Here is a 115,343-nt window from a genome sequence, read left to right as displayed (position 1 = left end):
TGTACATTATTTCTAGAAGCAAAATTCATATCTTTGTACACGTCATAAGCTAAAACTTTCACGTCAAAACCCTTAGCTCTCTTTGCGACTCCTTTACCTATATTTCCAAGTCCAATTAATCCAAGTGTTTTTCCATACATGCCAATACTTGTAACTTTACTCCAATCAAGTTTTCTGCAGCCTCTGTCTATCGTGACAATTTTTCTTGCAACTGAAATCATAAGTGCAAATGCATAATCAGCAACCGCATCTGAATTTGCTCCTTTTGTTATAGTAACAGTTATGTTATTATTTTTTGCATAATTAAGATCAATATTATCGGTTCCAACACCATATTTTGATATTATTTTCAATTTTTTTGCATGTTTTAAAACTTCAGCATTTAATGGATCTACTCCTATAATAATCCCATCTACATCTGCAACTTCTTTAATCATTTCATCTTGAGTCAAAATTCTTCCATATGGGTTTACAACAAGTTCAAATCCTTTTTGTTTGAGTAATTCAAAAGGCTCCTTACTATGCTTGCCAAACGACCTTGGCGTAATTAATATCTTTGCCATATTTGTTACCTCTTTTCCAACACTGACGCAATTAAAATAATTGTTTTTCCAAAATAGTTGTATAGTAATTTAAAAATGTTTTATACATATCCTTGTAGACTTCAACATTTTTACTATTTGGTTTTATCACTTTAACAGGTTTCATCTTAGGTATGGGATCCTTTAAACTTCTTATGTCTCCCACAGCAACCATTCCGGTATACGCTGCTCCAAAAACAGAAGCTTCTGTTATTCCTGCAACTGCTATTTCTTTATTAAAAATATCCGCCTGAATTTGCAGCCATATATCTGAATTTGCATATCCGCCATTTGCAATTATCTGCTTGACATTACCATCAATTTTTTCTATCATCCTGTATATTGAATACATATTATAAATAACACCTTCCATAGATGCCCTTATAATATGCCTTTTATCATGCATAAACCTTAATCCAACTAATGACCCGGTTGCATCTGCATTCCAACCAGGTGCTCTCTCTCCTGTTATAAATGGTAAAAAGGTCAATCCATTGCTCCCAGGGTCTATCTGTGAAGCATAGTAATCAAAAAGGTGATAAATATTATCATATTTAGCTTCAGAAGCTTCTTTTTCAAACTGCTGTCTAAATTGGTTTCTAAAATACTTGAGAACTATTCCTCCATTATTTATTGCTCCACCGGCTACCCATATATCTTTAGTAAAACAGTAACACCACGTCCTCTGTTCTTCATCAAAAAGTGGTTTATTTACAGCAATCCTCAAAGCTCCGCTGGTGCCAATTGTACATGACATTGATGTATCATCAAAGCCCCCGCATCCTATATTTGCCATTATTCCATCACCTGATCCTATTACTAACGGCGTATCAATTTTTATTCCCATTTGTCGTGCATATTCACTTTTGATGCCTGGCACTACATAGGTGCATTCCTTGACTTCACCAAATCTATCTGAATCTATTTGCAATATATTTTTTAAAATATATTCATCCCACTGAAAATTATTTATATTCAGACAACCCATTGCTGAAGCATCCGTAACATCAATTAAAAATTTACCACTCAGTTTAAAAATAATATATTCTTTGATAGTGACAAATTTATAAGTATTTTTAAAAACTCGCGGCATTTTATTTTTAACCCACAGTATATTGCTCAGAGGATACATTGGATGTTGTACCCTGCAACCGGTTTTTCTGTACAATTTATTACAATCATAATTTTTTTCTATAAATTTTGCTTCACCTATAGATCTTGTATCACCCCATGTAATAACGTTTGTAAGATTATTTCCATTTCTATCTACTGCAAGAAAGCTGTGCATCTGAGAACTCATACCAATAGATCTTATATCATTAAATGATAATTTGCATTTATCAATAGAATTCTTAACTACTTCTATAAGTGATTTAAATACAACATCAGGATCGAGTTCTAACATTCCTCGTTCAGTACAAATAGTCGGATATTCTTTATAATCAAAGCCTATTTGATTACCTTTTATATCAAATACATTTGATCTTATCCCACTAGTTCCAATATCGATTCCCAAATAAACATTTTCACTCAAGTTACTACACCTTCTTAATTTTATAAAATCTATATCTTACTGAATTAAATATGATATTTTAAACCGATTCTAATTGATATAACACATTTTTAAATTGAATAAAAAATCATCAGAACAAATATAAAATTTCCTATTTTCAGAATTATATGAATTGCCCTGTCCTATTTTATCCAACAACCATGTTTAATAGTAAAACACCTATCAAACCACAAACTGAAAGGATTGTTTCTGCTACTGACCACGTTTTCAAAGTCTCAGGAACCGTTAATCCAAAGTATTCTTTAACCATCCAGAATCCAGCATCATTCAAGTGTGAACAAAACAAGCTTCCTGCTCCAGTTGCAAGAACCATAAGTTCAGGGCTTGCATGTGTTGCTGTTATAATCGGTAATACCATTCCTGCTGCAGTCATTCCAGCAACCGTAGCTGATCCTACTGCAAGCCTTATTACAACAGCTATGAGCCATGCCATAAGTATTGGTGAAATAGTACTCCCACTCATCAAAACCTTTATATAACCAGCTACACCACTATCTATTAGTATCTGTTTAAATGCTCCACCACCTGCTATTACAAACATTATTACAGCTATAGTCTTTACTGATTCCTCGGAAGTTTTCATAATATCAGTTATCTTCCTGCCCCTAGCTAAACCAAAAGTATATATTGCAATTAGTACTGACAATAAAAGTGCAATTGTTGGTTCTCCAATAAAACCAGTAAATTTAGCAAAAACAGTATCTTTAAGTGAAGTAAGTTTTACAATAGCATTCAATGCCATGAAAATTACTGGAGTTAACGCTGTAAATACACTTATTCCAAAACCAGGCATGTCCTCCTCTTTAAATATCTTTGCAGTAAACAAACCTTTTGGCAAATCGCTTACTTTTTTATCACATTTTATAAACTTAGTAAAAAGAGGACCGGCAATTATTACTGTTGGTATTGCCACAATAATACCATATATAAGAGTCTTACCCAGATCTGCCTTGTAAACACTGGCTATCGCTGTTGGACCAGGATGCGGTGGTAAAAATCCATGAGTAACAGAAAGTGCTATGGCCATAGGAATTCCTACATAAAGAACAGGAAGATCAGCTTCTAATGCTACAGTAAATACCAATGGTATCAGCAAAACAAAACCAACTTCATAAAACATTGCAAGACCAACTATAAAACCAGTTAGTACAATAGCAGCTTGTATTCTTTTCTTGCCAAACTTATCTATAAGTGTCATTGCTATTCTTTGTGCTCCACCACAATCAGTCATGAGTTTTCCAAGTATAGCACCAAATCCCAGTAATAATGCAAGACTACCTAATGTAGATCCAACTCCCTTCTCAATTGAAGTAGCTACTGTTGGTAAAGGCATTCCTTCCATTATACCAACAGTAATTGAAACAACTATCAATGAAATGATTGCATTTACTTTAAATTTCATCATAAGAATTAGCAATAATAATATTCCTAAGGCAACTATTAATAAAGGCATAATTCAACTCCCCTTTTGCATAATATTTTTTCTTTTAAACCGTTTACACAATTTTTAAATATATAATGCTTGTCTATACAATGTTGTCTTTGATCCTTAATTCAATAACTTGATTTAAAACATAGATCATCCTCCTCAAAAAAATTTTTTTCATAATCAGTTTAAATATACGTTTACATATAAAATGTATGAAGAATATTTCTTTTATAAACAGTATATCATTCATATATTTTTTTTCAATATAAAAAAAACATTTTTGTAAAAATTTTTTTATTGCTTGCTAAATTTATATTTCTATGTAGCAAATTTAATAATATATTTTCAAATATACAAAAACGATAAATACAATTAGAAATGCTCTTAGAAAGATTTAAAGCATAGTAGCTTTAAATACTCTACAATAAGATAAGCCCTTATAAATTAAGGGCTATTTTAAAAATCATATAAATAGCCCTTAATTTATAATAATTAAATTCAAACTATTCTTTTTCTACATCATGTCCACCAAATTCATTTCTCAGTGCAGCTATTACTTTACCTGTAAATGTATCATCTTCTTCTGAACGAAATCTTGTGAATAAGGACTCAGTTATAACCGGTGCAGAAACCTTGAGATCCAATGCCTCCTGCACTGTCCACAGTCCCTCACCATTAGAATGAATTATTCCTTTTATTGAACTAAGTTTCGGATCATTTTTAAATGCATCTTCCATCAACTGCATAAGCCAACCACGAACAACAGATCCATAATTCCATACTCGAGCTATCTCTTTAAAATCAAAGTTGAACTGACTTTTTTCAAGAACTTCAAATCCCTCTCCAATTGCTTCAAGCATTCCATATTCTATACCATTATGAACCATTTTTACAAAATGTCCCGATCCATTTTCACCTGTATGCAAATAGCCATTTTCTACACTTATATCTTTGATTAACGGCTCAATATACTCAAAAACCTCATCTTGTGCACCTATCATTGTACATGCACCATACCTTGCACCTTCAATACCTCCACTTGTTCCAACATCTACAAAATCTATTCCTTTTAACTTAATCTTTTCATATCTTCTCAAAGTATCTTTGTAATGAGAGTTACCTCCATCAATTATTATGTCATGTTTATTAAGGAGAGGCAAAAGATCATCTATTAAAGTATCCACTGGTTTTCCTGCGGGTACCATAAGCCAAACAACTTTTCTTCCTTTAAGTTTGGAAACCAATTCTTCGACACCATACGCACCAGTCAATCCATCCTTTTCAGCTTCTTTTACATTTCGTTCATTACAATCATATGCAGTAACGTCATGCCCATGCTCCTTCATATTTAATGCAAGATTATACCCCATCTTTCCAAGTCCAATCAATCCAACATCCATTAAGTTCCCTCCAAAATTCATTATTACTAAATTAATTCCATATCTATAAAAATTACTTCTTATTTAACCAACCAGCTTGATTCTTCATGGGTTTCTAAATATTTTTTAAATTCTCTTAATAACAAGTATGGAGTCTTGTTAAAAGTATCATTTGTTGCACCAGCAAGATGTGGTGTAATTGTTACATTATCCAATTTGTGTAATGGATGGTCTTTTTGTAATGGTTCAGTCCAAAATACATCAAGTGCTGATCCACCAATCTTACGCTGCTGCAATGCATCAATTAATGCTGCTTCATTAATTAAACCTGCTCGGGCTGTATTAATTAAATATGCAGTAGATTTCATTAATGAAAGTTCCTTTTCGCCAATAAGTCCTTTAGTTTCCTCGCTAAGTCTTGCATGAACACTAATTATATCTGACTGCTTGCATAACTCTTCCAATGAAACTGCTTTTACATTATACTTTTCTAATACATCTTCTTTTACAAAAGGATCGTAAACAACAATATTTACATCAAATCCTGATAATTTTTGGGCAACTAGTTTTCCAATACAACCAAATCCAACTAATCCTATTGTCTTGTCGGCCATATCACCCATAAAACTTGAATTAGCATATTTCTTTCTCCATTCTCCCTTAATAAGTGCTTCATGACCTTTTGCTACATTACGAAGTTGTGCCAGCATAAGAGCTATAGTAAAATCAGAAACAGCTTGTGCATTACGTCCCATAGTTCTCATTACCTTGATACCCTTTGCCTTTGCTGCTTTAACATCTACGTTTTCAACTCCGCCCCTGCAAACACCTATATAAGATGCATTACTTGCATTTATCAATTTTTCACTTATAGGTGTATGATGAGTAATAATTACGTCTGCATCTTTAACTGCTTCGTCTAATTCCTTAGGCGGCTTTCCTGCACTTGGTCCAAGTTTTTCTACTTGGCTTCTCAAATACCAGAACTCATCGTCGCTTGCTGGCTTCCAATCTACTTCCTTTACCTCTGTATCACTGCCAAAAATATCATGTACAGCACCACTCAATGTTTTTGAAGATAACATAGGATCTCCTACAACTAAAAATTTCATTTTCTATTCCTCCCTATTCCTTTATTTTTTATTGATTAAACATCCTTCATTAAGCATTTTTATTAAGTATTTCTGAAATGCGATTTATTCTGTAATTCGTCTCTTTTAAAGCAGGATAAATGTGCTTATAAATTTCATCCATAATCATATGATATTTTTCATGACGTTGTGCATCTGGTTTATATACTGTCTCATTTTTACGGGTTTTCTGTATTGCATCAGATGGGCTACTGTATACTCCACTACCTATACCAGCAATCATAGCTGCACCTAGTGTAACTTCTTCTGGTACATCCAGACAAATAATAGTTTTACCTAATATATCAGCTTTTAGCTGCATCCAGAAAGGTGAATTTACAGCACCTCCTACTACGTGCACACAGCTTATTTCTTTATTAGTTACTTCTTGTAAATTTTCTATTATAAGAGTAGATTCATAACAAAGTCCTTCCAAAATAGCTCTCACTACATCACCACGTGTATGTGATGTGGTTAATCCAAGAAATGCGCCTTTAGAAAGTGGATCTGCCCCTGGTACATACTTCCCACGAAAATGTGGAAGCATCATAACTCCATGTGCGCCTATGGGTGATTTTTCAGCTTCAGAAACCAACTCTGAAACGTTCTTTTTAGCTATTTCATTACAGAACCAGTCTAAAATTACACCTGATGAAATAACTTGTCCTCCAATATAATATTTATCATTTACTACATAATTGACACATGTAAAATTTGTTTTAATATTCTTTATATCATTAGCAGGCTCATCGGTTACCATCAAGATTTGCTCACTTGTTCCAACTGCACTCAGTACTTCACCACTTTCGCATAAGCCAGAAGCAAATGCACCACATACATAATCCATTCCTCCTGCATATACAGGAGTTCCTTCTTTAATCCCTGTTAATAAAGATGATTTATTGCTTATTCTTCCAACTAACTCCCCAGATCTTTTTAAATTTGAACATATATCAATAGGAATGTTAGCATAATTAAGAATCTCCTTTGACCAACATTTATTTTTTAAATCCATTGCCATTGTACGACAAGCTACCGAATAATCTACTGCAGCTTCTCCTGTAAGCCGATATGCAATATAATCCTGCATAGACAGCCAGTGTTTTACCTTATTAAATTTTTCAGGCATTTTATTCTTAATCCACTGCATTTTAGTTATTCCAGCCATAGGATTCGGAACAAAACCCGTAATAGAATATACTTTCTCATCCCCAAGTGTTTTTCTCCACCAATCAGCTGTCTGTTTAGTTCGTGTATCAAACCAGGTTATTGAACGATGAATCCAGTTATCGTTTTCATCTAAAAGTACACCAGCAGCTCCCATACTAGCAATTGCAATTCCATCAATACTTTCACCATTTAATTGATTAGAAATGTCCTTTAATATCGTTTGAACTGACTCCCATAACTGTCCAGGATCAAACTCAGTCCAATTATCTTCCAAATAATAAGTAACCGTTTTATGCTTTGCAATAGCTTTTATAGACCCATCTATATCATAAGCTACTGCCTTACAATTTGTCGTTCCAACATCTATTCCCACTAAACAAGGCATATGTTTCCCCCCACGAAAATACATTAATATTTTTTAACTTTTAACTTATACTATTTAACAATCTTTACACCTGGGAGTTTATTAAATTCATCATTTATTTCATCTATACAAGGCGCTACACTAACACGTAATGCTTCTCTATTCTTTACTAATTTCATACCATCAATTATCTTATCAAGTGTTACAACATGAGTTAATATATCCTTTGCAGAAACTTTTCCACTGCGTATCATTTCTAATGCAAGTGCATTATGACGCGGTGCCGAAGAAAATGTTCCAAAAACAGTAATCTGTCTATAATGCAAAAGATTGGAATCTAGATTAACTGTTGGCTTGTCTTTAGGCAATCCTGCAAAGAAACAAACTTTACCCATTTTACTTGCCATATTAAGTCCCATTATTTCAGCTTCAGGTGAGCCGGCAGTAACAATTACTATATTAGCACCAAGTCCATTTGTTAAATCCATAACAGATTTCACTGCATCTTCTTTTCCTGAACATATATATTCATCAAAGCCAAATTTTTTCGTTGCTTTCAAACGGCCTTCACTACGATTTATCAAGAAAACTTTACCTGCTCCTTTTGCCCTGGCAACTTCTGCATGCATACATCCTATTGGTCCAGCACCTATTACAGCTACCGTATCTCCTAATCCAACGTTTATAACTTCCTGTGCATTTAAAACACATGCCAGTGGTTCTGCAAGAGATGCTTCCAAATATGTTACTTCATCTGGAATATAATTAATATTGCCTGCTTTGATTGCATCTGCAGGTATAAGCATATATTCTTCAAAGCCTCCATTATAATGATGGGCAATAGTAGTACGATGATAACACATATTCTGCCATCCTGATAAACAATACGAACATGATCCACATCCTATAGCTGGTGCAACAATTACACGATCACCAACCTTATATTTTTCTATATCAGATGCAGTTTCAACAATTTCTCCTGCAATTTCATGTCCCAAAACAATAGGTGGTTTTATAGCTTTATGTCCAAAATTAAAAGTTCTTAAATCTCCACCACAAATCGCACATGCTTTAACTTTAATTAATACTGTTCCCTTTTCAACTTTAGGTCTTGCTATTTCCTCAAGCTCTATTTTTCCAATTCCTTTATACATAGCTGCTTTCATATACATTCATTCCCTTCTTTCTAGCTGTATTCTAGCTAGATCCTTATTTTATTATATAATTTAATAAATTACGAAAATTATTTTCATTTTTAGTATATCATACAGTATAAAATAATCAAGTATAAAAAATATTTTTTTCGCATTATGCTAATGTTTGTTATTAAAAGTATTGTGAAATCATAATTTACAATATATAAAATCCTATTACACCATTCCCGCTAGTATTTTATAAACACTACATTATTGTTTGTGCTATAATTAGCTGTGTGTTAAGAATTCTATATCTAAATTAAATAATAATTATAAGGAGGTAATTATGGATAATATAGAAACTGGTGATTGTTTAGCAAGAATTAGAGCAATCTATAGTAATTTAAAAACTGCGGAAAAAAAAGCAGCTCACTATATTCTAGAAAATCCTGAAAGTATTATCCATTTTTCTATTACCGAGTTTGCTTATGTAAGTAAGGTAAGTGAAACAACAATCTTCAGGCTTTGCAACAAATTGGGCTATACAGGCTATCAGGATCTTAAAATTAACCTAGCTAGTACAATAGTCAAACCAGTTGAAAATATCTTTGAGGGTATTAAAGAAAATGACGATATGTATATAATAATGCAAAAGGTCATGAGTTCAAGTATACATAGTATTCAAAAAGCCATAAGCATGAATGAAAGTACGGAAATGGAAAAAGCGGTAAATTTAATATTAAATGCAAAAAAGCTAATGTTTTTTGGAATGGGAGGTTCTTGGATAGTTGCTCTGGATGCATATCATGAGTTTATAAGAACAGGTATACCTTGTGTTTGCAATTCTGATTCTCATTGGCAAGTTATGTATGCTGCTATGGCTGAAAAAAATGATGTAATATTTGCCTTTTCTACTTCAGGAAGCAATAAAGACTTAATCGATTCTATAAAGGTAGGAAAGAAAAATGGTGCTAAAATCATTTCTATAACAAGCAACCAAAAATCTCCGCTTCAGAAGATTTCAGATATATTATTAACATCATATGGCAAAGAATCAATGGTAAGAAGTGAAGCTATGGAATCAAGAATTACATCATTAGTATTAATTAATAGTCTATTTGTGAGTGTTGCTTTAAAAAGACTGGATATAACCTTAAATAATCTTGACAAAATAAGAGCTGGCATAGCAGTAAAAAGATATTAAAACTATAAGTAATTAACAAATTAAGAATGCCTACGGCTGCTGTTAAAAGTACCTTAGGCTTCTTAATTATATTAGGACTAGTCTATATGTCTATCACTATACCTATAATTTAAAGTAATTTACACCTGCTTCAAATAACTTTTGGTCTTTTACTCCCGGAACATTTTTTATAACACTTTTTCCAATTCTTTCTGAATGTCCCATCTTCCCTAGTATTCTTCCATCAGGACTTGTTATACCTTCTACAGCAAAACATGATCCATTTGGATTAAACTTTATGTCATAACTTGGATTTCCTTGAAAATCTACATACTGTGTAGCTATTTGACCTTTATCTTTTAAATTTTTAATTACGGAATCACTTGCTATAAATCTTCCTTCTCCATGGGAAACAGGTATTGAATGTACATCCCCTACAGATACATTGCTAAACCATGGAGATAGGTTTGAAACAATTCTAGTATTTACTATACAGGATACATGTCTTCCTATTTTATTATAAGTAAGAGTAGGACATGACTCATCTATATCCCTTATTTCTCCAAAAGGTAACAGTCCCAATTTTATAAGTGCCTGAAAGCCATTGCATATTCCAAGTATAAGTCCATCTCTCTTATTTAAAAGCTCCATTACAGCTTCTGCTATTTTAGGATTTCTGAAAAAAGTAGCAATAAATTTTCCTGATCCATCTGGTTCATCTCCTGCACTAAATCCACCTGGAAGCATTATAATTTGAGATGAATTTATTCCACTCACTATTCTATCCACTGACTCTTCTATCTGATTTCCAGTTAAATTTTTAATTACAACAGTATCAACTTCTGCTCCTGCATTTTTAAAAGCCCTTCCCAAATCATACTCACAATTGGTTCCAGGAAATACAGGTATAATAACCTTAGGTACAGAAGCTTTCACAACTGGAGAATTTTTATGTCTGCTTTCAAAACGCTCAAACTTTATTTTTTTATTTTCAACTTCAGTATATGTAGGGAATATACTTTCCAAAGTTTTTCCCCAATATCCTACCATATCTGAAATATTAATTTTAATTCCATTTACACTGATACTTTGTTCTTTTTGGGTAACACCAAGAATCTTATAAGAAAGCCCTTTAAAGCTCTTTTCAAAGTTTACAGATGGATCCATTTCCACAACTATCGAGCCGTAATCTGGAGCAAAAATTTCTTCGCCCTTCATAGGTTCTGTAAATTTCATTCCTATCCTATTTCCAAAACTCATTTTACTTACAGCTTCACATATTCCTCCTGTTTTAACAGTAGAAGCTGCTAATATTTCTCCTTTTCTTACCATATAGCTTACAACACTATACATTTTTTTAAGTTCTTCAAAATATGGTAACTCAAATTCATCTTTAGAAGCTTTCAAAAGTATTACATTATTTCTGTATCCTTTAAATTCAGGAGACTCAAGTTTATCTGCCTCCCCAAGTGCTGCAGCAAAAGATACTAAAGTAGGTGGTACATCCATATCTTTAAAACTTCCAGACATACTGTCTTTTCCACCTATTGCTGCTATTTCAAAACCTCGCTGAGCATGTAATGCTCCTAAAAGAGCAGAAAGTGGCTTTCCCCATCTAATAGGTTCTTTACCTAGTCTTTCAAAGTACTCCTGAAAAGTTAACTTTATACTATTAACATCTCCACCTGAAACTGCAATTTTAGCTACGGATTCAACTACTGCATACAAAGCTCCATGGAATTGACTCCACTTAGCTATATCTGGATTATATCCAAAACTCATTAAAGTAGCAGTATTTGTTTTACCATCTAATACTGGCAATTTTGCAGCCATAGCTTCTATTGGTGTATCTTGATACTTTCCTCCAAAAGGCATAAATACAGTAGAAGCACCTATTGTGCTATCAAATCTCTCTACAAGTCCTTTTTGGCTGCATACATTTAAATCCTTTAGTGTTTCAATCCACTTATTTAAAATCTCACCGTCATTCATATTCTTGTACTGCTTGCTGCTCTCAAAATAACCACTTTCTTCCGGGGCTTTTATAACAACTTCCGTAGTTGCCCTAACTCCATTAGTGTCTAAAAATTCTCTGCTTAAATCTAAAATAAGTTTTCCCTTCCAATACATTTTAAGTTTCTCGTCTTCTGTAACTTCTGCTACTGTAGTAGCTTCAAGATTTTCTTCTGATGCATATTCTATAAATTTATTTTCATCTTCCTTTGATACAACTACAGCCATACGTTCTTGAGACTCCGATATTGCAAGTTCTGTTCCATCCAATCCTTCATATTTTTTAGGAACTAAATCCAAATTTATTTTAAGTCCGCTTGTAAGTTCTCCTATAGCTACAGAAACTCCACCTGCACCAAAATCATTACATCTTTTTATCATCTTGCTGACTTTTAATTTTCTAAAAAGTCTTTGAATTTTTCTTTCTGTAACAGGATTACCTTTTTGCACTTCAGCTCCTGAGGTAATAAGTGACGTTTCTGTATGTTTCTTAGAAGATCCAGTTGCTCCTCCACATCCATCTCTTCCAGTTCTTCCTCCTAACAGTATTACCACATCAGAGGGTTTTGGTTCTTCCCTTTTTACATTTTCAAACGGAGCTGCACCTATTACAGCACCTATTTCCATTCTCTTTGCCCTATAGCCTTCATCATATATTTCAGAAACCATACCTGTTGCAAGACCTATTTGATTCCCATAAGAACTGTATCCCGAAGCTGCTCCTAAAGTTATTTTTTTCTGAGGAAGCCTTCCTTTTATAGTGTCTCCTATTTTAGTTCTAGGATCACCACTTCCCGTAACTCTCATAGCTTGATACACATAGGATCTTCCAGAAAGAGGATCTCGAATTGCTCCTCCAAGACAAGTTGCCGCTCCTCCAAAAGGTTCTATCTCTGTAGGATGATTATGAGTTTCATTTTTAAACATTACGAGCCATTTTTCAGTTTTTCCATTTATATCAGCATCTACAACTACGCTGCAGGCATTTATTTCATCTGATTCGTCTAGGTCCTTTAATTTACCATCTTTTCTAAGCTTTTTCATTCCAATAATAGCTAGATCCATAAGACATTCAGTTTTTTTGTTTTCCCCATATATCTCATCTCTTAAATTTAAGTAATTTTCATAGGATTTCTTTATAGGTTTAGAAAATTTTCCGTCTTCTATGGATACTTTACTTAATTCGGTAGTAAAAGTAGTATGTCTGCAGTGATCTGACCAATATGTGTCTATAACTTTAATTTCAGTTATTGTAGGATTTCTCTTTTCTTCTTTAAAATAATTTCTGCAAAAAATCAAATCTTCCAAACTCATAGCAAGACCAAGTGAATTTAAAATATCCTTTAAATCATCATCACTTTTTTCTATGAATCCATCCAAAATTTTTACAGAAGAAGGTGCGTCTAATTTTTCACTTAAATGATCTATTTTTTCCAAAGAAGCTTCTCTGGAATCTACTGGATTTATACAATAATTTTTTATTTTCATAAATTGTTCTTTAGATATGTTTCCATAAAGTAAGTATAATTTTGAAGATTTAACCTGAGTTTTCTCACTCTGGGTTAATATTTGAATACATTGAGATGCAGAGTCAGCTCTTTGGTCATACTGACCTGGAAGATATTCTACGGCAAAAATCTTAGCATTCGTTTCAGCTTGTAATTCTTCTTCATATATTTCATCTACAGTTTTCTCTGAAAATATTATATACTTTGATCTTTCATATTCACTATCATCAATATTTTCTATATCATAACGATTTACTACTCTTATATTTTCTAAATCATGAATATTAAGGCTTTCTCTAATATCTTTCATAAGGCCTTGAGCTTCTATGTCAAATCCTTTTTTTTTCTCTACAAATAGTCTTTTAACACTCATTGTACTCTCTCCTCATTACTTATTTTTCGAACGTTTTTTGCATTTTTGTCATAATAGTTCGTACACATTATATCATATATATATACCATTGTGAATAATATAGTTATAAGTTGTTATTATATTTTACATTAATCATATTAAAAAATAGCTAGCTGCTATGCTAATTTATTTATCTTTAATGAATCCTAATTGATAATACTTCCTTTACATTTTTACCTAAGTTATAATGTCTATTATAAAAGCACTTGTTTTGAGAAACTATACCTTTAATTACGTGTCCTGTAAAAGTAATTATTTCTGCCTGTTCTCCCATCTCACAATCTCTTAAACATGCACCTCTTGAAAATACCTTAATTATTTGCCCGTCATCATAATATTTTGTATTTTCCACTTCAATTAAACTTCCCCTTTTTATCATGATAATATCCTCCCCACTATACTTCCTTTAATATAAATTGTATGTACAAACATAATAAAATATTATTTCAATTTTAAACAATATATTAGTTGAGTATTTAACAAACTATTATATAATTGAAATATCAGAAAGGTTGGTAATTATAGTGAAATATTATTCCATAAAAGATGTTTCAAATGCAACAGGTCTCACATCTTATACCATAAGATATTATGAAAAGATAGGATTTTTACCATGGTTAAAAAGAGACAAAAACGGAGTTAGAACCTTTACAGAATCAGATATAAAATATCTGGAGTGTTTGATATTTTTCAAAAAAATAGGAATGTCACTTGATGATATCAAGGAAATCATTAAAGAAGGCTGTATGATAAAAGATTTTAAAAATGGTTTAAATGTACATAATATAATTCAGAAAAGATTAAATATATTGGACACTCACATACAAAAGCTAAAAAAGGAAAGAGAAGAATTGGACATACTAATTAATGCTTCTATAGATAGAAGAAATATTTATAAAAAAATTTTAGAATCACCATTGACTTAGAGTCAACTCTAAGGTTTATCCTCTTTATATACAATATATAGAAGGGATAGATTAAAATGATTATAGACAGTCACGAACATGTAATGCTACCTACTGAAAAACAAATTAAAATAATGGACGAAGCAAAAGTTGATTTAACTATTTTATTTGCTACATCAATACACCCTGAAGATGCAAAAACAACATCTGAAGTTAAAAATGGCATATTAGCTTTAAACAATATCTTAAGTGGAAATATAAATTCTTTAGAATCAAGAAAAACCATAAATAAAGAATTAGCTTCAGTTATAAAAAGCAATCCTGAAAGATTCAAGGGCTTTGGAAGTATCCCAGTTGGTATTTCAGAAGATGAGACCAGCCATTTTATTGAAAATCAAATTGTAAAAAACAACTTTATAGGTATTGGTGAATTTACTCTTGCTTCTGGTAATATAAACTTACTTAAAAATGTATTCAACTCAATGAACAATTTTAAGCCAATGCCTATATGGATTCACACCTTTAGTCCTTTAACTTTAAGTGACATAAAAGGTATAGCAAATTTAGCTAAAACAAATCCAAATATACCTGTAATACTTGGCCATATGGGAGGACTCAATTGGCTTGATACTATTGAAATTGCCAAGGAAATAAATAATATATATTTAGATACATCTGCAGTTTATGCAACTATTGCATTAAAGTTAGCCGTGGAAGAACTTCCAGAAAGAGTTCTATTTAGTTCGGATGCTCCCTGGGGAAATCCTCTAGCATCAAGAACTATGATAGAAGCAGTAATTAAAGATAATGGTCAAAAACAATTAGTTCTAGGTGAAAATATATTAAGCCTTATGTGATATTTACTGTATGTGAAATTAGCCACACAAATCAATTATTATACACCTTTCCACTTATTGATATTGTAAAAAACACAGTAAATTTAAATAATATATGACGAAAGAATCAAGTAACTAAAAATAGCATGTCAAAAATATTCTTTTTTAAAGGTATTCTTGACATGCCTGTAATTAGTTATTACATTGTGCTAAAGATATAAAAGCTTTTGTTTATTTACAAATTTACACTATATAGTGGAAACTTATGACATAGTTCAACTACTTCTTCCTTAATTTTAGAAAGATCACCATCTCTGTTCTCTACGGCACTGTTTATAAAATAAGCTATTTTCTTCATTTCCTCTTCTTTAAAGCCTCTTGTAGTTGCCGCCGGAGTGCCTATCCTAATTCCACTTGTAATATTTGCCCCCAATTTATCAAAAGGAACTGCATTTTTATTTACTGTTATGCCCACTTTTTCTAGGATTTCCTCAGTGTCCTTTCCTGTTATGTTTTTATTGGTGAGATCCACTAAAAGAAGATGATTGTCAGTTCCACCACTTACAAGTCTGAATCCATATTTTACAAGTTCTTCTCCCAAAATTTTCGCATTTTTAATAACCTGGTCTATGTATTCTTTATATTCAGTTTTTAATGCTTCACCAAAACAAACTGCTTTAGCTGCTATAATATGCATTAAAGGTCCCCCTTGTATGCCCGGAAATATAGTTTTATCAAGATCTTTACCATATTTCTCTTTGCAAATTATAGCTCCTCCCCTAGGTCCTCTAAGTGTCTTATGTGTAGTAGTGGTAACAAAGTCTGCATAAGGTACTGGCGACATGTGCTTTCCTGCTGCAACTAATCCTGCAATATGAGCCATATCTACCATCATATAAGCTCCAATTTCATCACATATATCTTTTATTATCTTAAAATCTATTTCCCTTGAATAGGCACTTGCTCCAGAAACTATCATCTTAGGTCTATGTTTAAGTGCCAGTTCCCTTATCATATCATAGTCAATTCTCTCTGTTTCTTTGCTTAACCCATAAGAAACAAAATTATATAATTTTCCTGAAAAACTAACTTTACTTCCATGAGTTAAATGACCCCCATGACTTAAATTCATTCCCATAACTGTATCCCCTGGTTTCAAAACTGACATGTAAACTGCCATGTTAGCCTGTGACCCTGAATGAGGCTGAACGTTAAAGTGTTCTCCTCCAAATAGTTCTTTCATTCTCTCTTTAGCTAAATTTTCAACTTTATCGACTACAAAGCATCCTCCATAATATCTTTTTCCAGGATACCCTTCAGCATATTTATTTGTAAGAAAAGAACCCATTGCTTCCATTACAGCTTTACTAGTAAAATTTTCTGATGCAATAAGTTCTATACCATCTTCCTGTCTTTTATACTCTTCTTTGATTATTTCATAAACAGCATTGTCTCCATTTTTAAGGCTACTAAAATCCATTTTTTTCTCTCCTTTTTCAAAAAATTTTCAGTATAATTACCTATAATAAAGAATTATACTGTCTAGTGCTTAACTTTATTAATATATTACTTTATAAATTCCTTTTACACAAGTATAGTTTTTAATATTCCAGTGTTGCCATTATTGCTATAAGATGATAAAATTTTTATGCTATATAAATGCATAGTTTATTTTTTGTATGAGGAGATTGGGCATGGATATAAATAGAATAATAAATTTAGCTGCTTATGCGGGAAAAATAATGCTAAAAAGTGGAGCTGAAATATATAGGGTAGAAGAAACTATAACCAGAATATGTAAAAGTTATAACATATATGATGTAGATGCTTTTGTAACTTTAAATGTAATTATAGTTTCAGCATCAGATGAATATAATCAAACTATATCCATTGTAAAAAGAGTAAAACAAAGAACCTTAAACCTAGAAAAGATATCTCAAGTAAACAATATTTCCAGACATATTAAAGACCAATGCTATACTTTAGATTCAATTGAAAACAAGTTATCTAAAATAGATTCAGTGAAACCTTATCCTTTTAGAGCAAATGTTCTGTTCTCTGGAGTTGCCGTAAGTTTTCTTTGTTTAGCCTATGGAGGTACTATAGTAGATTTTATAATATCTTTTATTATAGGCTGCTTTATAAGCCTAATTTCTACAGGCCTTAATTCTCTTCAGACAAATGAATTTTTCATAAACATAATATGTGGAGCTACTGCTACCTTAATAGCACTTATGTGTACTAAACTTCATATAGCATCCCATACCAATACCATAATAATAAGTTCTATTATGCTATTAGTCCCTGGTCTTGCAATAACTAATGCTATAAGAGATACAATATCAGGAGATTTAATCTCGGGAATTTCAAGGGGACTAGAAGCCTTTTTAGTTGCAGTAGCAATTGCAGCAGGTACTGGTGTTATATTGCGATTGTGGATTATTTTAGGAGGGTTTAAATTATGATAACAAGTATAATAATAAATTCTGTATATACTTTAATTGCCACCCTTGGTTTTAATATATTAGAGAATGTACGAGGTAAAAACTTAATATTTACTTCTCTTGGAGGTGGATTAACCTGGTTTGTATATTTAATTAGTTCCTCCCACATAAATTTTTCAAGTGCAGTTTGCTTTTTCATAGCTTCAGTATTTGCATCTACTTATTCTGAAATAATGGCTCGTATACTAAAAACACCTGTAACAACTTTCGTCATAGGAGCAATTATTCCACTAGTACCTGGAGGAGGTATGTATAACACAATGCTTCAATCTATACAGGGAAATATAAATGCTTCCCTGTCAACCGGTCTTAAAACACTAGCTACTGCAGGAACTATAGCTGTAGGTGTATTTTTTGTATCCTCTGTCTTTAAAGCTTCTTCACTTTTTAAGAAGAAATTGTTTAAGAACAAAAAATTTAAATTCCATTGTTAAGTACAGCTATCTCTATTTTAAAAACATAGTAAGGGTTGATACTAAGGACTCTATTTTTTCACTTTTACATCTCGTGTCCCCTTCTTCAAAAAGACAAGTTTTTGCATAATTTTGTATCATCAACCCTCCCACTTTGTTTACTGCTGCTCTCACTGCTGCAATTTGTATTAAAACATCCTTACAACACATATCATTTTCAATCATTTTCTCAATACCCTTTATCTGTCCCTCTATCTTTTTCAATCTAGTTTGAATTTGTTTTTTTTCTTCCAAAAATATCACTCCTAATACAATTCAGAATAATAAAACTATATTAAATACAATTACATTATAGCTTTCAGATAAATTTTTTTATAACTTCCCCTATTGCTCCATTATTATTATCCTTTTCTGTCACATAATCTGCAGATTTTTTCAAAAATTCCCTGGCATTAGCCACAGCAATTCCAAGACCTGCTTCTTTTATCATACTTTCATCATTTTCATCATTTCCCACAGCTATACACTCATCTATAGATATGTGGTAATATTCCGCCAAAAACTTCAATCCACTCCCCTTAGAAACGCCTTTACTGATTATTTCAATGTTATGTATGTCTGATTTTGTAGTATCAATTTTAGATACCTCATTTATCTTTTCTCTCAACTCATTTAAATAATCTATATCCTTATCTATTACTACCATTTTATTTATACACGAACCATTATTTTGTATAAACTCTTTAGAATCTTTTATAATCTTTATTTCCAATCTAAAATCTCTATCCATATTCTCATTAAATTTATAAAACTTTCTTGTAGCATGACTAACTCTTTCACTATATAGTATATTATCACTGTAAAAATGATAATATGTATCTTTTTTTTCTCTTAAAATGTCTATAACTTTTAAAATAGCTTCTTTGTCTAATAAATTGGATTTTATAATATTTTTATTTTCATCCAGTACTATAGCCCCATTACAGCATATTACAGGCTGATTTTTAAATACTGTATCTATATAAAATCCTAATGTTACAGGAAGTCTGCCAGACGATATAACCACCTTAACACCTGATTTCATCGCTTTATATATCATTTCTTCATTATATTTCGATATAGATTTATCATCATTTAAAAGAGTACCATCCATATCCATTGCAATTATTTTATAATTCATTGGTATCACATCTCTCCTTTTAACTATGAAAATTTTTTATATAATTCTTTAATTTTTATCTTATATGGTATAAACTGCAAAATACAAACATAACTTTATCTAGAATACTTTTGTCAGGTGATATAAATGAAAAAAATTTTTATGTTTTTAAGTACACTTTTAATTATAATTATTGCATTCTCAGGATGCAGTTATAAATTAGATAATTATATGTTTTCTACAAAAAAACCTAACAACTTTTATTATACCAATTTACTTGCTAAAAATCTTACTATGTCCTCCTCTTTAAAATGCATTATAGAAGAAAATAATTTTCACAACGAAATCGAACTAAAAGATGAAAATATTACAGATATAAAAAACATGTTAAAGTATCTAAATAAGACCAGTTTTATAAATAAGCCAAAAGACCTTCCACAAAAAACTGCCTACATAATTTATTTTACTTTTAATAAAGAAAAACTGGTGATAAACGTATATAACGAAAAATATCTATCAATATATCCGTGGGACGGAAATTATCCTGTAGATTATGTAGATATGAGCAAAGTACCTGCTTCATTAAATTTATATTATTTGGGGAAATATATTTTCAATGAGTATTAAAATACTTTATTATTGTATCACAGATACTAAAATACACATATATTATTAGTGTATCAATTTAATGAAAGGTGACTGTAATGTTTATTTGCCCTTATTACAGCTATGAAAGTTTTTACAGAATGCCCGAAATAGATCCTATTTCTTATATAAGGTTTTTAAATGCCAGTCCTAATTCTCCTGCAGTAGATGTGTATTTAAACGATAGACGTATCTTCAAAAATTTAACCTATAAATCTTTCTCTGATTATGTAAGTGTACCTTCAGGAGTGTACAACATAAAAATTTTCCCATCGGGAAATAATTTAAATCCCATTTTGGATAAAAGGATACCTATACCTGCTGGGAAAATATTTACTATATCTTCTATAGGCAATTATCCAAATATGGATTTACTATCTATAGAAGATGTAAGACGTCCTAAGATACCAGGTAAATCTTTTATAAGATTTGTTCATCTTTCCCCAGATGCACCCAGTGTGGATATAAAATTGCCTAATGGAAATGTATTATTTTCAAACGTATCCTATAAAGGAATTACTAAATATCTTCCTGTAAGTCCTGGCAAATACACATTAGAAGTATTTACCTCTGATTCTGGTAAAAAAGTTCTTTACATTCCAAATATCAGAATTATTCCAAACAGATTTTACAGTGTATATGCCGTAGGCAATGTATCACGTGATCCTAAACTTCAAGTTCTAATTCCTCTAGATGGCAACAGTTATTTACATTAAAAACAATATATTGGTATAGCACATTAAAAATGCTATACCTTAATACCCTTTCTTAAGAAATTATCAATTCTGTTTATGGGAGATTAATATCCCAGCTTCTGTTCTACCATTATTACAAGCATTATCTAACTTCAATCTCTTTGAATTTTCAGGAACTTCTATAAATTTAATTCTATTTACAGATGCTCTAATAATTTATCACACTAAAATTTAAGTTTTTACTACAGTAACATTGTAAATGCCCTTTTGTTATAGTAAAATCATAGAGAGGTTACCACTCAATTTTCTGTAATTATACAAAGTATGGGAGTGTTTGTATGAAAAAAGGGGATAAGATTGCTGCAATATTAATTTTAATACTAATAATTGCAAGTTGTGCTGGAGTATTTATATACCATTCATATGTAAAGGGTTCACATAAAATAGCCGTAATAAAACAAGATGGTAAAATTATAAATACAATAGACTTAACTAAAATAAAAAGCACAAAAGAACTTACAGTAAAATACAATAAATCTCACTATAATTTGATAGAAATAGAAAATGGTAAAATACGCATAAAAGACGCAGATTGCCCTGATAAAATTTGTGTAAAAACCGGATGGATATCCGAACCAGGTCAAAGTATTATATGTCTTCCCCATAAATTAATAATTAAAATAGATGGGAATAATTCTAAATATGATGATATATCTAGTTAAAATTATATTTAAATTAAGGTGTGATTATGAATAAAACAAGGAAAATGGTTTTTTTAAGCTTTCTAACAAGCATAGCTCTAGTCATATACATAATAGAAGCTCAAGTTCCAGTTTTATTTCCTGGAATAAAGTTAGGACTTGCAAATACAATTTCCCTAGCTGCACTTATACTTATAGGATGGAAAGAAGCCTTACTAATTATGTTTTTAAGGACGCTTCTAGGATCTATGTTCGGTGGGACAATGTCTACCTTTATGTTCAGCATAGCTGGAGGAATTTTAAGTAACATAGTTATGATTCTTCTATACAAATACTTTAAAGATTCTTTAAGTCTATGGACTATAAGCATATGCGGGGCAATATTTCACAATATAGGTCAACTTTTAGTAGCTTCTATAGTAATTCAAGATTTTAGGATATATATATATTTACCGGTACTTTTAATCTCTGCTATAATCACGGGATACTTTATAGGTTGGTGCGTCAAATTTCTAACTAATAACTTATATAAAATTCCTATGTTTAAAGAATTAAAAAACAAATAACTCCACATAGATATAAAAAAATGTGCTGTAAAATCTCAGCACATTTTTTACATTACTCTAATTATATTATTAATATTAGCAAATTTAAACTTTGCTCCACTACAATTATGAATTTGCAGCAGCTTCATTCTTGCTCTGCTGTTGTAAGTCTGTACCGCTTACAATAGCCTTAATAGCTCCTGTAGGACATTTAGCAAGACAGGTAGCTTCACTGCATGATGCACAAATACTTTGGTCTACTACTGCCAGATTGTTCTCTACTTTAATGGCATCATTTGTACAATTTTTAGCGCACAATCCACATCCAAGACATCCTACACTGCATGCCTTACGTACAACTCCACCTTTGTTTTTAGAATTACAATTAACCATTACTTTAGAACCTACAGGCCTAAATCCAAGTACCTGTTTTGGACACGCACTTACACAGGTACCACAACCTGTACATATATCTGTATCAATTATTGGAAGTCCATTTGAACCCATTGCCATAGCTCCAAAAGGACAGCTCTTTACACATGTCCCAAATCCAAGACATCCATATTTACAAGCTTTAGGTCCACCTTCAAGCAAATTTGCAGCTACACAATCATGTATACCTTCATATTCAAAACTTTTAACTGCCTTTGTACAATCTCCGCCACATCTCACATATGCAACTCTAGGTTCAATAGGTGGAGCAGATTTACCAGTTAACTTTGCCACCTGTTCTGCAACTGATGCTTTTCCAGGTACACAAAGATTTGGAGGTACACTCTCATCTAAAACAACAGCTTCTGCATAAGCTTTACATCCTGCAAATCCACATCCTCCACATTGGCCTTTTGGAAGTACATCTTCTACTAATTCTACAAGTGGGTTAGCTTCCATTGCAAATCTTTTATTTACATAGGCTAAAACAAGTCCAAATATAAGACCTATAACAGTCATTACAACTAAAATCATAATTACGGTATTCATTTTATTAGCTCCTTTCTATATAGAAATCATACCTGAAAAACCAAGGAAAGCTAGGGCTAACATTCCTGCTAAAATAAAAGCTACTCCAAGACCTTCTAACGGTTTAGGTACATCTGCTAATCTCAATTTTTCTCTAAGGCTTGCCATCAAAATTATAGCCATAGCAAAGCCCAGCCCAGATCCTATCGCATTAACAACACTTTGTAAAAAGTTAAAGTTAGAATCAGCATTTAATATAGGTACAGCAAGTACAATACAGTTTGTAGCTATTAAAAGAAGGTATATTCCCCACATATTATATAGGGCTGGTGCCTGCTTTTTAATAATAGTCTCCAAAAGCTGTACAAAACTGGCAATAAGAAGTACAAAAACTACTGTCTTCAAGAAAGTTAAATTAAATGGTATAAGTACAAAATGATATACTACCCAGGCCAATATTGAACTCATAGTAATAACAGAAGTAACAGCCATACCCATACCTACAGATGCATTTAAATTTTTAGAAACCCCAAAGAATATACAAAGTCCCAAAAACCTTGTTAAAACATAGTTATTTACAACTACTGCACTTATGAAAAGAGTAAGGTAAGATGCCATTATGCTTCACCTCCATTTGCTTTTTCTAATTTTTGCATTTTAATTTTCTCCATATGTTGGTTATAAACTTTTACTATAGCAACTAAATATCCTATGAGTATAAATCCTCCAGGTGGAAGTATCATAATCAAAGCTGGATTATATGAAGCCCCAAATACATGCATACCAAATATAGTTCCTGATCCAAATAGTTCACGTATCATTCCTATTATAACAAGTGCTAAAGTAAACCCACATCCCATTCCAAGTCCATCAAAGAAAGAAGGAACTACAGGATTTTTAGATGCAAACGTCTCTGCACGGGCAAGTATTATAGCAAATACAACTACCAATGCTAAATAAATTCCCAATTGTTTATATAATAGAGGCGCATAAGCCTGCATAACAAGCTCCACTACTGTAACTATAGTTGCTATACAAGTAATGTATACAGGTACACGTACCTTAGGATTTACAACATTCTTAATTATAGAAACCACAGTGTTATTAGAAGTTATAACAAATAAAACACAAATACCCATAGTAAATCCGTTTATAGCTGTACTTGTAGTTGCCAGTGCTGGACACAAACTAAGTGCAAGTACGAATATGGGGTTTTCTGCAATCAATCCTTTTTTAAATATATTCCACAAATTCTTCATAATTACTTACCTCCCGTAAACGTAGTAACTTGTACAACAGCTTCTTTAACTCCTTTAGTTACAGCTTTTGACGTAATTGTAGCTCCTGTCATGGCTTGAATGTTTTTAGTGTTAGACTTATCTTTTACAACCGTTAAAGCATCTGCCTTTTTATCCTTAAACTGTCCCCTAAAAGAATCTTTTGAAGCATTTGCTCCAAGTCCCGGAGTTTCATTATGGGATACAATACTGAAATCTATTACTTTTCCTTCTGGAGTAACAGCTACCAATAACTCTATAGCTCCACCATAACCTTTACTTTCTGCAGGTACAACATATGCAATAGTCTTGTTTCCCTTTTGAGCTGCATACCAATCCTTTTTACCATTTACTTTACTAAATTTATCAGCATTATTGACTAAAACTCTCATGGTATCATTTTGTATTTGAACCTGTTTTCGTGCTGCTACTGGTGATGTTATATAATAAACCGCAGCTATTATAATTCCAGATATAAAACATGTAATGGTTAAGTTTTTAGTAATTGCAAAAATACTATTTTGATCTTTATCTTTAGCCATCAAAGCTTACCTCCTTGTCCCAAATTTAACTGGCTGTGTAAACTTATCTATTAAAGGGGTAACTGCATTCATAAGTAATATTGAATAACATACGCCTTCTGGATAACCACCTTTTAATCTTATAAGTGATGTAAGCGCACCTGCACCTAATGCAAAAATAACCTGCCCTTTAATAGTCATAGGAATTGTTACCATATCAGTAGCCATAAAGAAAGCTCCAATTACAAGTCCGCCTGCCATCATATGAAATACAGGATCACCTGTAAAAAGTCCCGTAGTTCCTCCAAAAGCCCAGGTAAGTATTCCTACAGTACCAATCATTACTACTGGAATCTGCCAGTTAACATATTTTTTATATATTAGATAAAGTCCACCTAAAACAAGTAATATTGTAGAAGTCTCTCCTATACTTCCATTTCTAGTACCTAAGAACATTGCCTTATAAAGTGCTCCCTGGCCTCCAAAAGTCTCAAGCAATTTTGAATAACCTTGAAGCTTTAAAATTCCAAGAGGAGTTGCTGTTGTTACAGCATCTACACCACTGGCACTTAATTTTGACCATGTTGTCATTGCTACAGGCCAGGAAACCATTAGCGCAGCTCTTCCAATATGAGCTGGATTAAATATGTTCTGACCAAGTCCTCCCATAGAATGTTTAGCTATTGCTATTGCTATAAAGGATCCTATAGCTACCATATAAGGTGGAATATCAGGGGGTAAACACATAGAAAGTAAAAGTCCTGTTAAAAAAGCACTTCCATCTGTAATAGTTATAGGTTTATTTCTAACTTTTTCTACAAAGTACTCCGTAACTACAGCAGCTATAATTCCTGTTATAATTACTTCTAAAGCATGAATGCCAAAATTAAATACACCAAAAATCGCAGCTGGAGTTAGTGCTAAACAGACACTCCACATTATCTTAGAAACAGATTCATCACAACGAACATGAGGTGATGACGAAATAGTAAAAATATTTTTCTTTATCTGTGCTTCCGCCATTTTATTATCACTCCTTTATTATTTTAAGACCTCTTCTTTTTCTTTCCTTTCTTTAGCCTTAGCTGCTTTAGCTTTTTCTCTTTCCCCTGCAGCTCTATTTTCTGATTTTAAATATCTAATATACTGTACAATTTTTCGTTTAGCAGGACATGTATACACACAGCTGCCACATTCTACACAATCCAAAAGATTATACTCTTCCTTAGCCTCTTGATATAAACCTTTTTGTCCAAGGAGGCTTAACATACTTGGATTTAAGTGCATAGGACAAGCTTTTAGGCATCTGCCACATCTAATGCAAGAAGATTCTTTTCCATCATTTACATCATTTTTAGTTAAACCAAGTATTCCTGATGAACCCTTCATTATTGGAACATCCAAATTTGATTGAGCAAATCCCATCATAGGTCCACCTGAGATTATTTTAACTGGTTCCTCCTTAAATCCCCCACAAAAATCAATGGCATCTTTAAATGTAGTTCCAATTCTAACTAATATATTTTTAGGCTCTTTAATAGCGCCTCCACTTATAGTTGTAACCCTCTGTATAAGTGGAATTCCTCTCTCCACTGCATCACTTATTGCTATGCATGTGCCTACATTTTGAACAACCGCACCTACATCTGCAGGCAATCCACCTGATGGAACTTCTCTACCTGTCAAAACATTTATAAGCATTTTTTCAGCACCCTGGGGATACTTAGTGGGAAGGCCTACTACTTGCACTTTTGTACCTTCAAAAGCTTTTTTCATAGCTTCTATAGCATCTGGTTTATTATCTTCAATACCCACAAATGCCTTTTCCACATTAAGGATTTTCATAATTATTTGAACTCCAGCAACTACATTGTCTGAATTTTCCAACATTGACCTATAATCTGCAGTTAAATAAGGTTCACACTCTGCACCATTTAAAATAAAAACATCTACTTTTTTATCTGGTGGTGGTGCAAGCTTAACATGAACAGGAAAAGTTGCGCCTCCCATTCCTACAATGCCTGCCTCTCTTATTATTTCAAGCATTTCTTTTACACTTAGCTCTTTCCAATTACGTGAAGTTGGTATTCCTTCTACCCAATCATCTTTTCCATCTTTTTCAATAACTATAGCTTGACATTTTCCAAAACCAGGATGTGGGTAATCTCCTATATCTACAACCTTTCCAGAAGTAGATGCATATATATTGGCTGAAACAAAAGCATCACTCTTCGCAATAAGTTGTCCCTTTTTTACCTCATCTCCTTTTTGTACTACAGGAGATGTAGGAGCACCTATATGCTGTCTAACGGGAATAAACACCTTGTCTGGTATAGGTGCTATTTCTATAGGTTTATTAGCTGTGTACTTTTTGCTATCATCCGGGTGTACTCCACCTCGAAAACTTTTTAACACTCTTAAACACCTCTTTCAATAATTTTTACAGCATGTATATATACGAAACTGCAAAATAAATATAAACATAATTTTTATAACAGATTATAGAATTTTCCATAATCCATTATAAAATTATATACTATAGAAAATAATATATAATGACAATTTATCTATTAAATGTCAGTTAACTTTAAAAGCTACTCCTATTAATTAAAATTTGTACACAAATTACTCAATACAATATCTTTGTGATTACTGGCTTTGTATTCTCATTTTTGCTTGTAGACCTATCAAATATTTTTATATATATCAACGATATAATAAAAAATATTACTCCCCCACCTATTTGAAACTCCCTTAAAGAATGACCTAATTTTCCACCTATCCATGTTCCTATTAATGCGCCTATAAAAATTCCAATAAGCGGTAATATATATACAATAAAGGCAGCCCATAACATATTTGCATCCTTTATTTCAAACACAACATGTTGACCAGGTTTTGCTCCAACCGGATTCTTGGCATCTACAACTATAGCATTATCACCAGGACAAGCACCACAGCTTTTACAGTCTCCGTGTCTACTAGCTCTTACTTTTGCAATACTTTCACTTATTTCAATTACAATACCCTCCGATTCTCTTTTCATATAATACATCTCCCTATTTATTTGTTAGCGTTTTCACGGGGTGTAAATCTAAATTATTATATTTTATATTATACCACAAATTTATATTTTTTTCTTCTGTATTACAAAATTTTTTTATCTGTATCGATATCGAACAGTATTACATTCAATGTAACTATTATGTGTTATAATTTTTTTCTAATCTTGTATACATATTTTTTATCTAAATAAATATACTAAAATATCCTAAATATCTCTATCTTACTTTTAATTATACATGTGAAAAATTTAATTAAAATAATATAATAAAAATTATTGATATAAAAAATTAACAATTTTTGTTGCATTTATGTTTGATTTTTTACTTTATACTTAAAACAAAGCACTTTTTTTAATATAATATTGAATATTTGTAATAATTATACATAATTATTGTATATCAATTTTGCTTACTTAATGTATGCTAAAAGAATAACTATTACGCTAGCTACTGATTTCAAGCAGTTTTATGCAAATTACCTTTTTTAAAATTTCATAAAAACTTGTTTATTTACATATCAAAATATGATTTAATAAATATATTAGATTTCAAAATTAGGAGATGATAATAGATATGAACATTTCTGAGAAAACTTTTTTAGAAAATGTATGTAAATATTGCATTAATAAATATACTATTTCAAATAACGGTCCTTTAATAGCTTCCCTTATATATCAAATTTGCAAACATGAAGATATGGATGTTCCTGCTATGCAAGGTATATTGCGTATCTACATAAATGAACACTACAGTAGAAGTTTTGCCCATTGTTTTAATATATACCGGGGTGTTATTGTAGATGCTTCACTATATCAATATGCACTTGTAAACAAACCTATAGAAAATCTTTTTCCAGTTTATATAGTAAATACTACTCCACCTCATATAGAATATACTATATATAATGAAATAAAAAAAGATTCACAAGTTAAATTTAGTGATAAGTTTGTGGAAAATGTTTTAAAAAATATAAAAGAAAATAATACGTATCCTGCAAAAAGATTCACTTTACTAGAAGACTCCAAAAAAGAAGAACTTTTTTTCTGCCATTGATATAAAAGTAATGAATCCATAATTCACAATGCACAATTAAGGATGATTTTCTTCCGTTAAAACTTCAGGAAATCTAAAATATAGCACTATTGAAGCAAAGCTTCAATAAGCTTCAAATTGAAATTTTTCGCAGCACATCTGAGAAAAATCTACCGAAATTGTGCATTATGAACTGTGAATTGCGAATTCATTTAGATCGTAATTTTTCTATATTAAGGTATGTTTTATGTGCCAAAGTTAAGTTAAGAATTAGTAGTTATTGATGATTTTTAATTTAAAAGGTCCATTTCATAAATTTTTTTACTTTTATGCTATTGGAAGCCCGAAGTGACGTACTATATATCTTTTTATCACCTTCATATATACAAAGCATTCCTATTCTATCACCCTTGTTAATTGAATATTTTATTCTTTGAGGTTTTATAATTTTAACACTGCACTTGAATCCATTTTTAATAGGCACTATAATATCATCTTCACACTCTAACTTTAAATCTTTTTTGTTTACTCTTAACTCCAGCGCTTTATCTCCTTTAGAAAATAACTTGTTAAACTTAAAATTTTTATCAACATATTTATATATTTTTTCAGTTTCTTTCCACCTTCCAGGACAATTCAAAACTACTATTATAACATCATTTCCTTGAACTTTTGTAGATGTAACTAAACATTTTCCTGCCTTACCAGTATAACCTGTCTTAACTCCATTTGCATCTGGAATTTTCCAAAGAATTTTATTGATATTGTGATAACTTCTTGTAAATCCATTTTCGGGTCCATCTACATCTTTTGAACTAACAATTTCATTAAATAATGCATTGTTTTTAGCTATAGATGTAAGTACTGCAAGATCATAAGCTGTGGAATAATGTTCTTCTTTGTCGAGTCCATGAGGCGTCTTAAAATGAGTATTTATTACTCCTATTTCGCTAGCATACTCATTCATAAGTTTTACAAACTCTTCCACACTTCCACTTACACCTTCTGAAATAGCTATAGCTGCATCATTTCCTGACCTCAACATAAGTCCATATAGAAGTTCCTTTAAAGTTATATTTTCTCCTTTTTTATAACCTACCACAGATCCCCTTATCCCTGATGATCTGGATGATATTTGTACTTTTTTATCTAATTTTCCATACTTCATTGCAACTAGTACTGTCATTATCTTAGTTGTACTTGCCATCGGTACTAATTCAGAAGCATTTTTCTGATACATAACTACTTTCGATCTACTATCCATAGCTATAGCACAGCGTGCATTTATATTAGGTTCTCGAAAAGATAAATTTTTATCATCTGCAAACACAGTATAGCTGCAAATATTAAAAAGTATAAATGTTATTATTATATATGATAAACTCTTTTTAAATTTCATAATTTATATAGTTTATCTCCTTCCTCTCAATAGATTATTAAGTATTTTTCCCCAAAGCAAATATATTACTAGTAAAACTCATTCTAAATTAGTATATAATTTACTATTAAGGTAATAATTATTAATAATGAAGCCTTTTAAATGGGGGGATTTAAATATTGATTAAATTACTTATTTCATTTATCTTAATATTATTTGTTTTGGTATTTATTCCTATACCTCTTAAAATAAGAATAAACTGTAGCAATAAAACCTTCTCACTAAAAATCTATAATTTGAATGTTATAGATAAAATTAATTTAAAAGATAACAACCCCTCTCTTAAAGGAAAGAAAAAATCCTCATCCCTCATAAATAATTTCAAAATAAATTTGAAATCCCTTAAAAATTTAAAATTTAAACCCCATATAAAAATTAAGGTAAAACTTGTTTATGGGTTAGATGATGCAGCCTATACTGCCATAACTTATGGGCTTATACCAACATTAATCACTTTCATATTTGCTCTAATTAAAAATATTTTTGTAGTAAAGAAAAAAGAAATACACGTAAAACCTGTTTTTAACAGTTTTTATTTTAATTTAGAAATATCAAGTATAATTTACATTAGTTTAGCTAAAATTATTTATATGTATACAAAACTATTTAAACACAGCTAAAAGCGTAAAAAATATTCGGAGTAAAAGTTGATTTTTCGTTTAGAAACTCTATAATTTTAAACTTTAAAGGAGGAATTTTTATGGATAATCATCCTATAGAAAATTTATTAAAAAGCACTATGGAAAATTTGAAAGATATGATAGATGTAAATACCATAGTAGGCGATGCTGTAGAGTCAAAAGACGGTTCTCTTATAATACCAATTTCAAGGGTATCCTTTGGATTTGCATCTGGAGGAAGCGAATTCGACGTAAGTCATGAAGAATCACCTAATCCAGAATATCCTTTTGGCGGTGGTTCAGGAGCTGGAGTTACGGTAAAACCTGTGGCTTTTTTAGTCACAAAAGGTGACTCTATAAGACTTTTATCTTTAGATCAAAATAACACCTATGATAAGATAGTAGATTCAATTCCACAGGTAATGGATGTAATAAGAGGAATGATGAATTCTAAATCTCCAAAATCCAAGCATAACTCTGATAAGAAGATGGAAGAAGAAAAAAAAGAAGAAGAATAGTCAATTCTTCTTCTTCACTTACATAATACACTATAATTTTTTGAATATACGAGCCTGTGATAAAAAGTCTGTAAATCAAATAAAAACATAAAGCTTTCTATGATAAAATAAAAATTATAGGAGGCTTTTTTTATGGCAAGGAAAAAAGATGTTTATAAGGTAAAACCAATGACAGATGGTAAGAGAAATATTATAACTTCTCTTATAAGTGAGTATGATATCAAATCTGCAGAGGACATTCAAGATGCACTGAAAGATCTACTGGGAGGAACTCTTCAGGAGATGCTGGAAGGTGAGATGGACAACCATCTTGGCTATGAAAAGTATGGACGCTCAGATGAAGCTAACTACAGGAATGGTAAGAAAAGCAAGAAAGTACGAAGTAAATATGGTGAAGTGGAGGTTGATGTACCTCAAGATAGGAATAGTACATTTCAGCCGCAGGCTGTAGCAAAGCGACAGAAGGACATATCAAGCATAGAAGACAAAATAATATCGATGTATGCAAAAGGCATGACTACAAGACAAATATCTGAAATTATTGAAGACATATATGGTTTTGAAGCAAGTGAAAGTATGATATCTAACATAACAGACCGCATATTACCAGAGATTGAACAGTGGCAGCAGCGTCCATTGTCTACAGTTTATCCAATTGTTTTCATAGATGCAGTACATTTTTCTGTTAGAGATAATGGTATAGTAAAAAAACTTGCTGCCTATATAATCATGGGAATAAATGATGCCGGAATAAAAGATGTGCTTTCCATAAATATAGGTGAGAACGAGAGCAGCAAATACTGGCTTGGTGTTCTAAATGAGCTTAAGAACAGAGGAGTTAAAGATATTCTTATACTTTGTGCAGATGGTCTTTCTGGCATAAAAGAATCTATAAATGCGTCCTTTCCGGACACAGAGTACCAAAGATGCATCGTACATCAGACAAGAAATACACTTAAATATGTATCTTATAAACACAAGAAAGATTTTGCAAAGGATCTTAAGAGTATATATCAGGCTCCATCTGAGGAAACTGCTCATAAAAATCTGGAAATTGTAACTAAGAAGTGGAATGATAAATATCCAGGATCTATGCGAAGCTGGTTGAAAAATTGGGATGCTATAACCCCTATATTCAAATTTTCACCAGAAGTCAGAAAAGTAATATATACAACGAATGCCATAGAAAGCCTTAATAGCACATACCGCAGATTAAACAGTCAAAGAAGCGTATTTCCAAGTGATACTGCACTTCTAAAGGCACTTTATCTTGCAACATTTGAGGCAACTAAGAAATGGACGTCAGTCCTCAGAAACTGGGGTAAGGTTTATGGTGAACTATCCATAATGTATGATGGCAGACTTCCCGAATAAAATTTTTATGAAAATAACGCCTTTTTTCTTAGGCGTTATTGACATACTCATTTTTAAATTATATATTTGAAATTAAGACAGAAATAATTTTTTACATAGCTGTCTTTCTAAAATATCATAGAAAGCTAATTTACAGAAAAAATCTAACACTCTCGAATATACCTAAATTAATCAAGATGAAATTCCTCAATACTCGGAATTTCATTTATATTTTCAAGTCCAAAATATTTCAAGAACTCTTCCGTAGTACCATATAGTATAGGCCTCCCAGGTACACTCAATCTTCCATTTTCTTTTATCAGTTTTCTTTCAACCAAAGTTGATATTGCCCTATCACTTTTTACTCCCCTTATTTCATCTATATCTATTCTAGTTATAGGCTGTTTGTAAGCTATAATAGCTAAAGTTTCCAGGGATGCTTGAGATAAGGATTGTCTTGAGTTATTCCCAAGTAATTCTTCAACGTAATAACTATTTTTCGTTTTAGTAACTAAACCGTACTTATCATCACTGTTTAAAATTTTTATTCCCCTAGATTTCTGTCTGTATTTAACTTCCATATCCTTAAGTAAATCCTTTGTACGCTTACTACTGAGTTTTATTATTGAGGCAATTTGCTTAAGAGTAAGAGGTTCACCAGATACAAACAATAATGATTCTATTATAGAAAAATATTCATCTTTTGTTAAATTCTTTTTTTCATCAATTTCGCTGCTAGTACTTTTCTCATTATCATTTCTCATTTTCGATTACCCTTTCCACGTAGATTTCATCAAAATTTTCATACTGCATTACGTATACTACTTTAAGTTTTATAAGTTCTAAAAGTGCAATAAAGGTTACAACTTTTTCTATTTTAAAAGAACATTTTTTTAAAACAACAGAAAACCTAATTTGAGGCTTAGTTTGAATAATTTCCCGTATATATAACATCTTATCCTGCAATTTAAACTTATCTAAGGATATTTCCCTGCCCATCACATTTCCGTTGTTAAGTTTATTTACATAGCTATCCATAAGATGACTGTAAACCCGATACAAATCTAACATAGTAATTCCCTTTAAAAATTGTTCCGGACTTGTACCCATATGGACTTGCTCAATTATCTCTGGTTTTTTTCCAAACATTTTTTCTAAGCCTATTTCTCTCTTTTTCAAAAATTCAGCTGCTGCTTTAAATTTTTTATATTGAAGAAGCTTGTCTACTAATTCTTTTCTAGGATCTTTTTCATCCTCATTATCATCTTCATTTAACTGAGTTTTAGGCAGAAGCATTTTTGATTTTATTTCTATAAGTGATGCTGCTATAACTATAAATTCAGAGGCCATATCTAAGTCCATTTCTCTCATATTATTTACGTACTGAAGATACTGTTCCGTAATCTCATATATTTTTATATCATATATGTTCATTTTATTTTTTTTTATAAGGTGAAGAAGCAGATCAAAAGGACCCTCAAAATTTTCTATTTTTATATTTAAAGACATCTAAATAATCTCTCCTAAATTTTTTACTAAATATTTTTTTCCATACTTTATCATAGAATTTAATTCAATCTTTGTCATGTAATTTAAAACTTCTCCTATAGCTTTTCCATTTTGTATTCCAAGAGAACTTACGAATTTTCCATTTAAAGACGATTTATAATGATACATATTATGAACATAATTATAAATCTTATACTTAAATTTGTCATTCCATTTTAAAAGTATAAGTCCATAATCATCTATGCTCTTTAATATTTTATACAATTCATAATTATCCATAGCATTTAGCACTGCGCCGGTTATTTTTTGATAATTTTCTGCAAAATTTTTTATTGAAATTTTTAACTTACTATCTAATACTGAATTTTCACCTAATATATGCGCACACTTTTTGTCTGCAAGCGCATAAAATAATCTTAGAATTCTTTTATCTATATTATTGTAGTTTTCGTTTGCTATTTCTAATTTTTCTCTGTTAACATTAAAAATCTTCAAATTATCACACATTAAAATACTTTCTATCCACATTTTTTCCTTACATAAGAGGTATACTTCCTTTACTATTCTATCATTGCTTATCAAATCAAACACGCCTTCATTTACACAATTAATTATTTCATCCTTATCTTTTAAATCAAACCCATACCTTACTGCATACTTTACCGCTCTAAATATTCTAGTAGGATCTTCTCTATAACTATTTAAATGTATCTTTTGTAGGCTTTTATTTTTTATATCTTCCACTCCACCATAAATATCTATTAAACTTCCTGTTATTATATCATAAGCCAACGAATTAACCGTAAAATCCCTTCTTTGCAAGTCATCGTATATGTTTGACGGCTCAATTATAGGAAGTTCACCATCTCTAACATAGTATTCTTTTCTACACCTTATTAGATCTATATTTACTTCATTTTCAAATAACAAAAAAGCTGTTTGAAATTTATCATAATACTGAAAGCATTTAATTCCATTCAATTTACCTATAATAAAATTAGGATTTTTGTCTATACATATATCAATATCTTTTACTTTATTTCCAAGGAACGCATCTCTAACGGCCCCTCCTACTATATAAGCCTTTATACCATTACCTTTACATATAGCTTTTATTAAATTTATAATTTGTATTTGATCTATAGTAAACGCCCCTAAAATATTCATCTCTTTCTTTCCTTTCCTGAGCTTTTAGTCATCTTTGACTTGTTATTTTCCTTCAAATACCTTAAACAAATCAACAGGAAATTCAACGAGTTTTAAAAATCCAATAACCCTAATAGAATTTCCTGTTTTCATTATACATTATATATTAAAAATATATAAACTATTGCCCTTTTTGTAAAATATTTTTTAAACTATCCTTAAAATTTCCCAATATACCTAGCTTTTTTACATCTCTATCGCTATATAAATTAACTTTTCCTAAAGCCTCTCCATTTACATATACATCACAATACCCAACTTTTTCACCTTTTTTGTATTGCTTTTTATTTTTATCTATTACACACTTATAAGTAATTTTACTTTCTTTTCCCTTTTCAACTACTACCTTTAAATCTTCTGAAGCTTTAGCAATAAAAAATCTATCTCCTGTTTTATTTAGAGGAATTTTTTCTACATCAGCTCCTTTTTTTAAAATATTCTTTCCAAAGTACTTGGAAAATCCATAATTCATCATCATAGATGCATCTTTATTCCTCACCTTATATGTAGGAGATCCCATTATTACAGCCAACATTCTTGCACCATCTCTAGTTGCAGTTGCAGATATACAATACTTAGCAGAACTGGTAAATCCAGTTTTTAATCCATCACACCCCTTAAAAAATCTTACTAATTTATTATGGTTTACTAACTCTATAGGAGTTTTTCTTCCTTCTGATATTGTCTCCATATATGTTCCAGTATATTTCAATATTCTTGTATGCTTAAGTAACTCTCTAGACATTAATGCTATATCATAGGCTGTAGTTAAATGTCCATCTTCACTAAGTCCTGTGCAATTTTTAAAACTTGTATCTTTCATTCCAAGTTCTGCTGCTCTTTTATTCATGAGCTGTACAAATTGATCTTCACTTCCTCCTAAATATTCTGCCATAGCAACTGCTGCATCATTGCCTGAAGCTATTCCTATTCCCTTTATTAAATCTTCCACACTTCTAACTTCTCCAGTATCTAGTAGCATTGAACTTCCGCCCATCTTTTTTGCATTTTCACTTACAGTTACCTTATCAGACAATGATATTCTTCCTGAATCCACTGCCTCCATAGTTAAAAGCATAGTCATTATTTTCGTAACTGAAGCAGGTTCTAATTTTTCATGAGAATCTTTCTCAAAAATTACTTTTCCACTTGCAGGTTCCATAAGCAATGCCGATCTAGCATTTATGTTTAAACCTGATCCTGTACTATTCATCTCTTTTTTATCAGATTCACTTAAAGGTTCTGCATTAACAACTGGTAACCACAAAATTGTAATAAAAAATAAAACTAATATATTGCTTACTATTCTAAAAGCTCTTTGCTTTTTCCTCATTTTATTTCTCTCCTCCTTTGAGATGTATTCTTTCCTTAAGTCAAGAAAATTATCACATAAAAATAAAGGATTTGATGTTAAAATTGGTTTTAACATCAAATCCTTTATTTTTTTCAATAATTATAAGTTGTACATTGATTACGCTCTCGGATGACACTTTTTATATACTTGTGCAATTTTGTTTCTTTTTATCACTGCAGAATATATCTGAGTAGCAGATAACTCCTTATGTCCTAAAAGTTCCTGTACAGACTTAATATCCGCTCCATTTTGAAGTAAATGCACTGCAAAAGAATGCCTCAGTGTAAAAGCATTTATGTTTTTATCTATATTTGCCTCTTTTGCATAATATTTTACTATTTTCCAAAACCCCTGGCGGCTCATTTGCACTCCCCTTAAATTGAGAAATAAAATATCCAAATTATATATATTTAATTTAGGTCTTATATTTAAATAGTTTTTCAAATATTTTACAGCCACAGAACCTATAGGCACTATTCGTTCCTCTTCTTTTAAGCTTCTACACCTTACATAAGAAAGCTTTAAATCTATATCATATATAGTTAAGCTTAAAAGCTCCATTACCTTCATTCCTGCAGCATACATAACCTCTAGCATAGCCTTATCTCTTATTCCTTTATTAGTATCTAAATTGGGTGATCCCAAAAGCTTGTCTACTTCTTCTATAGTTAATATCTTAGGAACTTTATGTTCAACTTTTGGAATTTGATAATACAAAACAGGATTTTCATTTAGAACACCTTTTAACATCAAATACTTATAGAAGTTTCTCAAGGATACTATATTTCTTACTATTGAGGAGATAGCTCTCCCTTCTTTTTGAAGATATTGTACATATGCCATTATAGATACAACTTCTACATTTTCTACATTTTCATCTCTATTTTTTATAAAATTATAAAATCTGGTTATGTCCCTCACATAGGCATCCATTGTATTTTTACTCATGTGCTTCTTTTCTAAGGTTTCTTCATAACCTAATAAAAGTCCATCCAAAATTACCACCTACTCTTCGAGAGTTATAATTTTAAAACTTAAGAAATTCTTTAAAAACAATAGTGTAATTATATATCATGTTCATATTTTTACTAAATATGCTATAGACAAATATACTATTTTCATAAGAATGAGGCTTAACAACAAAGTTATATATAACAAAGTCTATACATCTAGGTAGAAATATACCAAAAAATAAAAGTATAAAAAAGCATTTTAATGTTACTATAATAAATTCTGATTTTTTCTCATCTAATATCATACTAACATCATCCCAAAACTTGCTGCAATAAGTTTAATCATATTTGGTGTTAAATATGCTTCCATAAAAAATCCTATAAACATGACAGTAGTTACCAGTAAAAAACAAACAGAGTAGGATGTAAATCTAAACAAAACATTGGATCTCCATTTAAGCCCAGATCTGTCTTTAAATATCATAAGTGAAAATTCCATAGCAAGCACCGATGAAAATATTATACATGGTATATATATTATATTTTGTGGAAGTATACCCAAAAGTGAAATCCACATGCCCTTTATTCCCATTCCACTTATTATAAAACTCATAGCAAATCCAATGGTAAATCCCTTTATTATATCTATTATAAGTATTACTGGTATTCCTATCATTGTAAGACCCAAAAACCAAACAGCTAAAATTATTGGAATATTATTTTTTAATGTTTCTAAAAAAATGGATTTATAATTTACACTTCCTGATCCTATTGTAGTAGTAAAATTTTTAAGATAGCTTAAAAGATCACTTTTCTCAAATCCCCCCATGTATCTAACACTATATATTCCTAGTACTATCCCTGTAAATACACATAATATACTTATAACATATAACCAAAAATTATTTTTAATGTGTCCATTTATTAAACTTGATAGTTTATTTTCCAACATAACTTTATCCCCCTTTTGTTCATCATCTTTTTATAATTTATGATTTACAAAAGAGTTATATGACTATGTTATACCATCATAAACGCACATATAGTCTTTGCATCTATTATTTCTCCTTTTTTTATCATTTCCTTAATTTTATTCAATTTAACCTCCCTCACATTTATAAATTCATCTTCATCGCAAATATCATTTCTTCCCTTATATAAATCTTCAGCTTTGAATATATATATATATTCATCACAAAAACCAGGACTCGTAACTACCTTCCCCAGATATTCAAATTTTTTAGCCTTATATCCTATCTCCTCTTCCAGTTCTCTTCTTCCGCAGCTTTCCATATCTTCATTTTGCTCAATTTTACCTGCTGGTATTTCAAGAAGTACATGTTCTATAGGTTTTCTAAACTGTTCCACCATAAACAATGTATTACTGTCTTTATATGCCAGTATTGCTACTCCACCACAGTGATTTACTATTTCCCGTTTAGATTCTCTACCATTGGGAAGTTTTACAGTATGGACATTAACATCAATAATTTTTCCTTTGTATATGTTTTCTTGCTTTATAGTTTTTTCAGCAAAATCCATATTTATGCACCTCTTTATCTATTTTGTAAAATTACTACTTAAAACTTCATAAAATCAATTATTTTAATTAATTTTATACTTTACCAATCTCATTGTCAATTAAATGAAGTTAAAGTTGCTTTTCTATATTTTTTGCTAATGTTTTATAATATCTTATAATTTGTCTTAACTCCTCTTCCCTATCCGAATCGTTTGACATTTTCTCTCTAAGTTCATTTATTCTACTTTTAATTAAATTTTGTATATTCTTTATATCTTCTAATTCTAACTCTATTTTCATACGTTATATGCTCCTTTTAAAAAACTTCCATTCTTTAAATTAAAATGAATGGAAGATATTTTAACTTTTTAGCTTACCTTATTTTTTAATCTTAATTTATCAGCAACCATAGCTATAAATTCTGAATTTGTAGGCTTACCCTTATCATTATGTATAGTATAGCCAAAAATTTTATTTATAGTTTCCACCTGTCCTCTAGACCAAGCTACTTCTATAGCATGCCTTATAGCCCTTTCCACCCTACTTGCAGTAGTATTATATTTTTTAGCTATAGATGGATATAACTCTTTTGTAACTGCGGATAATAGTTCCATATCATTTACTACCATGGTTATTGCCTCTCTCAAGTACATATATCCTTTTATATGTGCTGGAACACCTATTTCGTGTATTATATTTGTTATTTCCTGCTCTAAATTAGTAGGATCATCTCTTGAAAATTTTATTTCTTCATTATCCATAATAGATACTGTTTTCTTTACTTCATCTCCACTACTTATAACATTATTAAACATCTGTCTTATTCTCTTTGTAAACACTTCCATATTAAAAGGCTTTACTACATAATAATCTGCACCTAATGTTATAGCTCTTTGAGTTATTTTATCCTGCCCTACTGCAGACAAAACTATCACCCTCGGCATTGGACTCATATTCATATTATTTAATCGTTCTAAAACACCAAGTCCGTCAAGGTGAGGCATTATTATATCCAGTACTACTAAGTCTGGCTTTTTTTCTTCAATTAATTTAAGAGCCTCTATCCCATCCTTTGCAATTCCTGTAACTAATATATCCCTCTGATTTAAAAGATAATCATTGAGAATACTGCAAAATTCAGCATTATCATCTGCGATAATTACACTTATTTTTGATTCCTCCATACTATTTACTCCCCTCTTTTTAGTTATATTGCCATATCTTAACAAATAATAAATTCGACAAAGGAATTTTAATTCCTTCTTTTTATATAAATTACTTGAAAATTTTATTACGAAAAAAATTAAAAGATAGCATATTAAATGCTATCTTTAGTATCATATACTATACTATTCTTATTTTACCATATTTTTTATAATTATTTAAAACATTTTGTACTCTTTATTTTGACATTATATTTGCATCTTTGAGCATCCAGTCTATATAAATGCCATATCCTACCTGAGGCTTATTTATAAGCACATGAGTAACAGCCCCCACTAATTTGTTATTTTGTATTATAGGACTTCCGCTCATTCCCTGAACTATTCCACCAGTTTTGGCTAAAAGTCTAGGGTCCGTTACTCTTATAACCATGCTCTTAGGTCCAGGTGAATTTTGTGATAATAGTTTTTCTATTTGTATATCATAATATTCTGGTTTTTCCCCAGATATAGTTGTAAAAATCTTAGCAGGACCTTCTTTAATATCTTTTTTTAGGCATATTTTTATACTTTTAGAATTCTTACATTTAAAATTTGTATTTACCTTTCCAAAAACTCCACATTCTGTATTCCTTGTTATATCTCCTAGTTTAACATCTTCATTTACAAATATGCCTTTTAATTCGCCAGGATTTCCCTCAATACCTTTCTTAATTGATACAATAGAGGCACTTACTATTTCTCCTGAATTTATATTTAGCTTCGTGCCTGTATCTATATCAGTTATAGGATGACCTAATGCTGCAAACATACCACTTTTTTCATCATAAAAGGTCAAAGTACCTATTCCTGCTGTAGAATCTCTTATCCAAAGCCCTATCTTATAGCTATTACCTTCTAATGCACTTACAGGCTTTACTGTCTTTTCTATATTTTTTCCATTTCTCTCTACTAATATTTTTATATTTTTTTCCTTTGCTTTATTTATTTCAGCTTGAGTTTGTTCGGCATTTTTTACATAAACATCGTTTATTTTAATTATATTATCTCCTACTTGTATTCCTGCCAGTGCAGCAGGACTTGTAACTTTTCCCTTTGAAGTTTCTATATCTGAAAGAGCTACTACCAATACTCCTTTAGTATTTAGTTTTACTCCAATAGGTTCTCCGCCTAAGTATACATTAACATTACTGGCTTCAGCTGTATTAAATGCTGATTTAGCGTGAGAAACTTGAACTAAATTGGATCCTCTTCCATCATCATACAATTCATAATAGGCAGCTAACATCATAAACAGGATAGGAATTAACAGCCAGCATAATCTGTTTTTAATTTTTTTACCCATGCTTTTACCTCCTGTGTTACACTGTTTTCTACATTTAAGTTGCCCTTTTAAATATCTTATTATGCTATCATATAGATGCATTTAAAGTTAATGTATTCTTCAAAAATATAAATTTTATTCAAAAAGTTAAAAGTCACCTCCTTGCTTTTGGAGATAACTTATTTAGTTTCTACTATTTAATTTTACACTTGTTAGAATCTGCCATTCTAACAAGTTCTTTCGCATGTTCTAAAGTAAGTTTTGTAACTTTTTCTCCTCCTATCATTCTAGCTATTTCACATTCTTTTTCTATTTTTTTCATCTTTTTAACTTTCGTATAGGTTTTATTGTTACTAATATTTTTTGAAACCCAATAATGGGTATCAGACATACATGCTATTTGAGGTAGGTGTGTAACACAAAAAACCTGATGCTTTTTAGATATAGCATACATTTTTTCCGCTACACTCTGTGCTATTCTTCCACTTATTCCTGTATCTATTTCATCAAATATAACAGACGGAATATGATCTTTATCTACAAATACAGTTTTTAACGCTAACATTATCCTTGATAGTTCTCCTCCTGAAACTACATTTTCCAAAGGTTTTAGAGGTTCACCTGGATTAGTAGATATACAAAACTTTACTTTATCCATTCCTTTTGAATTAAATTTATCTTCAAAATTGACTTCTATTTTAAATATACTGTGTTCAAGTCCTATGAAATTTAATTCTTTCTTTATACTTTTTTCTAAAATATGAGCTGTTTTACATCGAATTTCATGAAGTTTTTTACCTTCAACTTTAAGTAAACTTTCTACCTTTATTTTTTCCAAATTTAAATTTTTTATTATATCAGAGACATTTTTCATTTCCTCATATTGAGTTTTTATCTTATCTCTATAATCTAATATGTCCTTTATAGTATTACCATATTTTTTTTTTAAACCATTTATCTGATATATTCTGTTATTTATATATTCCAATTGGTCTTTATCACAATAAACACTATCTTTCATACTTCTTATTTCATCTATATTATCTTCTACGGCATAATATATATTTTCAAGTGAAATGCACATATCTCCTATTTGAGGCATAATATCTTTTATGGAATTCAACTGTTTTAAAACTATTCCAAAATTATCATATATGGAATTTTTTTCTCCTTCTCCACTATAAAGAGCTATATAGCATTTGTTTATTACATTGTTTATTTTTTCAGCATTAGATAAAACATTAAATTTTTTATCCAGTTCTTTTTCTTCCGTTTCTTTTAAATCTGCTGAATTTATTTCATCTATCTGATACTTTAAAAAATCTACTAATTTTTCTCTATCTTCACTTTTACCCGAAAGTTCATATATTTTATCTTTTATATTATTTAAATTCTGATAACTTTTTTTATATTCTTCCATTGTCTCAGAAATAAAATTTTCACCATAATAGTCCAAATAATCTATGTGTTTTTGTTCTGAAAGTAAATTCTGATTATCATGTTGGCCGTGTATATCAAGTAGTGTACTACTTATATCTCTTAAATCAGACAATAGAATAGATTTACCATTTATCTTTGCTACAGTTCTTCCTGATTGAAAGGATTCTCTGCTTATTATTACTAGATCTTCTTCTGATTTTATATCTTTTTCTTCTAAAATTTCAAAAGTTTTTGGATTTTCTATAGTAAAAACTGCTTCTACAAAAGTTTTATTTTCTCCTGTTCTTATTAAATTCTTATTAAATTTCCCTCCAAGTACATAGTTTATTGCATCAATTAATATAGATTTACCTGCTCCAGTTTCACCAGAAAATACATTAAAACCTGATTCAAAGGATATTGTCAACTTTTCTATAAGTGCAAAATTTTTTATATTCAATTGAAGCAGCATAAAATAGCCCCCTACTGAGAAATCATTTTTTTCATTTTTTGAGTTATTATGTGAGCACTTTCTCCATCTCTAGTCATTACAAATATAGTGTTATCACCAGCTATACTTCCAGCTATCCCAACAAAACTCAAAGAATCTATGGCTTCAGCTGCCGCAGAAGCAGACCCTGAAATTGTTTTTACTATTATAAAATTTTCTATATTTTCAACACTCGTTACAGTTTGAGAAAATATATTTACAAGCTTATTGGATAAGAAATTTTTGGTATGTGAAATAGTTGCATATTTATATTTTCCACTATCAGATAATACTTTTATAAGTTTTAATTCTTTTATATCCCTTGAAACCGTGGCTTGTGTTACATTCATACCGCTTTTTTTTAGTCTATCCGCTAATTCTTCCTGAGTTTCAATATCATCTGAATTTATAATTTCAAGTATTTTAGCATGTCTAGTTACCTTCATATACTTCACCTTCTTTTGCCTTAAAATTAATTTTATCTTTTAATGTGTCAAAATAATTATTATCATCAAATTTTATAAATTTTCTTTTATTTTTAGATCTTCTTACCTCTATAGTATTTAACCCATTTACTTCAATCCATTCCTGACCATCTATTGATAAAAATATATTTTTAAAATTTTTTCTAACTTCTATAGTTATACAGCATTTATTGTCCAGTACAATGGTTCTAGATGTTAAAAACTGCGAATACATAGGAGTAAGGCATAATATATCTAAAGATGGATATATTATAGGTCCCCCTGCAGAAAGATTATATCCTGTAGATCCTGTAGACGTAGATACAATAATACCATCACCACTAAATGTATTGTAAAAGTTATCATTTATATAAACATTATATCTCTGTATTCTTGACTTAATTCCCTTGTATAATACTACATCATTTAATCCATCATATGTCCTTGGTCCATTTCCATCATCATAGATGCATTGAATCATATTTCTCTCTTCAATTACATAATCTCCCCTAAATAATTTTTTGAGTGCATTCTCTATACTGTTTACCTCCACCTGTGCCAAGAAACCTAAATGCCCTATGTTTACTCCCAGTATAGGTGTATTCGAATCAAGTATATGTTTTGACGTATTTAATATAGTACCATCCCCTCCTAATACTATAATTACATCTAACTTACTGCTTTCATACTTATCTAATCCATCACAGTTTTCATATACTTTTACTTTTACATTTTTGTCTATATTATGTATTGTTTTTTTTATGAACTTTAACATTTTTTTATCTGGATCTTTTGTTGTATTAACGTTAATTCCTATATTTTTCATAGTTCCTCCCCATTTAGTTCACAATGAGATGAGTTTACTATGCTTATTATATCTTCATCTATGAACGACTCCTTAAAATCACTTTTCTTAGTAAAATATACTAAATACTCTATATTTCCTTCCGGACCTTTTACAGGAGAATAACTCAATGAAATTATTTTTAAATTATTTTCTCTCAAAAAAGTTATAATTTCATTTATCACATCTATATGAGTAGATTTTTCCCTTACTACACCTTTTTTTCCTACTCTTTCTCTTCCTGCTTCAAACTGCGGCTTTATAAGTGCCATTATACTGCCATTTTCTTTCAGCAAGTTACTAACTACAGGTACAACTTTTTTTAGAGATATAAAGGAAACATCTATACTTGCAAAATCTGCATATTCACCTATATCCTCAGGCGTTACATACCTTATATTTGTTCTTTCCATACAAACCACTCTATCGTCTATCCTGAGTTTCCACGCAAACTGCCCATATCCCACATCTATTGAAAATACCTTTTTAGCTCCATTTTGAAGCATACAATCTGTAAACCCACCTGTAGATGCACCTATATCCATGCATACTTTATCCTTTAAGTTAATATTAAATTCTTTTACAGCTTTTTGTAATTTCAATCCTCCCCTGCTTACAAAAGGAAGTTTTTCTCCTCTAAATTCTATATCGGAACTTTTTTTTATCTTCTGTCCACATTTATCTATTCTCTGTCCATTAATAAATATTTCTCCAGCCATAATACTGGCTTTAGCTCTCTCTCTAGATTGAAAAATGCCTTTCTCCACTAAAAGTACGTCCAATCTTTCTTTTGGTTCTGACATAATAAACTACCTCACTATTAAAATATATGACTTGCCTCTGCTGCTTTAAGTACACTATTTACGATACCTTTAGGATCCAGACCATACAGCTTATACAAAATATCTGATTTTCCATGCTGTACAAATTTATCATCAAACCCTAAGTTTACTATTTTTACTTTTTTATTTAATTTATTTACATATTCCAATATATATGATCCTAATCCGCCTCTTATTATATTGTCTTCAACAGTAACGATGGTTACCCTTTCTTCAACTAACCTGTTTAACATTTCCTTGTCCAACGGCTTAATAAAGCATGCGCTTATAATCCTCACATCTATACCTTTTTCTTTAAGTTTTTTTCCTGCTAACACTGCATTTTGTACCATTTTCCCCTGAGCAATTATTGCTACACTGCCCTCATTTGAAATGCAGTCCCACTTTCCAAGTTTAAAATTTTCTACGGGATTAAGACATACACTATCTCCTCCCCTTGGATACCTTATAGCTACGGGAAAACTTTGGTTTAATGCCCATTCTAACATATATGGAAGTTCATCTATACATTTAGGAGACATAAGTGTCATATGTGGCATTTCCGTCAAATAAGATAAATCAAATATTCCCTGATGTGTTTCTCCATCCTCTCCTACAATTCCAGCTCTATCTACAGCAAAAACTACTGGAAGTTCTTGCATACATACATCATGAATAAGTTGATCGTAAGCTCTTTGAAGAAAAGTAGAGTAAACTGCAAATACAGGTTTTAAATTCGCCTGTGCCATTCCAGCTGCCAGAGTTACGGCATGCTGTTCTGCTATTCCCACATCAAAAAACCTTTCAGGGAACTTTTGAGAAAAACTTTTAAGTCCTGTTCCGTCCCTCATTGCTGCAGTTATAGCCACTATTCTATCATCTTTTTCTGCTAGTTTTACTATTTCATTTCCAAATGCCTTGGAATAAGTATTTGAGGAGCAGGCATCAAGTTCACCATTGGCACAGTTAAAAGGCCCTATTCCATGAAATTTACCTGGATTCTTTTCTGCAAATTCATATCCTTTTCCTTTCTTAGTTATTATATGTATAATAACTGGACCTTGTACGTCTTTAGCAGAAGCAAGTACGTCTGTAAGTTCTTTTATATTATGACCATCTATTGGTCCTAAATATTTAATTCCCATATCTTCAAAAAACATTCCAGGCACTACCATTTGCTTTATTCCATTTTTTACTTTTTCAAGGTATTTTGCCATTCCTGTTCCTATATTCGGTATCTTTTTTAATTTAGCTTCTACATCCGCCTTAAATTTATTGTACTTAGGGTCCACTCTAAGTCTATTCAAATATTTAGATACTCCACCTACATTTTTTCCTATGGACATTTGATTATCATTTAATATTATTATAAGCTTTGTTTTTCTATAACCTACATCATTTAGGGCCTCTAGTGCCATGCCTCCAGTAAGTGCTCCATCTCCTATAACTGCAACCACATTATATTTCTCATGCTTTAAATCTCTAGCCCTAGCCATTCCCAGTGCTGCAGATATTGAAGTACTACTGTGACCTGTTTCGAAAAAATCATATATACTTTCGCACCTTTTAGGAAATCCACTTAATCCTCCAAATTGTCTTAAAGTATCAAATTTATCCTTTCTTCCCGTAAGAATCTTATGCACATAAGCCTGATGTCCCACATCCCATATAAGTTTATCATAATTTAGATCAAATACACTAAATAAACTCAAAGTGAGCTCCACAATCCCCAAGTTAGACGCCAAATGACCTCCTGTCTTGGATACTTTATCTATTAAAAATTTTCTAATTTCTCTAGCTAACTTTTTTTTCTCATTTAAAGACATCTTCTTTACGTCATTTATATCTTTATAATTATCTAATAAATTACTCATCCTTATCTATCCTTTTAACAAAGTAGTTTTAAAATTTTTAGCATAGCTTAAACTTCACTTTTCTCTATTTAATAAAAATGATGTTAAATCTTTTAGATAAGAAGTATCTCCACTTATCCCATTCAGTACTCCTATGCATTCACTTGTAATTGAATTACACATTTCTTTGCATTTATTTATTCCATAAGTACTTATAAATGTAGTTTTGTTATTATTTAGATCACTTTTTACCTTTTTACCTAAAAGAGCAGTATCTCCTGTTAAATCCAATATATCATCCTTTATTTGAAATGCCAATCCTAACTTTTCTCCATAATAGCTCAATTTATCTATTTCATCTTTACTTGCTCCCGAATATACTGCTGCAGATATTATAGATCCTTTTATGAGTGCTCCTGTTTTTTTACTGTGCATGTAATAGAGCTGATCTATAGGTATCTTAGTGTTTTCACTTAAAATATCCACTGTCTGGCCACCAACCATTCCATCAACTCCCGCACTTTCAGAGATAATACTACAAGCTCTTATAGCGTTATCGTTTTTCCCAATACAGTGTCTAAACATCAAACTCATTGCTTCATTTAAAAGTCCATCTCCCGCAAGTACAGCAATAGCTTCTCCAAATACCTTATGATTTGTAGGTTTACCCCTTCTTAAATCATCGTTGTCCATAGCAGGTAAATCATCATGAATTAAGGAATAAGTGTGTATCATTTCTATAGCTGCTGCTATATCCATAACCTCCCTGCAATCTGCTTTATAAAGCTTATAGGTCAAAAGAAATAGCAGAGGTCTTATTCTCTTTCCTCCTGCATCTAAGCTATACTGCATAGCTTCATATACTCTTTTATTATAAGATCCTTTTTCCTCCATATAGTCATGGAGGTATTTGTTCAATTCCTCTCTTAATGTTTCAATTGCACCTTTAATTTCCATAATACATTCTCCATTCTATGTAAATAGCCTTATTAATTCAGCATATTATTCTCGAGGTTTAATATTAAAATCTTCTTCTCCTTCTTCAGTAAGAATTTTTATTTTTCCTTCTGCGTCATTTAATATCTTATATAATTTATTACACAATTTTACTCCTTCTTCGTAACTCTTCATACTGTCTTGTAACGATAATTCTCTATTATCCATAGAATCTACTATACTTTCTAATTTTTCCATTATACTTTCATAACTTTCCGTTTTCCTGGGCATACGAGTACCTCTTTTCTAATAATGAATTAGCTTAAATTTAGAAGTTCCATCTTTCATAGTTACTTTAATTTTATCTTTTTTATTGAGTTCTTCAATGGAGTTTATTACATTATTTTCATCATCTTCTATTATAGAGTATCCCCTATTTAAAATATTTAATGGATTATGAGCAGAAAGCAGTGCATTTATCTTTGCTAATTTCTCTTTTTTCTCATTGATTTTAACATTTAGTTTAAAATTTAAGAGTTCTTTGAGTTTATCCACATTATTGTACTGATTTGCTATGTATACAAGAGGACTGTTTAAAACTAAAGTCTTTTTCAAAAAATTAAGTCTATTCTTTTCATCTTTTATTTTATCCTTAGCACCAGTGTAAAGTCTATTTTTATAATTATTAAGTTTTTGTAAGGTTTCTTCCAGGTTAAAAACTGCAATCTCTGCTGCCGCAGAAGGTGTGGGTGCTCTTCTGTCAGATACAAAATCCACTATAGTATAGTCAATCTCATGTCCAACTCCTGTTATTATGGGCTTCTTTGAGTTATAAATTGCCTCTGCTAATTTTTCATCATTAAAACACCAAAGTTCTTCTATGGACCCTCCTCCTCTTGCTATAATTATAAGTTCTACATCTTCTATAGAATTTAACGTTTCAATTCCTTTTATCACATCGCTGCTAGCATTTGCCCCCTGAACTAATGATGGATAAATCAAAAGTTCTACCTTTTTGTTTCTTCTTTTAGTTACATTTATTATGTCCTTAACCGCAGCTCCTGTAGAAGAAGTAATTACACCTATTTTTCTGGCATAAGTAGGTATTTTTCTTTTATGTGATTCATCAAACAATCCCTTTTGTTCTAATTTTACCTTCAACTTTTCAAAGGCTAAATACAACTCTCCCATACCATCTGGTTTCATTTCATTACAATAAAGCTGATATAACCCTTCCTTTTCATATAGAGACACCCTTCCTTTAACTATTACTTTCATACCATCCTCAGGTATAAAATTTAAATTACCGGCGTCTCCTCTAAACATAATGCAGTTTATCTTACTAAATTTATCTTTTAGGGAAAAATATATATGTCCGCTTGTATGTAATTTCAAATTAGATACTTCTCCTTTAATAGAACAATTAGCAAGTATAAAATCATTATCTAAAGTCTTTTTTATATAATTGTTAATATCAGACACAGTTAATGTTTTAATATACATATTATTTAACCCCTTGCGTTTAATTTGTAATTACTGTTTACTTATGCTTTTGTCTTTTATCATATTTCCAAGCACACCATTTATAAATGGTGCAGACTTTTCGGAAGAATACTTTTTAGCAAGTTCTATAGCCTCATTTATAGATACCTTTTCAGGAATATCCTGTTCATATAAAAATTCATATGTGCAAATTCTTAGTATTGCAGCATCAACTTTGGGCAGTCTGTTTAACGTCCAATTTCTAAGATATTTTTCAATGTCCTTATCTAAACTATCCTTATTCTCTTCTATTCCCTTTACAACCCTTTTTACATATTCCATATCAACATTTTTTAGTTTATCAACATTTTCACTGTAAACTTCCTCGGCACCATCAGTTTCTTTGCTCTCATTTTTTTTTTCTAAATTATCTTCTAAGTCTGCTAAAACACTCTTGAAATCTTCTCTATTTATACTCATTTCAAATAATAATTTCATTATCAACTCTCTGGATTTTTTTCTATTCATATTTTCCTCCTACTTGGATATATACTCTTCTAAAAATAATTATTGTCATTTCAGATATAATTATACTTAAACTAGTACACTAGTTCAAGTATACAAATATATCTGTAAATAGAAACACCCTCTGAATCCAGAGGGTGCACACTATTGCTCTTCTTCTATATTATCATTGCTCTCTTCTGTTTTAGGAATCATAACATTTTGCACATGTATGTTTATAGCTGAAACATCTAATCCTGTCATAGATTGAACTGCTCTCTTTACATTTTCCTGAACTTTAAGTGCTACATCAGGAATTCTTACTCCGTATTCTACTACTACATATAAATCTATTGCTGCACTATTTTCTCCTACACTCACTTTAACACCTTTAGATAAGTTTTTCTTTCCTGTAAGTATTTGAGTAATTCCACCTACAAGACTGGCACTCATCCCAACTATACCTTTTATTTCAGTAGTAGCAAGACCTGCAATTACACCTACAACCTCATCAGATATTTTTACAATACCCATATCAATTTCGTTATTTGTATTTTCCTCCATTGTTTCACCTCCTAGATTTTTACATCATCGAAAGACTCACATTACATACATTATATCAAATGGATATTTTTTTTACAATTAATTTATTTATGTAATTGCTTCACTTTGTTTTAACCTTGTTTTACCTCGATTTCAACTTCCTGAATGTTTGAAATACTCATAACTACATCTTTTATCTGTCTTGTATCCTTATCTTCCAATTTATTCTTACCTTTAACTATTACCCTTGCCTTGTTGTTTTCTATAGAACATATAACATCTTTATATCCCTTACTTTTTAGAGTATTTTCTATTTTCAATTCATAATTAGTATTCATAGCCAATGCAGTATATTTTTTTTCCGCATCAGAACGATTTTGGTTAGAAACATTTTTGTCATCTATAAGACTTTTCAAAGTTTGAAGAGTTTCTGCATTTTTTTGATCCCTTGTAAGCCGTGTCTCCTCAAAGAATTGCGACTGCTCACTTTTAGACTGAGTACTTTTTGCTTGAGTACTCTTATCCTGTGAACTCTTATTATCGCTGCTATTAAAAGATACTGCACTCTTACCGCTTCCATTGTCAACACCATTTACATAATTTATAGGACTGTTTAACTTTGTAGCAACTACTCCCACACAAACAATTAAAGCTAAAAGAGTCACAATAATTACAGCTTGTTTTTTATTCATTTTAACTCCCCCCATTTATCTTCTAAAGAATTATATGCTAAAAAATATACTTATATACTACTTTTTCATAGGATATACATTTACCTTATCTTCCGATATGCCAAACAAATCTGTTATAGCTTTTGATATTCTGAGTTGAGTTATTTTGTTTTCAGCTCCTTCAGCTACAACACACACACCTGAAACTTTAGGATTATATGTCTTAACTATAAGCGGTTGTGATTTGCTGCCGTCATTTGTAACAACCACCGTACTCCCATTGTTCTTTTGGGTAGTGTTTCTTGTACCACCTTCAGTATCCTTTTCTTCTGTATTATTCGTTGAATCAGTTATGTTCACTGCCGGTACACTCTCTTCCCCACTTTCAAAGTTTATCATTACTTCCACTTTGCCTACCCCATCCATTTTTTCTAGAGTATTTTTCAAATTATCCTGCATTGACTTTTCATAATCCTCAGTCTTACTTTGTTTGGAAGCTGCAGAACTCTGCTGATTATTACTCTTACTACTGTCATCATTTAAATTTTTAGAAGTATTTACACTGCTTTCATTATTGTAGTTTTTAAAAAAACTTATTGTAACAATTATAAGTACTCCTAGCAAAAATAATACAGCCAAATTAAAAATATTTTTTTTGTCATTAGATACCTTCTTATTATTAAAAAGCTCCTTTAACCACTTTTTTAAATTCATAATACTAACTCCTCCAACTAAGAATTTACATGTATAATGTTTTTAGATACATTTAATTCCTGGCTTAAATAAGTTTTTAATTTTACATTTTTATCGTCATCTCCAGAATCCAAATTGCTGACAGAAGCACTTTTGGTATTTATATCAACCTTTTTTATTTTTTCCACACTTCCATCTTTAACTTGAACATTTACATTTTTTATGCATACACTATTATTTTGTTCATCATAATTTGCATCTATTTTTACTTTATAACTTTCATCTGGATATTTTTCTTTAAGACTTTCTTCACACTTAGTTTCAAGATTCATTTTAAAAGTTTCAATAGTATCTTTCATGTTTTTTTTCTTGTAATCATTAAATTGGTTTAATTGACTTTTACTATTAAATCCCTTTTCAAAACTCTCTATAGCATTTTCAGTATACCGATTTATATCAAAATCTTTATTGAATATTTTTACTACTGGATTAATGAATACTGTAATCAAAATAAGTCCCAATACAAATTTGCAATATTTCTTCATGCTATTATCCGGCAATATCATTTCTATAGCTGTAATAAAAAATAGTGCAGTACATATGTTTATCAGCCACTCCTTTAAAGATTGAATCATATTGTATTCCTCTCTTTCACATTGTAATTTTTCCTGCTGCAGCTATTATACATATCATTATGAAAAACATAACAGATACACATATGAGGCATGCCATTATAAGTACAATGGAGCTTCCTGCAGAGTTTATACAGTTTACAAGCCTTCCATCACTTATAGGTTCTATTAGAGCTGCAGTAAGCTTATATGCTACTACAATAATCAAAAGTTTTATTACTGGAAACAGCAATATTGCTACAATAATTACAAGTCCCAAGCTGCTTAACGAATTTTTTAGTAAAATAGAATATCCTGCTACAGTAGATACAGCATCTGAAAGACTTTTCCCAACTATAGGCACAAAATTGTCCACTGCAAATTTAGCAGTTTTTGCTGTAACTTCATCAATAGTCTTAGAAGTTATCCCTCTTACAGTTATAATTCCTATAAATACAGTCATTATAATTCCCTGTGCCCAAAGTGCTATCTGATTTAATAGTTTGGTAAGTTTGTCTATTTTATATTCAGAAGATAAGTTATTTACAAACTGAAGTACAAAAGACATGGATATTATAGGAATTATTACATCCATAAATAAATTGGCACTTATAGTTATAGCACCTATTACAATAGGATCCATAATTGATGCTTCTACAAATCCTCCAACTGCAGCCACCAAAGTTATAAGTATAGGTATTAAAGCAACCATAAAATCAGTCATTTCTTTTATAGTAGATCTAGCAATATCCACACTTATATAAAAACTTCTGGCCATTATTATTATTATTAGTGAGTAACATGCAAAATAGGCTATATTAGATAACTGTTCTCCATTAAAAGCTCTCTGCAAATTAGTAAGTAATGCACATATAAGTGAAATTACTATCAAAAGTACTAAAAGTTTTAATGAAGCCGCTACCTCTCTCACCCCATACATTGCAAGTGCACGTATAATTTTCTTTAAAGATGTATTTCCTGACCCAGTTTTCAGAAAACCTTTCACATAATCTCTTACATCTATGTCCTTAAGAACTTCATTTTTTGTCTTCATATTAGATATATAATCATAAAATTTTTCTATCTGCTCTTTTTCAGATTCGCTTTGTTCATTTTGAGTTTTATTATATTTGTCATCCTGTACACTACTGTCATTACTATTTTCTATTTTAATTTGATTCTGCACATTTGTTTCTCCGCTGCTGGTGTCAAAAGCTTGTACATTAAAGCCTATTAATAAAACTATAACTAAACCCAATATAATCTTTTTCATATTAACACCTACATAATCTTTAAAATTGACTGAAGAACAGCCATAAGTATAGGAATTGCAAGTACTAAAATTAATATTTTACCTGCAAATTCAACCTTTGCTCCTAAATTTCCTTGTCCAGCATCTTTACATATTTCACTGCAAAAAGAAGCTAAATATGCAATAGCAATTATTTTAAATACAGTGGTTAAATAAATAAAATCTATATTTGCCTTAGCAGCTAATTGCTGAATAAACTGAAGTACTGCCGTTATCTTTGCTATCATAAATAGGAATATAATTATTCCTGCAGCTATACTTATATAAACTGCTATGTCATCTCTTTTTCCTTTAAATAGAAGTACTAAAAACAGTGCTATAAAAGCAAACGCTACTACCTTAATTATCTCCATAACTTTCTCCTAAAGTTGAAACATAGTTCTGACTGTGGTAAATAATTTATTTACTAAATTAATTACCATCATGAGGACAATTAAAATTCCTGCTAAATTGGTCACCACTGCATAATCACCTTTCCCACTGGCTTCTAAAACTTTGTTTATGAGTATGACAATCATACCCACTCCTGCTATTTTAAAAATTAAGCTTATGTCCATCATTTAATTATCTCTCCCTTTCATTTCTTATAAGAAATTTAATTAATGTGTACCTGCAGTTTAGACTAAAATTATCACCACCACTGCACCTAAAGAAAATCCAAGACATCTGTACATTTTCAAGTTTTTATTCATTGAAATTTCTGAAATTTCAATTTGATTTTTTATATTTTCTAGGGCAAGTGAAAACATTCTTTTCTGTCCTTCTATATCTGATTCCCCAAGTGTTTTAGATAAATCTATCAGTGCCCCTATATCTTCATTTTTCAAATTTAGAACATCTTTCTTCTTTTTAAATGTCATATTAAAAGCTTCATATACACTGTCAACAGAATTTTCTTCTAAAATATGAGATATTTCTTCAAGCACATCTTTAATAGGATTTACACTTTTAGATGCTGTATTTAAAATAGCTTCTGGTAATGGTGTGTGTGTGTATATTATTTCGTTTTGAAGTTGGTTGATACATCTTTGTGCTTCCTTCAGTTGTCTAACTCTGCCTTTCAAATTTTCTCCCCATATAAATCCAATTCCAGTGGAAGCACATATTACCATAATACATCCTAAAAGCTTTAACATTTTATCCCCTCCATATTACTGAATTTTTAGGGAAATCATATATATATTCCACTGTTCCTGCACCTTTTCTATTGCTAAGTACTATAGCCCTGTTAAATACCTTATTTTCAACTATTTCTTTAAAAACAGGCCTGTTATATAAATCCTCTATTCCATAGCCGTGAATAGTTATAATTAGACTTATCCCTGAATTTAAAGCAGTCACAATACTATCCATATCCTTGTAAGTTCCTATTTCATCACAGACTATAACTTCTGGAGACATGCTCCTTATTGCCATTATTATTCCCTGGCTTTTGGGACACCCATCTAATATGTCTGTTCTGATGCCAACATTTAACTGGGGAACTCCATTAAAACAAGCTCCTATTTCACTTCTTTCGTCTATAACAGATACTTTCTTTCCCGTAAGTCCTATGTTTTTAACACCCTGTGAAATATTTCTTACAATATCTCTTACTAAAGTAGTTTTTCCACATTTAGGAGGTGAAATTATTATGGTGTTTATTATTTCATTTCCTTTTGAAATGAATTTGATTATTGAATCCGAACAATTAACTATTTCCCTACATATTCTGATATTAAAAGATGCGATATCCTTTATGGTTTTAACTTCATCTTTCTCCATAACACATCTTCCGCATATTCCTACTCTATGTCCACCTTTAATAGTTATATATCCCTGCTTAATTTCTTCTTCAAAAGCATATATAGAATAATTACTCATCCTTTTAATTATTGTCTTTATATCTTCTAATTTAGGAATATATTTACATACAATTTCCCTTTCACCTAACTGAAGTATCAAAGGCCTATCCGCCCTTATCCTTATCTCTTGTAAATTAGGGGATTCTATTAAATCACCTATGGCAATTTTTAAATTTTCAGGTATAATGTTTAAAATTTCTTTAGTATCTATCTCTCTCATCTCCTTTATTTCTTTATATTAATTCCTATTTTGATTATGTAAAAATTATTCCACATAAATAGAAATAAAATAAAAAAATCCTATCGAAGTTATAAACTTCAATAGGATTTAAAACTGCTTATTTACTTTTCTTAAGTTCATCCTTAATAGGAATACTACTATGGCAATTTGGACACGTTAATTCTTCTCGTTGTTCTAATATATCCTTATCTACATATACGGCATCATTGCAATTTGGACACTGTATTTCAGTAAAGTTTTCTCCTTCATCCTTACACTTACAGATTTCATAATCATCATCATATAAGTTGTCTTGTAAATCCGCTAAATCTTCATCCATGGCATCCACATAATCTTCCATATCTTTTTGAGCTCTGGACATATCATCAATTTCTTCTGCCATGCTTTTAAGTACATTAACAATTTCTATTAGCATTTTTCCTTCATTAGTACTTTTATCAATTTTTAGTCCATCTACTAGACCATTTAGATAGGATACTTTAGATATAATAGAATTCACAATACCACATCCTTAAAGTTATTTTACCATTAGTATTGGCTAAACTCTTTCCATATATTCTCCAGTTCTAGTGTCAATTCTTATAGTTTCTCCCTCATTTACAAATATAGGGACTTGAACAACAGCTCCTGTCTCAAGCGTAGCTGGTTTTAATACATTAGTAGCAGTATTTCCCTTAACTCCTGGTTCAGTATGAGTTATTTGAAGTTCAACAAAATTTGGAGCTTCAACAGAAAATGCTTCACCCTTATAAAATTTAATTATAGCAAACATATTTTCCTTTAAAAACTTTATTGCATCCTCTACCTTTTCATATTCTAATGGAATTTGCTCAAATGTTTCCTGATCCATAAAATAATACAATTCTCCATCTGAATATAAATACTGCATTTCTTTTCTTTCTATAACTGCCTCCTGCAATTTTGCAGTTGGATTAAAAGTAGTATCAGTAACTGATCCTGTTATAACATTTCTAAGTTTTGTCCTTACAAATGCTGCCCCTTTTCCTGGTTTTACATGAAGGAAATCCAGTACTGTGTACACTTGTCCATCTTGTTCAAAAGTAGTTCCCTTTCTTAAATCTCCTGCTGATATCATTATATACATACCGTTATGTAAACTCTTCTCTTAATTAAATTTGTCTAAGATTTTAAGCTTACTTTCCCATTCATAGTGCCCGATTTCACTATAAGCTACTTTCGCTTGGTCACACACTCCAGGGACGTAAATTCGGATATAACTAACCCTATATTTCAACACTTCTAAAAGCAGTGTTGGATTAACGGTTTTAACCCCTTTCTTATTCTTATTCGACCTAGTTTTGATTTTTATCTAATTTTTCATAGAACTTTCTTTTATATATTTAATATTATACAACATAATATGCTATATAAATATGTTATATAAATAAAGTAATACTAACAACTTAATTTATGCATATTAAATTCTTAGGTGATTTGGATAAAGTTTCTCCTCCATTTGCAGTTACCATTACCAAATCCTCTATTCTTACTCCACCAAAATCAGGTATGTATATACCTGGCTCATCACTTACTACCATTCCTGATTTTAATTTAGAATTATTTCTATATCCAATTACAGGAGCCTCATGAATTTCTCTTCCTACTCCATGACCCAAACTATGTCCAAAGTACTGACCATATCCTTTACTAGTTATATAATCTCTAGCAACTGCATCTAATTTTGATGCTGGCATTTCTGGTTTATATTCCTTTAAAGCAAGTTCTTCAGCTTCCAATACTATATTGTATATCTCTAGCATTTTCTGTGATGGTTCACCTATTACAACTGTTCTTGTCATATCAGAACAATATTCTTCATAAATGCAACCAAAATCCAAAGTTAAGAATTCTCCTTTTTTTATAACTTTTGCTGTAGCCTGACCATGTGGTAGACTTGATCTCTCTCCAGACGCAACTATAGATGGAAAAGATAAATCCTTAGCTCCTAACTTTTTCATGTAAAATTCCAGTTCTAAACCAACTTCTCTCTCTGTCATACCAGGTTTTATGAATTTCACCATGTGCTCGAAAGCTTTATCCGCAATCTTTGCAGCATTTTTTATTGAATTTATTTCTTCCATATCTTTCACAATTCTTATTTTTTCCACAATTCCATTCATTGGTACAAGTTCACAATCTAAATTACTATGGTAAAGTTCATACTGGCTGTAAGAAACTATATTTTCCTCAAATCCAAGCCTATGTACTTTAAATTTGCCTATCAAGTCCGATAAAAATTTTACAAAAGAACCGCTTTTACCATATTCTAAAACTTCATAATCCTTAACTTGCTGTTTAGCCTGTTCAGTAAATCTTGAATCAGTTATAAAAAATGCTTTATCTAAAGTTATAAGTGAAAAACTTTCATCTCCTGTAAATCCACTTAAATAATTTCTATTAGGATCTCCAACCAACAAAACAGCATCTAACCGTTGGCTGTCCATGGCCTCTCTCAATCTTTCAATTCTTTTTTTAAACATTTAAATTACCCCCCTAAATTTTAGCAGGGCATAATATCTTTATAATTACTTTAATTTATGGCAGATTACTCCCTGCTAAATTTGAAATCAAATTTAGCTAATAATTTAAATGATAAAATTCTTATTTTAATAAATAAAATTTAAAATAATATCATTCTATCATCATAGTGAACAATGTTATTTTATCAAAACTTGTGATTATTTGCAAATATTAATGTGTGCTTGCTTCGATCCATAATATGAAGCTTTGACTTAATATAAAAAAATTACGACGTAATTTTTTAGTTAATAGTTAAGAATGAAGAATTAATAGTTTCGGATAAAATTTACATCTGCTTTTGTTTTTACCCCTTGAAACTTATCCTGTTCAATTTTAATATTATCTATGTTACTAAAATATTTAATTTTTTTAACTTTTCCTAGAATACTTTTGATTTCAGCTTGATTCCCTATTACTTCAAACTGTACGATTAGCTTTCCATCATTATTGCTTGCCACATTAGTTATCTGCACACCTTCTATACACTTTAGTTTTCTCAAAATATCAGTACAACTCACTTGTTCTTTATCTTTTATTTGATTTTTTAAGTTTTTTTCTACAAATTGAAGCTTAGCATTTTCACTCTGTATGCTTTTGAGCACATTATAATTTTCTATTAAAAATACAGTACAACTGCACACTAAAAATATTATAATAATTCTATATATATTATTTACCATATTCATTATTAATATTCCACCTTAATTAAATTCACAGTTTGGTATGTGTGAAAGTTGAATAACTTATAGTCTTATAAAACATTTTTATTTTAATTTTAGATTTACTTTCCAAAGTTTATTTCCTCCCCCGTCATTTCCCATTAGCTTAAAACTTTTAATTATAAACTTATTTGACTTTTCTGCATCCTTAATTACTGAAAAACACTCTTTCTCATCTCCTTCAATATCTAAATCTAGACTTTTATTTTCTACATTTACATTTTTAAAGTTTCTTCCTAAATATATGTAATTATAAAAATCTAAATAATTTTCAAAAGTACTGCTTTTATCATGTGATAACTTTTTTACAGAACTATGTTCTTTCAACCTAGTTTCTACATCATTTAATTGATTTCTATTTATGATAAGTATATCTAAAAATATTATGTTTACTATTAAAATAATCAAAATAAGTAACTTAAGACTTTTATTCTTTTTAGTTTTTCCTTTTTCTATACACCACTGTGGTAAAAAATATAAGTTTTTCATGTACCAAACTACCTCTTAATTTCATTATTTTAATTTCATAACACTCTATAACAATAACTCAGGTAAACTATCTTAAATCCCCTAAGTCTCTACATTTATAACTTCTAGAAAGACTTTCCATTATATCTTTGTAAATAAAATTCACAAAGATTATAGTGACAAAGTTAAAATTGGGCATTAAAATATTTAATTTAAATCTAAATTGTTCTAAAATTTCTAAAAAATCATCTTTAAGTATATCTTTATATACATTATTCAATATAATCTTATCTCTATAGCAAGCCATGAAATATGTAATATCATTCATATTTAAAATAAATATATAATTTTCATCTTTTATTCTGTTTTTGTGCTTTGACCACATATAAAACTGAATTGGTACTATTTGTTTAATATCAGCACCACTGTCACTACACACTTTTGCTATATCCATGTTATGCCAATTCATACAAGAAACCATTACTTCTAAATTGTATTTACTAGATTTAACTATTTCATATGAAAACATTATATTATCTAGATTTTTAAATTTATTTTTTAATTCATCCCTTATGACTTTGTAGAGAAGTTTACTTTTCAATTTAGGTAATTTCATAACAGTTACATATATCTCTTCTCCATGTACTAATATAAACAATTTCTTATTTTTCAGATCAATTTTTATGTTCTCAATTTTACTTACAGTAATAACATTCTCATCTATTTTATTTTTCTTCAATAAATTGAATATAGAATGTTTTTGGGCCATTTTTTTATATGTTATATTTTTATTATTAATTTCTAAAATAGCTTTTTCATTCACTTTTCTAAACCACCTTTCTTAAAAGAATAATCTATGCAACTATACAGTATATCTCTATTTTTAACTTCATACTCATAAGTTTCTTCTTTATAAAATTCACCATTAAAAATATACTCCACTTTAAAGCAATCCGTATTCTTGTCATAGAAGATATAACATTCTTCAAAATATATTTTAAAATTATCTAAAGAAGATATATATTTCTTTATTCCATTGTCATCACAAAATGAACTTTTACTTATATACTCATTTAGCTCCGTAAAAAGGTATTCTCTGTATTTTTCAGTTACATCCACCTGAATAGACTTTTTATGGCTATTTAAATTATTTGATCTAATGTGCATTTCCATGCTGTAACATCCAAGAGAAATTAAAATACACATACACCCTATAAAAAGCACATATATCAATATAAATCCTTTTTTAACTTTTCTCTTTCCATCGCAAAACATCTTCTATACAAATTACCTTTCTTTGTATTTATAGATATGTAGAACACTTTTCCCTGCCTTTCCACATAAAAGTTTTTAACATTTTTTAACACATTATTTACATTAGAAGAATCAGGACTACCATAAGAAATTATGATACTAGATTTTCTGTCCTTTTTTATATAATCATACCCTTTATCATCATATCTCCTTAAAATTATCATATTGCTTTTTATATCTATGTATTTTGCAGCTTTTATCTGATATTCAATTATTATAAAAGCTTCATTTACATAAAAATTTTCTCTACTATAATTTATTTCTTCTCTGTGTAGCCTCATATATTTTGATATAACAATTATTTGTGTGGTAGTTATTGCCGTTATCAACGCTATAACCATAAGCATTTCTATAATTGTAAATCCTTTTTTTACATCTAATCTATTTTTTATAATTTCCTTTATAAAAATCACATTCCTCAACCTTTATATTTCCATACATTTTAGCATGGAGCTGTAAATTTACCCTTAGCACTTTTTCACCCGTTACCTTTAAAATTATGTAAGGTTCTTTTAAGGGTTTTTCATCTGAAAACATAGTAGTTACATTTATGTTCCTACTATGTTGAACCTTTAAATTGCTGCAGTTTATATATGTTTTTTCCTTCGTTCTTAAATTCAATAAACTATCATAGCTGCAGTTATACATAATACTATTTTTCACATATTCCATAACTAAAGTGCAATTATTCATTTCTTCGTTATATGTTTTTACTTTAAGTGCATCTACCTGAATAAACAGTGCAGTCATAAATAATACCGAGAAAATAGTTATGCTGCACAACACTTCAATTAGTGTGAATCCTCTTTTGACGAGTATCTTTTGCCTATTAGGTAATATCTTTACCACAAAGTTTTTTAGTTCACAAATTAATACTTTATATCTACGTAAGCTGTTCCCACGCACATAGTAATGCAATGCATTTCTCCCTTCCTGTCTTTAAATTTTATACTGCAGGCATCCTCTGTAATTCCCATGTTATCTATTTTTATTCTGTTATCCTCCCTTACACGGTTTAATACAAATCCTTCTGGTAACTTTAACTTAAATATTTCGCCCAATTCTACATTAAAAGTTATTTCATTGTTTTTTGTATCAAAATAAATGTATCCTCCCTCTTCTTTCTCGTCCCTACAGTAGGTTTTAGATTTATTTATAAAATCTAAAATATTGTTATTAGTAAGATCCACATCTATCTTATTCTTAAGATTACTAAAAGTACCTAAGTTAACCAGACTAAAACTTAAAAGTATTGAAAATATGCTGAGTACTAAGAGAAGTTCTATAACAGTAAATCCCCTTTTTTTAATTTTATCAGCCATAAAATTATTCTCCTCATTCAACAATTTTTACAATTAAATATTAAATTATGAATTTTATCATTTAGGAAATATCTGCTTATCTTCACTTTTAACTTTATAGGAACTTTCTTGTGCATTTATTTCTAAAGTATAATCTTTATCATCACTTTTATAGCTTATAGTTATAAATTGATCACTGTCCCCAGCTGAAACTTGCGGGTTTTCTGCAGAAGTAAGCTTTGATAAACATTCCTGCACATCATCTGTATCAAATTTTCCATCACTATTTCCATAGCTAGCCATAGCAGCTGTTTCTAGCTGTTTAGCCGTATTTATGGCTTTAGCAGTTCTTACCTTGCTTTGATATCCAGAAAATTTAGGAACCAAAAATCCTAGAAGAACTAATATTATAGCAACTACGAGCATAAGTTCTATAAGAGTAAATCCTTTTTTCTTTTTATGTACCTTCATAATTTATAACCCAGCTTTCTTTTTAATTTATAGGGTAGAATCCATTATAGTAAAAATAGGCATAAGTGCAGATATAATAAATATTCCAACAAATAGGGAGAGAATGATTATTATCATTGGCTCTATAACTTTAGTTGCTTTTTCAAAATATCTATCCAGTTCACTGCCAAACAGTTTTTCTAATTTAGCAAACATTAAATCAATCTGTCCCGTTTCCTCCCCTGTAGCAACAAGGGATATGAATAATTTATCATTTATTTTTGCCTTATTTAAGGCATCGCTCATACCTTCTCCTTGTTCTATGTATTTTATTGAGTTTTCTAATCTTTCAGCCATAATTTCACTTCCAATCAAATTCCTAATTATTTTTAAAGCCTTCAATATGTTAACTCCTGATTCACTAAGTACAGTCATAGCTGAACATATTTTAAAAATAAACATTTTATTATACATCTTGTTAAAATAAGGTATTCTAAACTTTATACTCTCTCTAATTTTTCTTCCCCTGCTGCTTTTACTAAATTTATAGCTGAACAATAGAATTAAACTTATAATTATAGTTCCTTGCAAATAGTAAAACTTTAAAAATTGGCATACGTACATTACCACTCTGGTCAAAGTTGGTATTTCACCCCCATTTGACTGTATAATATCTGTAAATTGTGGTATTATTTTAATCATCAAAAACATTACAATGAATATAGAAGTTATCAAAGTTACTGCTGGATATATAAGAGAAGCTTTTATAGTGGAAATTATATTGTTTTCCTTTTCATAATATTCAGATAATTTCGCTAATACTTCACCTAGCTTTCCACTAGTCTCGCCCACTCTTATCATTTCAATCATAAAAGTAGGAAATATTTTTTTTAACTTTGCCATACTACTGTGTATACTTTGACCTTTGATTACATCTTCCTTTATAGATTTTAATGCTAATCTTAAGGAACTTTTATTACACTGAGTTTCCAAATTATCAAGTACTCTTGATATGCTTATTCCAGCCCCCAGCATAACACTCAATTGACTACATAGTATGCTTATATCCATTGGTCCTGGATTTTTTAAAAATATTTTTTTATAACTATCTAAAGAAATAGTCTGATATACAAAATATTCCTTTTTCCTTAAAGTATGTCTTAATCTTGTAAATGCAGAATCTTCACATTTACCTTTAATTTTTTTACCTTTTGTATCAATTGCCCAGTATTTTATTATATTCCATCACCTAACCTTAATATTGCAATCAAATAAACAGAGTTCTTGGCATCACATGGAGTTTTAACTCCATCTGATGCTTATTAACAGGCTTCTTAGTGCTTCATCAGTTAGAAGGCGTTATTCTTTAGGAAAAATCGTTATCCAGGCACGTAGCCGCTCTTTACTCCAAATTGAAAAAAGTGGGAGTATTAGTGTGGGTAGTCATCAGATAAATTTAACCTTAATAATTCTTCATAAGTTGTAATTCCTGATTTAATAAGCTCTATACATTTTTGTCTCAAGGAAATCGTATTTGATTCTTTTATACCATCTTTAAAATTAATTTTATTATTTTTTATATACTGTCTTTTAATATCTTCCCTGCTAACTATCTGGTATACTACTGTTCTTCCCTTATATCCTGTATGACTGCATTTAGAACACCCTTTTCCTCTATATAAATAACAATTAGAAGATAAATTTAGTTCTTTAATCTCTTGAAGTGAAGGTACATACCTGCTTTTACAATGAGTACATATTTTTCTAACTAGTCTCTGGCATATTACACCTACCAGAGCATCTTCTATAAAATATTCTGGTACTCCCATATCTTGAAGCCTTATGACAGATTCAAGAGGATTATTAGTATGCAGTGTACTCAAAACCAAGTGCCCCGTTACTGCTGCCCTTATTGCTATATGAGCTGTTTCCTCATCTCTTATTTCACCTACCATTATTACATCTGGATCCTGCCTGAGTATACTTCTCAATCCTTCTGCAAAATTAAACCCTATCTTGGTGTTTACATTTACTTGATTTATACCTTCTAATGTATATTCCACAGGATCTTCTATGCTAACTATATTTTTTTCACATCTGTTTACATTATTTAACAGAGAATATAATGTGGTGGATTTCCCGGAACCGGTTGCACCAAGATTAAAAATGCGACATTTGGAACTATTGTTGAACTAAAAGACACTACTTTTACATCAAGCATTGGATCTAAAATTAAAAAATATAGACTGCTTAAGAATTTCACTCAAAAAGAACTAGGTACTTTAATGGGAATAGACCCCTGCCAATTCTATTATTATGAACATGACATATTCTATCCAAGATATCCATCTTTAATCAAAATGGCTAATATTCTAAAAATTGATGTTAAAAAGCTAATGGATAATTATTACTTATTCATAACAAGCCCTAAATACAAAAATTTCTTTGAAAATCTTAGATTGCAAAATAATTGGACATATAATGATGTAGAAAATATTCTAGGAATTAACCCTTATACATATAGAGAGTGGGAGCTAGGTGCAAAATTAGGACGAGATCTTTATATAAAATTAAGAAAGAAATTATTTGAACTAAAGATTATAAATAAACTCAATATAAAAAAATAACCTATATATTAATGTAAGAATTGAAAAAGCTCCGGATTTCCGGAGCTTACTTTTTATTGAGGTGGATTACATTTGCTACAAGGAGTATACCCTTCTGACTCTGCTTGACCTAACGATATGGGTATCTGACTTCTAGCTAAATATTTACATCCTGCCCTATGGTATTTATGTCCTGTCTTAGTTATATACACAGTTTCACTTTGATTACTTGATGATTGTGCAGATGATTGTTGCTGTGATACTGCATTCTCACTAGCATTTGTTGTACTGCTACTTGAATTCTGCTGCTGGGATTGAATTTGTGTTAAACTGTTTGTACTATTGGCAGCCTTTCCTTCACTTCCATATTTATAATCACCTGGTTTACAACTAAATGTTATATTATTGCCATCACTAGTACATACTATTGTTCCACTTTCATCAGTACGGTAAACTGAAATATTTTTAGACTGCAATCGTTCCATAGTTTCTTTATGGGGGTGGCCATAATCATTATTCTTTCCACAGCTTATTACTGCATATTTAGGATTTACCTTGTTTAAGAAATTCTCAGAAGTTGAAGTATGACTTCCATGGTGTCCAACCTTTAGAACATCAGCACTAAGGTCGTATCCTTTATTAATCATATCCTCTTCATTACTTGCTTGAGCATCCCCTGTAAACATAAACTTGTTACTACCAAAAGTAACCTTCATCACTATAGAATAAGTATTTAAATCTTCTTTATTTGAATTTATAGGTCCTAATATCTCACAACTTGCTTCACCTAACTTGAATGTATCTCCAGGGTTAGGTGTTGTAGCTTTAAGATTTTTATTTTTCATAGCAGTCATAACATCTTCAAATGTCTTTGTAGTCGTAGTTACTTTAGGCATATAAATGGTACCTATATCAAATTTATTTATAACTGCATCTGCCCCACCAATATGATCTTCATGTGGATGAGTAAGAACTAAATAATCTATCTTTTTAATGTTTTGGGATTGCAGATATGATATTAACGTATCGGTTGATGCATTGGTTCCCGTATCAATCAGCATATTTTTGTCACCCTGCTGGATTAGTTCACTATCACCTTGTCCAACATTTATGTAATGTACTTTTAGATTTCCACTTACAGATTGTTTTGTATTTGAACTATTTTCTTTTTGTGTTGTTGTGGTACTACTTTGACTAGTTGTTTTATTATTACTAGATCCACACCCTGCTAGTGTAAACAAGAAAATCATAGTAATAAAAGCTATTATAACCTTGCTTATACAGTTTTTCCTTTTCAATTAAATTCCCCCCAATTATTAATATTTTGTTTACATTATAATAAAATACTGGGTTCTTGTCCACTTTATTACAAAAAAATAGAACCTCAACTTAGCTTTATTATTGAAGTTTCTACTTAATTAATACATGTAATCATAGTAATTTGTATCTTTATCCCACTAAAATACATAATAAATATAGCATAATTATAATAAAAATTTAATTATATAGTGTATTTTTTGTCCAGTTTATAATATAATAATAGGGTGAGTGAATTACAGGAAGCTGTATATATTCACAAAACTATGTCATGCATGAAAAAACTTATATGAGCAAGTAGCTTTTAGCCGAAGTTACTTGCTATTTTCTTTTTTAGGTTTATCTACACCGACCCTAACATCATTTAAAACTTTATCTTTTGAAACACTTGTCTTACTTTCAAACAACATTTTAATTTTATCTTGTTTATAACAGAATACTGATAAAATACACAAACTTGATACTTCAGTTATAGAAAGCACTATAATGCACAAAAAGAAAAAGCTCATTCATATTACCTCCTCCCATTGTGTCAACCCATTATACCTGCAATCCACTCATATAGCATTTACGGGAGAAGGTAAGTTACATAACATGATTTGCTGCTATTAAATACATTATATCACAGCACACCATAATTATGGAAAAATTAAAAAATAATAATTTGTGAATTTGATAAAATTTTAAAAATAATTAAATTATATTGAAAAAGATATGCTTAACTGAGGATTAATCTAAGTTCTATATATATTTATATGCTATTACCTATTGAATAAATTCCTATTTAATGCTATCATTTTATTAATAAATCCATATCTTGACAAATAATAATAAAACCTGTGCCCTAATTTAAAGCACAGGTTTTTGCTATATATTTATTTTAAATTTTGTTCATATGTCTGAATCATTTTTTTAACCATGTTTCCACCTATAGATCCAGCTTCTCTGGAAGTTAGGTCTCCATTATAGCCATTTTTTAAGTTTACTCCAACTTCTTTAGCTGATTCCATTTTAAACTGATTTAATGCTGCTTTAGCTTGTGGAACTACTGGTTTGTTACTATATGACATAGTACTCACTCCTTTTTTATAGTAAACTTTACTAGTTATATTTAAAGTTTATGCATTACTATAAAAATTACTCTAGGTAATTTGATAAACATTTAGTAATATTTATACATATATATTACTAATTTATAATTTTTCCAGAATAGTTTCCACTCTAAACTTAAAGTTATTTCTATTACCGTTGATGATGATAGAAATAATCATTCAAAAAATTAAAATGTACCCATCCCATTGAGTGCACTTTGATTAATTAAAAACAATCTGATTTAAAAAACCGTAACGGCTTCTTTTAAAATTATTATATCACATTTTATGTTTTTTAATCGTACTTTTTCAATAATAACGGTATAAAAATAGCGAGTATAAATCGCAAATAAAAACTGAACAAATTGTCGCCATCATACAATAAATATTTACTAAGTTGTATTGTTTCATAAAAAAAGACTGGATTCTGTAAAGAACCCAACCCATTAAATTTTTTTCTTTTTATGCTGTCTACTTGACAAGGTGCAGTTCATTACCCACTAGGCTTGAATTTACTTCTCCACTGGTTGTACAGATTGAGACTGTATCTTAACTTGTGAAGTACTTTCATTTATCTGAGCTATAGTTTGTTGCAATTGATTATTTCTTGCTTGCATCAACTGTAACTGCTGTTGCAATTCATTTATTTTCTTATCTTTTTCAATCTCTGGGACTGCTTTATGTCCTAATTGATTTACAGCACTTTGAATACTATCATCAATAACTTTTCTCCATTTACTATCTGGTTTAACCCCAATCAATTCTAATGAATTATATATACCATCTTGTGCAGATTTGAATTTTTCCTCATTTGATTGTAAATCTCCTGTATGAGCTAATTGTTCAGCATTTTGGACTTCTTTTTCAGCCCTCTTTTCTATAAAATCAATTATATTCACAACTTTAGAATTTGGAGCTATAGCTTTTGCTGTACTTATTAAATTGTCAGCCTCAGCTAATCCTGTATTAATATTGTCTTCTATATTTTTGTTAAGTTTAATTTTAGGAGCTATATATCCTATAGCTCCGCCAACCATTACACTTACTAAACTAGTTATTATATTTATATCCATAATTATTTACCTCCATTAGCAATAAAATCTAAGACTGCTCTGCAAGTTCCATATTTATCTACACCACTAATTAATTTTGTCAAATAGCTTGTATAATCTTCTTTCTTACAACCAACTCCATAAACATTCTTTACACAACTATAATCAAACTTTTTATCGCTAGAAATTGTAGGACATTGTAGAAAATCAGCCAATATTTCAGCACTATGTTCGTCTGCCCCATAATGATATACAACTATGCTTTCCACTTTTTTAATGCCTCCATTACTTAATAATATATTCTCATTGAAATAATTTAAGTCTACCTTCCCAATAGCACCTAAAATTTGTCCATTCTCTGAGTACTGCCATGAATCTTCTGGATAAGTAGGAGGCTCTTTTCCATAGCTTGCAATCCATAAAGGTACCTCAGGTATATTCCCTTTCAAGTAATCTTTATAGAAATAATAGCCTGTATAAATACCAATGCCATAACCTTGACTTTGTACATATTTAATGAAAGCATTGGCAAAATTTATCGCAACCTGTTTGTCCCATTTATCCTCTATCTCTATATCTAAAAACAAAACTGTGTCACTTTCTAATTCTTTTATAGCATTTAAAAAATGTTGAGCTTCCTCAATTGGATTTCTAGAATTATATTGAGCAAAATGATAAAATCCAATTTTTAGTCCTGCATTTTTAATTTTGGGGTACCTGTAATGTAAGAGCCTGTCAGTATGTCCAGTTCCTTGAGTAGCTTTTTGTATTACTACATCATAATTTTGCTTAATTAAGTTCCAATCAGAAATATTGTCACCTTCGTATATGTCAATTCCATTCAGCATTATAAGACCTCCTTATTTAAATATTCTATCTTTTACCTCTGCCACATCTTTTTTAACATCTTCCAGAATATTAAATTTATCTGTAAGTTTTGAAATTATGTCCTGGTACCTCTCTTCTCTTTCTTCTGCCTTTTTATCACGCTCCTCTTGTTTTTTCAGAATATAAAAAAGCAGCACTACGAATAGCACTGCCCAAAGCCCTTGGTTAACTGCAATTTTAAGTATTTCATTTTCCATATCAAACCTCCTGTTTTTAGGCAAAATAAAAAAGACTATTTCAGCCTTTATGATATAAAAGATTGCTACTGCCCAAATTGTGCTGGTTGCATTGATTTTCCAGTGGATTTTTTCCTAGTAGATTTTTTCTTTGTATTTCCAAAAAATGAAGTACCACTTCCAAAACCTGTACTTTGCGTATTGTTACTTTGTGTATTACTGCTTCCTACATCTCCGGCACTTCCTGTACTGTTAAACTGCTTTATATATTGAGTAGCTTCAAATTGAAGCTCGTTAATCTTTCCTCTCTTAACTGCTGCCGATAAACTATCATCTGAATAAATGGCCTGTTCTTTTTTTCTCACATCACTTAAATATTGTGATGCTTTATTGTATTCATACTGCTGGTTATGCAGTTGTGAAAGACCATCAGGTAAGCTGATTACTTCTTTTGCAGGATTTTGAATAGGTGTAATATCATTTTTTAAAGCCCTGCGCCAATCACTATCAGACATATCGGGATTTTCAGCTTTAAATTGTTTAACAGCTTCTTCGTATTTTGAATCAATATCCTCTTTAAGTGAATAAAAATCATCAATGATTCTTGGCTGTGAATATGGATTAACCAAAAATCCTTTTAAACCTGGAATTTGTTCCAGTGGACCGGCTGGTTTTTCATTTTTAGCACCTAAAATAGCATCAATAGCATTTACAGCATACTTACCTAATCCTGCCGTATATCCTTGAATTGTATTGTCTATTTTTTTAGGAGATAGGCCACCCTCTGTAAATGTAGAAGCTAATTTTCCTAAATCTTTAGCTAACAAAGAGGTAGAAGCCGAATATCTTTGGTAAGCTGGAAGATTCTTATCTCCTTCATTTTCAAGTGGAAGACCAGTAAAGAAACTCTTATTTGCCCACCACTCAAACATAGGTTGAACTGCTGCTGGTATTGCCCCTGGAAGCATATTTTCCAAAAAGTCACTTACCCATGATTTCATAGCCTTTGGATCATTGCTTTTAAAATAATCTAACGCTCTTTCAGGTAAACTTCCAAAAATTATACCTAATTCAAAAGGTTTAGGAACACTTATAACATGATCTGCAGTAGGTATGTTCCAGAATAAATCCTTTCTCCATAGTGGAAGTTCCTTAATTTTATCATCATCATGGTACATAGACCATAGTATAAGTGACGGCAAGGTTATACCTATTAAAGCTTTGATTAAGGCTGCCGTTCTAGTTTTAGGATTTCTAAATGTCCTTATCATTTTATCCTGGCCTTGTACTGTGGCATTAAAGAAAGCAATTACCTTATTAGCACTTTTACCTGCTGTCCCACTTCTTTGAAAGTCTAGTGTTAAATCTCTTGTACTTAATCCTAACTCTGATATTCCCTCTCTTGAATTGCCCTCTTTATTTAATCCTTTAGAAAAATGTCCTAACCTTGTAGCTTCTTCTGATAATGACGAAATACACCTAAGAGGTTCTAGTGGATTCTTTAAGAAGTCTTTTAAGATTTCTAATGGTTTACCTTTAGATAACACACTTCTTACACCTTTAGCTAAGTAATCCCTATCCATAGATACAAAATCACTTTGAGCTCCACCACTGTTTAACCATAATTGGTACACTTCATCCTTTTTAAGTACATGAGATAAACCTTTTATAGTATCCAGTATAGGTATAAAATGATACTTTGAGTATACGGAAGCATCCATTGCATCTCTAACTAAATTTCTAAGTGCAAATTCAGGATTTAAGACTGCTCCTGCTCTTAATGTTTTAGTGGCAATATTGGCAATTCTAAATATTAAAACACTACTTTCTCTATTTAGTCCCATAACTGCATTGTATATATCAGGATCAAGTTGATATAATTTAGGCTTGCCATTAAAAGATACTGTTATAATATTTTCTGCTGCATTACCTTTCATTATTGGTCTAAATACTGCTACTACTTTTTCTAGGTCAGAATTTTCAATATCAAACCCTGCACCTTCTAGTTGATTTTTAATTTCTTTTAAGCCAAATTTAGTTACTGAAAACTTAGGTGTTACATTCTCAATAAATTTACCCATGCCTTGATTTTCTCCTGCAAATTTAACTAAACTTTGTGCTACTAAATTTCTTTCAGATAAATTAGTGAAATAGTAAGTATTTTTAACTATACTCTCTATTGGATCAACTATACTAGCATTGCTACCTCTCATTTTTCTAACAGGACTTTTAATATTGCCAAAGGTACTTCCAGTATATTTATTAGCACCTTCTTCATTGTCCAAAATTCTGTAAAATGGGACATAGTCTTTATTAAGTTGCTTTATCTTATTATATTGCTCGGTACTCATTAAACCGCCATCTACAAGTCTTTTGAGTATCGCATCTTGATAAGTTTGTAGTTCTTCATGTGCTTTTACAAACTCTTTATTTTTACCATATGTCTCAACTACTTTTTCCGCATCCATTAAATCAAAGCCTGTCCTTATTCCTTGTCCTTCTTTTTCAATAACTCTTTTTGCTATAATATATTTCCTGAAATTGTCCATATAATCTGCTTTTATAGGTTTTAATATTTCATTCAAACCTTTCGACACTTTAATAAGTCTACCATTAGCATTATAGTTATAAACTCCATATTTAATAGCTCCTATAGCTTTACCACTCCAGCCTCTAAATAACCAAGCCATTCTAAAAGGATCACTTTGTATACTTTTTGGTGTGCCTTGCTTAACTAAATTCTCTAGTGGCCTTAATTCATCTACCCAGGTAGTATAAAATTTATCAAAAGTAGAGTTTTTAATATCCTTCATTTTTTCTTGTGTCTTTTCTTTAACAGTTTTTCTACTATCTCCAAAATTCACATTAGATAAAATTCTACTACCTGGATCAGCATTTTGATATTCCACATAGTGCTTTCTAAAAATATTAAGTGCCTTTATTAGTTTTCCATCTAATATTTTCTCAAACATATTGGTAAATGTAACATTACCTAAATCCTCACCAGTTAGATATTTTCTAACGAATTCAGCTATTCCCTCACTTCTTTGTTCCTCAGTATTTAGTTTTTGTAACTTGGCTTGCTCTTCTCCCAAATTCATAACTTCTTTATTAAATTTAGAATTACTTTTAACTAAATCATTTATTCTATATAACATATCAAGATGATGACCAATCTCATGTGATAAGGTTGGTATGTCTTCAGCTAATTTAGTTCTGATGACCTGTGGTTCTTCTTTATATATTCCTGAAGCTTTACGTTTATTCATTCGGCCAACTCTAGCTGGTATATCTAATTCTTTTATAAGACTATCTATAATTTGTTTTCTGGGTAATGTTTCACCTGTGCCACCATTATTTAAAGTTTTTCTATCTGGTGCAATATAGGCTTTTGTTCCAGTAGATTTCTTAGTTTGTGTTTCTAAAACCTTATCTTTAAAGTATTTATCCAATATTCTCTTAGAAGAATATTCAGCATTACGAGTTAACTTCCTTTGCCATACATTATTAGTAGGTGAAAAGTGCCATCCTGTACTTTTTAATTCTTTTCTAACTTCTTCACTAGGTTTTTCATCAAATTTTATTTGAACTCTATCAGCGTCAAAATTTCTAACTATTGAAGCACCGTCATACTCTTTTATGGTTTCTTCACCCGTCTTAGCCTCGGGAACATTTGTAAGTTTTTCTTTTGCACTTTCTACAGCTCTCCATATCCCATTAGTTGAGGAAAATACAGGCTTTTTAAGGTGTTCAGCTTCTGTTTTTTTAATAAAGTCCAATACCTTACTAACAATTTCTACATTACCATTATTAAGGCTTCTCATTAATTTACCTCTTAATCCGTTTCTAAACAATGAAGGACTGTAAAATTCTTTGCCACTTTCAATACTTTTTAATACCTCTATGGTATTTAAAGCCTCTTTTTTAAGCCTTTCATATTCAGCTTCATCTTTTTGATCGTCTGACATAGCACCAGTAATTTTTTTCTTTATACTTGATTCAGCTTTTTTCTGCCAGTTTAAAAATTCAGTTATTCTTTTATGTTCTGTATTTAAAGCTTTTTCATTCCTAGCTTTCGGAAATCTAGCAGGACCGGTTATCATGGAACTCAAGGTCCTTGATTTAGCATCTAATATGGTATTCATATGTCTAATGTAGTTGTCTTTATATTTATTTAGTTCACTTTCTAAAACTGCCTTTTGTTCAGGGGTTTTAGCTAATTTTAGCATTTTTATATATATGTCTTTCATGGAATTGACATAACTAGTTTGCTCTTCTTCTGCTCTTCTTTCAGGATCAAAACTTATACCTCTATAAGCGTTATATGCTTTATCGTAATTAATATCGTGTTTAGATATTGTATCAAGCCATGTAGATTTTTTTGATACGTTATCTTCTTTATTCTTTACTCCACTTATATTCTCATAGTTTTTAATCCTATCCATTACCTGGCTATCAGTTAGACCATGACTGTTGTTTTTTACAATTTCATATACCATAGCTTGATTATGGTTAAGTCCATATTCCCTAGCTTTCAAATAATTAGTTTTATTTAGTTCACTCATGCCTTTAAAATCATCAGCATTAGTTTGAAATTCAGGTACGTTGCCAACTAAATTTATATAGGTCTTTTTACCTTGGGGAGCATCCCCCATAGCACCCATAACCATATTACCTATTCTTTTACCCTGTCCCTTGGTTTTACCATTGCCCCAATCCACAGTATTTTGAGAGGGTTTATATTTATTAAATAGAGGTGTTTCATCTATAGCTTTAAATAATTGATTTTTAGTCATTGAACTTACATTAGGCTTGACTTCTAACGGAACAACCTTTTTCTTATCTCCAAAATGTCCTGTGCCAGTTTCTCCATTTTTAAATATCGTGTGTTTCATAATATTATTACTTTTAGATTTAGTTGTTACTAGAACCAATCCATTTTTATTGATAGAAAATTCAGGTTTATTATGTCCTAATTTCTCTGCTCTTTCACTTAAAACTTGAATCTTTTTTTCTTGCTCTGGAGTAACCTTGGCTAACTCTTCCTGGTGTTGTATCTGTTGATTTGCCTCTCCTGCATTTTTTTGAACTCCTGTTCCTGTTCCCGAAGTTTTATTGCCAGTAGCACCTTGTCCCTGTTTTTCATCACTTAAACCTCCTAATAAACTTTGCTGGCCTTCTATTTGATTATTATTTAATTTATTTAAATAACCACTCTTATCCACTAAATCAACTATTTCTTTACTAGCTCCCTCTGCTGCTTTAACATTGCTCATACCCTGTTCTATCTTAATTGCATACTGATTTAATATATCATTAATAGGATCGCCTGCTTTATTCTTACCCCGATCCACTAACTCTAAGCCTTGCTTAACTAAATTTAATTGTTTTTTATTGGCTGTATCGTTTAGTACATTACCTTTTTCATTAAGCAAACTTGCTTTTTTCTTATTTAAAACATTGTTAAAAGCTGATTTTTCACTTCCCAAAATTGACTTAACTTTAGATATAAGTTTTACTTTATTCTTAAAGTTATTTTTCAATATAAACTGTGAGCCACCCAACATATCCATTTGCTGTCCTGTAACCGGTGCAGCTTTAATTTGGTCTATAACCTCTTTTAATTCCTGGTCTGAAACGTGCCCTTCACTTTGAATATAATCCATACTTGCATTTTGATTGACTATATTTTTCTTATTATCAGCCGGGAAAGCTTCACCAATCATGGATGCTTGACCATCCTTTATCTGTTTATTTACAACTTTGTTCCAAAGTCTATCATTAAGTTTTGATATATTATAGCTCTGTTTAACAAATTTATCTGTAGTAGATAATCCCAAGTTTCTTATATCTTCTAAGTTATATCCTCCATCTCTGAAAACTTGTGCTGCATCTTTAGCACTTCCTTTACCTTCTCCTATATTCTGAAGTGCTCCAATTTCCCTTGCCTGTTTATCAGTTACACCGTCCTTTTCTTTAAGCACCATAGCATTTACATAAGGTGTTTTAGTTCTATTTGCAAGTTCTACCCTATGATGGCCATTTACTACCCAATTCCTACCGCTTTTATCTTGCCATACAGTAACGACTCCTGCTTTAGTGTGGTCAAATCTATTTGTTCCTTTTAATTCATTACTAGCACCAGTCTTGGAATTTGTGTCTTCCTTAAATTGAAATCTTTGTGGATCAACACCTATTAATTTCGTTGAAATTTTCTTAATATTATCTGGAATTTCATCATTTTTAATCTTTTCTACATTATCATTAACCTTTTGAACTGCTGGCTCTTGACTATTTTGTACTTCTTGTTGAATATTATTTTCTTCCTGCACAGGTACTTCTTGTGAAATATTATTTTCTTCCTGCACCGGTACTTCTTGTTCACTAGAAACATTATTGCCTAAATATTGAGGATTTAAATTATTAAAGCCTTTAATTCCTATCTTAATATCCTGGCCACTCTTATGTTTTGCTGTTATTAATTTACCGTCATTATCCTTTATAGTAACTATACCTAAATTTTTAAGTTTATATTTTTGCCCTGATTCTATAGTTTTAGGTCTAATTGAAGGTGTGTTTATTTGCTGTTTAGGGACTTCTACAGAGATGTTATTTTCTTTAGGTGTCTTTGCTACTTCCTCTTTCTGTGGGACCATTTCAGTGGCATTTTCTGCGGTATTTTCTGCCTGTGGGATTGTTCTAGTGGTATTCTCTACTTGCGGCTGTTGATTTAGATTATTATTGGGAATTAAATCCTGCTGTGGTGGTGTATTATTTGCAGGTGTATTCAATGTATCATCAACATTAGCCTGATTTCTATTTTTCATATTCAATAATTTATTGAGTTCAAAACTTATATTATTAAGTTTATTCTCAATTTCTGGAGTAACTTTGCCACCATTATTTTCAATAAGATTTTTAGACATATCCGTCAAAGTTTGAATTCTCTTATTTAGGAAATCATCTGAATACTTAGGCTGTGGTACTTTATTCTCCGGTGCTATAGGCTGTGGTACAGTAGGCTCAATATTAGTGCTTTGCGGCATAGTTGTTGTGTCTGTAGTCTCTGTATTATCTATATTTTGCAGTATATTTTGTAGTCTATCTGTATCTTCACCTGGCATAGTTGCAGTATCTTCTTCTCCTGGCTGTGTATTTACTGGATTTTCTGTATTTAGAAGATTGTCTGTATTTTTGTGTATACCATTGTAGAAATCAGCCATAGCGTCATAAGTTTCGTCTGCATTTTTAGAATTGTCCATAATCTTTTTCAATTGAACAGTCCATTTAGGTATCATTTGGCCTCTATATGGTACTTGTTCATAATATATAGTTGGCTGTGTTTTTACATCTTCATAGTGGCCTACAGTTCCAGTGGGATCGTCTGGTACAAACTGCTGTTCAGTATTATTCTTATACCAAATACCACTATCAGGACTTACTTCTTGAAAACCTTCGTTGTTAAGCCTCTTTTTCTCAAACATATTGCTAACTCTAGGCATTACTTCTTCATTTAATCCCTTTGCTGCCATACCAAATATTGCCCCACCTAAATAACTGCTAAACAAGTCTTTTGCAATATCGGTACTAGAGGGCTGTTGTATATTGGAATTGCCACTATTTACAGCATCCTGCGCACCTGTAAGTCCTGCCCATTCTAAACCTGTTTTATTAGCCTGTAGTCCATATTGGAGGGCATTATACACTGGTGTGGAGAGTTCATCTATTGAATTTTTCCCTAGTTTATTAGCTACAGCATTTCTTATAGGCTGGCTTATGAAATTTTCCACTGGTTTTCCTACAGCTTTTTCTAGTCCTTCTCCTATACTTCCTAGACCACCTTCTGGATTAGCCGCAAGTCCCATTCCTGTACCAATCCAATCGGCAACAGTGTTTGCTATATTGTTTCCTGTATCTGCACTTTTTACGTCCGTACCTTCTCCTTGATTAAACGTTGCTGTCTGTCCTGCTTTTTCACCAACTCTACTTAAAAATTGACCTATAGGGCTATTAGCCATATTTTGATATAAATTACTTTCTCTAAGAGCATCCTCGGCTTTTGTAATAGGTGTAAATATACCCGTATCCACATTATCATTTTTATATTTATCTGCAATATCACTAAAAGTATCCGATATGGCCTTTATTGGATTAGGTGTATCTTGTTGCTCACTAAATCCCTGAGTAACATCCTTTAGACTAGAGTTATTATTGCTTGTATCAAGATTCTTTCCGAACCTTCCTAATGCACTGTTATTAAGCCAATCATTTATTTTACTAAAAAAACCGGGACTGCTTTTTAAATTATCAGTCCCGGCATCATAATTACTTACGGTTTTACCTGGCGTACTTGCAGGATCATCCACCCACATATTACTTATATCGCCTAAATCACCTAAATTGCTATCCTCGTTTTTAGTTGGTATTGGTTTCCAATCTGGAAGGTTTACATTATCTGAACCATTTGAGCTACTTGAAAAATCACTTGAACCATCTGAATCCGTATCATCATATTCATTTTTCTTCTTTTTTATAGGTTTCCAATCTGGTAAAGTCATTTATATGCACTTCCTTTACTTTTTAGAATACTGCTTAGAACCTAAATCTTTTGACATAGCTATATAATAATTCATAGCATCATTTGGTGTCATACCGGCCTGTGTCATTTGTCCTATTACTCTTGCCTTATTAGATTGTAAGTAGGATAAAGCATCTTTAGAATTATTAAATTGACCATATATTCTGCTATATACATCAGTTGCAGCATTTGATATTTTGGCGTTGACTGCGCCTTGTGATGTGTTATAATTCTTCTCGTTTAAATTATTAGCGAACGCAGAATTGCTTGCATCAAGATTATACTTTTTCAAATTCAAATCATTATTAAATTGTGAATTAGATTTATTTAAATTGAATTGTTGCTGCCAGTTACCCTGATCTACACCTTTCCAGTAGTTATTATCATTTAATTGTCCTACTGCATTATTATAATTAAGCTGCTGCATATAATAGTTTCTATTATTCGCTAATTCACTATCATATCTATCTAGGTCCTTATCTTTTAATTTATCTGCTAAGGCTTGCAAATCATCTAATCTATTCGCTGCCATTGTATTTTGCTGGTTCTGTTCATCCATATTTGCATTTGCCTGTTGAAGTGCTACATTATTCAAAGCTGTTGTTTTATCTCCCTGTATTCCTGCCAATGCTCTATTATTTATAACGTCTGCCTGTGCTAATCCACTTGTTACTATTGAGCTCCTACCTAGTCCTCTATTTAAAGCATCATTATTTAAGTTATTTTTTGATAATTCATTATTTAAGTTTTGACTAGCAACAGATTTATCATAATTGGCCACAATTTGTCCCTTTGAATTTTCTAGGTTAGATAGGTTATTTGCTAAAGTATTTTGAAGTCCTGTAACCTTTAAATTATAGGAAGGATCATATTGACTCTGTGCTTTAGCAGCATATCCGCTATCTGGTAAGACTTTTGTAAGTGGATTTTGCAGCGCAACATTGCTTAGTCCTGAATATGTTGTGTAACCTGCCATATTATCATCTCCTTATTCCATCAATATAGTTTAGTATAAGGAACATCTACCTGTTTATTTGTATATGAAACCTTGGAATCATCTCCAGCTTTAAACTCTATACAGTGCTTATCTCCTGGAATATCTCCTTCAGCATTACTCCTATTCCTGTAATAAATTCTAAAATCATATTTATAGTTTTTAATAAAAGCATTAATAACATCTATGATATTTTGAAAATGCTTACTGCTTAATGCTGTCATATCAACATCAATCTTAGATAGCGTGGATACTGTAATATTATTAATGTGCTCTATTACTGAGTTATACTCTTTCTTAGAAAAATATCTATATTTACCATTTTGAATTCTATCGTTTTTTATTAAAGTTTCAATTTGCTCTTTTTCGTCTGCGGTAATTGATACAGTTGGATTAAGGTCATAATTATAACAATCTTTATCTAAAAGTATAGTTGTAGCTGCACTTTTAATAAATTCATCTGACTTTCCCATATATTCATACCAGTTTACAATAAATAGTTTAATGTTAATCCACAAAGTATGTATAGATTTATTGAGTAAAATTCCATTATTGTAATTCGGTGTTGAAATACCTATTGATTTTTTAATATCATCTAAAACGCCAGAAAATGCCGGCTTTTTTATAATTTTATATTCCAAAACATAAATAGGAGAAGTTATTTTGCCATTACTATCAACAGAGTAACTACCACAGCTACCAACATTATTTTCATTAGAATACCATGTACCATATTTGTCAAAAAGATTGCTAATATAGTCATATTTACTTTTATATAGATCATACTTTTTGCCATTTATAGTTACTATATCATCTCCAGCTTTACACGCTGTATTACTTATTGATGAATACCCTTTTATTGCAGAATCGGGTACTTCAAAACTACATTTACCCCCTGTATTAGAAGCTAAATTGCCGCTCATGAAATATTTATTTTTAGTATTAGAATAATAGGGTATAAATTTACGTATAATTTCTAATTGCTGAAGAAGTGTAAGCTCTGTACTTGTATCACAACCATATGGTGATAACCAAAGATTAGGATAATTGAGTTCGCCCGGATCTGAATTTCTAGTATATACATTACCATTATAAGCGTCTACAAATGTTCCCATAGTGCCATTATCTGAATATGCTTCAATTTCATTATCTGGAAGCCATGAGCTTGGGTAAGTACAAAATACAGCCATATCAACCATAGCTGTTCCTGTAGGTGAATAACACCTAAGACTTCTGTAAACTTCATCTCCACTTAATGTTTTTACATTTTGCTTACATAGTATAGGAATAGATAAACTAGGATAAAATTCAAAATTTGCGCCTAAATTATTTACCTCAAAATAATAATATTTGCCATGAATTCCATCTTTCTGGTATTCTAAATCACCATATTTTATACCTAAAATATCAAACATTATCTTATTACCTATAACGTTGGAAGATTTATGTCTGGATCATCAGCAAAATAGGCATAAGTTGGCGCAGGTGGTTCGTCTGGTTCTTCAATATGAAATGGTTGAGTTGTTTGAGCTTGTTCAGGTGATTCTTTAGAAACGGAAGAAGTTGTTACTGCCGCTACCTTTTGAAATATTTTCATAAATAAATATTTAAAATTATCATTTATGTTTTTTATATCTACCGGATCAGTCCCAGTTATATTCTTTCTTGAATAATCCATATATAAGCACCTCTTAATCGTATTCTGTTTCATATGTTATCTGCATATCTTTTAACTTGAATTTTGAACCCTCTACACTAGAAAATGAAAATTTAAGTGTCCTACCTCTATTTCTTATTCTTTTTTTAAACATTTTTTCAGTTGAGGGTAAAGGAAGCTTAACAGTCTTTTTCTTGCCTTTCTCATTTTCTATGCTTATTTGAATTTTACCATTTCCACTACCTAAAAAATACATTTTTTCAGTTCTCTTTACTGCATTTGAAGCTCCAAAGTTTAACTTTCCTGTTGTCCAATTTGCTTCATATCCATTAGTATTAAGGTCCTCTGACTGAAACATATTATAAACGCCTGAATCATTGCTAAAATACATATTTCCGTTAAATTCTATAAAATCATTTATTTCTAATCCTCTTATAAATGTAAAATTGCCATCTTCCGTATTGTATTTAATTAAAAGATTATTAGTTGTTGAATTTCCTTCAGGGACCGCAAGATAATATTTATTATCATAAAAAATACCTACTGCATTTTTAATATAGTCCTGATTAATGTTTTTCCATGTGTCTCTAATCTTTTGACTAACAAGATTTGCAGATGTTCCGTTGAACGCATATATACCTTCTTTTGATGCAAAATATACAGCAGAAGGTCCTGATACTATACTTCTATCAGATATTGCACCTGTTGTGCTGCATACCTGTTCCAATTCATAGTTACCTGGATAGGTTCCAAATATTCTAAAGATATTTCTATTCTTAAAAACAAATAGATCTCCGAATAAAACTTTTAGGCCTATGATTATACCACCATCCCAGGTAGGAACATCAATTAATCCTCCATGCTGGTTGGCTTCCCCTTCATCAATAGGTATAGTCCAATCGTCTATGTCTAAATCTTTAGAAAAATACACTCTATTAGGAAAATCTACATCACCAGCAAGCCATACTCTTTCATGGTTTAACTCAATCATGCTCCCCTTCGGAGGGCTTTCAGTAAAAGTCTGTGGTGCAGTAACACTTTTCGTAATCATATCCTCTGTAACAGGAAATTGAATAAACATAACAATTACTTTAGGTCCGCTAGTCATTTTAGTAGTGATCGTATGACCAGTAGTTGGATCATAAGTATCAACACTAGGATAACCTTTTTCAAATAAAGTAATAACCTCTCCAACGTAAGTTTCTAGTATATCGCTTTCACTTGCATATGGTATGGCATCATAAGGAACAGGCTGCCCACAATCATAGCCTCTCATATCAATTGACCTTCTAATATATATAGAATTTACGTTATCTACAGTTGGAAAACACTGTACTTTAATTGAATTTTCCTTACTTCCTCCACCTATTCTCACAATTGTTTGTGGTTTAAGTGGAGGTATATTAAGAGTAGTTATATTTTCTATTCTTCTATTTTCAAGATTTCTGTAAGAACTTCCATCATAAACTTTAACTGAGGTAATGCCATCTCCAATCAACATTACCTCAGTATCTCCAACTTGATAATTTAAATAATCTGAATTAGTTTCTAGGGGCATTAAAGTTGTACTGCCATTTTTAAAAAATTTAGCAAGTCTAACTATATTGCTTCGTTTTAAAACAGTAGAAGGTTCCTTTATAGTAGATAAAACGCCACTGTCTATGTCTATATTTTGTGCTTTACTCGCTTCACTTGCATCTAAAAGAGTTTCATCTTTATACTCATTTATTCCATTAGAAAAATTAAAGCTTAATAAACTTTCTTTATCCATAAATTCATCACCCTTTTATGAATTTAAATCTTCTATTACTGTATATTTTGCTTTTTCAGTTGTAACTCTGCTATCTGCTGTAATTAGTTCTAAGGCGAATTGATGTACACCTAATGTGGCCGTATCTTTTTGTGTTAGTTTGTATTGGACTACACCATTTACGGCATCTACTATTGTACAAACGCCAACATTGTTTTTATTATCAATAATAATATTTATTGAATTTCCTACTAAATTAACGCTTTCACCATTTGAAGCTATAGTAATATTAAAAACAACTGCCCCGAAGTCATTTTGTGTTACTTTAATAAGATCATTAGTAACAGCATACATTAAATCCATTTGAATATCATATTTTTTAACAGCCTTATTTTGAAAATTAACAAATAAAGATATTCTCTTGGTATCTATTCTAAAATTTTGAATAAACTGATTAATTCTTTTGGTATCTACACGCGTAATTTGAATTTCTTTAATTTTTCTTTTAGTATCTATGTTAATAGTTTGTGCTGGGCGTACTTTTCTTTCTGTATCAATTGATATTGATATTGAATTTTCAGACCTTCTTAATGTGTCAAATGTACTTGTATTTAACTCTATGACTTTTCTTTTAATATCTGCTGCAATTGTTTGAATAGATTTTAAAATCCTTTTAGTGTCTGCCTTTGTACCTTCACTATTTGTAATTTCTCTTTTAGAATCAGTGGATACTTTTAATGAGTTAGCTATTTCTCTTTTAGTATCTGTTGTAACACTCTGAGGTATTCCTGGAACAGTTACTATTCTCTTAGTATCTATTCCTGAAGGAACCGCTAATGTATATGCACCATCAGAATCCTTAGTGTTAGATACTAAAGCAGCATCACTTATATTTAAAGCAGGACGAACTCCAAAACTACCGGTATTAGCATAATTTTCAGCAAGAGAACCATCATAATGAACCTCCCTACACAAATAAGGAGTAGAATAATCTGGAGTTCTTAACCACCAATCCCAAGGTTCTACATTTGGATCTTCTATATTAGGTTTATCAATAGATTTAGTATTTAAAATTGCTGCTTGTGTAAGACCGGATGGCCTATTAGATTCTGTATTAAATAAAGCTAGTATGTTTCCTTCTGCAATACTATTTTCATTTGCTAATCCAACCTCTGTATTAGACAATAAAAATACTTTATCAGTTACAACTTCGCTACTGCCTCCATCAGTTGCCATATTTTTTACAACTTTAAGGTCCGTATCTAATATACTTTTCAATTCGTTTGAACTAAATGAATTTAAAAATCCTTTTTTAGTATCATATCCTGTTGGGCAAGCTTTACTATCTTTGGAAAAATTATCATCAATTGGTGAAGCATCATAACCATTAGCATATGTAGTACCGTCTGTAGTACCATCTTCTAAATTCTGTGGTGTAAACCATTCACTTGCTGCACCGCTAGAATTTAACCATTGTCTTAAATTTGATGTTCTATATCTGTTACTACCATAATTTGACCTACCGCCATATTGGTTTCCGGCTTCTTTCCCATCAAATCCTCTTAAATCAATTACCTTTTCTGCTACCAATGTTACTGAATTTGCAGGATACCCAGTATGGTTCTTATCTGCAACTACCCATACGATAGGTTCTTCTGTTTCAGATTCAACCTGATATTTACCTAACTTAATTTTATCGCCAACTGATAAATTACTTATTTTATTAGACGTTCCTGAAGAAACTTCTACTATTCTTTTAGTATATATTGTAACAGTCTGAGGCGTTCCTGTAGGAATTTCTAATGTGTACGCCCCATCAGAATCTACATCATCAGATACTAAAGTAGTATCATTTATGTTTAAAGAAGGTCTAACTCCAATAGAGCCAGTATTAGCATAATTTGCAGAAAGAGAACCATCTGGAGCAATAAAATTAACTATAAAGGGATCAGTTTTAGGAGTTCTTAACCACCACTCCCAAGAGCCTGTCATTGGGGAAGGTATACCAGTAGCTTTAGTATTTGAAATTGCTGCTTGTGTAAGAGGAGCTGTCTTATAAGCTGATAATGCACTAAATAAAGCCAACTCGCTTCCTTCTGCAATGCCACCTTCATCTGCTAATCCAACTTCTGTATTAGACAATAAAAATACTTTATCAGTTACAACTTCACTACCTCCACCATCAGTTGCCGAACTTTTTACAACTGTAAGATCAGTATTTAATATACTACTTAATTCATTTGCACTAAAACTATTTAAAAATCCTTTTTTAGTGTCATACCCTGTTGGGCAAGCCTCATCATTTCCATTACAAAAATTTGCATCAATTGGTGAAGCATCATGATTATTAGTGTCTGTAGTACCATCTGTTAAGTTTTGTGCTGTAAACCATCCACTTGCTGCGCCACTAGAATTTAGCCATTGTCTTAAATTTGATGTTCTATATCTGTTGCTACCATGACTTGCCCTCATACTATTTGAGTTTCCGGCTTCTGCTCCGTCAACTCCTCTTAAATCAATTATATTTTCTGCTACTAATGTTACTGAATTTGCAGGATACCCAGTATGGTTTTTATCTGCAACTATCCATGTTATAGGTTCTTCTGTTTCAGATTCAACCTGGTATTTACCTAACTTAATTTTATTACCAACTTCTAAATTGCTTATTGCCTGAGACAATTATAGTCACCTCCAATCTACAAGTCTACAAGTAATTTAGTGACTAAGGAACTGCATTTATTGTTGCATTTACTACTAAATCTACACTTGTATCATTTGCTGGAGTTTCTGTATTTGAAGCTTTTGCTTTTACCCAAAATAATGTATTTGTAGTACCTATTACACTTGATATAGTAAGAGCCGATCCATAAGTTCCGAAGCTTCCTGCTACCCCTGCGTTATCTGGTGCTAATGCCCATTTATCTGCTGTTGTTCCTGTAGGGGTTATTACAGCATTACCGGATGAATTATATCCAGCATCACATCTTATAGCTAATTTTATCGCTGAACTTTCTTCATTGTTTGTTGCATTTAAAGGTCCTACGATTATTGGTGCAGTTTCAGTTCCTTCAGATACCTGTGTCCCATCCGTTCCTCCACTTGTTACAGATCCTTGATATACATGAATTAAATTTGCCATTTATAACATCTCCCTTATTTTTTATTGCTTTCTTGTATATTGGGTTGGTCACTGTTTATTTCTGTTGTTTCTGCAAGTCCCGTTATTGCATTAAATTCATTTAAACACATAGTTGCTGCATTAAAATCTTTCTTGAATATAAAATAGTAATAAGCTGCATAAGAAGCTAACGCGATATGATAAGCTGCTTGTATAGAAGGTTCCTTTTCATCATCAATACCATAGACTAAATCAACTGGTATATAATTGTAATACATAGTTAGATCCCCTACCACATCAAGATTGGTCACCAGCAATATATCACTTTCACTAAAATAATCATTCGGACTTAATCTTCCACCATCAACACCTTCTTTTTGAAGTAAAACAAGGTTAATAAAATCTACTGGAAGTGATACAGGTACATTTAATTCTGCAGTTATAGGAATTTGCTTAGTCTTTTTATTCTTTATAGCAATTATTTTATACCCTGCATTAATACCACTTATTACAATATTGGTTATCTGCCTATCACCTTCATGCTCCCCTATTCTGTTTAATGCAAATTTAAATATTTCTTTGAGTTTCATTTGTTCCATCACCACCTACTAACATATTGAATTCATTTAAAAGCATTTCTGCAATATCAGGCTTCCTTCTGTAAACATAATAAGTATAAGAACCATATACAAGTAAAGCGTAATAATAGCTTGGACTTATATTAACTGTATCCGTATCATTTGTTAATGGTTCTGGATAATTAGCATAGGTAAGCGTTATACTGCCATTTTGAGCATCTCTTGACCTTATATACAATAAGTCAGCTATTATTTCATAGTCTAAAATTGATAAACGGCCTATCGAATTATGGTACAAACTAACAACTTCTACAAAATCATCTGGAAGTTTATATCCGTCTACATAACTAAATATAATATTTTTAGTTCTTTTATCTGCTTTAGCTGCAATTAGCATATATCCTTCATTTATTCCATTCTTGACCATTTGAAGTATATCGTCTTCAACTTCGTCTATAGGATCTTCTTCTACTCTATTTAAAACATCTGATATAGCATCTTTAAAAGTTGACAATTATATCACCGTCCTATCTCCATAACAGAGCAGGTATTCTTTTTTTATTTGCATTGTCCTGCCTTTTTGCCATAAAATTAGCCTCCTGTGCTAATGTATTGGCTGTACTCATATAGTTTGATGATTTATTAGGATCATCTTCTATAAGAGATAATATATAAAATATTAAAGGTCTTAGAAATAATGGATTTATATTTATAACTTCATTTTGAAGGAGCCTAATGTCTCTTGTCTGCTGTAAGTTTGGTTTAATAGTAACTATCAGAGTATAATTTCCTATATTTTTGAATTTTATAGAGTTATTCAGCATTTGAAAATCATAATATTTCTTGTTATCTGCGTCTAATACCTTAGATATTCCAATATAATCTACTGGAATCTCATAGTAAGTGTCAGTATCAACGCAACTTATAGTAATTTGTGATTTCAATATCATTCTGTCATAAATACTACTAAAAAAATCTATAGCCTCATTTATCCTACGTCTTATTGTTGCTAGATTTAATGGCTTGTTGGTTTTACTTAAAATTTCCTTGTAAACATCCTTTACGGTACTCATTAAGACACCGCCTTTTTAAAATATTTACTATCTTCGTCTATAGTTTCCTTACTTTCATGAGCTTTTACATACTTGTAAATATTCCTGGAAACTGTTTCTGTAACATCTTTAAGTTTTTTATCTCCATCAATTCCAATCTGCTCATTTTTCCTGTCCATTTGGGCTGTAATATTTTTTATATATTCAATTCTTGTTTCTCTCACCATTTGTAAGGTTCTTTCGTCTAGCTCATTCCAGGGTATTGATAGGCAAAATGTATTAAATGGTTGATCCTTGTGGTGTACTTCAAATTGTCCTATAGAATGATTTCTTACCACGAAATAGCCTTTATCTATCTGCTTTAATCTTTGTGGTATATTGCAGGTACTTGAAGTTATAACTTCTCTATCTGTATCTATATACATAAAATCACCTTTCTTAAATGCAAAAGGTAAGGCTTTAATCCTTACCTTTTTTATGATTCAGTTACTCCGCTTAATTCTGCTTGACCTCCAGGATGCTTACAAATCAACTCACAATATTTAACGAGTGTAGCTCCCCATAATGGAGTTCCAGCTACTTGTGTAAGTATTGCACCCATAGTACCTTGCAGCCAATCCCAATCTCCCATATTATACTGTGTAAACTTAGTTGTATCTAACAACTTTAATGTACCTGTAGGGGCAAATTTACTTGAAACTAAGGGCTGGTTATTATAGCTTAGAGCTGTAAAACCTCCAGATAAATTTAACGTATTAACGTTCCTCTTAGTGGATTCCATGTATGCCTGATATGCCCTTTTTACACCACTTGAACACAATAGGAAATTAACCTTTGAACCTGCAACTTCATCTAAATAATCAATTGCAGCCTGTATTTTAACATCCGAAATAGCACCAATACTAGATTGCATATAAGGAACCATCCAGTAGTTAGCTGACCTATCCACTCCATATAGCGCACCTGTATTTTTAAATATTTCTTTCAGTCCTATTATTTCCATATTATAAGATTGCTGAACAGTAATTATTTCTGTTCCTTCTAAAGTTACATTGCCACCATCTGTATCTAAGGTTATAGAAGGTGTAGCACCTCTATTTACATTTAGGATTCTTCTTCCTGCACCATTTGTTACAGGTGCATGAGTTGAAGCACTTAATATATCAATTGTTAGTCCCTCAATTAAATATTTATAACCATCTATCGGTATTGTTAACTGAGATGTAACTGCCCCTTTTGCTGTAGCTATAATTCCTACTCCATCACCGTATAACATCCTTGAAAGGTTGAACTTTGCTGTTTTCTTTAACCCTTCAATTTCTGATTCGAGTAAAGTTATAAAGGCACCTTCATTATTTGAAGTTGCCTTTATGGATTTATCTGAAATTGAAAGTGTGCCATAGAGATTCTTTAGAGTAGATACAAATTGCTGATATTGATTTCCATTGGACTTTGGTAATGGTCCAACTTCTGCACCTGCACCTATACCACCATTTACACCAAATGGTGCTGCAACCCTAACTTCCTTACCTGTCACACCCTCTGTTGAACTCTCTATCGCATTATATAATGGATCTGTTTCTATGTTTAACTGATTAGCTAATAATTCTCTATATACAATTTTTAATATTTGATCTGCACTTGCCATTGTTACTGCCATAATCCAATCACTCCTTATCTACGTGTTTAACTTTGTAACATTTTAATTGCCATTGCCCTGGCATCTTTCATATTTTGAGGTTTACCCTCTGGAACTACTACCGTTGAACCATTTGCCTGGCCATTAATGACGGTAGGCGCTTTCTCCCCTTGTTGTATACCTTGCAAATATTCTTGAATAATCTGATTTTTAATATCCTGGTTACTTAGAATATTTTGTTTTACAAAGTCTTGATTTTGAAGCATAGAACTAGGGTCTTGATAATTCTGTCCTTTAGCCATGTTATAGGCTATTTCTAAACCATTTGGTATTCTTGCTAAATCGGCTAGGTTTGGATTAGCATCTAGTACCTGTCCCATTTGTCCTTTCCAGTTATCAAAATCTGGTGTCTTTTGTGCAAAATCACCTACAGCTTGATTCCATGCTTGCTGTTGCTGTTGTGCTTGCATTTGCTGTTGTATAGGCTGAATTTGTGGCTCAACTATAGTTTTAAGCATTTCTTGAATAGTTCCTGTTGGATTTTCATAGAACTTATTCATAAATGCCTCATTTTGCTGCTCTGGCGTTAGTTGTGGTTGTGTCTGCTGTGGATTAACGATACCCTGCATTTGTTGTTTCATTTGTTCAACTGCCATTTCAGCTGCTTGAGCTGCTTGCTGTGCCTGTGCTAACTCTTGTCTGGTTTGAGTATTCATTTTCTCTAAGTTAGTATAAGAATTAGCTAATTCTTCAGGACTTTTAAATTTGCCTAAAATTAAAGCATCAGCATTATCGGGAGCCTGATTAGGTTGTTCCCCTGCTGGTGCTTGATTAGGTGTTTGTTCTCCTTGTGGATTACCTTCTGTTGACTGTGGTTGTCCCTGTGTTGGGGCCACTCCCTGAGAAGGATCTCCACCCTGGCTTTGTGCTAGGATTGCCATTGCTTGATCCCTTAAACTTTGTGGTGCTGGTTGCTGCTGTGTCTGCTGTTGGTTTTGCGGGCCTCCTTGTTGTTGGTCTTGCTGATTTTCAGGTAATGGCTTAGTATCTGCAAACAATTGCAGATCCATTGCAAAAGGTTTTTTAGTTTCTTGTAATTTTGCCATATATATTTCCTCCAATCACTCTATTAGACGTTATCCTTATTGGCTTTCGGGGCATCTAATAGGCTGTAGTTATTTTTATTAATTTATAAGCATACAAAAATAAGCCACATGATGGATATTAGCTCCAATACACGGCTTTTCTTGTTTTCATTATTATTTTTAGTAGTTGATAACCAATATAAAAATATTATTAATCTCAATTTACTTTCAGTTGAGCTTTTTATGTTTAATATGGTTCTTGAATGCATACAATATTGAAAGTTCTACAACTAAAATAGCAAGAATTGCTGCCAGTATAATCAATACTTGTTTCCATAATTCCAACGTTGTAAATGATAATGCATAAAAATAACATACTATTGAAACAGCAAAAATACTTAAATATAAAATATTGGGTCTTTTTATACTTTTATTTTTATTCATTTAATTTAACTCCTTCACCATAAATTACATTTATAGCTTACCTATAATATAAATAATACCATAAACAAATTATTATTGAGACAAATAATTATATATTTATGCAAACAAACGGAGACTACAATTTTCTTAACCTTTTGAACCGCTTTTACATTTTCCCATTTAAAATTCTTCCTTTCTATCCTCTTTGATTATTTATTGGATCTCTTGGACCTTTGGTATTACTATGAGTAATTTTAATATCATTACTTGATTGCTGTGGTTGTGCTTGCTGCTGCACTCCTATTTGTTGCATCATAGCTTGTTGCTGCTGCATCTGTATTGCATCTTGATGCATTTGTACATGTTGGTCAAAATAATCTGCCAAATCTGGTCTTTCTCTGCCTAAATCTTCATAATCAGAAGATAATCTAAACTTGTTATGTTCCTCTATATGAATAGCATGATCGTCAAAATCCCTGACATTAATCATCTGTCCGTTTTGAACATCTATATTTTCACGCATAGCCTTACTTATATGCATCTGATCTATGTCGTTACCATCTTCCCAATTTCCATAATTGAGCATTTCCATAATTTTAGCCCTTGTACTTCTGTCCATTCTTCCAGTGTCAGGATCATTGAACAATCCTAATTGTAATAGATTCATAACCTGCTGCTTTTTCTGTGCAGGAGTTTGTGCTAAATCATCATCTGTAAGTGGTACTACATCATCACTTGTTAGCTGATCTTTATTCCAATAATTGATGTATACTGAATTATCTTTGCCTACCAATCTAACCATACGTGGACCTGCACTATATTGTTTGTATAATCTTAGCCATTGCTTAGCTACCTCTAAAATTGCTTGCCTTATATTATCTGCTGTAAGTGATATTCTTGTATCATCCTGCTCTTTCAATACTTCAAGCGCTACACCTGAGCCAGCTCCGTTTGAAGCTTGACTTGATGAAGATAGTTCAGAAACTCCACTAATCTCTCTAAATTCACTCATTAGTTTTTCTTCTTCATCCAAAAAAGTATTAGGCAATCCTTCACTTTGAACAAAGGTAGGTGGTGCTGAACCTGGTTTTCTAGGTATTATTGTCCCTGGTGCAAGTCCGTCTTCTTCAAGACTTTCTTCATCTGCCAGAGTTCCATCCTCATAGGTCATTACTCCTATTGCTAATCTATTTAAATACTCATGTTTCCTGTTTTTAACTGCATTATAAGCACGCTGTATAGGCAAGCACCTCTCTGCAACAGATATTGAAAAGAAATTTCCAGCATCCTTCACGCACTGTTGACGTACAAAAGGTAATGCTATCTTACCATTTTCGCCTACCTTATAAGGGCAAGTACCATAATATAAAAGTTCGTCCCTCGTAGTTATTATTAGCCTACCATCTGGATATATCTTAGAAGGCAATTCGTAATACTCCATTACTATTTGTGAATCTGGTTTAGTTGTTATGGCTGCGGTAGGTACTGTAGCATTATATCCTAGTCCACCAACTCCTACCCTTGTAGTTCCTAAACTATATACATCTATGTCCGTTCCAGCTACTTTTACGTTCCATATTTCCTCTATTTCGTCCACTGTAAATGCTTTGGCATGAATTATACTTTTACATCTATCTATACCATCATTTAAGCAACTATCTGGAAATATTTCATAGGCTGGTACAACCAAACATTCAATATCACCTTCATATATAGGCTGCTTGTTTCCTTCTTCATCATCTATATACCCGATAAGTTGTCCACCCTGGCTATTCCACACATCTTTATAAAATGCACTTCCACATATCTCTGACCATGAATTAGCTTCACTAATTTTTTGTTCCATCTTCTGACTTTGATATGTGCTGTCCACTATAGCTTTGCATACCTTAGCGGTACTTATATCTTCATTATCCGAAGTCATTGGCCTTACCGTCATAGACGGCTTTAATCTGCCTAATTTGCTTAGCCTAGTTTCTACTATAGCTGCTATATGGTTATACACTTCTCTTTGCTGCCAAAAGTACAGCTTTTCCTGCTGGAATATCGTATTAGAAACTTCGTTTATATCGCAGTATTGGTTTCCTTGAATAAAGTTTTGAGTAAGCCTCCACCTAAGTTCATACGGCGTTCTTTCTTCCTGCCTCCTGTCGAATTCTTCTTTTACAAAGGATACAAGCTGTTCTTTGTATATGTAATCTTGAACGTCCCCAACAATAGGTTCTGAGTCTATTACATTTGGCTGCTTAGACTGCTTACTGTCGAAAAATCCATTTATAATAGTCTTAATATTCCCAAGTATTCCGGGCATAAGTTATTCACCCCCTTTGCTGTGCTCCATTTCTATCATCTTTTTCTTGATATGATTTTTAACCTTAGAAGGTTTAACACTCTCTTTAATTGTCTCTGTTTCTATACCTAATTTGTTGTATAATGTTTTAATTTCATCACAATGCAACTTTTGCAGGTACATAATATAAATTATAAGGAGAATGATAATTGCCATTAAAAATATATAAATAATCATTAGCTTTTATCCTCTATTAGCTTTACTAGATCGTCTTTAGAAGTCCCAAAAGGCACTGTAATACCTTTACTACTTGCAATTTCTTTTAATTCATTAAATTTCATTTCACTATAATCTTTGGTTGGTGTGTGTTTTTGGTCATCAAGATTAATTTCTTCACTTTCAAAGTGCTCGTTTAATTCTGGCCTATTTAAAATCATATCTAATGGAGCTGCATTAATGATGTTCTGGAGACATTCATCACACATAATTACTCTTTGGCCCATATTTTCTCCAGGTTTTCCTATTACCATAGTACCTATATTACTACAACCGTAAGTATCACAAATTGTATTATACTGATTCTTTGTTATCTCTATTTGCGCCATTATAAAGTCCCCTTTCTTATTCTTTTTAGTGATTTTACACGTCTTTCAAAATCCTTTTCCATCAATGTTTGTTCTTTTTTAGGCAGTTTAATTTTTGTAATCATCTGATCCCTTATTTTATGTGCTATAGCAAGAGACATAACACAATCATCATGTTCTCCTTCTGCTGCCTGTGCCTTACCATCTATCTTCTGAAATACTATTAATTCTGATAAGGTTTCAACATCATTTATAAGATGTGTTTCCTCTCTTACAACCTCTACTAAATCCCCTATAATAACAGGCCTTGTGGCTTTATTAGTATTAAATCCATATCTTTTTTCTAACTTACCACTTAATTGGTCCATAGTTTCTCGCATATATTGGTTTGGGTAATTAAGCCTTTCAAGTTCCTTTACTGGATGTAGGTCAAAATTCATTTCTACGCCTATTAAAGCATTGTTATAATACTTGCCTAGACAATATAACTGCTTTGCAAATATATCGGTATCTGCTCTTCCACGCCATTTAGCAACTTGTTTACCCGTAGTGTTATCTAAAACTTGGCCAACACAATAATCCTCACCACCTTCTGCAGTATCTGCTCCCAAAACATAAGGATAACCCTGCTTAGGATGTTCATAGATTATAAGTTCGCCATTTACATTCTCATTAATCTTAATACTGCTATCTACAATCATCTGGTTTACATATTTGTAAGATATGCTGTAACGTTTAGGGGGATTTACCTTGCATTCCTGGATCAAATAATCTCTTCTTTTAAGCACTTTTTCTACATCAAAGACAGGTATTCCACTCGATAAGAAAGCCTCTAAAGGTGTACATGGATATTCCTGATCTAACAGTTCTTTTAGGTCTTTTTGCTTGGCTGAATACCAGTATAATTGTTTCCAATCCAGCTTTTTATCTTGCAGTAACCATTTAAGCTTATGTTCAAACTTTGTAGAAGGATTTAAAACTCTATTCTTAAAGGTTTCCTCTGCCTCTTTAGTTTCAAAAGTTAGTCTATATTCGCTTGTCTTCCACCACTCGAAAAATAAGGGCTCCCAATTGTTTTCTTTCTGTTCACCTTCTGACCATAAAGTACGGTATTCATTAAATCCATTGGCCGTACTCTCTAGTATTTGAATACTATCTTTAGTTAGTGCCTGGCCTAAACCTCCCATAATAGACTGAATACTATCGAAAAAAGCAGCTTCAGAAGCATGGAAAAAATTTATGGTCTTTGAACGTCCTATCTGCTTATTTCCTGCTGTAGCTATCCTCCATTTGCTGTTAAGTTGAGAAAAGTGAAGCTCCTGTCTGGTATTATATTTCTCCTGTGGCTGCAATAACGGAGGCAATAAGGAGTAAGGGAATTTTGCCTTATCCTCGAATATAGTTGCAGTGTTGTCTGCTGAATCTGCTACTGTCATACCTGTAAAGTTCCGGTTGGTAATAGTCTTACTAAGCTGATACGCTGTTATGAATGTAGTAAAACCTTGCTGTCTCCCTTTAAGAACTAAGAATTTAAGATGATGTCTCTTACCCTGTTTATAATCTTCTATAGCTTCATTGAGCTTCTCACTTAGCTTCTGCTGTACATCATTTAGGAAAAACGGTACCGTCTGTAATTCCTTATTAACTACAGAAAAGCACATTTCAATTAAGCGTTCTGGATGGTCCTTAATTTCCTGCCTGATTCCTTCACATGACGGACTACATAACTTGTCTGCTACTGCCCAGGTATACTCTCTATCAAGTTCACTGTCTTTATTTGCCTCCCACAGCTCCTTACGCTTTTGGATTATTTCTTGGCAACTTAGCATGGCATCACCATCCTATAAAATAAAAAAAACACCCTTTTAAGGTGTCTATGAACTAGCCATTAATCCTGCTGCCTTTAGTTTTGCTAACAATGCGTTAAAATCTTCTACCAATCCTGTTACATCTACTGCAGCACTATTTGCTTGTGTTACTGCCACTCTCTTACCTATATTTTGTATCTCTGTACCTAGCTTTACGTCCCTACAAGTTGGAGACATTCCATTTAATTTATCTCTTTGTGCATCTGAAATTGCCATATAATTATCACTCCTTTATATATCTATTTATCAATTTACAAATTAAAAGAAATCTTCAAGCTTTTTAACGCCTATACTGCCAGAGTGCTCTATATCCTGCTTATCTTTCCATTCTTTAGGTTTTCTGTTTTTCAGCCAGAATATTTGAGCTGTAGTATCAGGAGTCGCAACTTTTTTAACCGTTTTTGTAACTACCATTTCATAAGTAGGAAAGCCGTGAATATCTGTAAGCACTTTACCTTTTTCATCTTTTCTTACCATTCTTTCTTTAGTAACTTCCTCATATTCATAGCCTAGCGCCCTTTTTAATAATGCATTTTCAACTTCAAAGTCAACTACTTCCTTTCCCTTTTTTAAGGCCTCAAAAAACTCAATATGCTGTTTCTTATATGTGTAGAATGTTTGGATACTTATACCCAAATTATGAGCTATTTGTTCATCGGTGAGTCCATCTCTGGCCCAGCCTTCAACTAATACCAGTTTATCTTTTACAGTATTCCATTTTGACTTTGCCATGAACTCACCACCTTCCTATTTCACTATATATAAAAAAGAAGCCCATTTAAAGGCTTCTTAGTTATCATTGTTTTGTATATTCATCCACTTCAAAGGATGATATTTTATCAAATACAACATATTCAGTTTTCTTACTGAAAGGTTGCAAATTATCTGTCTTATCAAACGCATAATATGGGCTTCCATTACTACCTGCAGACCTGTTATTATACCAACTAATAAAATCATTTACTTTACTCATGCTTACTGTATATGATTTTATATTACCATTAGTCATAGTTAAATTTAAAATAGCATTGCCAGTATTATCTGTTGGATTAGTTGGTGTTGTACCTTGTGGTGTTACAGTAACAACACATGAGGCACTCAGATTACTACCATCAGTTGTTGTTGCTGTTATTGTAGCTGTTCCTTCTTTCACTGCTGTAACTTTACCTGTTTGATCTACTGTTGCTATTGATTCGTCACTTGACTTCCAAGCTACATTTTTGTTTGTTGCATTGTCTGGAGTTATTGTTGCTGTTAAAGTATCTGTTTTTCCTACTTGTAAACTATCTGTAGTTTTATCCATCGTTATGCTCGTTGAAGATGATAATTTTTGCATCATTTCAAGTTCACCAATTGAAGGCCTATCGGTACTTCCTGCTCCTATATAGCTAATATTTATTCTATACATTTTATATGCAATATCATTGTTAAAAGTAAACTCTTTTTTTTCACATACTTTCCAATCTGATATACCTGTTCTATTATCCAACGTTGTCCATTTTTGACCATCATTACTACCTTCAAACGTCCAATTAATAGGTGATTGAGTAAATGCATAATTATTATTTCTTGAAGTAATGGTATATTTATTAATAATTGTTGGGCTAGTAAATTCATACCCTAAATATCCGCTACCTAGCGTGGCTGATGCCCAAATTGAGCACTCATCTTTATCTGATTTATCAAACGCTAAATACTCATAGTAACTAGATCCATCTTCATATCCATTAGAAAAACACCTTCCCTCTGGAACAGTGTTGCTTGTCATTTTAGGTATTAAATTACCCGTATATTGATCTGCAGCAAAAACATTATTACTAAGGCATCCTATCATAATGGCAAAAGCCATTACAAATACAATCCCTAATTGTTTATAAATTTTTTTCATATGTATGTCCCCCTATTAAAATAATTTTTAACAATTTGTAAACTCCTCTAAAAACTATTTTAAACCCTGAATCACAGTCATATCAACGAAAATCGTAATACAAATTCTCTTACAATAATACATATAATAGAATTTATGTAAATTATAGATAAATAAAATTTAATTTGTTTTAACATAAAAATATTTTATTTACACGTATTGTATCTATTAACTTATATTACTTCTGTCTTAAAGCACCTCTAACCCTCTTGTAACTCCTACTCCCCATCATTTTTTCAAACTCATTATGACTTATATCTCTTTCTTTTATAGAATATTTATTTATATTCCTACACCTAGGGCATTTTATCTCTATGCTTGCGTTACCCTCTGCTTCCATAAGTAACTTACCACAACTTTTGCACCTTATCTTACTCATTCAACTCAACTCCTTATAAATAAAAAAAGGAGCCGCACATAGAATTCTATTTCTACATACGGCTCTCTGGGGGCTCAATTATTATAATTACCTAATATTTATTACAACGTAAAATAGGCACCCTAAATGACGGATACCTATTTTACATTAGAATGCTTTAAAGGAAATCAATTAATATACTATCTTGTGATGGTTGCATTTAAATTTTACGTGCCCTGCAACCGCAGACACAGACAGGATATTATTTTACTTTTGTGCCCTAGATATGAATAAACTATTATCACTAAAGCAATTCTTTACGTTGTTTTAAGTATATAAAGGGTTTGTTACAATTTCATGTCATATAAGTAAATTAATTCTGAATATTTTAAACATTTTATAAACTTCATAAAAATAAGCACTAGTTTAAACCAGCACTTATTTTTCGTTTATACAATATAGTATATAAATTTTTGTCTACGGTTTCCCGTATTGGTGGCCAGCTAGATTTTAAGTGCTGCAATAGCCAGTAACACTTTTATTAAAAGATTTAACCTTATTCAAGCAGTTATCATGTAATCCCTACTGCTCATTAATACTATTATATAACACTTTATAAAAATTGTAACAAATGCTTAACAAACATATCACAAGCAGTTAACAAGCCCAAATTTCTATTTTAGATATTTAGTTTCTCTTTTAGTGCTTCCTGCAGTACCTGAGAAAAATTAATTTTGCTCTTTTCAGCCTGATACTTTAACCACTTAGGCATAGTTACAGTAGTATTAACTGTTTTATTATCCATTTTAGCGCGTATTAGTAACATATCAGCTTCTATAGGCACAACAAAACTCCCTGTTTTAGCTTCTATTTTTTCAGGCGGTGTTGATTCTGGAATTTCTTCATTTTCGTCTTCCATATTCCACAAAAATAATTCTAATGCATCCTTAGCCATTTTAAGAGCTTCATTTAAATCGTCACCTTCGGTTATACATCCTTTCAAATCTGGAAATGAAACAGTGTATCCGCCATCATCATATGATTCAAACAATGCAGGATACATATATTTGTCCATAAACACATCTCCTTCGTTCCAACATATTTTATATAATCTTAAAGTGGTGCAGGATACTTATTTAATCCCTGCATCCTTAAGTATTTTGTTCAATGTTCCAGGTCTTAAATCCTTATTGTGATAAGGTACTTGAATTTTGCCCTTTTTAGTTGGGTGAATAAAATGCTTATGCGAACCTTCTTGATTTTTTAATATCCATCCATCTTCTTCTAAGAGCTTAATTAATTCTCTGGGCTTCATCATCCATCCCCCTTACAGTTTTATTATAACAAGTGTCATAACACGTGTCAATAATTTTAGTAAAAAAGAGCACAGACTTTTTCTATACTCTAATGCCCCCAACCCAATCTTCCCAATTTGCTATATTCTCAATTAACTTCTTTTTCCTTTCTGTAGCTGCCTGCTGGCTTATACCAAACTTAATTCCTAGCTGCCAATCCTTTTTTCCATACTTGTATTTTTCTTTTAAAAACTCCTGATCTTCAACTCTTAAGTCTTTTATATTAGCTTCAATAAATGTATTATCTGATTCAATATTTCTAAGAGTTTCTTCTATATCAACCACCTGTTCTTTTTTCCAAGATTGCTCCTTTAACAACTTATCCGTTATACGCAGTAAGGTCCTCTCAGCATAACTTTCACCAGTAGAACTTGTTTGAACCCTTTCATCATAACCAATAGCTCTTGATTCTTCAGGGAGGTTTACATCAACATTTCTTAACTTGTACTCTATTTCAGATATTTGCTTTTCCAAAATCTCTAACCTTTTATTTAAAACACTCAATCTTTTATCCTTGTTGAAATAATTAAAAAGTCTCTGTTCCATATCTTTAAATGTTTTATTGTGCATTAAATATATTCCTCCCTTTAGAATTTTATTTATTCTCTATTCCTAGCTTTAAATACACGTACACCCACAGCTATTATTCCTACAAATGCCGCCATGGATGCAATGTATAAACCTGCAAATTCCATTAATACTTTCACAGCACCACTCCTTAACCTCTTAACCTATTTATTGTATAAATAATCCATTTATGTCTATAATATTAGATACTTTAATATTAGTTCCTCTCTAATTATTTTTTTGCCAGGGAATTATCTCCCTGGTTTTTAATTTTTCTTTAATTCTTTTCTCAATATCAACTTTCTCAACCTGCAACTTAGCTACTTTCTTAAAATCTCTTTCTATTTCCGCATCCTGAATATCTCTATTTAACTGTACTAATTTTTGTCTGTAAAACTCAGTTAGTATCATATTTGAACCTCCCTTTGATACATAAAAATACCGTATTACTTATTTAGCGTATTATCTATATATATAGATAATTTAATTTTCATCTTCTTTTGGTGCCCAGTTAGTATATACATAAATAGTATCTTCACCATCTGGAGCTAATACATACTTACCACAATTAGTACATGGATAATCTCTTTTGTACGGTGTATATTTGCATCCATGGCATGTATAGTGTCCTCCATAGCATGTACATTTCAAATTTTCTCACCCTCTTTTGCATTACGACTTAACTCCATTCAACTGTGCCTCCATTTTCTGCACAATCTTTAAAAATATTTTTTAAATCTGAAAACATTGCACAATCTGGTCTTCCTGCATATCCGTAACAGATATTATCATCATAGTCCTTTATTCTCTCATAAATTTGCTTTGCTTGTTCTTGGTCAATAGCACCTTCGCAATCAGATTGATAGCAAAAATTTGCAATTTCAACAGTTATTATATTTGCTTTAACTAATTCATTTGTTTTTGCATCATATTCTTTAAAAAATGATTCTCTCGCAGCTCCTTGAAGAAACATTGTATTGTTTAACTTTGCATAGTGTCTTCCAAATTCTGAATTAGAAAGACTTGCCACTTTACTTCTAAAATTATTAAAACCTCCAAATCCCATATCTGCATTAAAATTTTTAGATTCTATTGTTACACCCATTCTCTATTCCTCCTCCATATCTTCTTCAAGCTCAATTTCACACTCTGCACAAAGTCCATCATATAAATCACTTTCTTTTTCTAATGAGCCACATCTTCTGCAGCGTTCCATTGATTCATACTCAAAATCATCATTGCTATATTCTTCTGCTAGTTCTGCCTGTTCTTTTTTTAAATCATTCCATATATCTTCCCTAAGTCCTTTATTCTCAGTAACAATTGCACAAGAACAAGCGTGTTCACAGCATTCATTCCAGTAACCACATCCATGCTCTGATTCTATTTCATTAAATCTTTCTTGACTTATCATTTTTCACCTTCTCCAACTCTATAACCCATACCCAAGGATTAGCATCCCAACACTTAGGCCATTTATAACCACAACTATTCCATAAATATTTAAAAGCTTCTTTTGCAGTAGTAGGCATTTGTTGCCACCAAGTACCTGCTTTTTTATGCTTATTGCAATACTCCATCCACCAATCATCAGAAACAGCATATTTATAAACTTTTTCATCTTTTGTATAGCTCTTTATTCCTTCTGCTTTTGCTTCATCTTCTGTAATATCCTGTAACCTTTGTGCTTTCACGTCCGTAACTTTTAAAAATAATCGAGCTACTTTCTTTGGCATATGAATTGAAGGTCTCCATTTTGGCTCTGGAACGCAGTCACCAACTTTAGATTTATCATAATCAGCTTCATAAGCATTTCTATTTTCAAAACTATTGTCAAAATAATCTGGGCAAAATGTTTCTCTTACATAAAGAATATCTCCGACTTTATAAGGTGCATAGGCTATTATGTCTTTGTCATGTGCTATATCTTCTATTGGACCATCAAACCAAAAATCTTCACTCTCATTACCATATCTATCAACATTCGTAAGTGTATATCTTTTATATTTTTTGCCATTTTTTAAAGTTGCTTCACAATCTTTAATTGAAAGATTTTTCATAATTCTTCTAGTGCTTGTCTTTCTGCCTTGTAAAATTGCTTGGACCATTTGAGTATTAAACAATACAGGTCTTTCCGTTGTCAAATTCATGTGTTTTTCTCCTTTCCATTGCTTCAAGATTTTTGTTCCCTAATTTATAAAGATTTCATATAACTTATAGCAACTGCATAAGCATCTCCAAGAGCAGCTTCTTCTGGTATGCGTCTGCTATATTTTTCATAAAACGCTCTATCTATAAAATACATATTAGTAAAAAATTCATCCCAGTTTCCACAAAGCATTTTTCCGACTAGGCCGTTTTCACCACAAAACTCATTTTTATATATATCAGTATATTTTGTGTCTAAAACATACCATATCTTGTGTAACATACGCCTTTGGTAATAAGTGATGTATATTTTTTGTATAAGCATACTAAGTTCTAAATTATTTTTCATGATAACTCTTAGATCTGCTTTCATTTCTTTCCGGCATTTTCTATACTTTTTTCTAAAATGTCTTCGCATATCTTCACCTCCTGGAGGCATAATTTATTTGTTTTACGAACGTAAAAACGCCGTAAAATTTTTTAAATAATACAGCGTTTCAATAAATTATTAACTTTTTAATTGTTACATGAAATAAGAAAATTGTGACATAAGCAAAAGCAATCAATAAAAATTACATCTCATTTTTTAATTCAATTGTTTGTATCTTTCCATCAAGATTTATGGTAACTTTTATTACTTCGTCTTTATCCTCTGTTATTCCATCTGTACTACTTGTCATAGTATACGTTTTTTTCTTTGGAGAGTTTTGACCTATACTTCCACCTCCAGTACTACTTTTATACGATATTTCCAGATGCTTTACTGAAGATAACTCGGATATATTTTTCTTATAGGTTACTGTTAATATGCCATTAGAATTACCTTCATAATGTAGCTTGTCATCTCTCTTAGTAAATATGCCTGTGGAATTCACCTTATATTGGGCAGTCCAAAATTGATTTTCTCCCTTATAAATGTAGTTGTGTTTAATTACGTCTTTATTTGAACAACCTGTAACCACAAACAACATTATAGTAATTAAAATTATGGCTATTTTTCTCACACTATAACCCCCGCTCTTTTTTATAATTAATGAACAGTATAAGAATAGTATAAATTAAATCAGATAAATATGAAGTCATTTAAAGTGCTTATTTATATATACTGCTATTATCACAAATATAACAGAAATTGAACTCATTATAAATGAGAATGTAGGAATGTATGTTTTAAAGAATGTTGTAAATCCGTAAAAAGGTGCAAAGTATATAATGTAAAATGGGACAAGAATAAAACTTGAAACTTTTATAGATAGAATAGATACAATCATTGATATTATCCAATATGTCAACATAAATTTAGAAAACATTATATCTTTCTTTATATAAGTGTATGCACTTAAGATAATCCATATCAATAGAAAAAAAACTGATACAGTTAGATTCGTTGGTGTTGAAAAATTTCCCATAAAGAAGTTTGCAAAATTAAGTATAATTGCAATTATATTTGTCATGATAACTGTAAGAATAATGATTTTGTTCTTCATAATATCTTTATCCCCCTAATAAACAAATTATTTCGTCCTTATTTACTATTTTGTATTAACTGACATTAATTATATGATACACCGCAATATTCAATTTTCAAAGAACAATTTTATTTCATTCAATTCGCAAAAATTTCATTTTGCGCATTAATTCAAACGTATTTCACCATTTACTTTCGTAATTTACTCTCCTTCTGCCCTTCTATGGTCAAACATACTAATCTGCTTATCTGCTTTTTTAAGCATCTTAAAATCATCCTCGTTAAACCCATCAAGTATATTAGGTATTGGACTCATTGTGGTCTCCCATCCATACCCTAATGTTCCGATTACTTCTTTCCACCCTACTACATCCGGAGTATTAAGTTTATTTCCATCTATCTGTCTTAAGCAACTGTAAATCAAAGCAATTACCTGCTCTTCAGAAATTCTTTCCATCCAAAACTCTCTGCTCTCGATTATAAATTCATAACCTGTAATCAGGGTTAACTGTTTTGGTGCTTTCCGGATCCACATTACTTCATCACTTCGTTTTACTTCATCACCAACATAATCTGTATCCTCAACAAATAAGATTTTATTTACATTCACATTTGTAAACTCAGGAACCTTTTCTTTAAATTTGTCTTTTATCTTCTGAGCTAAAGGGGTATAAAATTCATTCTTTATCCAACGCTTAAGATCATACTTACCATTATTCAATTTTCTTATCTTTTGTATTTGGCCGTTTCCAGTAGCTTGAACATACTGCAGATTATATCCGATACAATCTATTTCCTTTACTGGTGCATTGGTCTTATCATCAATAATTTTTATTCTAGGCATTTTTCTTAATCTCCCTTCTCTTTTTCTTGAGTTCCTTAAAATCAATCCATCCACTTTCACTATATTTCAAACTTCTTGAAATCCACCTAAAATCCATATCAGGATGAAGATGTTTAAGCATCTTGAATTTAAGCTCCCCCTGTGGTGTACTGTCTCCTTTAACATCAACATATATCTCAGTACCATCTATGTTATATATTAAAAAATCTAATGTATATGTTGCCGGCCTTTCTTTTTCACCCTTATATATAAAAGCTGGTATCAAAGTAAACTTAGGCTGCAACTCAAAATTCTCTATTACCCCTTTTGCCTTAAGTTTTTTCAAATATTCATAATATCTGGCTTCATCTTTTGAATCAAATCTTATCCCATCTACAGTTATTTTTTTGGCATTATATTTACTTTTCATGATTTTCACCTACTTTGCTAGTATTCTAAAACTCACATACACTATGCTTTAATTAATTTAATTTCAAAGAATATATTTATACTGCTTGTATACTTATCTTTAAAATTTGCCATGTTTCTGGCTGAAATTTATAACTTCCATCATATTAGCTAATCTATCAATTTTCTTTTTTATCCATTCTTTTACTTTCTTATTGTCATAAATATGTGTAAGCTGCTCTATCATTATGAGAACGTCAGCAATCTCTTCCTCCACATTATGCTTTTCACCCCTCACGTCTTTGCTTAAAGCCTGAATTAATTCAGCACATTCTTCTTGAGCTAACTGCTTTCTGGATTCTTCTCCATAGCACCGTACTGCTTGTATACATACTTCCTTAAATCTATCATCTTGATTTTTTCCCGACATACGTATTTGATCTCCAATTAAATCATTTACATATACTCCAAGAGCTTCGGCTAGTTTATTTAAGGTTTCAAGGTTTGGTTCTCGTCTATTATTTTCATAATTCTGAATCGTTACAGACGTGACTCCAACTTTACTTGCTAGATTTTTTTGTGTAAGACCAATCTTATTTCTATACATTTTAATATTTTCGCCTACATTCACCTTCTATACCTCCAAAACTTGTACATCTCCTATACAGAAATCAATATATTTAAAACTCTCTCTATGATTCTTACTTTGTACTACCACAAGCCACTCTGTTTTATAAGCAACAGTACCTTTCACGGTCCTGTATTTGTTACAGCTGACATTCGTATACGTCCCATACACGTATCTTACTTTTAACTTTATCTTCTGGCCTATTTTGAATAAGTTGGCCATTTTCTTAACAGCTTCGATAGGACAATACTGGCTTCTTACCTCTGCTGAAGATTTACGAGATTTCACCAAATCCATTTCAGATCCAATCATGTTTACAAGGGTTGGGCTGCAGCCTAACTTAGCTGCAATATCTTTCTGTCTCATGGTACCCCAATTAGCTTTTACAAAATCATTTCTTGCTTTTGTCCTTTCAAACAGCACCGACATTACTATCACCCCCATTACATTATTTTGAATAAATTTAACTATTTAATATTTCTTTTAATATTTCAGTCTTTTTCAATCCTTTTTCTATCCGTATGCTTGGACTTGTATTCTCAACAGGAGAACACATCTCATGAATTAATCTGTCTGCAGTCCTCCCCTTACCCAGGTCACAATCCTTGTCATATCTTTTTTTTAGCTGATTCATTGATAAATTTGATGTAACTATAAGGGGCTTTTTATTTCTGTATCTTGAATCCAGTATTTGATACATGGTAGCTCTGGACCAGTCTGTATTATTTTCTACGCCCATATCATCAATGATTACTAAATCCGCATTCTCCAAGCAATTTAATATGCTCTGAACTCCTTCATCACCATATTTACCAAAACTGCTCTTAATCCTTTCAATCAGTCCAATAGCAGATACACACACCACCGGTATAAAATTTTTAATAAGGGCATTGGCAATACAACCGGATAAGAATGTTTTTCCGTTACCTGGATTGCCGTAAATTAACAATCCTAAGTTTTCCTTCAAGACCTTTTCTTTAAAAGACTTCACGTATTTCACTCCTAGTTCATACATTCTTTCATTTCCTAGAGCACGATCCCAATTCTGGAACGTAAAACTTTTAAATTCTTTCGTCATTAAGCTATTATTAAACATCCGTTCAAGCCTGATCTGCTTCTCTTTAGCTTCAGATATTTTTTTACTTTCTTCAAGTTCCTTTCTTTTACATTTGCACATTCTTGGCACCACATAGCTTCTCTCAAGCATCCTAACTATTTTTCCTGTAGATTCTCCGCAAATAGGGCAATTTTCTAGTTTAGATCTAGAAGTGTAGGCCAATTCCGGACTCATCAATTTCTTTTTCTGTAAACTTACTTGCATCTTTTATCTCCTTTCTGTGTTCTTTGCCCTTTATCCTGGCATCTAGTTTTTTTATTATAGGCACACAATATTTAAAGCTATTGATTTTATCAGAGTCGGTATCTGGTTTAAAATCATTAAACGCTTTATCTATGCCTCTCAAGATTACTGTGAGGGTCGGTACCTCATTACAAACCTTTTGAGCAGCTTCTACTTCACGTGCCTTTAATTGCAAATCTGACTTTCCTGATTTTTTACAGAAATATTCCAGTGCTGTCACCCATGACTCTTTTTCTTTATTAACGATAATAATATTATCTATGTCTTTGTCTATTAATGTGGCACGACCTCCGGAAGTACCTCCGGCACAACCTGCGGAAGTACCTGCGGAACTCATTTCCGTGGAAATCTTTTCCTCGGAATCTATTTCCGTAGGTCTTTCCGGGGAATCAGTAACATCCGAGGACGGTACCCGTTTTGCTACTGAATTTTTATTAAAATAATTTATACCTGTTTCAAAAGATATAAGAGTGTATATAGGAGCTTTCCCTCCAACCCTGCTTTTAAAATCAATTCTTCCTTTTTGCTTTAGTTCATTTCTTGCATTTCTTACTCCTCTACCTGATAAGCCTGTTTTAATACTTAACACCGATTCAGCTACCGTAAATGTTTCTACCCATGCAGCCTTGTTGTTTATGTGCATCAATGCGTACCATAAAGCAACTGCTGATGTCGATAGGTCATTTAGTTCGAGCCAATCATAGAAAGCATTAATTTCACTTATATATCTCATGCCAGCACCTCTCTGGTGTGTTAAAGTAAACTGCTAGATCGGTACTAACATGCCTACTTTAAAACTTTAAATTCTAAAACAATTCTATTTCTAACCCTCTATCTGCTCCATATACTGGCTTTCCAGTTAGCTTTTCAATTTCTTCTCTAAATTGATCCTCATTGCTGTTGTCATTGCTTAAATGCAATAAAACTATTTCTTTAGTTTTACTTAAATCTGTAACCTTTAAAAATTCTTTGACATTATCAAAACTGAAATGTGATTTTAACAACCTATTGGCCAACACAGGATGTACCAATCCAGCTTCAATATTTCTGTTTAAAATGTCCATGCTATAGTTACATTCGATCATAATGTGATTAAGTCCCGAAAATTTATATCTGCAGTAATAACTATCTGTTATAAATAGAAGTCTGCCAATTTCATTGTGGTATATTAAAAATCCTAAAGAATCTGCCGCATCATGTTGAGTCTTTATAGGTAATATTGTAAATTGACCTATATTAAATTGTTCCTCGGCTCTAATTATTTTTGCTCTATAGCTTTTAATATTTATTGCTTTCAATGTTCCCTCACTTGTATAAACATCTATTGCATTGTTTAATACATCATTTATTGCTTTACTGTGGTCTTTATGTTCGTGACTAATCAAACACCCCACAACATTTTTTAAATCAAAATTTAAGCCTTTTAAAATAGTCTTGTAAGATAATCCACACTCAATAATCAAAGTTTCATCTTTATTTTGGAGTAAATAGCAGTTACCACTGCTACCACTCCCTAACACTTTAAGTTTCATCAAAACCCTGGTCCTTCCACTCCAGTCTTCTGTAAGCTATCTTTATTACTGTCTTCATCTGACTGTACATCTTTAGGATTAACATCAATTATGTTTTTAGATTTATCTTTACTGTTCTGATCCTGATTTTCAGGTACCTCAACATCTATTTTCTTTTTATTAGCGTTGTCTTTTATTTCTTCTTTGACCTCATATTCAACATTACCTACCATATCTTTTTCATCATAAGTTTTATCCGTATTATTAAAAGCTTCCATCAAAAGGTCGCTATCATCTGAAGTATTTGCATACATCTTACAAGCCCTGTTTATTACTGTTTTCTTCGCCATTTCATCTGTAAAATTATTATGCGCTTTTGACTTTCCTGTCTTGTAGGCAATACCCTGCCCCCATGCCTTTTGTATCTGATTAATGTTCATTACCTCAGTATGAATAGGACCATTCTCTCCAATTACTACTGCAAACGCACCTTTGATTTTATCAATATCTATATTTTCAAACTTGGGATTAAATTTGCTAATGTTTAGCGTTGCTGTATCCAAATCATATGTTTCTTCAAATTCATCACCTTCATATATACAGTAAGCTTTTATATCCTTTACTCCTTCTAATCTTTTAGTTACTGCTACAGTCCCCATATAGCTTCTCATAAGCTGTAGCTGTTTTCCGTATACTACAAAATAACATTGCTTCTTAGCAGGTGTTAACCCTTGTAAACACATATCATATAATGAACCTATAATTGAGTTCTTAGTACATACTTCAAGCGCAGGTTTATCATTCTTATCTTTGACTTCTTGGAGCTGCAGCCATGCACTATTAAGTGCATTAGCTACAGAATAATTTTTTGGAAAAACTATATCATTATTTTTCCTTAATTCATTAATTTTCGTTGTTACTTGGTTTAAAGCTTCTTCCTTAGCCAAAGTTAAAGCTGTATTTTCACTTGACATTTCGTATCACCCTTTCTTTGAATTTATTAACCTGCTAATTCTGTCTGTTCTACTTCCGAACTATTCTCAACTCTTAATTTCTTATCCATACTACTTACAACCAAATTAATTATTTGGCTTTCTGTATCTATAAGCCTTGTGGTGCTTTCCCTGTTATCTATAAATATAGGAGCTTTAATTTCGTAATGACTTGATAGTGTATTTATAATATCTATTCCAGCATTAATTCTGGCACCTGAGTTCAAGTTTGTTGAGAACGGAACCCCATCTATAAGAGGCTCACAATCCTCTTCAATTCCTCCGTTAACTTGGGCTTTAAAGAACCTAAACTTAACATATTTAAACTTAGAATTTATACTGGATTCCATAAGTTTAACTTTAGTTTTTATAAATTCATCACACATAAAATCTTGCTTTTCAAGGTCTGCAATTTGTTGTGCTAGAGTCTTTTCCTTATCCTGAAGTTCTTTAATCCTTGATTTAGTATTAACATTAATTTCTTTGTAACCTAAGTCATAATTAACATTTTCTAGTTCAATGCCTAAAAGTGCTTTTCTTTTCTTAAGCTCTTCAATTTTTGAATTTCCTTCTATTGGCTTAGATAACTCATTTTCAAGTATTTCTATCTGATTTAATGTATTCTGATATTCTTTATTACTATTAAGATCAACAGCTGCCTTAAAATTATCAAATTTGCTTTGCAATTCATCCTTTTTATTATTAAAATCATCTAATTTTTTAAGTAATCCCCCTAATTCAATTTCATTCTCAGATATCTTTTTCTCATACTTTTCAATTTCATCTGCCTTACTACTACCCTTTCTAGTTATCTCTTTAAGAATTTTTGATTTGTTTTGCTTAAAGTTTTCTTCTAATTCCTGTTTGTGCTTTTCAACATCTTCTTCATCAAAAGGCCTTTTACACAAAGGACATATACGAGCGTCTTCCGGAAGTTCGAATGGTTTATTGTTTTCCTCATACCACTCTTTCCTTAAATTTTTAACATCATTTTCAATGGTTTCTATTAAATTAAGGTTATTATTTTTTTCAGATTCAATTGATTTGACATGAAATTTAATATCAGCTATTTCACCAGTAATACTGTATAATTCCTCTGCTATTTTGTCTTTACCACTTCCAGCTTTCCGAAGTTCATCTCTTTCAATATCCTTGAGTTTGGATTTAAGTCCATATAACTTATCTTTTTCTTTAAACAATTCGTCATTTATTTTAGATTTATCTATAAGCTGCTCTTCTATATTGTTTATCTTTGAAACTATTTCTTGTTTCTTAACCTCTAATTGTTGAAAATTAATATCATCCTTTACAGCCATGTTTAATTCATCAATTCTAGGCTGGATCGATTCTCTATCTTTAATCAATTTTTTTCTTGACGCGTTTATACTTTTTTTAAGTTCTTCTATACTCTTGTTTCCTAACAAATCTTTTAGAGGTTCCAAATCCTTTTTAAAATCAATAACATTTTCATCCGTAAGTTCACCTATAATATCCATAAGTATTTTCTTTCTGTCCTGCCATTTCATGTTGGTTGAAAAATATGAAGGATTAGTTACTAATTTGAATATATCTTCTGGAATAATACTGTTTATTTTTTCCTTATATTCACCCTGTTTCTTAGGTACATCATCAATGTAATAAGTAGTAGTTACACCTTTAAGCTCTGACTCAGGCTTACCTTTAGGCTTAACCCATTTTTCTTTTAAAACCTTTCTCAAAACTATTTTAACTCCATCTATTTCAAGTGATCCAATAACTTCTGTATCAATTCTGTGGATTATATTATTGCTCTTATCAAGTGGCTGCACGTCAAATTTACTTATATTCTGACTATCCTTATCAAACAACAGCCATGCAAATGCATCAAACACAGTAGTTTTACCTGTACCGTTATCTCCGTATATATTTGTTGTATTCTCAAAATCTATATCTAGCTCTTTAATTCCTTTAAAATTCTTAAGATACAATCCTTTTAAAACAATTCTATTTGACATCTGTAAACCTCCAATTTGATTTTTTCCCCATTCTCATATAGAATAGGAATAGATTTATAAATTTCTTTTGGTCCTTTGGCAGAGGGCCTTTTTTATTTGTAAAAATACTTTTCTTTCACTTATGTTCATTTAATACCTCCTTCCCTCAAACTTAAATTTTTTAAGTATTCCATAAGTCCTGGCATTGTTCCAACAAAATCAAGTGCAATATGTTTCTTAGGTACATCATCAGTACTAGTTTCTTGTGGCATTTCAACATACTCTTTAAACTTCAACAAATCATTTAAAACTTCTCTGTATATGTTTCTTTTTTCTGGATCTAAAGCCTTATTAGCCTTAGTTACGTACTGGTCTATCAAGCATTGTAAATATCCATTCATTTACTTATCCTCCTCCTTTCCATCCTTCATTTCTTTAACTATTAGCTTGTCAAGTTCCTGGCTAACTTCTAAAGTCCTTTTATCAAGGCGACCATATAAATCTATATATTTATTTAACTTTTCTTTAAGCACGTCCATCTCCATATCACACCTCCGCTTTCTGTTTTGCTTTTTTGATTCTGCTGTATACAGTGTGTATTTTAATATCAAATTTTTCTGCTAATTCTCTTGGCTTCCATCCCTGCTTATTTAGTTTCAACATTTCCTGTACTTCAAGCTTGGTCCCACGTCTTCTAGGTTCATCTACTGGTGATTGAGTAGTTTTTTTATAAAATAAACTCTTTATGGTATTTGCCTTTACCCCATAATAGCTACCTATCTCCTCATTACTAATACCTTCCTGCTTAAATTTCATCACATCCTGTATATCCTCAGGTGTCCAGCTAAATACAGGAGGTCTTTTAAAATTAGTTCCATGTTCTAAATATCTATCTAAGTATTTGAAAGCCACTTCCTGAGGGCATTTTTCCTTAGCAGCTATTAAAAGTACCAACAAATTTTCAAATACCATGATTTTTCCTCCTTCCAATCTCTTTTTGTATTGATTCAAACTTACTTTTAACCTTTGCACCTTTCCTTTGCTCCAAAGTTACTAATAAAATATGATTTTTAATCAAAAGCTCTATCTGAATCCTCCTTTGATTTATTTGGTATTATCTTCTAAAGGTTCTTACATTATTTTGTAGAATTATCACCTAGAAAGTGAGGTGATAAATTATGGCTAGTAGTAAAATTGTGTCTTATGATTTATGTGCTCCTGGTAAAGACTACAAAGATTTAATAGATTTTATAAAATCCTACTCTGTTTGGGCTAGAGTTACAGAATCTACTTGGATCATAGGTACTGACGAAACATGCGTTTCATTAAGAGATAAATTAAAACAGTACACGGATTCAAATGATAGACTATTTGTTGCTGCTTTAACAGAAGAAGCTGCATGGTATAACGTAAAATGCGATACTGATTATTTAAGAAATAATCTTTAAGGATATGTCCTTTCTCCATTAAATAAATGTTTTAAGTCATCTTTGCTTTTAGGACATTTACTTGGGGTTAAGTCATCACAAATTCCATTACTGTCTTCTGAAATAAACTTCTTTGGCTGTGCTCGAACTTGTCCTTCAAGTGCAGCTACTCTTTTTTCAAGTGATACAACTCTTTCTTCTAAACTCTTAGCCATTTATATAGCCTCCTCTTCCAAACTTTTAAATTTATTCTTTCTCATTCTCTTTTACAGGTATTAATTGCTGTTCTTTTGAAATCTGTAAATTACTCAATTCTCCTCCGTTCTTAAAATTGGTTCATGCCACTTACACTTGCCTAACTCTTCTATAATGAAATCAAGTTGATCCATATTTATTTTTTTCTTATTCACATCATCCTCAATCATCAATCCGAGGCCTTTAGTAAAGCGTCTTTGAACTTCCAACATATCTTTCATAGCCTGGGGCCAACTAACTGTTCCTGTTATTTCACGTGCCACTTCCTACTGTCTCCTTTCTATCTAAAATTTTTCTGAATCCAAAGTTTTAGTTCTCGAGATCCGATTGCAATTTTATCTAGTGCTTTAACAACATGTTCTAATTTTGGTTTTTCATCTTCTGTAATAATTCCGCCTTCCGTAATATCTAACAATTCCTTTTTGACACCATTAATATTTTCTAGTGAAGATATAATTTGAATTGTAATTCTATCTATTTCTAAAACCTCAATGTGTGAAACACTATGTTTACCTATAGGACATTGTTCACAACAAAAATAATTTTCTAATTCAGGAGCATTATAAACATCAGCCATCATCAAAATTTCTTCTGGATATGCACAAATACTGTCAAGCTCTATTCGTGCTAGCCTTGTCCTATCAATCCCAATTATTTCTGCAGCTCCTTCCCTGCTGTTTAATTTGTCATTAGTATTAGCAGCTTCAATTCGTGCTTTATAATATACATTTCCTGCTGCCTTCGTAGCTTTTCTTGGCATTCATTTCACTTCCTTTTGTTGTTAAAATTAATATATTAAAGGATTTTTATATATTTTGTAGAATTTTATCATCACTAAAAGGTGGTGATAAGCTATGATTAATTTACAAGACATTTCTCTTTTAAAAGATGTTATAGTTGACCCTTGTACACCCAAAATAGGTGAATTGTACACCATTGAAGAAGTAAATAAATTACTTTCAAAAGGATGGGTTTTACTTAAAATTGGTGCTGTAACACATATTTGTGAAGAGGGCGTTGATAAAAGCAATACTTCAACTGCTATTTATGATCGTTATTCAATGATACTTGGTTTCCCTCGTCATGGTATTGACTCTATTGCTGACAAGTATCGTAATGAATTCTCCCAAGAACAAAAATAATTGTGTCCTGATTGGATATTATCCTTAGTAGTATCCAATCTCTTTCTATAAGAGAATTAACTAAGTGAATATCTTTAACTTCTTTAATCTCTTTAACATTTGAAAGTAAATTTAAATTGTCCATTAGCTTGCTATCTCCTTTTGTTTTCTTTGCTTGTTTTGCTCATTGTGAAAGTTATTGTTAAAAAAAATTTCATCTATTGAAACATTAAATATTTTTTCTAATTGTTTTGCTCTCAATAAAGAAATACCTCTATTGCCATTTTCTATCATATTATAGGCGCTTACTGATATTCCTAACTGTTTAGCTGTTTCTTCTTGAGTTAAGTTATTTTTTTGCCTATAAAATTTCATTTTATTGTTCATTCTAATCACCTCCTCTATTTCACAATAAGCAAAATCTTTATTTATATTATATATTCACAATTTGCAAAAGTCAATATCATTTTCTCAAATTGTGAAAAAGTATGTTTTATAAAAATCTATTTGGTATAATAAGCTTAAGTTCACTAATTGTGAAAGGAAGTTAACAAAATGAAAAACTATACATTAGGTAATAGAATACGAAATCTGCGTGAAGAAAAATCAATAAGTCAATTAGAATTATCTAAGATACTTAATATAGGCAACACTACATT

At 31.2% G+C, this 115,343-nt stretch carries 133 protein-coding genes (2 of these 133 running past the window's edge); 17 read left to right on the top strand and 116 right to left on the bottom strand.

What is annotated here, in order from left to right; all coding sequences use genetic code 11:
* The 7 genes from DMR38_RS05845 to DMR38_RS05815 all read right to left on the bottom strand — a co-directional run.
* A protein-coding gene (locus DMR38_RS05845; protein WP_127720419.1) for a phosphoglycerate dehydrogenase crosses the window boundary here: on the bottom strand, nucleotides 1-563 show its 5' portion. The gene continues 361 nt to the left of window position 1, outside the view; the window shows 563 of its 924 coding nt (coding positions 1-563); it begins with the start codon at nucleotides 561-563; its stop codon lies off the left edge, out of view.
* Nucleotides 564-594: 31 nt separating this feature from the next.
* Entirely contained in the window at nucleotides 595-2,115 is a 1,521-nt protein-coding gene (locus DMR38_RS05840) for a gluconokinase (RefSeq protein WP_127720418.1), read from the bottom strand.
* Nucleotides 2,116-2,281: 166 nt separating this feature from the next.
* Nucleotides 2,282-3,607 carry a gluconate:H+ symporter gene (locus tag DMR38_RS05835; protein ID WP_127720417.1) on the bottom strand — a complete coding sequence of 442 codons (1,326 nt, stop codon included), beginning with the start codon at nucleotides 3,605-3,607 and terminating at the stop codon, nucleotides 2,282-2,284.
* Nucleotides 3,608-4,086: 479 nt separating this feature from the next.
* Nucleotides 4,087-4,983, bottom strand: coding sequence for a phosphogluconate dehydrogenase (NAD(+)-dependent, decarboxylating) (gene gnd / locus DMR38_RS05830; RefSeq protein WP_127720416.1), 897 nt, complete (start codon nucleotides 4,981-4,983; stop codon nucleotides 4,087-4,089).
* A gap of 59 nt (nucleotides 4,984-5,042) precedes the next feature.
* Nucleotides 5,043-6,074: a 2-hydroxyacid dehydrogenase gene (locus DMR38_RS05825; RefSeq protein WP_127720415.1), complete on the bottom strand. Its 1,032-nt coding sequence runs from the start codon at nucleotides 6,072-6,074 to the stop codon at nucleotides 5,043-5,045.
* 49 nt (nucleotides 6,075-6,123) lie between these two features.
* Entirely contained in the window at nucleotides 6,124-7,647 is a 1,524-nt protein-coding gene (locus DMR38_RS05820; RefSeq protein WP_127720414.1) for an FGGY family carbohydrate kinase, read from the bottom strand.
* A 50-nt stretch (nucleotides 7,648-7,697) separates the two neighbouring features.
* A complete protein-coding gene (locus DMR38_RS05815; protein ID WP_243124462.1) occupies nucleotides 7,698-8,798 on the bottom strand; it encodes a zinc-dependent dehydrogenase in 1,101 nt (366 codons plus the stop codon).
* A 310-nt stretch (nucleotides 8,799-9,108) separates the two neighbouring features.
* On the opposite strand from DMR38_RS05815, the gene DMR38_RS05810 reads away from it, so the two are divergent.
* Nucleotides 9,109-9,966, top strand: a complete 858-nt coding sequence (locus tag DMR38_RS05810) for a MurR/RpiR family transcriptional regulator (RefSeq protein WP_127720413.1) — start codon at nucleotides 9,109-9,111, stop codon at nucleotides 9,964-9,966.
* A 102-nt stretch (nucleotides 9,967-10,068) separates the two neighbouring features.
* On the opposite strand, the gene DMR38_RS05805 is transcribed toward DMR38_RS05810, so the two are convergent.
* Nucleotides 10,069-13,839: a phosphoribosylformylglycinamidine synthase gene (locus DMR38_RS05805; protein ID WP_127720412.1), complete on the bottom strand. Its 3,771-nt coding sequence runs from the start codon at nucleotides 13,837-13,839 to the stop codon at nucleotides 10,069-10,071.
* Between the two features lie 175 nt (nucleotides 13,840-14,014).
* On the bottom strand, nucleotides 14,015-14,257 hold the full coding sequence (locus DMR38_RS05800; protein ID WP_127720411.1) for a hypothetical protein: 243 nt from the start codon (nucleotides 14,255-14,257) through the stop codon (nucleotides 14,015-14,017).
* 145 nt (nucleotides 14,258-14,402) lie between these two features.
* Here DMR38_RS05800 and DMR38_RS05795 point away from each other — a divergent pair, with 145 nt between their 5' ends.
* Nucleotides 14,403-14,804: a MerR family transcriptional regulator gene (locus DMR38_RS05795; protein WP_175412931.1), complete on the top strand. Its 402-nt coding sequence runs from the start codon at nucleotides 14,403-14,405 to the stop codon at nucleotides 14,802-14,804.
* Between the two features lie 56 nt (nucleotides 14,805-14,860).
* A complete protein-coding gene (locus DMR38_RS05790) occupies nucleotides 14,861-15,640 on the top strand; it encodes an amidohydrolase family protein (protein WP_127720409.1) in 780 nt (259 codons plus the stop codon).
* Between the two features lie 214 nt (nucleotides 15,641-15,854).
* Here DMR38_RS05790 and glyA read toward each other — a convergent pair whose 3' ends face one another.
* The gene (gene glyA, locus DMR38_RS05785; protein WP_127720408.1) at nucleotides 15,855-17,099 is read right to left on the bottom strand and encodes a serine hydroxymethyltransferase; all 1,245 of its coding nucleotides are present in this window, start codon (nucleotides 17,097-17,099) and stop codon (nucleotides 15,855-15,857) included.
* Nucleotides 17,100-17,313: 214 nt separating this feature from the next.
* Here glyA and DMR38_RS05780 point away from each other — a divergent pair, with 214 nt between their 5' ends.
* Both DMR38_RS05780 and DMR38_RS05775 read left to right on the top strand, forming a co-directional pair.
* Nucleotides 17,314-18,084, top strand: a complete 771-nt coding sequence (locus DMR38_RS05780; RefSeq protein WP_127720407.1) for a threonine/serine exporter family protein — start codon at nucleotides 17,314-17,316, stop codon at nucleotides 18,082-18,084.
* Nucleotides 18,081-18,557, top strand: a complete 477-nt coding sequence (locus tag DMR38_RS05775; protein WP_175412930.1) for a threonine/serine exporter family protein — start codon at nucleotides 18,081-18,083, stop codon at nucleotides 18,555-18,557. The genes DMR38_RS05780 and DMR38_RS05775 overlap by 4 nt, the downstream gene beginning before the upstream one ends.
* A 12-nt stretch (nucleotides 18,558-18,569) precedes the next feature.
* Here DMR38_RS05775 and DMR38_RS05770 read toward each other — a convergent pair whose 3' ends face one another.
* Nucleotides 18,570-18,830, bottom strand: a complete 261-nt coding sequence (locus tag DMR38_RS05770; protein ID WP_127720406.1) for a metal-sensitive transcriptional regulator — start codon at nucleotides 18,828-18,830, stop codon at nucleotides 18,570-18,572.
* A gap of 64 nt (nucleotides 18,831-18,894) precedes the next feature.
* A complete protein-coding gene (locus tag DMR38_RS05765; protein WP_127720405.1) occupies nucleotides 18,895-19,716 on the bottom strand; it encodes a Cof-type HAD-IIB family hydrolase in 822 nt (273 codons plus the stop codon).
* Between the two features lie 126 nt (nucleotides 19,717-19,842).
* Here DMR38_RS05765 and DMR38_RS05760 point away from each other — a divergent pair, with 126 nt between their 5' ends.
* From DMR38_RS05760 to DMR38_RS05745, 4 genes are all read left to right on the top strand, one after another.
* On the top strand, nucleotides 19,843-20,322 hold the full coding sequence (locus DMR38_RS05760; RefSeq protein ID WP_127720404.1) for a DUF4883 family protein: 480 nt from the start codon (nucleotides 19,843-19,845) through the stop codon (nucleotides 20,320-20,322).
* A 77-nt stretch (nucleotides 20,323-20,399) separates the two neighbouring features.
* Nucleotides 20,400-21,056: a DUF4397 domain-containing protein gene (locus DMR38_RS05755; protein ID WP_127720403.1), complete on the top strand. Its 657-nt coding sequence runs from the start codon at nucleotides 20,400-20,402 to the stop codon at nucleotides 21,054-21,056.
* Nucleotides 21,057-21,373: 317 nt separating this feature from the next.
* Entirely contained in the window at nucleotides 21,374-21,757 is a 384-nt protein-coding gene (locus DMR38_RS05750; RefSeq protein WP_127720402.1) for a NusG domain II-containing protein, read from the top strand.
* 26 nt (nucleotides 21,758-21,783) lie between these two features.
* Nucleotides 21,784-22,302: a Gx transporter family protein gene (locus tag DMR38_RS05745; RefSeq protein WP_127720401.1), complete on the top strand. Its 519-nt coding sequence runs from the start codon at nucleotides 21,784-21,786 to the stop codon at nucleotides 22,300-22,302.
* Nucleotides 22,303-22,407: 105 nt separating this feature from the next.
* Here DMR38_RS05745 and rnfB read toward each other — a convergent pair whose 3' ends face one another.
* From rnfB to DMR38_RS05710, 7 genes are all read right to left on the bottom strand, one after another.
* The gene (gene rnfB, locus DMR38_RS05740) at nucleotides 22,408-23,262 is read right to left on the bottom strand and encodes an RnfABCDGE type electron transport complex subunit B (protein WP_127720400.1); all 855 of its coding nucleotides are present in this window, start codon (nucleotides 23,260-23,262) and stop codon (nucleotides 22,408-22,410) included.
* Nucleotides 23,263-23,277: 15 nt separating this feature from the next.
* Entirely contained in the window at nucleotides 23,278-23,859 is a 582-nt protein-coding gene (locus tag DMR38_RS05735) for an RnfABCDGE type electron transport complex subunit A (protein ID WP_013237805.1), read from the bottom strand.
* Nucleotides 23,859-24,500 carry an electron transport complex subunit E gene (locus DMR38_RS05730; protein ID WP_127720399.1) on the bottom strand — a complete coding sequence of 214 codons (642 nt, stop codon included), beginning with the start codon at nucleotides 24,498-24,500 and terminating at the stop codon, nucleotides 23,859-23,861. The genes DMR38_RS05735 and DMR38_RS05730 overlap by 1 nt, the downstream gene beginning before the upstream one ends.
* 2 nt (nucleotides 24,501-24,502) lie before the next feature.
* Nucleotides 24,503-25,060, bottom strand: coding sequence for an RnfABCDGE type electron transport complex subunit G (locus DMR38_RS05725; RefSeq protein WP_127720398.1), 558 nt, complete (start codon nucleotides 25,058-25,060; stop codon nucleotides 24,503-24,505).
* A 6-nt stretch (nucleotides 25,061-25,066) separates the two neighbouring features.
* On the bottom strand, nucleotides 25,067-26,062 hold the full coding sequence (locus DMR38_RS05720) for an RnfABCDGE type electron transport complex subunit D (protein ID WP_127720397.1): 996 nt from the start codon (nucleotides 26,060-26,062) through the stop codon (nucleotides 25,067-25,069).
* 18 nt (nucleotides 26,063-26,080) lie between these two features.
* Nucleotides 26,081-27,454, bottom strand: coding sequence for an electron transport complex subunit RsxC (gene rsxC, locus DMR38_RS05715; protein WP_127720396.1), 1,374 nt, complete (start codon nucleotides 27,452-27,454; stop codon nucleotides 26,081-26,083).
* 214 nt (nucleotides 27,455-27,668) lie between these two features.
* Nucleotides 27,669-28,085 carry a SoxR reducing system RseC family protein gene (locus DMR38_RS05710; RefSeq protein WP_127720395.1) on the bottom strand — a complete coding sequence of 139 codons (417 nt, stop codon included), beginning with the start codon at nucleotides 28,083-28,085 and terminating at the stop codon, nucleotides 27,669-27,671.
* A gap of 592 nt (nucleotides 28,086-28,677) precedes the next feature.
* Here DMR38_RS05710 and DMR38_RS05705 point away from each other — a divergent pair.
* Entirely contained in the window at nucleotides 28,678-29,157 is a 480-nt protein-coding gene (locus DMR38_RS05705; RefSeq protein ID WP_127720394.1) for a hypothetical protein, read from the top strand.
* Nucleotides 29,158-29,431: 274 nt separating this feature from the next.
* Here DMR38_RS05705 and DMR38_RS05700 read toward each other — a convergent pair whose 3' ends face one another.
* Nucleotides 29,432-30,535: a D-alanyl-D-alanine carboxypeptidase family protein gene (locus tag DMR38_RS05700; protein ID WP_127720393.1), complete on the bottom strand. Its 1,104-nt coding sequence runs from the start codon at nucleotides 30,533-30,535 to the stop codon at nucleotides 29,432-29,434.
* A 158-nt stretch (nucleotides 30,536-30,693) separates the two neighbouring features.
* Here DMR38_RS05700 and DMR38_RS05695 point away from each other — a divergent pair, with 158 nt between their 5' ends.
* From DMR38_RS05695 to DMR38_RS05685, 3 genes are all read left to right on the top strand, one after another.
* Nucleotides 30,694-31,194 carry a DUF2953 domain-containing protein gene (locus tag DMR38_RS05695; RefSeq protein WP_175412928.1) on the top strand — a complete coding sequence of 167 codons (501 nt, stop codon included), beginning with the start codon at nucleotides 30,694-30,696 and terminating at the stop codon, nucleotides 31,192-31,194.
* A gap of 80 nt (nucleotides 31,195-31,274) precedes the next feature.
* Nucleotides 31,275-31,712 (top strand): GerW family sporulation protein, encoded by a 438-nt coding sequence (gene ytfJ, locus DMR38_RS05690; RefSeq protein ID WP_127720391.1) that lies wholly within the window; start codon nucleotides 31,275-31,277, stop codon nucleotides 31,710-31,712.
* A 168-nt stretch (nucleotides 31,713-31,880) separates the two neighbouring features.
* The gene (locus DMR38_RS05685; protein WP_175413118.1) at nucleotides 31,881-33,086 is read left to right on the top strand and encodes an IS256 family transposase; all 1,206 of its coding nucleotides are present in this window, start codon (nucleotides 31,881-31,883) and stop codon (nucleotides 33,084-33,086) included.
* 167 nt (nucleotides 33,087-33,253) lie between these two features.
* Here the strand turns inward: DMR38_RS05685 and scpB are convergent, their stop codons facing one another.
* The 41 genes from scpB to DMR38_RS05480 all read right to left on the bottom strand — a co-directional run bounded on the left by scpB (nucleotide 33,254) and on the right by DMR38_RS05480 (nucleotide 65,785).
* Nucleotides 33,254-33,829 (bottom strand): SMC-Scp complex subunit ScpB, encoded by a 576-nt coding sequence (scpB, locus tag DMR38_RS05680; protein ID WP_127720389.1) that lies wholly within the window; start codon nucleotides 33,827-33,829, stop codon nucleotides 33,254-33,256.
* Complete coding sequence (locus DMR38_RS05675; RefSeq protein ID WP_127720388.1) at nucleotides 33,819-34,574, bottom strand: segregation/condensation protein A; 756 nt, start codon at nucleotides 34,572-34,574, stop codon at nucleotides 33,819-33,821. The genes scpB and DMR38_RS05675 overlap by 11 nt, the downstream gene beginning before the upstream one ends.
* Complete coding sequence (locus tag DMR38_RS05670; RefSeq protein WP_127720387.1) at nucleotides 34,575-35,741, bottom strand: CCA tRNA nucleotidyltransferase; 1,167 nt, start codon at nucleotides 35,739-35,741, stop codon at nucleotides 34,575-34,577.
* 160 nt (nucleotides 35,742-35,901) lie between these two features.
* On the bottom strand, nucleotides 35,902-37,113 hold the full coding sequence (locus DMR38_RS05665; protein ID WP_127720386.1) for a D-alanyl-D-alanine carboxypeptidase family protein: 1,212 nt from the start codon (nucleotides 37,111-37,113) through the stop codon (nucleotides 35,902-35,904).
* Between the two features lie 138 nt (nucleotides 37,114-37,251).
* Nucleotides 37,252-38,130, bottom strand: a complete 879-nt coding sequence (locus tag DMR38_RS05660) for a site-specific tyrosine recombinase (protein WP_127720385.1) — start codon at nucleotides 38,128-38,130, stop codon at nucleotides 37,252-37,254.
* 258 nt (nucleotides 38,131-38,388) lie between these two features.
* Complete coding sequence (spoIIM, locus tag DMR38_RS05650) at nucleotides 38,389-39,039, bottom strand: stage II sporulation protein M (RefSeq protein WP_127720383.1); 651 nt, start codon at nucleotides 39,037-39,039, stop codon at nucleotides 38,389-38,391.
* 68 nt (nucleotides 39,040-39,107) lie between these two features.
* A complete protein-coding gene (locus DMR38_RS05645) occupies nucleotides 39,108-39,629 on the bottom strand; it encodes an NUDIX hydrolase (protein ID WP_127720382.1) in 522 nt (173 codons plus the stop codon).
* 109 nt (nucleotides 39,630-39,738) lie between these two features.
* Complete coding sequence (locus DMR38_RS21720; protein ID WP_013237788.1) at nucleotides 39,739-39,909, bottom strand: hypothetical protein; 171 nt, start codon at nucleotides 39,907-39,909, stop codon at nucleotides 39,739-39,741.
* A gap of 68 nt (nucleotides 39,910-39,977) precedes the next feature.
* Nucleotides 39,978-40,793, bottom strand: a complete 816-nt coding sequence (spo0A, locus tag DMR38_RS05640) for a sporulation transcription factor Spo0A (protein WP_127720381.1) — start codon at nucleotides 40,791-40,793, stop codon at nucleotides 39,978-39,980.
* A gap of 217 nt (nucleotides 40,794-41,010) precedes the next feature.
* Complete coding sequence (gene spoIVB, locus DMR38_RS05635) at nucleotides 41,011-42,117, bottom strand: SpoIVB peptidase (protein WP_127720380.1); 1,107 nt, start codon at nucleotides 42,115-42,117, stop codon at nucleotides 41,011-41,013.
* A 172-nt stretch (nucleotides 42,118-42,289) separates the two neighbouring features.
* Complete coding sequence (gene recN / locus DMR38_RS05630; protein ID WP_127720379.1) at nucleotides 42,290-43,987, bottom strand: DNA repair protein RecN; 1,698 nt, start codon at nucleotides 43,985-43,987, stop codon at nucleotides 42,290-42,292.
* An 11-nt stretch (nucleotides 43,988-43,998) separates the two neighbouring features.
* A complete protein-coding gene (locus tag DMR38_RS05625) occupies nucleotides 43,999-44,451 on the bottom strand; it encodes an arginine repressor (RefSeq protein WP_127720378.1) in 453 nt (150 codons plus the stop codon).
* Nucleotides 44,438-45,295 carry an NAD(+)/NADH kinase gene (locus DMR38_RS05620; protein WP_127720377.1) on the bottom strand — a complete coding sequence of 286 codons (858 nt, stop codon included), beginning with the start codon at nucleotides 45,293-45,295 and terminating at the stop codon, nucleotides 44,438-44,440. The genes DMR38_RS05625 and DMR38_RS05620 overlap by 14 nt, the downstream gene beginning before the upstream one ends.
* Complete coding sequence (locus DMR38_RS05615; protein ID WP_127720376.1) at nucleotides 45,292-46,116, bottom strand: TlyA family RNA methyltransferase; 825 nt, start codon at nucleotides 46,114-46,116, stop codon at nucleotides 45,292-45,294. Before DMR38_RS05615 ends, DMR38_RS05620 begins: the two co-directional genes overlap by 4 nt.
* Before the next feature lie 17 nt (nucleotides 46,117-46,133).
* Nucleotides 46,134-48,008 carry a 1-deoxy-D-xylulose-5-phosphate synthase gene (dxs, locus tag DMR38_RS05610; protein ID WP_127720375.1) on the bottom strand — a complete coding sequence of 625 codons (1,875 nt, stop codon included), beginning with the start codon at nucleotides 48,006-48,008 and terminating at the stop codon, nucleotides 46,134-46,136.
* A gap of 54 nt (nucleotides 48,009-48,062) precedes the next feature.
* The gene (locus DMR38_RS05605) at nucleotides 48,063-48,944 is read right to left on the bottom strand and encodes a polyprenyl synthetase family protein (RefSeq protein WP_127720374.1); all 882 of its coding nucleotides are present in this window, start codon (nucleotides 48,942-48,944) and stop codon (nucleotides 48,063-48,065) included.
* Nucleotides 48,945-48,989: 45 nt separating this feature from the next.
* Nucleotides 48,990-49,214, bottom strand: coding sequence for an exodeoxyribonuclease VII small subunit (locus tag DMR38_RS05600; RefSeq protein ID WP_127720373.1), 225 nt, complete (start codon nucleotides 49,212-49,214; stop codon nucleotides 48,990-48,992).
* Nucleotides 49,215-49,229: 15 nt separating this feature from the next.
* Complete coding sequence (gene xseA / locus DMR38_RS05595) at nucleotides 49,230-50,426, bottom strand: exodeoxyribonuclease VII large subunit (RefSeq protein WP_127720372.1); 1,197 nt, start codon at nucleotides 50,424-50,426, stop codon at nucleotides 49,230-49,232.
* A 30-nt stretch (nucleotides 50,427-50,456) separates the two neighbouring features.
* Nucleotides 50,457-50,933, bottom strand: a complete 477-nt coding sequence (gene nusB / locus DMR38_RS05590; RefSeq protein WP_127720371.1) for a transcription antitermination factor NusB — start codon at nucleotides 50,931-50,933, stop codon at nucleotides 50,457-50,459.
* Nucleotides 50,934-51,074: 141 nt separating this feature from the next.
* The gene (locus DMR38_RS05585; protein WP_013237776.1) at nucleotides 51,075-51,473 is read right to left on the bottom strand and encodes an Asp23/Gls24 family envelope stress response protein; all 399 of its coding nucleotides are present in this window, start codon (nucleotides 51,471-51,473) and stop codon (nucleotides 51,075-51,077) included.
* A gap of 110 nt (nucleotides 51,474-51,583) precedes the next feature.
* Nucleotides 51,584-52,144 carry a SpoIIIAH-like family protein gene (locus tag DMR38_RS05580; protein ID WP_127720370.1) on the bottom strand — a complete coding sequence of 187 codons (561 nt, stop codon included), beginning with the start codon at nucleotides 52,142-52,144 and terminating at the stop codon, nucleotides 51,584-51,586.
* Nucleotides 52,145-52,201: 57 nt separating this feature from the next.
* Nucleotides 52,202-52,837: a stage III sporulation protein AG gene (spoIIIAG, locus tag DMR38_RS05575; RefSeq protein ID WP_127720369.1), complete on the bottom strand. Its 636-nt coding sequence runs from the start codon at nucleotides 52,835-52,837 to the stop codon at nucleotides 52,202-52,204.
* A gap of 17 nt (nucleotides 52,838-52,854) precedes the next feature.
* Nucleotides 52,855-53,451 (bottom strand): stage III sporulation protein AF, encoded by a 597-nt coding sequence (gene spoIIIAF, locus DMR38_RS05570; RefSeq protein ID WP_127720368.1) that lies wholly within the window; start codon nucleotides 53,449-53,451, stop codon nucleotides 52,855-52,857.
* A gap of 16 nt (nucleotides 53,452-53,467) precedes the next feature.
* Nucleotides 53,468-54,700: a stage III sporulation protein AE gene (gene spoIIIAE, locus DMR38_RS05565; RefSeq protein ID WP_127720367.1), complete on the bottom strand. Its 1,233-nt coding sequence runs from the start codon at nucleotides 54,698-54,700 to the stop codon at nucleotides 53,468-53,470.
* Nucleotides 54,701-54,708: 8 nt separating this feature from the next.
* Nucleotides 54,709-55,092, bottom strand: coding sequence for a stage III sporulation protein AD (gene spoIIIAD / locus DMR38_RS05560; RefSeq protein ID WP_013237771.1), 384 nt, complete (start codon nucleotides 55,090-55,092; stop codon nucleotides 54,709-54,711).
* Nucleotides 55,093-55,101: 9 nt separating this feature from the next.
* Nucleotides 55,102-55,299, bottom strand: coding sequence for a stage III sporulation protein AC (gene spoIIIAC / locus DMR38_RS05555; protein ID WP_013237770.1), 198 nt, complete (start codon nucleotides 55,297-55,299; stop codon nucleotides 55,102-55,104).
* Between the two features lie 57 nt (nucleotides 55,300-55,356).
* Nucleotides 55,357-55,875, bottom strand: coding sequence for a stage III sporulation protein SpoIIIAB (spoIIIAB, locus tag DMR38_RS05550; RefSeq protein ID WP_127720366.1), 519 nt, complete (start codon nucleotides 55,873-55,875; stop codon nucleotides 55,357-55,359).
* A 1-nt stretch (nucleotide 55,876) separates the two neighbouring features.
* Nucleotides 55,877-56,794, bottom strand: coding sequence for a stage III sporulation protein AA (spoIIIAA, locus tag DMR38_RS05545; RefSeq protein ID WP_175413117.1), 918 nt, complete (start codon nucleotides 56,792-56,794; stop codon nucleotides 55,877-55,879).
* A gap of 127 nt (nucleotides 56,795-56,921) precedes the next feature.
* On the bottom strand, nucleotides 56,922-57,323 hold the full coding sequence (locus DMR38_RS05540) for a CD1247 N-terminal domain-containing protein (protein WP_127720364.1): 402 nt from the start codon (nucleotides 57,321-57,323) through the stop codon (nucleotides 56,922-56,924).
* Nucleotides 57,324-57,362: 39 nt separating this feature from the next.
* Nucleotides 57,363-57,920: an elongation factor P gene (gene efp, locus DMR38_RS05535; protein WP_029170128.1), complete on the bottom strand. Its 558-nt coding sequence runs from the start codon at nucleotides 57,918-57,920 to the stop codon at nucleotides 57,363-57,365.
* Between the two features lie 328 nt (nucleotides 57,921-58,248).
* Nucleotides 58,249-59,325 carry an aminopeptidase P family protein gene (locus DMR38_RS05530; protein ID WP_127720363.1) on the bottom strand — a complete coding sequence of 359 codons (1,077 nt, stop codon included), beginning with the start codon at nucleotides 59,323-59,325 and terminating at the stop codon, nucleotides 58,249-58,251.
* 306 nt (nucleotides 59,326-59,631) lie between these two features.
* Nucleotides 59,632-60,051 carry a hypothetical protein gene (locus DMR38_RS05525; protein ID WP_127720362.1) on the bottom strand — a complete coding sequence of 140 codons (420 nt, stop codon included), beginning with the start codon at nucleotides 60,049-60,051 and terminating at the stop codon, nucleotides 59,632-59,634.
* Nucleotides 60,052-60,129: 78 nt separating this feature from the next.
* Nucleotides 60,130-60,573, bottom strand: coding sequence for a hypothetical protein (locus DMR38_RS05520; RefSeq protein ID WP_127720361.1), 444 nt, complete (start codon nucleotides 60,571-60,573; stop codon nucleotides 60,130-60,132).
* Nucleotides 60,574-60,640: 67 nt separating this feature from the next.
* Nucleotides 60,641-61,375 (bottom strand): hypothetical protein, encoded by a 735-nt coding sequence (locus DMR38_RS05515; protein WP_127720360.1) that lies wholly within the window; start codon nucleotides 61,373-61,375, stop codon nucleotides 60,641-60,643.
* Nucleotides 61,372-61,725, bottom strand: a complete 354-nt coding sequence (locus DMR38_RS05510) for a hypothetical protein (protein ID WP_243124459.1) — start codon at nucleotides 61,723-61,725, stop codon at nucleotides 61,372-61,374. Before DMR38_RS05510 ends, DMR38_RS05515 begins: the two co-directional genes overlap by 4 nt.
* Before the next feature lie 56 nt (nucleotides 61,726-61,781).
* Nucleotides 61,782-62,279 carry a ComGF family competence protein gene (locus DMR38_RS05505; protein ID WP_127720358.1) on the bottom strand — a complete coding sequence of 166 codons (498 nt, stop codon included), beginning with the start codon at nucleotides 62,277-62,279 and terminating at the stop codon, nucleotides 61,782-61,784.
* Nucleotides 62,248-62,715, bottom strand: a complete 468-nt coding sequence (locus tag DMR38_RS05500) for a prepilin-type N-terminal cleavage/methylation domain-containing protein (RefSeq protein WP_243124458.1) — start codon at nucleotides 62,713-62,715, stop codon at nucleotides 62,248-62,250. The genes DMR38_RS05505 and DMR38_RS05500 overlap by 32 nt, the downstream gene beginning before the upstream one ends.
* 20 nt (nucleotides 62,716-62,735) lie before the next feature.
* Nucleotides 62,736-63,188 (bottom strand): type II secretion system protein, encoded by a 453-nt coding sequence (locus DMR38_RS05495; RefSeq protein ID WP_127720357.1) that lies wholly within the window; start codon nucleotides 63,186-63,188, stop codon nucleotides 62,736-62,738.
* A 57-nt stretch (nucleotides 63,189-63,245) separates the two neighbouring features.
* Nucleotides 63,246-63,638, bottom strand: coding sequence for a type II secretion system protein (locus DMR38_RS05490; RefSeq protein WP_127720356.1), 393 nt, complete (start codon nucleotides 63,636-63,638; stop codon nucleotides 63,246-63,248).
* Nucleotides 63,639-63,665: 27 nt separating this feature from the next.
* Nucleotides 63,666-64,688, bottom strand: a complete 1,023-nt coding sequence (locus DMR38_RS05485) for a type II secretion system F family protein (RefSeq protein WP_127720355.1) — start codon at nucleotides 64,686-64,688, stop codon at nucleotides 63,666-63,668.
* Nucleotides 64,689-65,047: 359 nt separating this feature from the next.
* Nucleotides 65,048-65,785 (bottom strand): ATPase, T2SS/T4P/T4SS family, encoded by a 738-nt coding sequence (locus tag DMR38_RS05480; protein WP_279230813.1) that lies wholly within the window; start codon nucleotides 65,783-65,785, stop codon nucleotides 65,048-65,050.
* Between DMR38_RS05480 and DMR38_RS05475 the strand changes: the two genes are divergently transcribed.
* A complete protein-coding gene (locus DMR38_RS05475) occupies nucleotides 65,777-66,244 on the top strand; it encodes a helix-turn-helix transcriptional regulator (protein ID WP_347562547.1) in 468 nt (155 codons plus the stop codon). The genes DMR38_RS05480 and DMR38_RS05475 overlap by 9 nt on opposite strands.
* Before the next feature lie 53 nt (nucleotides 66,245-66,297).
* Here the strand turns inward: DMR38_RS05475 and DMR38_RS05470 are convergent, their stop codons facing one another.
* The 51 genes from DMR38_RS05470 to DMR38_RS05225 all read right to left on the bottom strand — a co-directional run bounded on the left by DMR38_RS05470 (nucleotide 66,298) and on the right by DMR38_RS05225 (nucleotide 112,853).
* On the bottom strand, nucleotides 66,298-67,521 hold the full coding sequence (locus DMR38_RS05470; RefSeq protein WP_243124456.1) for a ComEC/Rec2 family competence protein: 1,224 nt from the start codon (nucleotides 67,519-67,521) through the stop codon (nucleotides 66,298-66,300).
* A gap of 333 nt (nucleotides 67,522-67,854) precedes the next feature.
* A complete protein-coding gene (locus DMR38_RS05465) occupies nucleotides 67,855-68,049 on the bottom strand; it encodes a hypothetical protein (protein WP_127720353.1) in 195 nt (64 codons plus the stop codon).
* 366 nt (nucleotides 68,050-68,415) lie between these two features.
* Complete coding sequence (locus DMR38_RS05460) at nucleotides 68,416-68,610, bottom strand: alpha/beta-type small acid-soluble spore protein (RefSeq protein WP_127720352.1); 195 nt, start codon at nucleotides 68,608-68,610, stop codon at nucleotides 68,416-68,418.
* A gap of 533 nt (nucleotides 68,611-69,143) precedes the next feature.
* Nucleotides 69,144-69,704, bottom strand: a complete 561-nt coding sequence (locus DMR38_RS05455; RefSeq protein WP_127720351.1) for a hypothetical protein — start codon at nucleotides 69,702-69,704, stop codon at nucleotides 69,144-69,146.
* Nucleotides 69,705-69,706: 2 nt separating this feature from the next.
* Nucleotides 69,707-70,531, bottom strand: a complete 825-nt coding sequence (locus DMR38_RS05450) for a GH25 family lysozyme (RefSeq protein WP_127720350.1) — start codon at nucleotides 70,529-70,531, stop codon at nucleotides 69,707-69,709.
* A 12-nt stretch (nucleotides 70,532-70,543) separates the two neighbouring features.
* On the bottom strand, nucleotides 70,544-70,768 hold the full coding sequence (locus tag DMR38_RS05445) for a BhlA/UviB family holin-like peptide (protein ID WP_127720349.1): 225 nt from the start codon (nucleotides 70,766-70,768) through the stop codon (nucleotides 70,544-70,546).
* A 65-nt stretch (nucleotides 70,769-70,833) separates the two neighbouring features.
* The gene (locus DMR38_RS05440; RefSeq protein WP_127720348.1) at nucleotides 70,834-79,305 is read right to left on the bottom strand and encodes an LPD38 domain-containing protein; all 8,472 of its coding nucleotides are present in this window, start codon (nucleotides 79,303-79,305) and stop codon (nucleotides 70,834-70,836) included.
* Between the two features lie 15 nt (nucleotides 79,306-79,320).
* Nucleotides 79,321-80,301: a hypothetical protein gene (locus tag DMR38_RS05435; protein ID WP_127720347.1), complete on the bottom strand. Its 981-nt coding sequence runs from the start codon at nucleotides 80,299-80,301 to the stop codon at nucleotides 79,321-79,323.
* Nucleotides 80,302-80,321: 20 nt separating this feature from the next.
* Complete coding sequence (locus DMR38_RS05430) at nucleotides 80,322-81,734, bottom strand: hypothetical protein (protein WP_127720346.1); 1,413 nt, start codon at nucleotides 81,732-81,734, stop codon at nucleotides 80,322-80,324.
* Between the two features lie 11 nt (nucleotides 81,735-81,745).
* Nucleotides 81,746-81,997: a hypothetical protein gene (locus DMR38_RS05425; RefSeq protein WP_127720345.1), complete on the bottom strand. Its 252-nt coding sequence runs from the start codon at nucleotides 81,995-81,997 to the stop codon at nucleotides 81,746-81,748.
* Nucleotides 81,998-82,010: 13 nt separating this feature from the next.
* Nucleotides 82,011-83,747, bottom strand: coding sequence for a hypothetical protein (locus DMR38_RS05420; RefSeq protein ID WP_127720344.1), 1,737 nt, complete (start codon nucleotides 83,745-83,747; stop codon nucleotides 82,011-82,013).
* 15 nt (nucleotides 83,748-83,762) lie between these two features.
* On the bottom strand, nucleotides 83,763-86,405 hold the full coding sequence (locus DMR38_RS05415) for a DUF6273 domain-containing protein (protein WP_127720343.1): 2,643 nt from the start codon (nucleotides 86,403-86,405) through the stop codon (nucleotides 83,763-83,765).
* A 43-nt stretch (nucleotides 86,406-86,448) separates the two neighbouring features.
* Complete coding sequence (locus DMR38_RS05410; protein WP_127720342.1) at nucleotides 86,449-86,865, bottom strand: hypothetical protein; 417 nt, start codon at nucleotides 86,863-86,865, stop codon at nucleotides 86,449-86,451.
* 14 nt (nucleotides 86,866-86,879) lie between these two features.
* A complete protein-coding gene (locus DMR38_RS05405; protein WP_127720341.1) occupies nucleotides 86,880-87,434 on the bottom strand; it encodes a hypothetical protein in 555 nt (184 codons plus the stop codon).
* Nucleotides 87,412-87,936: a hypothetical protein gene (locus tag DMR38_RS05400; RefSeq protein ID WP_127720340.1), complete on the bottom strand. Its 525-nt coding sequence runs from the start codon at nucleotides 87,934-87,936 to the stop codon at nucleotides 87,412-87,414. Before DMR38_RS05400 ends, DMR38_RS05405 begins: the two co-directional genes overlap by 23 nt.
* A gap of 13 nt (nucleotides 87,937-87,949) precedes the next feature.
* Nucleotides 87,950-88,495: a hypothetical protein gene (locus DMR38_RS05395; RefSeq protein ID WP_127720339.1), complete on the bottom strand. Its 546-nt coding sequence runs from the start codon at nucleotides 88,493-88,495 to the stop codon at nucleotides 87,950-87,952.
* A complete protein-coding gene (locus DMR38_RS05390; RefSeq protein ID WP_127720338.1) occupies nucleotides 88,495-88,899 on the bottom strand; it encodes a hypothetical protein in 405 nt (134 codons plus the stop codon). The genes DMR38_RS05395 and DMR38_RS05390 overlap by 1 nt, the downstream gene beginning before the upstream one ends.
* 50 nt (nucleotides 88,900-88,949) lie before the next feature.
* A complete protein-coding gene (locus DMR38_RS05385; protein ID WP_127720337.1) occupies nucleotides 88,950-90,134 on the bottom strand; it encodes a phage major capsid protein in 1,185 nt (394 codons plus the stop codon).
* 26 nt (nucleotides 90,135-90,160) lie between these two features.
* Complete coding sequence (locus tag DMR38_RS05380) at nucleotides 90,161-91,219, bottom strand: hypothetical protein (RefSeq protein WP_127720336.1); 1,059 nt, start codon at nucleotides 91,217-91,219, stop codon at nucleotides 90,161-90,163.
* Nucleotides 91,220-91,426: 207 nt separating this feature from the next.
* On the bottom strand, nucleotides 91,427-91,642 hold the full coding sequence (locus DMR38_RS05375) for a hypothetical protein (protein WP_127720335.1): 216 nt from the start codon (nucleotides 91,640-91,642) through the stop codon (nucleotides 91,427-91,429).
* Between the two features lie 175 nt (nucleotides 91,643-91,817).
* Nucleotides 91,818-93,932 (bottom strand): hypothetical protein, encoded by a 2,115-nt coding sequence (locus tag DMR38_RS05370; protein ID WP_127720334.1) that lies wholly within the window; start codon nucleotides 93,930-93,932, stop codon nucleotides 91,818-91,820.
* A 3-nt stretch (nucleotides 93,933-93,935) separates the two neighbouring features.
* A complete protein-coding gene (locus tag DMR38_RS05365; protein WP_175412926.1) occupies nucleotides 93,936-94,127 on the bottom strand; it encodes a hypothetical protein in 192 nt (63 codons plus the stop codon).
* A 20-nt stretch (nucleotides 94,128-94,147) separates the two neighbouring features.
* The gene (locus DMR38_RS05360) at nucleotides 94,148-94,516 is read right to left on the bottom strand and encodes a hypothetical protein (RefSeq protein ID WP_127720332.1); all 369 of its coding nucleotides are present in this window, start codon (nucleotides 94,514-94,516) and stop codon (nucleotides 94,148-94,150) included.
* Nucleotides 94,516-96,324, bottom strand: coding sequence for a hypothetical protein (locus tag DMR38_RS05355; protein ID WP_127720331.1), 1,809 nt, complete (start codon nucleotides 96,322-96,324; stop codon nucleotides 94,516-94,518). Before DMR38_RS05355 ends, DMR38_RS05360 begins: the two co-directional genes overlap by 1 nt.
* 45 nt (nucleotides 96,325-96,369) lie before the next feature.
* Entirely contained in the window at nucleotides 96,370-96,579 is a 210-nt protein-coding gene (locus tag DMR38_RS05350; protein ID WP_127720330.1) for a head fiber protein, read from the bottom strand.
* A gap of 42 nt (nucleotides 96,580-96,621) precedes the next feature.
* Nucleotides 96,622-97,095 (bottom strand): transposase, encoded by a 474-nt coding sequence (locus DMR38_RS05345; RefSeq protein WP_127720329.1) that lies wholly within the window; start codon nucleotides 97,093-97,095, stop codon nucleotides 96,622-96,624.
* A 64-nt stretch (nucleotides 97,096-97,159) separates the two neighbouring features.
* Entirely contained in the window at nucleotides 97,160-98,251 is a 1,092-nt protein-coding gene (locus DMR38_RS05340; RefSeq protein ID WP_127720328.1) for an Ig-like domain-containing protein, read from the bottom strand.
* Between the two features lie 217 nt (nucleotides 98,252-98,468).
* On the bottom strand, nucleotides 98,469-98,669 hold the full coding sequence (locus DMR38_RS05335; protein ID WP_127720327.1) for a Com family DNA-binding transcriptional regulator: 201 nt from the start codon (nucleotides 98,667-98,669) through the stop codon (nucleotides 98,469-98,471).
* A gap of 658 nt (nucleotides 98,670-99,327) precedes the next feature.
* Nucleotides 99,328-99,723: a type II toxin-antitoxin system HicB family antitoxin gene (locus DMR38_RS05330; RefSeq protein WP_127720326.1), complete on the bottom strand. Its 396-nt coding sequence runs from the start codon at nucleotides 99,721-99,723 to the stop codon at nucleotides 99,328-99,330.
* A gap of 57 nt (nucleotides 99,724-99,780) precedes the next feature.
* On the bottom strand, nucleotides 99,781-99,963 hold the full coding sequence (locus DMR38_RS05325; protein WP_127720325.1) for a type II toxin-antitoxin system HicA family toxin: 183 nt from the start codon (nucleotides 99,961-99,963) through the stop codon (nucleotides 99,781-99,783).
* Between the two features lie 82 nt (nucleotides 99,964-100,045).
* Nucleotides 100,046-100,573, bottom strand: coding sequence for a hypothetical protein (locus DMR38_RS05320; RefSeq protein ID WP_127720324.1), 528 nt, complete (start codon nucleotides 100,571-100,573; stop codon nucleotides 100,046-100,048).
* A gap of 225 nt (nucleotides 100,574-100,798) precedes the next feature.
* Nucleotides 100,799-100,981 (bottom strand): hypothetical protein, encoded by a 183-nt coding sequence (locus DMR38_RS05315; RefSeq protein ID WP_127720323.1) that lies wholly within the window; start codon nucleotides 100,979-100,981, stop codon nucleotides 100,799-100,801.
* A 72-nt stretch (nucleotides 100,982-101,053) separates the two neighbouring features.
* Entirely contained in the window at nucleotides 101,054-101,221 is a 168-nt protein-coding gene (locus tag DMR38_RS21715) for a hypothetical protein (protein ID WP_175412879.1), read from the bottom strand.
* Between the two features lie 28 nt (nucleotides 101,222-101,249).
* Complete coding sequence (locus tag DMR38_RS05310; RefSeq protein WP_127720322.1) at nucleotides 101,250-101,675, bottom strand: hypothetical protein; 426 nt, start codon at nucleotides 101,673-101,675, stop codon at nucleotides 101,250-101,252.
* A 3-nt stretch (nucleotides 101,676-101,678) separates the two neighbouring features.
* Complete coding sequence (locus DMR38_RS05305) at nucleotides 101,679-101,984, bottom strand: hypothetical protein (RefSeq protein ID WP_127720321.1); 306 nt, start codon at nucleotides 101,982-101,984, stop codon at nucleotides 101,679-101,681.
* Complete coding sequence (locus tag DMR38_RS05300) at nucleotides 101,962-102,720, bottom strand: hypothetical protein (RefSeq protein ID WP_127720320.1); 759 nt, start codon at nucleotides 102,718-102,720, stop codon at nucleotides 101,962-101,964. Before DMR38_RS05300 ends, DMR38_RS05305 begins: the two co-directional genes overlap by 23 nt.
* Before the next feature lie 44 nt (nucleotides 102,721-102,764).
* The gene (locus DMR38_RS05295) at nucleotides 102,765-103,136 is read right to left on the bottom strand and encodes a hypothetical protein (protein WP_127720319.1); all 372 of its coding nucleotides are present in this window, start codon (nucleotides 103,134-103,136) and stop codon (nucleotides 102,765-102,767) included.
* Between the two features lie 154 nt (nucleotides 103,137-103,290).
* Complete coding sequence (locus DMR38_RS05290; protein ID WP_243124455.1) at nucleotides 103,291-103,722, bottom strand: hypothetical protein; 432 nt, start codon at nucleotides 103,720-103,722, stop codon at nucleotides 103,291-103,293.
* A gap of 75 nt (nucleotides 103,723-103,797) precedes the next feature.
* A complete protein-coding gene (locus DMR38_RS05285) occupies nucleotides 103,798-104,205 on the bottom strand; it encodes a hypothetical protein (RefSeq protein WP_127720318.1) in 408 nt (135 codons plus the stop codon).
* Nucleotides 104,206-104,388: 183 nt separating this feature from the next.
* Nucleotides 104,389-105,030, bottom strand: coding sequence for a putative metallopeptidase (locus DMR38_RS05280; protein WP_127720317.1), 642 nt, complete (start codon nucleotides 105,028-105,030; stop codon nucleotides 104,389-104,391).
* Complete coding sequence (locus tag DMR38_RS05275) at nucleotides 105,023-105,439, bottom strand: DUF1064 domain-containing protein (protein WP_127720316.1); 417 nt, start codon at nucleotides 105,437-105,439, stop codon at nucleotides 105,023-105,025. The genes DMR38_RS05280 and DMR38_RS05275 overlap by 8 nt, the downstream gene beginning before the upstream one ends.
* Nucleotides 105,440-105,538: 99 nt before the next feature.
* Entirely contained in the window at nucleotides 105,539-106,048 is a 510-nt protein-coding gene (locus DMR38_RS05270; protein ID WP_243124454.1) for a helix-turn-helix domain-containing protein, read from the bottom strand.
* A 3-nt stretch (nucleotides 106,049-106,051) separates the two neighbouring features.
* Nucleotides 106,052-106,474 (bottom strand): hypothetical protein, encoded by a 423-nt coding sequence (locus DMR38_RS05265; protein ID WP_127720315.1) that lies wholly within the window; start codon nucleotides 106,472-106,474, stop codon nucleotides 106,052-106,054.
* A gap of 34 nt (nucleotides 106,475-106,508) precedes the next feature.
* Entirely contained in the window at nucleotides 106,509-107,366 is an 858-nt protein-coding gene (locus DMR38_RS05260) for an ATP-binding protein (RefSeq protein WP_243124452.1), read from the bottom strand.
* Nucleotides 107,308-108,138, bottom strand: coding sequence for a hypothetical protein (locus tag DMR38_RS05255; RefSeq protein ID WP_127720314.1), 831 nt, complete (start codon nucleotides 108,136-108,138; stop codon nucleotides 107,308-107,310). The genes DMR38_RS05260 and DMR38_RS05255 overlap by 59 nt, the downstream gene beginning before the upstream one ends.
* Before the next feature lie 73 nt (nucleotides 108,139-108,211).
* Entirely contained in the window at nucleotides 108,212-108,937 is a 726-nt protein-coding gene (locus DMR38_RS05250; protein WP_127723927.1) for an MBL fold metallo-hydrolase, read from the bottom strand.
* Nucleotides 108,937-109,890, bottom strand: a complete 954-nt coding sequence (locus tag DMR38_RS05245; RefSeq protein WP_127720313.1) for a RecT family recombinase — start codon at nucleotides 109,888-109,890, stop codon at nucleotides 108,937-108,939. The genes DMR38_RS05250 and DMR38_RS05245 overlap by 1 nt, the downstream gene beginning before the upstream one ends.
* 26 nt (nucleotides 109,891-109,916) lie before the next feature.
* Nucleotides 109,917-111,902: an AAA family ATPase gene (locus DMR38_RS05240; RefSeq protein WP_127720312.1), complete on the bottom strand. Its 1,986-nt coding sequence runs from the start codon at nucleotides 111,900-111,902 to the stop codon at nucleotides 109,917-109,919.
* A gap of 125 nt (nucleotides 111,903-112,027) precedes the next feature.
* Complete coding sequence (locus DMR38_RS05235; RefSeq protein WP_127720311.1) at nucleotides 112,028-112,282, bottom strand: hypothetical protein; 255 nt, start codon at nucleotides 112,280-112,282, stop codon at nucleotides 112,028-112,030.
* The gene (locus tag DMR38_RS05230) at nucleotides 112,283-112,426 is read right to left on the bottom strand and encodes an aspartyl-phosphate phosphatase Spo0E family protein (RefSeq protein ID WP_243124451.1); all 144 of its coding nucleotides are present in this window, start codon (nucleotides 112,424-112,426) and stop codon (nucleotides 112,283-112,285) included.
* 1 nt (nucleotide 112,427) lies between these two features.
* Complete coding sequence (locus DMR38_RS05225; RefSeq protein ID WP_127720310.1) at nucleotides 112,428-112,853, bottom strand: sigma-70 family RNA polymerase sigma factor; 426 nt, start codon at nucleotides 112,851-112,853, stop codon at nucleotides 112,428-112,430.
* A gap of 206 nt (nucleotides 112,854-113,059) precedes the next feature.
* On the opposite strand from DMR38_RS05225, the gene DMR38_RS05220 reads away from it, so the two are divergent.
* Nucleotides 113,060-113,329, top strand: a complete 270-nt coding sequence (locus tag DMR38_RS05220) for a CRISPR-associated protein Cas2 (RefSeq protein WP_127720309.1) — start codon at nucleotides 113,060-113,062, stop codon at nucleotides 113,327-113,329.
* Here the strand turns inward: DMR38_RS05220 and DMR38_RS05215 are convergent.
* From DMR38_RS05215 to DMR38_RS05205, 3 genes are all read right to left on the bottom strand, one after another.
* The gene (locus tag DMR38_RS05215; RefSeq protein ID WP_127720308.1) at nucleotides 113,326-113,523 is read right to left on the bottom strand and encodes a hypothetical protein; all 198 of its coding nucleotides are present in this window, start codon (nucleotides 113,521-113,523) and stop codon (nucleotides 113,326-113,328) included. The two genes, DMR38_RS05220 and DMR38_RS05215, sit on opposite strands and share 4 nt — an antisense overlap.
* A 93-nt stretch (nucleotides 113,524-113,616) precedes the next feature.
* Nucleotides 113,617-113,826: a hypothetical protein gene (locus DMR38_RS05210; RefSeq protein ID WP_127720307.1), complete on the bottom strand. Its 210-nt coding sequence runs from the start codon at nucleotides 113,824-113,826 to the stop codon at nucleotides 113,617-113,619.
* 17 nt (nucleotides 113,827-113,843) lie between these two features.
* A complete protein-coding gene (locus DMR38_RS05205) occupies nucleotides 113,844-114,323 on the bottom strand; it encodes an XRE family transcriptional regulator (protein ID WP_127720306.1) in 480 nt (159 codons plus the stop codon).
* 94 nt (nucleotides 114,324-114,417) lie between these two features.
* Here DMR38_RS05205 and DMR38_RS05200 point away from each other — a divergent pair, with 94 nt between their 5' ends.
* Entirely contained in the window at nucleotides 114,418-114,705 is a 288-nt protein-coding gene (locus DMR38_RS05200) for a hypothetical protein (RefSeq protein WP_127720305.1), read from the top strand.
* A gap of 123 nt (nucleotides 114,706-114,828) precedes the next feature.
* On the opposite strand, the gene DMR38_RS05195 is transcribed toward DMR38_RS05200, so the two are convergent.
* A complete protein-coding gene (locus DMR38_RS05195; protein ID WP_207670776.1) occupies nucleotides 114,829-115,071 on the bottom strand; it encodes a helix-turn-helix transcriptional regulator in 243 nt (80 codons plus the stop codon).
* Nucleotides 115,072-115,239: 168 nt separating this feature from the next.
* On the opposite strand from DMR38_RS05195, the gene DMR38_RS05190 reads away from it, so the two are divergent.
* Nucleotides 115,240-115,343, top strand: the 5' end (the start) of a protein-coding gene (locus tag DMR38_RS05190) for a helix-turn-helix transcriptional regulator (protein WP_127720304.1). Its footprint extends 328 nt past the window's final position; 104 of the gene's 432 nt are visible here — the first part of the coding sequence; it begins with the start codon at nucleotides 115,240-115,242; its stop codon lies off the right edge, out of view.

The organism is Clostridium sp. AWRP, assembly GCF_004006395.2.
Classification (GTDB): domain Bacteria; phylum Bacillota; class Clostridia; order Clostridiales; family Clostridiaceae; genus Clostridium_B.
Note: the sequence above shows the minus strand (reverse complement) of the source record. Positions and strands in the feature narration are given on the sequence as shown.

Excerpts from the sequence above, each read along its gene's own strand:
- spoIVB (WP_127720380.1), bottom strand. The coding sequence starts at position 42,117 with ATGGGTAAAAAAATTAAAAACAGATTATGCTGGCTGTTAATTCCTATC.
- DMR38_RS05625 (WP_127720378.1), bottom strand. The coding sequence starts at position 44,451 with ATGAAGGTAACTAGACATGCTAAAATACTTGAAATTATAAATTCAGAT.
- DMR38_RS05325 (WP_127720325.1), bottom strand. The coding sequence starts at position 99,963 with ATGAAGCCCAGAGAATTAATTAAGCTCTTAGAAGAAGATGGATGGATA.
- spoIIIAC (WP_013237770.1), bottom strand. The coding sequence starts at position 55,299 with ATGATGGACATAAGCTTAATTTTTAAAATAGCAGGAGTGGGTATGATT.
- DMR38_RS05465 (WP_127720353.1), bottom strand. The coding sequence starts at position 68,049 with ATGAGCTTTTTCTTTTTGTGCATTATAGTGCTTTCTATAACTGAAGTA.
- rnfB (WP_127720400.1), bottom strand. The coding sequence starts at position 23,262 with ATGAATACCGTAATTATGATTTTAGTTGTAATGACTGTTATAGGTCTT.
- DMR38_RS05620 (WP_127720377.1), bottom strand. The coding sequence starts at position 45,295 with ATGAAAAATATAGGAATTAACGTTAATACAACAAAAGATCCAGATAAA.
- DMR38_RS05320 (WP_127720324.1), bottom strand. The coding sequence starts at position 100,573 with ATGCACAATAAAACATTTAAAGATATGGAACAGAGACTTTTTAATTAT.
- DMR38_RS05340 (WP_127720328.1), bottom strand. The coding sequence starts at position 98,251 with ATGAAAAAAATTTATAAACAATTAGGGATTGTATTTGTAATGGCTTTT.
- DMR38_RS05350 (WP_127720330.1), bottom strand. The coding sequence starts at position 96,579 with ATGGCAATTTCAGATGCACAAAGAGATAAATTAAATGGAATGTCTCCA.
- DMR38_RS05735 (WP_013237805.1), bottom strand. The coding sequence starts at position 23,859 with ATGGCATCTTACCTTACTCTTTTCATAAGTGCAGTAGTTGTAAATAAC.
- DMR38_RS05390 (WP_127720338.1), bottom strand. The coding sequence starts at position 88,899 with ATGTATATAGATACAGATAGAGAAGTTATAACTTCAAGTACCTGCAAT.
- DMR38_RS05810 (WP_127720413.1), top strand. The coding sequence starts at position 9,109 with ATGGATAATATAGAAACTGGTGATTGTTTAGCAAGAATTAGAGCAATC.
- DMR38_RS05295 (WP_127720319.1), bottom strand. The coding sequence starts at position 103,136 with ATGCGAAGACATTTTAGAAAAAAGTATAGAAAATGCCGGAAAGAAATG.
- DMR38_RS05665 (WP_127720386.1), bottom strand. The coding sequence starts at position 37,113 with ATGAGGAAAAAGCAAAGAGCTTTTAGAATAGTAAGCAATATATTAGTT.
- DMR38_RS05220 (WP_127720309.1), top strand. The coding sequence starts at position 113,060 with ATGGCTAGTAGTAAAATTGTGTCTTATGATTTATGTGCTCCTGGTAAA.
- DMR38_RS05600 (WP_127720373.1), bottom strand. The coding sequence starts at position 49,214 with ATGCCCAGGAAAACGGAAAGTTATGAAAGTATAATGGAAAAATTAGAA.
- DMR38_RS05750 (WP_127720402.1), top strand. The coding sequence starts at position 21,374 with ATGAAAAAAGGGGATAAGATTGCTGCAATATTAATTTTAATACTAATA.
- DMR38_RS05835 (WP_127720417.1), bottom strand. The coding sequence starts at position 3,607 with ATGCCTTTATTAATAGTTGCCTTAGGAATATTATTATTGCTAATTCTT.
- DMR38_RS21720 (WP_013237788.1), bottom strand. The coding sequence starts at position 39,909 with ATGAAAATAGAGTTAGAATTAGAAGATATAAAGAATATACAAAATTTA.
- DMR38_RS05395 (WP_127720339.1), bottom strand. The coding sequence starts at position 88,495 with ATGAGTACCGTAAAGGATGTTTACAAGGAAATTTTAAGTAAAACCAAC.
- DMR38_RS05235 (WP_127720311.1), bottom strand. The coding sequence starts at position 112,282 with ATGAATGGATATTTACAATGCTTGATAGACCAGTACGTAACTAAGGCT.
- DMR38_RS05685 (WP_175413118.1), top strand. The coding sequence starts at position 31,881 with ATGACAGATGGTAAGAGAAATATTATAACTTCTCTTATAAGTGAGTAT.
- spoIIIAE (WP_127720367.1), bottom strand. The coding sequence starts at position 54,700 with ATGAAAAAGATTATATTGGGTTTAGTTATAGTTTTATTAATAGGCTTT.
- DMR38_RS05245 (WP_127720313.1), bottom strand. The coding sequence starts at position 109,890 with ATGTCAAGTGAAAATACAGCTTTAACTTTGGCTAAGGAAGAAGCTTTA.
- DMR38_RS05230 (WP_243124451.1), bottom strand. The coding sequence starts at position 112,426 with ATGGAGATGGACGTGCTTAAAGAAAAGTTAAATAAATATATAGATTTA.
- DMR38_RS05815 (WP_243124462.1), bottom strand. The coding sequence starts at position 8,798 with ATGTATATGAAAGCAGCTATGTATAAAGGAATTGGAAAAATAGAGCTT.
- DMR38_RS05335 (WP_127720327.1), bottom strand. The coding sequence starts at position 98,669 with ATGAGTAAGATAAGGTGCAAAAGTTGTGGTAAGTTACTTATGGAAGCA.
- DMR38_RS05760 (WP_127720404.1), top strand. The coding sequence starts at position 19,843 with ATGAAAAAAATTTTTATGTTTTTAAGTACACTTTTAATTATAATTATT.
- DMR38_RS05725 (WP_127720398.1), bottom strand. The coding sequence starts at position 25,060 with ATGGCTAAAGATAAAGATCAAAATAGTATTTTTGCAATTACTAAAAAC.
- DMR38_RS05605 (WP_127720374.1), bottom strand. The coding sequence starts at position 48,944 with ATGGAAATTAAAGGTGCAATTGAAACATTAAGAGAGGAATTGAACAAA.
- DMR38_RS05585 (WP_013237776.1), bottom strand. The coding sequence starts at position 51,473 with ATGGAGGAAAATACAAATAACGAAATTGATATGGGTATTGTAAAAATA.
- DMR38_RS05285 (WP_127720318.1), bottom strand. The coding sequence starts at position 104,205 with ATGAAGAACAAAATCATTATTCTTACAGTTATCATGACAAATATAATT.
- DMR38_RS05755 (WP_127720403.1), top strand. The coding sequence starts at position 20,400 with ATGTTTATTTGCCCTTATTACAGCTATGAAAGTTTTTACAGAATGCCC.
- DMR38_RS05495 (WP_127720357.1), bottom strand. The coding sequence starts at position 63,188 with ATGGCTGATAAAATTAAAAAAAGGGGATTTACTGTTATAGAACTTCTC.
- DMR38_RS05405 (WP_127720341.1), bottom strand. The coding sequence starts at position 87,434 with ATGAAACTCAAAGAAATATTTAAATTTGCATTAAACAGAATAGGGGAG.
- DMR38_RS05780 (WP_127720407.1), top strand. The coding sequence starts at position 17,314 with ATGGATATAAATAGAATAATAAATTTAGCTGCTTATGCGGGAAAAATA.
- DMR38_RS05730 (WP_127720399.1), bottom strand. The coding sequence starts at position 24,500 with ATGAAGAATTTGTGGAATATATTTAAAAAAGGATTGATTGCAGAAAAC.
- DMR38_RS05670 (WP_127720387.1), bottom strand. The coding sequence starts at position 35,741 with ATGAATATTTTAGGGGCGTTTACTATAGATCAAATACAAATTATAAAT.
- DMR38_RS05705 (WP_127720394.1), top strand. The coding sequence starts at position 28,678 with ATGAACATTTCTGAGAAAACTTTTTTAGAAAATGTATGTAAATATTGC.
- DMR38_RS05700 (WP_127720393.1), bottom strand. The coding sequence starts at position 30,535 with ATGAAATTTAAAAAGAGTTTATCATATATAATAATAACATTTATACTT.
- DMR38_RS05775 (WP_175412930.1), top strand. The coding sequence starts at position 18,081 with ATGATAACAAGTATAATAATAAATTCTGTATATACTTTAATTGCCACC.
- spoIIIAF (WP_127720368.1), bottom strand. The coding sequence starts at position 53,451 with ATGATTCAATCTTTAAAGGAGTGGCTGATAAACATATGTACTGCACTA.
- DMR38_RS05820 (WP_127720414.1), bottom strand. The coding sequence starts at position 7,647 with ATGCCTTGTTTAGTGGGAATAGATGTTGGAACGACAAATTGTAAGGCA.
- DMR38_RS05745 (WP_127720401.1), top strand. The coding sequence starts at position 21,784 with ATGAATAAAACAAGGAAAATGGTTTTTTTAAGCTTTCTAACAAGCATA.
- DMR38_RS05360 (WP_127720332.1), bottom strand. The coding sequence starts at position 94,516 with ATGGCGCAAATAGAGATAACAAAGAATCAGTATAATACAATTTGTGAT.
- DMR38_RS05280 (WP_127720317.1), bottom strand. The coding sequence starts at position 105,030 with ATGCCTAGAATAAAAATTATTGATGATAAGACCAATGCACCAGTAAAG.
- DMR38_RS05645 (WP_127720382.1), bottom strand. The coding sequence starts at position 39,629 with ATGGATTTTGCTGAAAAAACTATAAAGCAAGAAAACATATACAAAGGA.
- DMR38_RS05790 (WP_127720409.1), top strand. The coding sequence starts at position 14,861 with ATGATTATAGACAGTCACGAACATGTAATGCTACCTACTGAAAAACAA.
- DMR38_RS05520 (WP_127720361.1), bottom strand. The coding sequence starts at position 60,573 with ATGAAAAACTTATATTTTTTACCACAGTGGTGTATAGAAAAAGGAAAA.
- DMR38_RS05250 (WP_127723927.1), bottom strand. The coding sequence starts at position 108,937 with ATGAAACTTAAAGTGTTAGGGAGTGGTAGCAGTGGTAACTGCTATTTA.
- DMR38_RS05240 (WP_127720312.1), bottom strand. The coding sequence starts at position 111,902 with ATGTCAAATAGAATTGTTTTAAAAGGATTGTATCTTAAGAATTTTAAA.
- DMR38_RS05300 (WP_127720320.1), bottom strand. The coding sequence starts at position 102,720 with ATGAATTTGACAACGGAAAGACCTGTATTGTTTAATACTCAAATGGTC.
- DMR38_RS05255 (WP_127720314.1), bottom strand. The coding sequence starts at position 108,138 with ATGAGATATATAAGTGAAATTAATGCTTTCTATGATTGGCTCGAACTA.
- DMR38_RS05430 (WP_127720346.1), bottom strand. The coding sequence starts at position 81,734 with ATGTTTGATATTTTAGGTATAAAATATGGTGATTTAGAATACCAGAAA.
- DMR38_RS05445 (WP_127720349.1), bottom strand. The coding sequence starts at position 70,768 with ATGGAAAATGAAATACTTAAAATTGCAGTTAACCAAGGGCTTTGGGCA.
- DMR38_RS05825 (WP_127720415.1), bottom strand. The coding sequence starts at position 6,074 with ATGAAATTTTTAGTTGTAGGAGATCCTATGTTATCTTCAAAAACATTG.
- DMR38_RS05265 (WP_127720315.1), bottom strand. The coding sequence starts at position 106,474 with ATGTCGGTGCTGTTTGAAAGGACAAAAGCAAGAAATGATTTTGTAAAA.
- DMR38_RS05375 (WP_127720335.1), bottom strand. The coding sequence starts at position 91,642 with ATGAATAAAAATAAAAGTATAAAAAGACCCAATATTTTATATTTAAGT.
- spoIIIAD (WP_013237771.1), bottom strand. The coding sequence starts at position 55,092 with ATGGAGATAATTAAGGTAGTAGCGTTTGCTTTTATAGCACTGTTTTTA.
- DMR38_RS05370 (WP_127720334.1), bottom strand. The coding sequence starts at position 93,932 with ATGCCCGGAATACTTGGGAATATTAAGACTATTATAAATGGATTTTTC.
- DMR38_RS05385 (WP_127720337.1), bottom strand. The coding sequence starts at position 90,134 with ATGGCAGTAACAATGGCAAGTGCAGATCAAATATTAAAAATTGTATAT.
- glyA (WP_127720408.1), bottom strand. The coding sequence starts at position 17,099 with ATGGATTTTAGTAGCCTTAAAAATGGAGACAATGCTGTTTATGAAATA.
- gnd (WP_127720416.1), bottom strand. The coding sequence starts at position 4,983 with ATGGATGTTGGATTGATTGGACTTGGAAAGATGGGGTATAATCTTGCA.
- spo0A (WP_127720381.1), bottom strand. The coding sequence starts at position 40,793 with ATGGAGGAATCAAAAATAAGTGTAATTATCGCAGATGATAATGCTGAA.
- DMR38_RS05365 (WP_175412926.1), bottom strand. The coding sequence starts at position 94,127 with ATGGCAATTATCATTCTCCTTATAATTTATATTATGTACCTGCAAAAG.
- DMR38_RS05435 (WP_127720347.1), bottom strand. The coding sequence starts at position 80,301 with ATGGCAGGTTACACAACATATTCAGGACTAAGCAATGTTGCGCTGCAA.
- DMR38_RS05440 (WP_127720348.1), bottom strand. The coding sequence starts at position 79,305 with ATGACTTTACCAGATTGGAAACCTATAAAAAAGAAGAAAAATGAATAT.
- DMR38_RS05215 (WP_127720308.1), bottom strand. The coding sequence starts at position 113,523 with ATGGCTAAGAGTTTAGAAGAAAGAGTTGTATCACTTGAAAAAAGAGTA.
- DMR38_RS05380 (WP_127720336.1), bottom strand. The coding sequence starts at position 91,219 with ATGGCAAAATTACAAGAAACTAAAAAACCTTTTGCAATGGATCTGCAA.
- spoIIIAB (WP_127720366.1), bottom strand. The coding sequence starts at position 55,875 with ATGTTAAAGCTTTTAGGATGTATTATGGTAATATGTGCTTCCACTGGA.
- DMR38_RS05410 (WP_127720342.1), bottom strand. The coding sequence starts at position 86,865 with ATGGCAAATTTAATTCATGTATATCAAGGATCTGTAACAAGTGGAGGA.
- nusB (WP_127720371.1), bottom strand. The coding sequence starts at position 50,933 with ATGAATAGAAAAAAATCCAGAGAGTTGATAATGAAATTATTATTTGAA.
- ytfJ (WP_127720391.1), top strand. The coding sequence starts at position 31,275 with ATGGATAATCATCCTATAGAAAATTTATTAAAAAGCACTATGGAAAAT.
- DMR38_RS05200 (WP_127720305.1), top strand. The coding sequence starts at position 114,418 with ATGATTAATTTACAAGACATTTCTCTTTTAAAAGATGTTATAGTTGAC.
- DMR38_RS05485 (WP_127720355.1), bottom strand. The coding sequence starts at position 64,688 with ATGGATATAAGCATACTATGTAGTCAATTGAGTGTTATGCTGGGGGCT.
- DMR38_RS05315 (WP_127720323.1), bottom strand. The coding sequence starts at position 100,981 with ATGATACTAACTGAGTTTTACAGACAAAAATTAGTACAGTTAAATAGA.
- DMR38_RS05345 (WP_127720329.1), bottom strand. The coding sequence starts at position 97,095 with ATGGCAAAGTCAAAATGGAATACTGTAAAAGATAAACTGGTATTAGTT.
- DMR38_RS05490 (WP_127720356.1), bottom strand. The coding sequence starts at position 63,638 with ATGAAGGTACATAAAAAGAAAAAAGGATTTACTCTTATAGAACTTATG.
- recN (WP_127720379.1), bottom strand. The coding sequence starts at position 43,987 with ATGCTGCTTCAATTGAATATAAAAAATTTTGCACTTATAGAAAAGTTG.
- DMR38_RS05425 (WP_127720345.1), bottom strand. The coding sequence starts at position 81,997 with ATGGATTATTCAAGAAAGAATATAACTGGGACTGATCCGGTAGATATA.
- DMR38_RS05765 (WP_127720405.1), bottom strand. The coding sequence starts at position 19,716 with ATGAATTATAAAATAATTGCAATGGATATGGATGGTACTCTTTTAAAT.
- dxs (WP_127720375.1), bottom strand. The coding sequence starts at position 48,008 with ATGAGTAATTTATTAGATAATTATAAAGATATAAATGACGTAAAGAAG.
- DMR38_RS05580 (WP_127720370.1), bottom strand. The coding sequence starts at position 52,144 with ATGAATAAAAAACAAGCTGTAATTATTGTGACTCTTTTAGCTTTAATT.
- spoIIM (WP_127720383.1), bottom strand. The coding sequence starts at position 39,039 with ATGTTGGAAAATAAACTATCAAGTTTAATAAATGGACACATTAAAAAT.
- DMR38_RS05420 (WP_127720344.1), bottom strand. The coding sequence starts at position 83,747 with ATGGATAAAGAAAGTTTATTAAGCTTTAATTTTTCTAATGGAATAAAT.
- DMR38_RS05205 (WP_127720306.1), bottom strand. The coding sequence starts at position 114,323 with ATGCCAAGAAAAGCTACGAAGGCAGCAGGAAATGTATATTATAAAGCA.
- DMR38_RS05720 (WP_127720397.1), bottom strand. The coding sequence starts at position 26,062 with ATGGCGGAAGCACAGATAAAGAAAAATATTTTTACTATTTCGTCATCA.
- DMR38_RS05455 (WP_127720351.1), bottom strand. The coding sequence starts at position 69,704 with ATGGATATAAATATAATAACTAGTTTAGTAAGTGTAATGGTTGGCGGA.
- DMR38_RS05450 (WP_127720350.1), bottom strand. The coding sequence starts at position 70,531 with ATGCTGAATGGAATTGACATATACGAAGGTGACAATATTTCTGATTGG.
- DMR38_RS05195 (WP_207670776.1), bottom strand. The coding sequence starts at position 115,071 with ATGAACAATAAAATGAAATTTTATAGGCAAAAAAATAACTTAACTCAA.
- DMR38_RS05530 (WP_127720363.1), bottom strand. The coding sequence starts at position 59,325 with ATGTTTAAAAAAAGAATTGAAAGATTGAGAGAGGCCATGGACAGCCAA.
- scpB (WP_127720389.1), bottom strand. The coding sequence starts at position 33,829 with ATGAGAAATGATAATGAGAAAAGTACTAGCAGCGAAATTGATGAAAAA.
- DMR38_RS05800 (WP_127720411.1), bottom strand. The coding sequence starts at position 14,257 with ATGATAAAAAGGGGAAGTTTAATTGAAGTGGAAAATACAAAATATTAT.
- DMR38_RS05305 (WP_127720321.1), bottom strand. The coding sequence starts at position 101,984 with ATGATAAGTCAAGAAAGATTTAATGAAATAGAATCAGAGCATGGATGT.
- DMR38_RS05355 (WP_127720331.1), bottom strand. The coding sequence starts at position 96,324 with ATGCTAAGTTGCCAAGAAATAATCCAAAAGCGTAAGGAGCTGTGGGAG.
- DMR38_RS05275 (WP_127720316.1), bottom strand. The coding sequence starts at position 105,439 with ATGAAAAGTAAATATAATGCCAAAAAAATAACTGTAGATGGGATAAGA.
- efp (WP_029170128.1), bottom strand. The coding sequence starts at position 57,920 with ATGATATCAGCAGGAGATTTAAGAAAGGGAACTACTTTTGAACAAGAT.
- DMR38_RS05460 (WP_127720352.1), bottom strand. The coding sequence starts at position 68,610 with ATGTCATATAGTAACAAACCAGTAGTTCCACAAGCTAAAGCAGCATTA.
- DMR38_RS05615 (WP_127720376.1), bottom strand. The coding sequence starts at position 46,116 with ATGTCAGAACCAAAAGAAAGATTGGACGTACTTTTAGTGGAGAAAGGC.
- DMR38_RS05330 (WP_127720326.1), bottom strand. The coding sequence starts at position 99,723 with ATGGACAAATATATGTATCCTGCATTGTTTGAATCATATGATGATGGC.
- DMR38_RS05510 (WP_243124459.1), bottom strand. The coding sequence starts at position 61,725 with ATGGAAATGCACATTAGATCAAATAATTTAAATAGCCATAAAAAGTCT.
- DMR38_RS05260 (WP_243124452.1), bottom strand. The coding sequence starts at position 107,366 with ATGCAAGTAAGTTTACAGAAAAAGAAATTGATGAGTCCGGAATTGGCC.
- DMR38_RS05310 (WP_127720322.1), bottom strand. The coding sequence starts at position 101,675 with ATGGGTGTAACAATAGAATCTAAAAATTTTAATGCAGATATGGGATTT.
- xseA (WP_127720372.1), bottom strand. The coding sequence starts at position 50,426 with ATGTATATTAAAACATTAACTGTGTCTGATATTAACAATTATATAAAA.
- DMR38_RS05805 (WP_127720412.1), bottom strand. The coding sequence starts at position 13,839 with ATGAGTGTTAAAAGACTATTTGTAGAGAAAAAAAAAGGATTTGACATA.
- DMR38_RS05710 (WP_127720395.1), bottom strand. The coding sequence starts at position 28,085 with ATGAAAAGAGAATCGGAGGGTATTGTAATTGAAATAAGTGAAAGTATT.
- DMR38_RS05525 (WP_127720362.1), bottom strand. The coding sequence starts at position 60,051 with ATGAATATGGTAAATAATATATATAGAATTATTATAATATTTTTAGTG.
- DMR38_RS05675 (WP_127720388.1), bottom strand. The coding sequence starts at position 34,574 with ATGTCTTTAAATATAAAAATAGAAAATTTTGAGGGTCCTTTTGATCTG.
- spoIIIAG (WP_127720369.1), bottom strand. The coding sequence starts at position 52,837 with ATGAATTTAAAAAAGTGGTTAAAGGAGCTTTTTAATAATAAGAAGGTA.
- DMR38_RS05225 (WP_127720310.1), bottom strand. The coding sequence starts at position 112,853 with ATGGTATTTGAAAATTTGTTGGTACTTTTAATAGCTGCTAAGGAAAAA.